This is a genomic window from Candidatus Omnitrophota bacterium, from assembly GCA_041650805.1.
Lineage (GTDB): Bacteria > Omnitrophota > Gorgyraeia > 2-01-FULL-45-10 > 2-01-FULL-45-10 > JBAZKM01.
Window position 1 is genome coordinate 1 of record JBAZKM010000010.1, and the last position, 89,424, is coordinate 89,424.

At 54.0% G+C, this 89,424-nt stretch carries 26 protein-coding genes; all 26 read left to right on the forward strand.

What is annotated here, in order from left to right; genetic code table 11:
- The first annotated feature begins 156 nt into the window (after positions 1-156).
- Complete coding sequence (locus WC515_07480; protein MFA5147198.1) at positions 157-33,807, forward strand: putative PEP-binding protein; 33,651 nt, start codon at positions 157-159, stop codon at positions 33,805-33,807.
- A 201-nt stretch (positions 33,808-34,008) separates the two neighbouring features.
- Positions 34,009-35,646 (forward strand): HD domain-containing phosphohydrolase, encoded by a 1,638-nt coding sequence (locus WC515_07485; GenBank protein ID MFA5147199.1) that lies wholly within the window; start codon positions 34,009-34,011, stop codon positions 35,644-35,646.
- A 157-nt stretch (positions 35,647-35,803) separates the two neighbouring features.
- Complete coding sequence (locus tag WC515_07490) at positions 35,804-46,843, forward strand: hypothetical protein (protein MFA5147200.1); 11,040 nt, start codon at positions 35,804-35,806, stop codon at positions 46,841-46,843.
- Between the two features lie 130 nt (positions 46,844-46,973).
- Complete coding sequence (locus WC515_07495) at positions 46,974-58,514, forward strand: phosphotransferase (protein ID MFA5147201.1); 11,541 nt, start codon at positions 46,974-46,976, stop codon at positions 58,512-58,514.
- A 120-nt stretch (positions 58,515-58,634) separates the two neighbouring features.
- Entirely contained in the window at positions 58,635-62,087 is a 3,453-nt protein-coding gene (locus WC515_07500; GenBank protein MFA5147202.1) for a 6-phosphofructokinase, read from the forward strand.
- Between the two features lie 113 nt (positions 62,088-62,200).
- Positions 62,201-64,048 carry a hypothetical protein gene (locus WC515_07505; GenBank protein MFA5147203.1) on the forward strand — a complete coding sequence of 616 codons (1,848 nt, stop codon included), beginning with the start codon at positions 62,201-62,203 and terminating at the stop codon, positions 64,046-64,048.
- Positions 64,049-64,098: 50 nt separating this feature from the next.
- Positions 64,099-65,154, forward strand: coding sequence for a Gfo/Idh/MocA family oxidoreductase (locus WC515_07510; protein ID MFA5147204.1), 1,056 nt, complete (start codon positions 64,099-64,101; stop codon positions 65,152-65,154).
- 60 nt (positions 65,155-65,214) lie between these two features.
- Positions 65,215-66,252, forward strand: coding sequence for a Gfo/Idh/MocA family oxidoreductase (locus tag WC515_07515; protein ID MFA5147205.1), 1,038 nt, complete (start codon positions 65,215-65,217; stop codon positions 66,250-66,252).
- Entirely contained in the window at positions 66,249-67,043 is a 795-nt protein-coding gene (locus tag WC515_07520) for a sugar phosphate isomerase/epimerase family protein (protein ID MFA5147206.1), read from the forward strand. Before WC515_07515 ends, WC515_07520 begins: the two co-directional genes overlap by 4 nt.
- 30 nt (positions 67,044-67,073) lie before the next feature.
- A complete protein-coding gene (locus WC515_07525) occupies positions 67,074-67,982 on the forward strand; it encodes a sugar ABC transporter permease (GenBank protein MFA5147207.1) in 909 nt (302 codons plus the stop codon).
- Positions 67,983-68,066: 84 nt separating this feature from the next.
- Positions 68,067-68,846: an HAD-IB family phosphatase gene (locus WC515_07530; GenBank protein MFA5147208.1), complete on the forward strand. Its 780-nt coding sequence runs from the start codon at positions 68,067-68,069 to the stop codon at positions 68,844-68,846.
- A gap of 37 nt (positions 68,847-68,883) precedes the next feature.
- Complete coding sequence (locus tag WC515_07535) at positions 68,884-69,825, forward strand: glycoside hydrolase family 130 protein (protein ID MFA5147209.1); 942 nt, start codon at positions 68,884-68,886, stop codon at positions 69,823-69,825.
- A gap of 34 nt (positions 69,826-69,859) precedes the next feature.
- Complete coding sequence (locus tag WC515_07540) at positions 69,860-71,323, forward strand: MFS transporter (GenBank protein MFA5147210.1); 1,464 nt, start codon at positions 69,860-69,862, stop codon at positions 71,321-71,323.
- An 82-nt stretch (positions 71,324-71,405) separates the two neighbouring features.
- Positions 71,406-73,037, forward strand: coding sequence for a phosphomannomutase (locus WC515_07545; GenBank protein MFA5147211.1), 1,632 nt, complete (start codon positions 71,406-71,408; stop codon positions 73,035-73,037).
- Positions 73,038-73,057: 20 nt separating this feature from the next.
- Positions 73,058-73,906: a carbohydrate ABC transporter permease gene (locus WC515_07550; protein MFA5147212.1), complete on the forward strand. Its 849-nt coding sequence runs from the start codon at positions 73,058-73,060 to the stop codon at positions 73,904-73,906.
- A 31-nt stretch (positions 73,907-73,937) separates the two neighbouring features.
- Positions 73,938-75,614, forward strand: coding sequence for a discoidin domain-containing protein (locus WC515_07555; protein ID MFA5147213.1), 1,677 nt, complete (start codon positions 73,938-73,940; stop codon positions 75,612-75,614).
- 74 nt (positions 75,615-75,688) lie between these two features.
- Positions 75,689-76,357: a response regulator transcription factor gene (locus WC515_07560; GenBank protein ID MFA5147214.1), complete on the forward strand. Its 669-nt coding sequence runs from the start codon at positions 75,689-75,691 to the stop codon at positions 76,355-76,357.
- Positions 76,358-76,382: 25 nt separating this feature from the next.
- Entirely contained in the window at positions 76,383-77,864 is a 1,482-nt protein-coding gene (locus WC515_07565) for an ATP-binding protein (GenBank protein MFA5147215.1), read from the forward strand.
- A gap of 170 nt (positions 77,865-78,034) precedes the next feature.
- Entirely contained in the window at positions 78,035-78,625 is a 591-nt protein-coding gene (locus WC515_07570; GenBank protein MFA5147216.1) for a hypothetical protein, read from the forward strand.
- 146 nt (positions 78,626-78,771) lie between these two features.
- Complete coding sequence (locus WC515_07575; GenBank protein ID MFA5147217.1) at positions 78,772-79,842, forward strand: glycoside hydrolase; 1,071 nt, start codon at positions 78,772-78,774, stop codon at positions 79,840-79,842.
- 90 nt (positions 79,843-79,932) lie between these two features.
- Positions 79,933-80,445, forward strand: a complete 513-nt coding sequence (locus tag WC515_07580) for a hypothetical protein (protein MFA5147218.1) — start codon at positions 79,933-79,935, stop codon at positions 80,443-80,445.
- Positions 80,446-80,547: 102 nt separating this feature from the next.
- Positions 80,548-82,920, forward strand: a complete 2,373-nt coding sequence (locus WC515_07585) for a glycosyl hydrolase family 65 protein (GenBank protein MFA5147219.1) — start codon at positions 80,548-80,550, stop codon at positions 82,918-82,920.
- Positions 82,921-82,984: 64 nt separating this feature from the next.
- Entirely contained in the window at positions 82,985-84,124 is a 1,140-nt protein-coding gene (locus WC515_07590) for a glycosyltransferase (protein ID MFA5147220.1), read from the forward strand.
- Positions 84,125-84,150: 26 nt separating this feature from the next.
- A complete protein-coding gene (locus WC515_07595; GenBank protein ID MFA5147221.1) occupies positions 84,151-85,410 on the forward strand; it encodes an ROK family protein in 1,260 nt (419 codons plus the stop codon).
- A gap of 26 nt (positions 85,411-85,436) precedes the next feature.
- Positions 85,437-86,666: an extracellular solute-binding protein gene (locus WC515_07600; protein MFA5147222.1), complete on the forward strand. Its 1,230-nt coding sequence runs from the start codon at positions 85,437-85,439 to the stop codon at positions 86,664-86,666.
- 243 nt (positions 86,667-86,909) lie between these two features.
- Positions 86,910-89,424 (forward strand): hypothetical protein (locus tag WC515_07605; protein MFA5147223.1); only part of this gene is annotated, 2,515 nt, incomplete at its 3' end.

Genomic DNA, 89,424 nt, shown 5'->3' on the forward strand with positions numbered 1-89,424 from the left:
CTTGCCGAGGCCAACTCAGACGGCGAGATCTACTTCGTATATACCTACGATGACGTTAACCATACCATAACGAAGAAGGCGTATAAGGACGCCTCGGGCACGATCTTAAGAGCCACCTACTACTACACCCAGGCAAACCCGACCCAGGCCTACGCGATGCTGCTGGCCTCAGCCGACCGTAACGGCGACATCTTCTTCAGGTTCGATACGTATGACGCGAATAACCGTGTCACCTTCATGAGGGCGTACACCGATGTGAACGGCACACAGTTCCACGCCAGTTACCGCATGACCTACTTCGGCGCCACCGGCCGTATCAACCAGAAGACCGAGTACTCCAACGAGGCGGGGACGACGACGGCCGCCACCTACACCTATGAGAATACTATAGCCAACCGTCTCCTCACCGAACTCCGCGTCACCGCGAACTCCAACGGCGAGATATACTTCGTATACACCTACGACCAGGCAGGTAACGTCACCAAGAAGGCCTATAGCGACCAGGCCGGTACGGACCTCGTGGCCACCTACACATATAAAGCCATTGACCCGGAGAGGGTAGCGACGATACTCCTTGCCGAGGCCAACTCAGACGGCGAGATCTACTTCGTATATACCTACGATGACGTTAACCATACCATAACGAAGAAGGCGTATAAGGACGCCTCGGGCACGATCTTAAGAGCCACCTACTACTACAGAGCCGCCGATCCCGGGCATGCCTATGCAATGCTGCTTTCCACAGCTAACAGTAACGGCGAGCGCTACTTTACCTTCGACAGGTACGATTCCAACGACAGGCCGGTATTCATAAGGTCGTTCAGGGGCATAGGTGTCGTGATGGACCCCGATATAAATGATGACGGCTCGTTCGATGCCAGCGATGTACAGCTTGTAGTGAACGCCGTCCTCGGTCTTGATATAAGAGGCATGAACGGCGATGTGAATAGGGACGGCTCGCTCGACGCCAGCGATGTACAGCTTGTAGTGAACGCCGTATTGGGCCTTCCTATCGGAGGCGGGTCTCAATTCATAGCCAGCTACCGTATGACATATCACGGTACGACGAACCGCGTGGATAAGAAGATGGAATATTCGGACGAGGCGGGCACGGTGCTGGTAGCCACTTATACCTGCTCTAACGACGCCGCCAACAGGATCATTACGGAATTGCTGGCCGCCGCCAACAGGGACGGAGAGATATATTTCGTGTATACATACGACCAGGCCGGCAACATCACCAAGAAGGCATATATCGATGCAGCAGCCACTGTCCTGAGAGCGACCTATTACTACACCGCAGCCAACACCCGGCAGGCGTATGCGATGCTGCTCCCGGCAGCCAATAGTGACGGCGAACTATATTTCAGGTTCAGCGGCTATGATGCGAATAACAGGCCGCTCTTCATAAAGGCGTATAGCGACAAGGCAGGGACGGAGTTCGTTGCCAGTTACCGTCTCGTTTACAATGGCTCAGGCCGTCTTATCAGGAAGACAAAATACGCTGATGAAGCGGCCACCGAGGCGAACCGCATAGCGGTCTTCACCTTCTATGATAATGAGACGAACCTGATGGAATCACAGACGCTCACCGCACCCGACACAGGCGGCAATATCTACTACCATTACATCGACGAGAACTTCGATGACCGGGGATACGGGAGGGTAGACAGGTCCAGGCGCCAAGCGGCCCTTGACGGGGAACTCTCCCACACCTATACCTACTGGCCCGGCACAAGCTTATATTATCAGAAGGACGCTTATACCGACGACAACTGGAGCCAGGCGAACCGCCTCGTCTCATATAAATTCTATAATGAGAACTTCAATAACAGGGGCTACGGACGGCTCAGGGAGAAGGTAGGCACGGACGGAACGAAATATCTTTATGCCGCCTATTGGCCCAACACCGAACTTGCGGCGCGGATAAGCGAATACGATGCAAATAATAGCCTGCGCTATACATACGAGCAGTGGTATGCCGCGGCGCACCGTAACCAGCTGTCCGGATTCAAGAAATATGACGGCCAGGGCACACAGGTGCAGACGATATGGTGGCTCTACGATCGTTTTGACAATGATAATGACGTCAATAACGGCCGGGGCCCGGGCATATATGTCAAGGTAGGAGCGAGCTGGTTACACGTATTCAACCCTGCCGTAAAGCATGATATCGATACGGGGAAATGGTTCATCTACCCTCTGGCAAGTATAGATGATCCGTGGTCGATGACGGGCATCTATTACCAGTTCACTTCGAAGCCGCGCATCTACGCGGGGGCAGGCACCGATGAGATAAGCTACTCCGAAACTACGGGTGTCTTCGCAACCTCCATACCGCAGAATATGCCGTTCGCCGAACCGGCGGTACAGAAAGAGGTCTTTGCCGAGGCGGCACCGCAGGAGAGATTGCCGCTTATGCCGGGCGCAGGGGTAGGAGTAGGCAAGTTCGCGGCCCTCATCCCCATGATAGCGGTAGGCGCCATCGAAAAGCCGGAACACCCTCAGGATATAAACGCTGACGGCTCGGTGGATGCCGTAGACATCCAGCTCGCGTTGAACGCCGTTATGGGCAGGCCCATTACAGGCGATGCGGATGTCAATGGTGACGGTAAGACGGATGTTATAGACCTTCAGATGGTCACAGGCACAGTGCTCGGCGTTGCCGCAGTGCCTTCCGGGGAGAAGGGCGAGGTGCCCGCGTTCTCCGATATCAAGGACCCTCTCGAGCGCCTGAATAAGCGGATGCAATGGGCCAATGAAGATAAGGCGAGGCAGGACAAGATACGCAACCTTTCGATCCTGATAAAGGCGATACTTGAGGGCAAGAGCGGATATGTCAGAAGGGGCGCCGAAGACACGCGCGTCCTGACGGTCCAGTCGTATCTGTCGGTATCCGGTCACTACAAGGGCGATATCGATACCATATTCGGAAAAGGATTATATGACGCCATCATAAAGTTCCAGGAAGAGAAGGGGTTGAAGACCGACGGCGTAGTCGGCCCCGAGACGCTCGATGCGATGGTATACGGCATGCTGAAGGGAGAAGTCGATGCCAAGGCGCTGAATGAGACGATGGTCAGGGCTATCGAGACCATCTCGGCCGAGAGAGAGAAGGAGCGCGCGGTAAGAGCCGAAAGGCCCGTTCCGCTTAAAGCCGCGCCTGCGCCGGCCGCTCCGGCCATGACGGCGCGACGCCGGGAGCTCAAGGCCGCTGAAGGAAGGGCCAGGGCTAGGTCTGCCGAGGTAAGGGCGGATGCGCCTTCACGGTCAGGATATCTGGGTATCGACATACTGGGCGCGCCGGAACCGACAGCTGCAGCCGCAGCGAAAGCCCCGCAGGTCCCGCAGGCGCCGGAAGAGGCGAGGCCGGCGGCAGCGCCCGCAGCAGAGGCCAGGAGGGCGCTTGTACCCATAACCATAGATGTCGGCGCCGAGAACCTGGCCGAGGGGGTAGAGAGATATACAGGCACGAGGAGAGGCGAAGAGAGGCCTTCGTTTACGATTACGGCGGATGCCCAGGGCGGCACGTTCACCGTGGCTGTATTGAAGAGTGAGATACCGAGGCCGAGAGGCGGCGGTTTCAGGGGATGGCTCAAAGGCCGTCTTGGCATAGGCGGAGATAAGATAAGAGACCTTGCTCCGGAAGAGATGATATCGGGCCGGGACGGTTCCGCCGCATTCGACTATCCGATGGGCGCCGATATACATTACTTTGAGACGGGAGAGAAGAAGGGCGAGAAGAGGGAGATCGCCCAGGACGACGAGGCCGCGCTTAAGCTGGCCGACATCGTCGTAATGGGCGGCAGGGAATACGCACTTATAGATGTCGCGGCAACTTTCAGGGACGATACTAAGGGTACCATCAGCGTGACACCCACGCTCGATACGGCAAGGGGATTTTCGGAAGACCTGAAACTCGATATTAAAGATGCCTCAGGCGTGCCGGCATATCCGTTCGCGGCGATCGTTGAGACGACACCCTTGAAGCCGGATATGGACCTCGCGGCCATGGAGGGCCTTACCGTTTCGAAAGACGGTGTGAGTTTCAACGCTTACTTCGGCCGTGAGCTGGGCGGCAAGGAGAGATTGTTCGCCGCCACGCGCGGAAGAGATACACGAATGATAACCGAATCGGGCCTGGTACGGGACTGGACCGATTATGATGCCAGGCGCGGCAAGACTAAGGACAGGTCCGGAAAGACGTGGAAGGTGGATGGCATATACTTTGCCGCGATAAGCGAAAAGGGAGGGGTGGTGGCCGCCGACAGGGCCGAATTCGTGAAGCTCGTTATGGGCGGCGGATATATATTCAGCGTTGACGGAAAAGAGGTATCACTTTCGCCCGTACGGGCCATCCTCGAAGATGATATATTGGCCGCACCCAAAGGTGAGGTGACCCGCAGGGTATTGAACCAGGAAGAGATAGATATACCCAGGGACGGTTTCACCGCTGCAAAAGACGGCGCGGTATTCAATATCGTAAAGTCCGCCGATATCCCCGAGGTGATCATCCTGAAGGGCAGCGTGGAGAAGTTCGATGACGCGATCCGGGAGGATATGGTCATATATTCGGGCCCGGCCGCCGAGGCACCGGCCATCGATGAAGAAGGGTATACAGTTGTCCGCGCGCCGAAGGGGCTCTGGAAGGGTCCGGCCGGGACCATGGTCATACGGAACCTTGAGGACCTCACACGCCTGGTAGGAGAAAAAGGATATGATGTGCGCGGCCCGGACGGGACCGCGGTATATGCCGACGCAGAAGATGTAGGGAAGATGATAAAGAAGGACGGGGTGGAGAATGCTATGATGGCCGTCTTCTGCGATACCGTCATTTACGCGCGAGGCATCATAGGGGTTGAGCCGGAATCGCATAAAGGCGCTATCGAGATACTGATGAGATCGCCGCAATTCGTCGAGATATGGACCGGAAAGGTACGCGCCGCGGTAGGCGTAGACAGGGTGAGGGCCGGCGAGACCACGGTCAAGTTCTCGGCAGGTGTTTCGAAGGCAGGGCCGAGCTTCGGGCTCGCGTTCAGCCATATATTCAACAGGGTGAAGAGAGAAGAAGAGGCCCAGGCCGCCCAGACGGTCGCGATAAAGGGGCTCGATGAGCCCCGCCAGGTGATCAACGATGCGCTCTATTACTTCGGGCTACACAACAGGTATGAGGCCGTCAAAGGAGAGAGGGGGCGTCTTGCGGAGACGGTCAAAGAGGAAGAGGCGCGTCTCGGCAGCGTACCGAGCGGAACGAGCCGCGAGGCGGCAAAGGGCCACATAGAGTCATGGCGCGGAAGGATGGCGCAGCTTGACGGAGAGCTCATCGAGCTCCAGCTGGAGACGGATCGTCTACTGGGCATGCCCGAGGGCGAACATTTCACGATGCCGGAAGGTGAATTTACGGTCGAAGATTTCATGGCAGCGCTCAAAGGGTCGGGTGTATTAAAGGAAGGGGCCATAGACCTGAATATATTACAGCTTGCCCTGCGCGGCCGGTGGGCAGAATACAGGATGGATGAGGCGCGTAAAGGGCCGTGGACGAAGAATATCCTCAGTCTGAACATAGGATATCCGTTCGTCTTCTCGTTCGGTTTCACCGCCCAGAGGTCGGGCGGCCTCGATTGCTCTGAATTGACCGTAGCAAAGGCATTCCTCGACCAGAGGGGCGCGATAAGGGATTTCAGGTCCGGCATACGGGGCGCGGCCCTGCTTAAGGAGAGGGTGGAGCGGGAGCGCGATAACCAGAAGGCGTACATGGGCGAACTCGAAAAGTACATCGCCCAGCTCAAGAGCGCTAAAGAGGTCCTGGAGGACAGCGCGGCAAAGGGGAGGGTGAGCCAGGACGACCTCGTCGACATCACCGAGGCGTATAACGAGATGGAGAGCGCTTATAAGGAAGCGGCGAGCGTATATGAAAGCCTTCAGGCGCAGTACGAAGCTACGTTGAGCGGCATCGATACCTTCATTAAAGAGAATGGCATAAAGATACAGGCGCCGGTCAAAAAGGAGAACCCCACCCTGAACGATGTCGTACAGGCCGCCCTGGGCGTCTATGACACTTACGGACAGGGTATGCAGGACGAACTCCAGCTTGAAAAGATCGATAACCTGATCTACGAAGCGGAACATAAACCGTTCCTCCTGGCGAGGAGTGTCTCCCTGCTTCTCCAGACGACAGATGATAGTTATATGGCTAAACTCCTCGCCGGATTTGAAGCGAAGGGGCCCGGTTATAAAGAATTCATACGTTACCTGCATGCCGAACGGGACCGCATAAAACTGGCAACCATGGATAACAGGCAGCGTTTTGTCCTGAGCGTGGTGGAGGCCGTATTCATAGCTCGCAGCGCCGATGCGTCGTCCAAAAACAAGGAGGTCATAGTAACGAGCGCCGAGCTGGCACTTTCAAAGGCCGAGGCCCAGGCGGCAATAGTCGGGCCAGAGAAGGTGGAGGCGGCAAGGGTCTACCTGGCAAACGAACGTCTTGCGTCCGAGTCAGCGAAGAAGTACCGCTCAGACGCCGTCTCCTATATACGCGAACTGACCGGGATCGACGTGGCGCTTCTCCCGCAGGAGGAGCTGGGGCGTGTCGAGATAGCCGGGTTCGACCCGAACCTCGGCGTGCGCGTGAAAGAGAAGGAACTCGAAATGCTCAAACACGCGGAGAAGATGGAGCTGTGGAGGCGGTCCATAGCATTCAACGTCTCCCTGTCATATACGAGGACCGTATCCGAAGAGAAGCCGCAGGGCAGACAGGTGAACCCGTTCCAGGCGATCCAGAAGATGCGGCAGGCGTCTCAGCTGGCTAACATGCAGGCGGGCCTTGATAAGACCCTCGGCGCCGCGCAATTCGGCACGTCACTATTGGGTTCGGCCGGCGGCCAGGGGTCAAGCCGGACGACTACCGATACATTCGCGGCCGGGATCTCCATAATCGACCCGCTTAACCTGGCCGGCCTTGCCCGCGCGCACGGGTATGAAATAGACCAGAAGAAGTCGGAAGATGCCATAAAACAGGCCAGGAACGCCGCTCAGATGGCATCCCAGCAGACGGCCGTACGGTTCAAGGGCGCATGGGACATGGTCGCGTTCCAGATAGAGGACTCGAACATGAAGCGCGACCGCTATATAGGCCTTATGGAACAGGCAAAAGATTATACAGGTTCGGCAGCCCTTACGAACGCGTTCGAGATAGAGCTGGCGCGCACCCAGTATCTCGATTCCCTTGAAGCCCTCCGCGCCGTTTACCAGGAATACCTTCTAGCTTCTTTAGAGATGGATATATATAAGGATAAAGGAGAGCACTCAAGGTTTGTGGCCGAAGAGCTTGCCCGTATGTCGGGCGTTGTGCCGGCTAAAGTCGATGCCGAACGCGCCAGATACAGCTTCGCGGAGTATATCGTAGGCCTATTCGACATTACGGTAGGCGCGGAATATACCTACAGCGTGACAGCTACAGAGACAGAGGAGAATAAGCTTGCCCGGATGTCGAGTTCCCTGTCGCAGGGGTTAAGCACCATTATTAAACTCAGGTCGCTCCAGTCGAACGCGACGAACCTGGTCAACTTCTTCAGATTCTATCAGTTTGAATCGGGGACGAACGTCATAGCGCTCAGGCCCGAATATAGCGGCCAGAACGCCCTTGATCTCAGCCAGGATACGCTTACAAGCATACAAGATTCGATGAACTGGTATCAGGGCCTTCCGGACCAATTCTCCGGCGCGGTGACAAGCAACCTGCTTAGCGGCCTCAGCACAGGTTATTCACGGCTGACGCAGGGCGGCCAAGGCGGCGGACAGGGAGCGCTCGGCGGCCTGACCGGCGGCCGGCAGCAAACGGGCCCGACCGTAACGAGCGCCGTCAAATTGACGGGCGGCATAGGGCTCCATTTCAACCTTAGGGATGTGGCGCGGGCAAGGAGCGCGTCAAAGGCAAAGGCGGCCGAGTATGAAGAGCAGGCCGTACAGGCCCATATAGGCGACACGGAAGTCATAATCGACACGGCCAAAGGCCGGATGAAAGAGGCATACAGGATAAATGTATTGAGAGATGTCATCATACCGGACGCTGAGAAGGCGGTCGAATTGGCCGAAAGGCGTGCGGCGCTTGAACCTGCCAAGACACCCGCAGCCCGGAAACTGAAGGACCTCCTGGTATGGGCGAGAAAAGAACTGGCAGAAGCGGAGAAGAGGCACGATAACTATACGGTTGAATTGAGGGCTGCGCTGATAGGGCGCGGTGAATTCAGGAATGTGGCCGCAGACGGCACGATGCGTCTCCTGACCGTAGAGGAGCTGGGGGCAATAGCCAGCGAAGAGCTTATAGCCGCTTTTATGAATTCATATCCGGAAGTGAGGAAGATGGACGAAGCCGTAAAACGTGCCGCCGCGGAATACAAACTTACCGGCAGGGCATACGCACTGAGCCCGGATATCGCGATATCTCTCTTCCCGTCACAGTCACTTACGCTCACCTTCACCCTTTATGACGGGGGGGAGCGGAAGACGGCCAACATGGACGCGTTCGCGGGGCTCATACGCGCGCGGACCGAAGAGGAAGTGAAAGAGGCGGGGCTCAGGGACCGTCTCCTCGCGCTCCCCGGAATCATAAAAGAGCAGGAGAGCGCCTCGTCTTCATATGCGCAGGCGTTCACTACTGCCAGAGGGAATTTCTCGGCCATAACGCAGGGCGATTACGATGAAGCGAAGGTCGGTATTGCAATCCGTGATGAGCTCCTGGCGCTTGACCAACATATAAATACTATATTCGAGGCGCCTGCGACGACGGCGAAGTTCCTGGAGACATGCGTCATAATAGGGGTGAAGTTCGAATCGGAGGTGAGGGAGATGGGGCCGCCATCGGTCGAACCGGTGCCGGTCGAACGTCCGGCCAGACCAGCCATTTCACTGCCGCGCGTAGCTCCGCCCGCCATCCAGGATGGCGTAAAGCCGGGCGACGTCTCCGGCGCTGTCGCAGAACTTTTCGATACCCTTGCCGCACAGTACGCTCTCCCGAAAGAGGCCGTCTATCAGAGCATCCCGAAAAGAGATCTTGACGCCATCTTCGCTTTCATAATGAATGTCCACGGTCTTTCAAAGAAGGAAGCGGCCGCGCACATTCGCGGGATGACAAAGTGGCTGCCTGATGTGATGATATTGAGGCCCCGTCTCGCGACCCACGAACTCGATCTATACGGCACCTTCTTCTACAGGACCGCCCCGCGCGAAAATAGCGGCGAGATCAATGATCCCAAATCCGGCTCATATCCGGGACTATTCAATATCCTGGGGTTGGCCGATTACCTGCAGTCGATGGAAGGGTATAAGACAAAATGGAATGAGAGCAAGACGGCAAGAGACGATGTGAAGGCGTACCTGAGCTATAGTATCGATGCCGTAGAAGGCAAATATGGACCGTCGGACCGCGCAAAATGGGAGAAGGAGACGGAGGAGAATATAGACGCCTACGGGATAAGGCAGACCGCTCCGGATATCGGACAGCGGCGCAGGGCAGTCCTCACCGACCTCTCCGATTTCCTTAAGATGACCGGCATGAGCGTGAGCGGGAAGACGGAACTTGACCTCGACGATGTACTGCACCGCCCGGTCCTCGACCTCTATTATTCGAATATGATGTTCCAGCACCTTACGCCTGAGATGATGAGGCGCCTGCACCCGGCCATGGCAGAGGTCTCAAGGATAGTCAACGCAGAATTTGGCGATCTGAAAGACCCTGACGTATGGACCACGGAGCGGCTTGCGGCTACCCTTGAAGGGGCGCGGCTCCGTTATCTCCTCCTAAACAGGGATAAGACGGCGCCCGGTGATATAGAGAAAGAAGAGGACCTTGTGAGGATCCGTATAGCCCTCGACAGGGCATTCAAGGTGACTACGGCCCTGTTGGAAGGGATGCATCCGGACAGGTCGACAGGCGAGATATTGAGGGGCTCAAAAGGGGTCCCGTCGATAGCGCCGGCGCTGGACTATATGGTGAAGATGGTCATCCCACACATGAAGTCGGGCGGCCGCTTCCTCGATTATAAAGACCCCATCATGGATGCGCTCTACTTTGTGAACCATCGGGGAGATGTCTATCCGGGAGTGGGCGCGGACGGGAAACGGGTGATATACGTCGTCGATAGCGATAATGATGAGGTATCTGTGATGCAGGGCGACGAGGATTTCGCGCGCGTAATATACAAAGGCACGTTCAACGAGGGGACGTGGGCGATAGACGGGTGGAAGTGGAAGGAGTGCGGTGACCCCGTCCCGACGCCCGGTTTTGATTTCAGGTTGAACGGCGGCACGCCCCTCGCGATACCGGCAGGCATCAAGATACCGATGACGGTCTTCAGGGAGGACGGGACGGTTGCGGGCAGCTCCTATCTCTTCAAGGCGGACGGAAAGCCGGTCATATCGTTGTCTGAGGAGAGTGTCTTCGCGGACGAGGTGAAGGACAGCACCGTCCCGATAACGGAGACGTGGGTCAGCACATTCGATGGTTCCGGTAAGACCGCAAGGTCCGAGGGTTGGATAGGCAGGATAAACCCCGACGGTACAGGCCTCGATGCCCTTCCCGGTATGGGTGCCCAGGCTGTCCGGAGAGAAGAATGGGACTATACGTATCCGGGCGGTAATATCCGGATGGAAGGCGGGCGGTATAACATATTTACGGGAGAATTGGTGCATACAGAGACCTATGTAACGGACCGTAACGGCGGGATATTGAGCAAGGAGATGATCGATCATACCGATTCCGAGAGCTCGGTACGTACCACTTATGAAGTTTCCGTGGAGCCGGCTACGGGCAAAAAGGTGATCACTGAGAAAAGATACAGGACACTGAAGACAGGGGAGACGGTGCCTTTTCCCGTGACGACACCTGCAGCCCCCGCTGTCCCCGGGCCGGTCTCGGCGCTTGTGCCGGAGCCTACAGCTATTCCCGGAGGGAAATGGGGTATCGTATTGGGATGGTATACTCAAGCACATCTTGCCGCAGTGCCGAAAGAAGAGGCGATCCCATTTAAGGACTGGAAAGCGCAGACAGAAATCGATCGAGGTATAATCGGCGTTAAAGAGGAGGCGGGCGCCCTTGTACTTACGACAGCGCTCGATGGGACAAACCCAAAAGGAGAAGCGTTTAAACCGTTGGCTTTAGGCCAGGATGGCCTTAAGGGTAAGAAGGTAGTCGTTACATTGGAGGTGCCGGAACGAGGGCTTGCCGGAATACAGATATTTTTGAAAGCCGGTGCCGGTTGGAATAGCTGCTACGGACCGTGGCATGACATGAAAGATGGCAAGACAGGCACCATCACCCTCACATTCGATCCGGCCAGCGACATCCCCGCCTATACCGACGGCATATGGAGCAGCGATCCAGCCGCTGCGCTTTCCCAGATCATAGCCCTGGGCATAAAACTCGATTCCGGAGGCAAGCCCTATAATAAGCCGGTCATTGTGAAAGAGGTCAAAATAGTCCCGAGCGAGGCAAAGTCTGCCGAGGCGGCAAAATTGGCACCACTAGCCCCGCGGCCTGTGGATCTTGGCGATTTCAGAAACAACCTCGGCGCTGCGCCATCCTGGGACCGGGGCCGCGAAGATATGTACTATGGCTATGCCTTCGGCAAAGGGGATGACGCGAAACGTATATCGATGGGCGGCAAAGACAGAATGGATACATTCCTTGCGCTGCTTGAAGCAGCCGGTGCCAAAGAGACCCGTGTATTCATACGCTGCGACAACCGAACTTCATGGGAAGGGGTTCGGGAAGATGTTGAGGCTCTCCTCGCGCTTGCGAAGGCACATGGGATACATCTCATTCTTACCCTTTATGATTTTGGACTGGCAAAGACGCACCCGGAGATATTGTCAAACCCTGACGAAGAGATTGTAAGGGTCCAAAAATTGGTGAAAGATATTGACACATATCTCGAGAGAGAGAACGATAAAGGCAGGGTAATTGCATACGATCTCGTAAATGAGCCGGAGAACTCCGGCAAGAGGGAGATGATAGAATTCGTAAAAAGATTAGCCGTCGCTGTGAGAGATACTGGCACGCCGGTACTTATGACAGCCGGTATAACATCGAGAGATACCGCTACCATAAGAGAACTCGCCGGATTCGTAGATTTTGTCGAGTTGCATTGGTATCCGGATTTCCCTGCACTCCCGTCCAAAGAAGAGCTTGTAAGATCGATCCCTGAGATCGGTTCGCGGCCTCTCTTAATAGGTGAATTCGGTTATCATAAAGATACATTAGGGAAAGAGTTTGCAGCGGTCATTGGAGAGGTGGAGAAGAAAGGTTATAGCGGCCTCCTGTTCTGGGATGGTGCATGGAAGGAAGATAAACCCGTTACCGTGGATTATGATGCGCTAAATGCTTATCTTACGCAGGGAGCGGAAGCGCCTAAAGCGCCGGCTGAAATGGTGACGCCGCCGGCCCAGGCACCGCCCGCACCCGCGCCGCAGGCCGCTCAAGGTACACCGTCAGTCACCGCTCCAGAGCCGACACCTGCACCGGCACCGGCTCCGACAGCTCCCAGGGCAGAACACATATCTTCGACCGCTACATACTTCATAGATGAAGATGGCAAATGGGTAAGGACGTCGTCTATGGACAACGAGACCGGCGCGGCATCCACGGTCACCGGATGGAAGGAAGTGAACGGTGAGAGGGTGCCGGTTGAAGAGGGAAGGGATGTATACGGCAGGCATTATGTCGATGTCGGCGGCTCAAGGACTTATATATACAGGCATATAAATACGGATGTCCGTTATGACGGCGTCGTCTATTCGCAGGCGGATGTCAGGAGGGGCACGGCCCAGGGATTTGCTCCGGCTCCGGTCGGGAAGAGCTCCGCGGTCCTCGACGGTAACTCTGTGCTCGATAGCTCCGAAGAAACGGTCACGGGCATAAAGGACAGCACCGTCTTTGACGGCACGACATTCACGTTCCCGAACGGCGCAAAGTATGAGATGCCCATCGATGAAGCGATATATAAATTCCACGTAAAGCGTGACTATGATCCCGCTACGGGCAAGATAGATACGGTGGAAGAGCAGCATATCGTCATGGATAAAGAGGAACGGCTCCTCTTTAAAGTGACATTTAACCGGGTCACAGGGCAGACGGAGGTCTACCGTTATTACGCAGAGTCGAAGGGGGAGAAGGATGTCATCGAGACCGTCTTTTATGATGAGAAAGGCGCTGAGGTAAAGAAGGAGCGGTACAAGATAATATTCGACGAAGAGGCGAGAGATAAGGACAGGTGGATACTCCTCTGGTCGTGGGAGAAGGTGAAGGAGACGGTGCACGATTTCACCGACAATAGAGACATTACCGTCGTATATGATCTGGAGAAGCGTATAGTCACTACAGAGGACGGCAACAGGACCGTAACCGACACGAAGACATTCAGGGAGGGCGGCGTCACAACGGTCACCGTAACGCAGGTGAAGAAAGACCCATTCGGCAATATCCTCTCCTTTTCGTCCGAAGGATACAGGACAGACCCCGCGACCGGAGCGCCGATAGAGAGTACGCGCTTCACGCCTCATATATATACCCCCAGGGAGATCACCAAAGAGACGGCGGGAGAGCTGAAGGATATATTCGGAAAGCCGGTCGCTACCATATCAGGCGGAACGGTCAGGTTTGCCGCGCCTGTCCCGAAAGATTCTCCTGTCCCGAGAGAGATAGCGATACCGTCAAAGGGCGCAAAGTGGATAATCCAGTATAAATGGGATTCTCTATTGCACGCATGGGAGACCTCATACGGCGTATATGACGTATTCGGCAAACCCCTATACCAGGATATACAGATCACATATATCGACAAGAACGACCCTAAACAGGATAAGGTCATAGGCATCCTGCGCAAGATACTCATTTATAATGCCGCCGACAATACGATGAAAGAATATGGCACCTACAAAGAGAAGGAGGATGACCCGGAAGAGACGATCATCGAAAAGTCCTCCATACTTATACGTTACCAGGACCCGGATAAAGAGGATAAATATTTGATGACGGAAGAGAAGTCGCTGAAGAAAGGGTATGTCACCAGGTACGGTTATGACATACCGCGCGCCTTAAGCGGCGCTGAATCCGGCGCGGAACCGATATGGAGCAGGGTATACGGCGTGACGAAGGGCGCGGGCGGCACATGGGAGATAGATGCCGAGCCATATGAAGATTCGATATCGTTATATGATGATGAGCACAAGGAGCGCCTGATAGTAGACATAGCCGGCGTAAAGGTGGATGAGAACGGTAAGCCCATATCAGGCCAGATGGTGACGGCCCTCCTTACGCACCTCACAGCCGATAAGGAGTTCGAGGCGGAGAAGTGGGTCGCCCCGCTAGTGTGGTCCGAAGCGGAACGGCTGTGGCATCTCGACTATTCAAAAGGCACACTTTCGGTCAGGAGGATGAAGGTGCCGGGCTCCGATTATTACATAACCATACACCTCGGCAGGAACGAAAATAGCGAGTACTTCGTCAAGGGCGTCTATAAAGGCAAACCGGTTTACGAATTCTACGGTGTATACGGGAAGAAACGTGTCAGGGAGTTCGCGGAATTTGACAGGGATGTCATATCGGTCGATCCGAAGACGGGCGAACTGGCGGGTGACCTCACATTCGACGGTAAAACCGGAATATATAATTGGTCAAAAGGCGAAAATGTTATTCAGCTGGGAGAGGTCAGCCGCTACCTTTACGATTCGGCTGACCCTGACAGCGTCTACAGCATACCCCTGCCCTCGCACCCGGATTATAACCAGGGCGTATTCTACCTGAATAAGAACCTGAGGGGGAAGAGCCGGCTCATAGTGCGGCTTAAACTGTGGGAAGGCGTGACGTTCGACGCGGTCAAAGGCACCCATAATACAGGTATGGTTGCAAGGGCCCAGACGAGGGTAAGCGACAGGGCAAGTTCCGAAGTCACGGCGTTCCGCGCGGAAGACGCGTTAATAGACGGTCTCTTCGCGTATCCGGCAGAAAAAGGGCAGACATACCCTGAGACGGAAGTGCCGGCGATCTTCTCCATACCCGCTCCGAGCCGGACGCTCGGCGAGGTCTACATGCACCCGATACTGGATCCGGTTACAGGCGAGGTCGACAAGTCGCGCGGCACCAGGCTCATGCCGGCAGCCGAAGGCGGCGGGACGATAGCGCTTGACACCAGCGGCGTAGAGAATATAGGGTCCCTCGACGGCATCACTACAGCCGACGGCACCCCGATACCGGCGTTCGCCGGCCCGCTCACGTACAGGGCGATAGAGGAGATGCACTGGGTGAGCCGGGAATTGACGAAAGAGGACGTGGGTAAAAGCATCACGCTTCCGGACGGGACCGTGATCACGTTCACCGAAAATGATATTGGGACCAAGCTTGTCGAATATTTCAATCCGGACAAGAGTCCTTTTAAAGTGCCGTACGGGTTTGAGACGGCTAAGAGCAAATACGCGAATGACCTGGTGACAGGTGCCCTGGCAGGCATGACCCTGGCAGATCCGATCTTCAGTAAGGACGCAAGCGAGGACGTCAGGAACAGCATCTATACCGCCGCGCGGTTAAACAGCATCACAACGGTCGGAGACCTCAGGAAACTGCTCGATAACGGCGCGCGCATGAAGGAGATCTTCGCCGGGACGGTCGGCAATATACCGGCCACTTATAAGAGCGTGAGCAGCATATTGTACTGGGCCGTTAAGTTGACCATACGGCCGGACGCCGTGACCGGGAGTCCGTTAATAGGGACCGAAAAGGAATTCAGGACGTTCGGAAGCAAATTCGCACGGCTGGGCAAGGCGGCAGTTGGATCATTTGCCGCGGCGCATAATATACAGGCCCCGCGTGCCTCCGATTATCTGGACCTCACTACCGACGCCGGCGGCGAGTCGATCGGCACGATAGCGTACTGGGCAGGCAACGCCCAGGAGGGGTTCAAGTTCGATAAGTTCCTGAAGGCGTTCAATAACATAGCTCAATATCCGGAAGCGGTATCCAATCTAAAGGCCTCCGTTCCGGGTTATGACGGCCTCGGCGTGCATGTCAAGGCACTCGACTTCATACAATTCATATGCACTTATGCCGAGCAGAAGGTGCGTTTAGGTTACACGAACGGAGAGATGAGGTCTATAATAGGCGCGCAGACGGCGCTTGCCCAGGGAGCGGGATATGCAGAGATCGAAAGCTCTACGCTGAAAAAGATATATCTGCAGCGATCGATCCTTCCCGTGCTTCTTATAACCCTGATGACCCTTACGCTTGCCTCAGGTCTTTATTTCAGGGCGAGGAGGGCGGCTCCCATGCAGGGCAGGTTGAGGGTCCATTCGGGTGTGAGCCCTCCGCCGCCTAGCGGCGGCATCAATATACCTCCCGAAGGGCCGGGCGGCCATGCCCTGAATGCCCTTTCTCTGCTCAATGCCCAATACCTCTCGCTCGCGATATTCCTTATACAATTAATAGCGCTGTCGGTAGCGTTATATTTCTTGCAGGATAACGCTTACTTCACTTACATCATGGCAGCGTCGGCGGCCCTGGGTATTTATACCATTTCCGCCGCCCGCAAATTCGGGAACCTATACCGGCAGGTGAGGACGGCGTTCGAGATATACAATGACGGTGTATTGGATGCGAACGAACGGGTTGATGCTCTCCGCGCCAGTATCGCCTACAGGGATGCATCCGGCAATATAACTTTCCATCCGGCGTTCTACAAATATCTGGAAGGTGAGCATATACCGGCAGCCGATGCGCAGTACAACATCTATCTTCACGAAAGCTTCAAGTACCATATACCCGGGCTCCTGGCGATGCTGCCTGTAGTGAGCAGGTTGTTCAGAAAGAGCGTTACGGTGCCGCTTGAAAGAGGAAAGCCGGATACGGGGGAAGATGAGAAGATCGTGACGGGTTATGGTAAGGTGAACAAAGAGATAGGCGGTATAAAGGGAGGGTTGACGTATGCCCTGTGGAAGAACTGCCTCGTCCTTGAGCCGGATGTCTATACTTCCAGGTGCAGGGCCGAAGTCATAGATGTCAGAAGGGGCTCCGGCGGAGAGTATATCGCTAAGATAAAAGTCCTGAACGGTAATATAGAAGCGAAGAACAGGGCGGGGCGGCCGAATAAGTTCTGGGTCATCAGGAACGATAAACTGGAGAGAGACGGCCTGACAGCCGCCACCCTCCGCCAGGGGGGGACGAGGGTCGGTAAAGTAGGACAGTATTTCGAAGGCGAGATAGAGCTGAGAGAGCAGGATTACAGGTATGAGCTGAAGAAGGGGGATATATTAGGGACGCAGGGAGATCTTGATCAGAAGACGCCCGTGCGGCTATCCGGTATCATCTCTCTCCTTGCCGGTTTTATGTTCATCTTCTATGGAATATCGGGGATCTTCTCGGAGGTCATATTGCTGGGCGGGCTATTGACTATAGGCGGTATATACCTGAACAGGGCGCTCTTCATGGGAGGCATCTTGAGCGTAGTCAAACGGAAAGAGAACAGGGAACTCCAGAGACGCGTTGCCGCAGAATTGAGGTCGGCCCTCGAGAAGGCGCGTACCGACCTGCGGAGGATGATGGAACCGGAAAGGGACGAGGACAGGATAGATATAAAGGGCAGGGACGGGACGAGGAAGATGACGGCCGGCGACTGGGAAGCGCTCCTCACTTTCGATACCCGCGCCCCGAAAGGCCATCCGCACGATTATATAGGCGCGCCCACCATGACCATAAACCTGTATGATTATATCGGATACTGCATTTCGTGGCTGGACCATGTGATAGAAGACCCCGGCAAGTACAGCCTCTTATCGAGGCCGCACTACCCGCATTATAATGCCCTGCCGGGCCTGATGCCTACATGGTATATGAAAGGGGAGACGTTCGCTGCAACAAAGAACCAATACGGATATATAGGGGTACAGCCGGGTCTGAACGAAAGCCGGATGGCCCCGGGAGAGGCGTATAACGGCAAGCCGGTATACAGGGGCGGCGTCCAGGCGATGCCCATGAACAATGTCATATCGTTCCTTGACACGGTCCTCGAAAGGATAAGGGCGGTGCAGGCGGCAGAGCTCAAAGGCGTCGATTTCGGCTCCGCTCTGCAGGAGGAGGATAAGGAGAGACTGTATCGTCCGGAACAGATGGTTGCGTCTGTGAAAGGCTACGGCGGCCCGGGGCCTGCCCGGTCGAGTTATCTCAAATCATTACAACGAAGCGGGTTGAGTTTAGCGATGTACGGCATAGCCGCATTGGCCGGCATAGTCCTCTTCTTCCTGCTCCGCCAGGTACTTGTCCAGTGGGGTATAGTGATAGACGATTCCAGGGTCAACCTGCTGGTGTTCGGCCTCGTCACCAATATGGCGTCGCTCAGCGGATATCTGCTTTTCGTCATGGTGGAGAAGATATCCCTGTACATTTCCAGTATTAACAAAAGGGCAAGGTATGAGGGGGTCGTCGAAGAGGATATCCTCCGTTTCATGCCCATGGATATGATAGCTGAAGGATTGCGGGAGATGCGAGACGGAACGGTAGGCGTAGTAAGGAACGAGAACGGCAGGTGGGTAAGAGGGGTTGAATACGAAGCGGCCGTGCCGGATGAGCCCACCAGGGATCTCATAAACGGCCTCCTCGCCGCAGCCGAAGAATCCGAAGAGGCCTTCAATGATGCCTTCAGGCAGCTTCTCGCTTCTTATGGAGCGACAAAGCGCCGACGCCTCTATAGAGGCGAGTGGCCATCCGATTGGATCCTGAACAGGTTGATGTTACGTTACAACACCCATGAGACCGTCTATTTAGCCAATATGGATCGCGGACAACTTTTGGATGTCCTGCGGTCTGATGCGGAATTGGCGAAAAAGGTATTCGCATCCGGAAGGATCCTGCGCGGATACGATCCCGGCAGGCGCAATAAAGATATACTGGAGTGCCTGGACATATGGGACATAAGGCGCATCGTTACCGACAGGACCGGTCTGGCACGGAAGCTCTTCCCCAAGCAGGCGGTCATGGATACCGTATTCGGCAGCCCCGGAGTAGAGGGGCGTCTCATAAATACCGTACATTCCGCCCTGGAGGCGTATCCCGGTGACGTGGAGATATTCCTTGCCATGGACGAGAACGATGACTCCGGCAGGGAGAAGGTCAACCTGACGATTTACGGGAACGAGGATGGAGAAAGATATGATAATAACGGCAATCCCATATGGAAGGGTAACAGGCGTCCGGCGCTCTGGGAGCACAAAGATATAATCCACATCATACGCGGTCCCACGCCGCCCACCAACCTGTGGCGTTTCCAGCGGAAGGTGCGTATGAAACCGCCGCTCAATGTCGAGAGCGTCATGTCGATGAAGCGGTATTATGCCGAGCAGCAGCGAAAAGAGGATGAAAGCGCCAGGGCAGAGAATAGACAGCCGGAGCACATTGCGATACCGAGGTATCTGGAGCTCGTCGATGAAGAGGACAGGATAGGGTACCTGGAGATGAGGTCCAAGATATGCGTGTGGGAGATGAGGGAGAGGACGATACAGGAACAGCTGGCGGGTATAGGTACGGAAGAGGATGGCGACAGATGGGATATACAACTCGGCAGAGACCGCGAGGGCATGAGAGGGGAATATCTCGATGCGGTGAACGGACTGGAAGCGAATTCCAGATACGACAGGCGGCAGCTTGCGGGCAAAGAGGCGGATGACTATGTAGATCCGGAGAGGTCATCTGTGAGGATAAAGGACCTCATAGGCGGCGACGGCCATGACAGGGTGGCATATGAATTATGGGCATTCCTTAAGGCATATCCTACGGTAGAAAAATTTATAGCAAGCGAATTCAGGATCCGTAATATCCCCACAGTCATACAGGCAGAGCTGAGGCAGGTGCCGATAAAGGAGAAGACATGGTCATGGCTGGGACATGTCGATTACCTGATCTGGCATACCTCCATACAGGTCGGCCAGACCGTCCAGGGCTTCCTCTTCCTCGGCGGCACCGGGAACGGGTTCCTGTGGGAGATGCTCGCGCGGAACAGGCCGATCTTTGACGCGGACGGTAATATTATAGACGAGGTGCCGTTAAGCGACAGGGCCACCCTCCTCAGCTATCTGGAGCCGCTCAAGGAGAGGGTCCACAGGGAAGAGTCGGAGGATTTCAATGAGATAAAGGGCATGAATATATTCGCGCGGGCTGCGATAAGGTTATCCCGCGTCTTCCGTCCCCTGATGAAGGTATACCTGCCGTCTCTCATGCTCCATAAGTATCTGACCGTATATTCCGTCTCCGGGACATGGGACCTGTATAACATAATAGAGGATTCGGAGCTCGGGAGCAGGATCGCGCTCTATAAACTGAAATGCACGCGCCTGACCGGCAAGTGGACACAGATACTTGAAGACCTCCTTCCGGAGATGGGGCCCAGGTGGTGGCTGCAGCGCTCCAGGTGGATAATAGTGCAGACCTTCGCTGTCATACTCTCCTTTAAGCCGGGCCTGTGGATGTTCATGGGGCAATACCTCGGGCTCGGGCTGGGCGTCGCGCTCGTCATATCGAACCTCAGCGCTTTCAATATATTATTGGGCCTTTCTGTGGGCCTCCTGTCGTTCTTCGCCGGCGGCCTTATAGCGTATAAGATAAACGGCGCGATAACGATATTGCGCGCGCGAGCGGGGACGGAACGTAATCTGCAGTGGTACGTAGACCCGCTGAAGTCGATGGGGTGGAAGAAGTTCCAGCATATGTCACATCTTGCTTCCGCGACGCTTGCATCATTTGCGGCCGGCATAACGCTCCTCGTGACCGTAACGTTCTTCCTGGGTATGGTGATACTGCCTCAGGTATTGGGTCCATTGTTTGATAGCGCTCCGGAAATATTGGGTTTTGGCTTACCGGGGTTGAGTTCGCTATTGCAGGATGCGGCACGGTTCACCCAGACGTATATCCCGCCTCTATTGCCGTGGTTGAAGACGACCATAATAGGCACGATCGTATTTATACTCCCGCCGGCAGCGCAGACGATCATGGGTGTAATTACGATGCTTAGGTATGGCATAGAGGATGAAGAGGGCATGGTAGAGTCGTTAAAGGTCAGGTTCGAGGACAGGGATTGGAGAAAGCTCGTCGGCATAGAGCAAGTCGTAATTACCGATGACGACCTGGCGGCGCTGGGGCTCAGGTGGGAGTTCATAAACCAGATGCGTGCTCACAGCAATACCCCGGCCGGCAGGCCGATGAAGGCCTTGACGGTCTTGGAAGAGACGGGGTACAAGGACCGGAGGATCATCGAATATACGCTGGAGATATACGCACATCTCGTAGAAGCCGCCATAGCCGAGGCGGAAGTCCCGTCGCAAGTGAGGCGGCCGTCGCGGTTCATAGGGATAGGGGATCTCGGCATAAAGGATTCGATCGCTCTGAAGAGCGATAAAGATTCTATTGAATTGAGCGGAGAAAAAGATATCAGCGACATAAACGCTCTCACAATGAATCTTAAAACCAGACACGGCCCTATCTACGATCTGCTCTCGGATAATCTCAAAGCCGCATTGACCGCCTATGATAACGGCCATATTGATCCTGCATTTGTAACGGCCGCCCAGAACAGGACGAACAGGGATCTTAATAAATACCTTACGGGTTTTGTTAAGTTCAAAGCGCTTCTGGCCGCTTATGACGGCATAAATGTGCCCGCGGAGCTTGAGCGGAAGATCGTCGAATATATAAAAGAGAACCTGATAAAGGAGCTCAATGACCTGATGTCCCGCAGGGACCTTTATGCCGCGGTAGATAATTATTATGAAGCCAATAATCTGCCGGTACCGTATGACCGCATGGCGTCGGAAGACCTGGTGCAGGGCCTTTCGAGCGCGACGAGCTATGGCCGTACTATGGCGGACCAGTTCGACGCAGGTCGGGACATCATGCTCCTCAACAGGCGTATGCTGGAAGGCATATATCAGGGGATGATACGCAGGACCGGCGTTTTCAACGAAACGGACGTGAGGCGGTATAAAAGGGTACTTGAGGGCGAGGTCACAAGAGAGATAGAGGACATAAGGAGAGACACGGCCGGGGAGCTGCATTTCGGAAGGCCGTATCTCGTCATAGGGGCATTGTTCGGATCGGCGGCGCTCGCACTGTACTCTTTCGGATATCTGAACATGCCGGGGGCCGTAATCGTTTCCGTCGCCGGCAGCATATTCCTTGCGCTATGGACCGCCAACGCGTTGGTGCGTCTCCAGACGGGGGACCGCCGCGCGCCGCTCTTCAGGATAAATATGCTCCCGTACCATATGTGGCGGTATATCGCAAGGATGCCCCAGATGATAGATTACTTCAACAACCTGATAGTGGCGGCCTGCTACAGCCTATACCAGACGCTGAATAAGTGGGTGGGTGAGAACTTCTGGCCGCGGGGCCGTCAGGCGGGCGTAGCGCCCGTAAAGGGTGAGATCGTTTCGGATACCGTGAAGAGCATCAACAGGCGCATATGGTTCAAACAGGTAGGGGCGGTCACCCTCTGGCTCACCATATTGCCGTACATAGCCATTCTGGGAACGGTCTTCTATGATTACGGCACCAAGCTGCAGGAGAGGTACGCGATAAATTATGTCTTTGAGCCGGCGGTGAACTCATTTATAGAGGATAGGGGCGACATCTCTATAGGAGAGATCGATACGGCGGTGAGACGCAACCTGGGGCGGGATGAGAATGCCGACGGCTGGCTGAGGGGCAAGATCGATTACTACCAGAAACTGGTCGAAGAGGGAAAAGCGGATGAGGCGTCCCGGCTGCTGGAAGTGGTCGAAAGCGGGATCGGCGTTTACGGGGATTACGTTAAAGGCCATCCTACACAGAAGAATCTGTATAAGTATGAGATAACCCTGCAGGAGATAGGCACGGCCCTTCTTAACACAGGGAACGAAGATGCCTTCAATGATCTCTTTGCATTCTCCATGCCGCTTGCCGGGGAGGGATGGACCACCACGACCGGAGACAGTGTCACCTCAGGAAAAGGCTCGCTTACCGTTGAGGCCAACGCGCCGGAGAGGGGCGATTATGTCATAAGCGCGGTGCTGGAGAAACCGGTGCAGTTTGCCGGCAAACGGTTTATCTTTGAGCTCCAGGTCGATGAAGATGATAGAGGCGTATTCCAGGGACGAAATGTAACGGCATTCGTAACCGATACAAAAGGCGATGTCCATCGCCTTAACTGGAGATATGCGGTCGAGATCCTGCCGGCTGAAACGGCAAAAACGTCCCAGCGCCACATAACCGTATCGGTTCCGCTCGATGAAATACATGAATCCGTAAAAGAGGTGGGGGTGATCATAGAGAGCGGTGTCCTCGTCAGGCCTGCAAAGGGGACCATACATGTATTGCAGCCAAGGATAGTCGATTCGGCTTTTGAGAAGATGAAGGCAGCGGCAACGCAGGCTTCCGCCAAAGAGGCAGCGAGAGAGCAGTTGATAAGCGAAACGCCTCTTGAGACCGTCGACAGATACATAGGCGAGGCCTTGAAGAACAAAGACCTCAGCCGGCTCTCGGAATGCGATGATATACTGCTGGCTCTGGAAGAGAGCGGTACGGTGCCGCAGGATAAGTTGGATGAAAAGTGGGAGGAAGCGGCCAGCGCAAGCCAGATCATAAGGGCGGAGATCGCGGCGATGCCGAAAGAGGCGTTGGAACCGCGGCAGGCGCTCTTCCCGGGCATGGAGGCAGGGCAGGGTGTTGCTGACTGGTGGGTAAAGGAGCATCTGCTCGGCGGGCTCACACGCAGTGAGATAGAGAAGTTCACCACAACTCAGCCGGACGTCCATCCGTTCATGGCCATTGCAGGTTTCAGGGCCGGCGGTATCGCTCTTATGGTTACTATAGGACTATACATAGTAATGGCGGTATTCAGCAATACCTTTCTGCCCGACGGGGCCATTAATATAGCGGGATTTGCTCTATTGGCAGGCATAGGGTTCTCCTATTGGGCGGCGGTACGTTACTTATTACTGGAAGAGCAGGTAGAGAAGGCGCTAAAGGGATACTATGAGGCGCATCCCGATATGGGGGGTTACCCTGCCACGAACGGTATCCCTACCACAGAAGAGCTGAGGCACATTGCGGTAGCGCGTTCCGACGGTTATAGACATCCCGCGTTCTCGACTCTCTCGCCGCGCGCACAGCGGCTCATCACATTGCATGAAGGTTTCAGGGCAGAACTCGGCGGGATGCTCGGTATACTGCCGATAGCCGATCTTGTATTCAAGAATTTCACTTCGAGATATACCGAAGCGGTGCGCGTGGCCGAAGCGCACAAAGCCATTGCTTATAAGCAGGCATGGCCGCAGGCGCCGCCGTCAGGCGAAGAGCTTATATCCTCTACCGAGACATTCCATAAAGAAGACCAGGGCCCTGCCCCTGTAAATGTAAAAGCCATACGTATTGACCCATTTAAAACAGGCGTATATTTAAGCCTTCCTACTTATACAGATAATAGAAGCGGTATGCTCCGCGAAAAGATAAACGGCTATCGTATTATAAATGGTGTTCAGGTGTGGGATGACGGCACGCCCGATACGATGCGCGATGATCTGTGGACTTTTGCCAGGCATGCGGATGAATTCCGCGCCGCTCACCCGCAGGATGAAGTCATCGCGTACTCGGGTTATGGAAACCTGATCATGAATGACTGGATCGTCGCATGGGTCAACGGGGAGGTTATAAAACGCGACGATGAGTTGGAAGGTAGAACATATCTTTCTCTGGTAATATTCAAGGACGGAAGCGTAGATTTTCGCAAAATACGGTATGACGGCTCGCGCGTCATAGATGCCGGGACCCAGAGTGATATTACCGACGCTGTCAGCGAAGTGGCGTCGGGTCAACCGGTCGTGGAGAATGAGAAGGCGGTCGACCCGGCGGATATTTTTGAACAGTATTACGACCTGCGCCATTTAGTTCATCTTCCGTTTATAGGCGAAGGCGGCAAGACAGTCCATTTTGCGTTTGACCAGTTTATACAGGATAAGGCAAAACTTGGTGATGCTGTGCGGGGCAGGCCGGTTACCCTGGCGCTAAGAGCATATCAGACGGAAAAAGGCAGAATAGGGGTTGAGCCAGAATTGGTAGAAGTGGATATCACCCGCTTGGCTAACGGTCTCGCAGAGAAGGGATACCGCGAAGCGGCCTCTGCGGCAGAAGTTCGTGAAAAGGGTCAGTATTTTATAGATGCAGTCTCAAAGACCATTACCATAGCATTTCTACCGGCGATCAACGCCCATCACTTCATAGGAATAGACAGGAATGGGATGGTTGTGGATGTAGTAGTGCAGGGCAAATCCAACCGTCTCGGTATTACGCTGAAAGAAGCCGGCTCCTGGCTCATAGAGCGATACGGCATAACAAATGCCATAGTGCTGGATAACGGCGGGGACCCTACCTTAAATTATAAAGGGCAGGATGTGGCGCAATCATTCAACAGGCGCACCAGAGTAGGTTCCGCGATAATCTATTACACGCCGGCACATCGTGTAGTGAGGGCCCCAAAAGATATTTTGCAGGCCCGGCCGCAGGCGCCGCCGGAAGAGAAACTGTTGGATATTGCAATACGCGGCGGATTAGAGATAAATGATGAGACAGAGTCCGGCCTGCTTGCACCGATTGTCAAAGCGCTTTACGGCAAAAAACTGGAAGAAGTGAAATCCGACGGAACCCCCGTTTTCAGGAAAGAGTTTTTGGAGAGCTCGCGCACTATCGAGTCACAGCGCATAGAAGTTGGTCCCGTCCCCGCATCCGGAGTCATTAAAATGCTTATGATTTCACTTCACAACGCGCCCTGGCGAAAAAAGAAAGAAGAGCTCGCCAAAGGCGCTCAAGCGAAGACCGTCACTTACAAAGTGGATGAGCCACACCGTCCTACGCAGGAAGGGAAACCGTGTAGATTCTGCGTTATCCCCGACGAAGAGGTGCTTTTCAAGATCGTAATAAACGGACATCATTATAAAGTCGCTATCAATATATTCCCGTTCGGCGAGCATCATATGCTTTTGATCAGTGAAGACCCGCTGGCGCAGAATCTTGCAGAGCGCATGAAGGATTCCATACTCTTTGCAAAGGCGCTCGGTACGGAATACGAAGCGCTATTCAATTCGCCGGGCGCAGCTGCAAGCGTCCTCCACTTCCACGTACAGATAACTAAAGCTAGAACCGCCCTATTGGCAAATATCGAAGCCGGGGCAGTTACCGTAGAAGATGTGGGTTTCTTCAACGGCGTCAGGATCGGCACACTTCGCGGCTGGCCCGCAGAGTCCAGGATATTTACCTCTAAGGATATCGATCGGTTTTCTGCCGAATTAGAAAGATATGTCACTTACTTGAGGCGCTCGGGCATTCCTTATAATGTGATATTCAGGGTCGAAAAGGACAATTCGCACGTCGCTTTACTTATAGTCGGAGGTAATGAGTATCCCGAGGCATTCAGAGAACTTGACGGTGCCGCCGCCGTATTTAAGATGGGCGGGAAAGAGGCAGGCGGTGATTTTATACTTCCGTCGACCGGCACCGAAAATGCAATAAAACAAAATCCGGAGCTGCTTATCAAGGGTTTATATCAGGCATCGACTCACGGCGCGTTAGATGTCTACGAACAGGCTCGTCCCCAGGCGCCGCCGGAAAGAGGGGCGGTCGAGCCGAGGCTCCTTAAAGCGATGGGCCTCACAAGCGCCGCAGGAGCGCTCGTCCTCCTTTCTGTAAGCGATGCCAGCCCGGCCCTGAAGTGGGCGGTATTACTGCCGGTGGCCATTGCCGCCTGGTTCTACTCGGCAAAGAAGATATCCAGACTTATCGCGCCTTATATATTCAAAGAGGAAGAACCCAAGCCGGCCGAAAAGCCGTCCAATATAATCAAGCTCTTCATCATCCCGCTCGGCATCATCGCCGCGGCATATGCCCTCGAATATATATTCGGCATTGATACCGGTGAGGTGAAATACCTTGCCGCAGGTATTGGGCCGTTCGTGCCGCGTTTACCGGAGCTTCCGCCAAATCTAGACCAGATAAAACGGATGATATTGGACAGAGCGGAAGAGGAAGAGGCGCTTGTCAACGCGTTCAGGGACCGCCTGCCGGAAGATGTCATGGCGGCCAGGCCTGTTGCCAGGGATTTCGCCGAGCAGTGCCTTACCGATATGTTCGTGGAGAGCCATATAATGAGCCAGTGGCAGCGGGACAGGGGTGTCAGGCTGTACGATGAGATAGTCAACCTCTGGCAGCTCTTCCTGGCGGCCGAGGCGGATAAAGAGAAGGGCGGCCAGGCGTACTTCCTGGCACTCGACGAGATCAAGAGGCGCAAGACCGACGGCTCCGAATGCACGCAGATAATAGTGGTGACGCCTAACCGCGGAGGGTCGGAAGAGCCGATCACGCGTAAGCTGAAAGCGTCAGGCAGGGAGACGCTCGGCGCATTCCATCTCATATACAAAGATATAGCGCTCTCCATGTATCAGATACAGAAGTCGGACCGCGATAAAGCCGCCCTGTCGGCGGAAGAGGCGAGAGGGTTGCTCGATTCATTCGCCTCCGATACGGAGAACGATTTCAGGGCCGTGGATACAGGAGAGACAAAGGCCGGTCTGGCCGGGGCCGTCGCGGCATCCGGAGGGCTCCTGAAAGGCATACACAGGGTAGACTCCAACGGCCTGCCCGGCGGCGCGCTAGGCATAATCTTCAATTATGACGAGGCCAGGATGGAGTCAACGCTGCCTGAACGGGAGGGCATGCGCTCGAAATACAATATAAAGAGATGGAATATCGAACAGGAAAGGATAATATTTGACAGTATCGTGAAACCGACCCTTTACGGTATAGAGAAGGATATAAGGCATGCGACCACTGCCGGTCAGAAGGAGATGATGGAGGTCTTCCAGCTCATGATGACCGATCTGACCGGCCACATAAAGATCGAGCGGGGAGAGCCCTCCGTCGCATTGCAGGCATATGATATGGTAGCCCGTCTGGAGCCGATGTTCGCGGCATACGCGAGCGGCAGTATCGGCGACGCGCTCGACAGAGGCGAAAGCTTCCGTACCATGTTCAACAGGTTCATAACCGCGCTCGACAGGGATCCTCGCCTGGCGCCACAGGATGTCGAATTTGAGGCGGAGAAGTTCCATAAGTGCTTCGACGAAGTGGTAAGCAAGATCACAAAGGACTCCATTGAGGACGAGACATTGAAGAGGATGTATCAGGAAGTCCTCGGTTCCATATCGCGGAAGAGGTATGCGGCGCGTTTCGCGCTCTGGAAGTGGTTTGCCGAAAACAGGACTACCCTGGATAGATACCACGGGATGGTTGAATCCCTGGGCATGGTAATAAGTGAGATATGTATACGGCTCAACCTGGAAGAAGTTGCCGTAGAAGGGCTCGAAGAGGTGGTGAAAGAGGCGAAGCGTCAGGGTCGTGAAGTGGTTATTGTATCAAAGGACCTTATAAGGGACGAACTTATCCTGAGGACACTCACCGAAAAGTACGGGGTGAGGGCCTTTGTCTGCAGCAACGGTTCTACCCAGGAACACGCGGGCATCATAATAACGGCTAGCGGTTCATCCCTCATGGTCAACCTGCCCGAGATATTGATAGATAAGCTCGGCAGGACCGGAGAGCCGGTCTCTTTCTATACATCCGAGACGGGTTTTGAATCGCGCCTTTATATAGGTCCGCACACCACAAGCGCCGGTATGGATGTCGTGAAGGGGGTCATAACGAGCCAGGTCTTGAGAGATTACTATGTGCAGAGAGAAACGGAGAGGATGAGGGAGCGGAGCGTAGCGGCAACGTTTGACGGAGAGGTTGTGATACCCGTGTACGGGAACGTGAACCTGCCGTATCACCTCAATAGGGGGGATTTCGGCATACCGGAGGAAGGTGCCGCCGCGAGGGTCGCACGCGTATATGAAGCAGGCGCAAACGGCATAGCGCTCGCAAGGACCGAATATATGTTCATGGGGTCAGAGGCGCCGTCCTTTGAGATGCAGCGCGACCTTTATATCGGCATAGCCGGCATCAAGGATGCGCCGGTCACCTTAAGGACATTCGATAAACGAGATGACAAGGCCTGTATAGCGCTTCAGGACGTGCCCAATAAATACGGCTTCGATTATTGCAGGACAGAGCCGGGCAGGGCGGCATTGAAGACACAGGTGAAGGCGATATATGCCGCATATGCATATCTGCGGGAGAGGAGGAACCTCGATAATCTGCGCATGATGTTCCCAAATATAAAGACGGTGGACGATATGAGGTTCCTTGCCGAGCTCATCAACGAGGTGAAGACGGAGCTCCTGAAGGAGATGAAGGCATCCAGAGAGACGCTCGACGCGATGCCCCTCGGCATAATGGTCGAAGAGAAGGAACTCGTTAAGGTCGAGAGGTCGCCGAACGACTTCATCACAGCGCCGGATAACCTGATCGCGGTCCTCGACAACGAACTCCTTAAAATAAGCTTCCTGAGCATAGGCACTAACGACCTCATATCGAACGTAAAGAACAGGCGCCGGGCGCTGCTTACCAACAAGCATTTTGACAAGGAGATACTCGGTATCCTTGATATGATAGTCAGGACCGCCGCCGAGAGGCACATCTCGGTCACGGTATGCGGGGACGTGGCCCGTTTCGCGAAGACGCTCATATTCAGCATATATCTGGCCAGAAGATACGGCGTTCCGCTTGTGCCCGGCGTGACGGCAGAGATGGTGGCAAAGCTGAAGACGCACACGGAATTCTCCGATTCGCGTAACGGCGCCAACATATTTGAAGGGTGGGAAGAGAAGGGTGAGGAAGAGATCAATGGCCTCGTAGAGAGCAAGGTACAGACGATAGTCGGCAGGATAACGGAGCGGGAGCCGATCTTCAGGGACATCCTGGACCGGAGATTGAGCGCTGTGATCGGTCCTGCTGCCCCAAGGCGCGGCCCGACCGCGGGCTCGGCCAATGTCGGCGTCATAGCCGCGCTCATACCTGTAGTAATAACCCTGGCGGCGCTTTTCCGCAGCCCTGTTGCGCAGGCGAGCGTCCGGCAGGCGTCGGAGGCCGCAGGCGGTATACTGTCCAATCTGCCTTTCGAGATGCAGGCAGCCGGGAGCGCCGTCATAGCAGTAATGTTCGTTGCGCTGCTCATATCGGCCGGGATATTCGGCAGACGGGCCCCTCCGGGCAGGCCGATATCGAAAGACCGGCTCCCGGCTAAGGCGAGCACAGGGTGGAGCCCGTTCTCTACGCAATTTGCCGCTAAAAGCGTCATAAATTTCTCGGACCCCGTTCCGGTCATGGATCCCGATGATCCGCATTTTGCCATACTAAGCTCCGTGGAGAAGTATCTCAGACAGACATTCCCCGGAGAACCTATACCAATATCTCCTTTCGTGAATGCCCTCTTTGCGAAATATCCCGATAAAGTGGATAATATAAAGGTCCTCATCGACGAGGGTTATATGAAACATGTGGCCAGGACGCTTTATGAAAATACCATTAAATGTACAGAGAAACCTAATAATATGGCGGCCGAGTTCTACGATTCCGCGGGACACAGGGAAGATGAACTTATGCTCACCTATCAGGACAGGGGCACGAGCATTCTGAGGGCCATTACATCGATACTTGCCGCGAACAACATAAATATAAGAGAGAATTTCTCGATAACTTTTCCTCTGACAATAGGGGGCGCGCCTATGGTCATAAGGACCGGTATATGCATTGTGGAACGGGACGGCAGGCGCCTCTCCAGGCATGACCGGGATGATGTGAGGTTTGCCCTGGAGGATGTGGATATATTGAAAGAAGTACGCGCCCCCCTTATCAGACGCAGCATCATAGGACTTATATGGGACGCTGTAGACGGGGAGGTCAAAGAGTATATTATCGAGAGCGACCTGGAAGCGGATGCGGAAGCGACAAGGAACGAGAACTTTGCCATGAGCGCACGATTGAAGCCGGGTTATGAGATAGTTCTGAGGGCCAGCCGTCCGGAGAGCGTATTCAGCACCAGGATGGTAGGCATCAAGAACAGGATAGCCAGGGAGTTGAATACGTCTGGTGTGAACGCGAACATAAGTTCCGTGGAAGACAACAGGGGCGTGACGGTAGAGATACGTATTGCCATAGAGATGAACATAGCCAATCTCAGCCGGCTTGTCCTGGCCCTGGGGACGGGCGATTTTAAGACAGACGAATACGGGAAGGCGAGGAGATTTTCAGAAGAGGAGCTGGTGGCAAAGCTTAACGAACGGGCTGCCCTCTATCTGGAGGGGCTCACTCAGGATACGGATGAGTATAACCAGCTTCTGGAATACTTATACGGAGGAAAGGGCAGCGACAGCATCGGACTCGTCAATATTGTAAAGGATCCCGATACGGTCACATCGGTGCCGGATCCCAGCGACGATTGGCGCCCAAAGGATAAAAAGTTCGGGGATCTACAGGCGGTAAAGATAGAATCCTATAAGGCGCGCCTCTCCCAGAGGACATGCACATACAATGATATGTCGCGGGTGGCCAGGGCGGTCACTTATTTCGCCCATTTTGTCGCCCGGCGTAATGCCGACAGGTATGTCTTCCTGTCGAGGGCCGCGGATACGGTATACAATGCTTATGTGATCATGAACCTCATGCAGGGGTATCCAAATAAGGGCGTGGCCTTCTTCGTCTCGGCCGACACCATGGGATGGAACACGTCACGCTGGTTCATACATGAAGAGATAAAGGGCGTGCTGTCGACCCTTACCGCGAGGAAGAAAGGGACGGTGACTTTCGAAGAGTTGACGCGCGGGGTCATGGGTTATTTCGACAACATCTATATGGCAGAACATGCGGTAAGCATAAGGGAAAAGAGGACAGGCAAGGAGGTCAAGGGCCTCTACAGGGTCCGTGACGCGATCGCCTACTGGACGGGACCCGGCAAAAAGATCGTGGAAGTGCCGGTACTCGACGCAAACACCAGAAAAGAGATAGGGAGAGTCGGCCTCGAGGTGACGGTCAGCGCCAATGCGTCCGGCAGTTATTATGAAGAGAAGATAACGGGCGTGCATTCGCTTACAGGCTCTATAGGTAAAGATATGGATACAAGGAACGCCGAAGTCGACGTATCTGAAGAGGCGCTCTCCAATATACGCGTATCCACGCTCTTTAACGCGATATATGAACAGTGTAAGGTGGCAGGCACCCTGGACGGCCTAAAGCCGAACAGCACCGTATGCGTGGTGGACGAAATAGCCGACGGGACTTATGATTTTATACTTAAATATATAGTAGAGAAAAAGACACGGGATGAGGCGAACCCGCGCAACCTTAATGTCACCATGTTCATAGGACGCGTCAGAACGGACGAATTCAGAAAAGTCGACGGGTATCCCGCGCTGAGCGCCGAAGAGATATCGGAAACCTTCGGCATATCGCCCTCTGAGGCGGAGGAGATAATAGAGGCAAATTCCACGATAGCGGACAGGATGCCGCATCCGGAGATGGTGGCCGAATTCCCGCAGGAACAACTGCCGATATATAACACCAACATACCGCTGCATTTCGAATCGGCGACAGAGGGAGAGGCGATAAGCTGGTATCTCCTCGCTCTCCTGGTCTATAACAGCGGGGTCGACTTTGTCAATGCGGGCAAGGCGGCATCCGGCGTTACGCCTCCCGAGAAGGGCGCACCGGAAGGCGCCCCTCACCTGCTTCTCGGTATCCCCGTTCCTCCGGAGGGCATGGGTGCCGAAAGCCAGATGAAGGTCCAGGAGGCCTTATCGTCTCTCGGTTTTAAGGAGAGGGTAGAGCCCGTCTTCTTCGTGGATGCCGGCGACGACATGAAGAATAAGGAAGAGGTCGACCGCCTGGTGAAAGGATCCGGCGCGGTCATGGGCGTCTCCGTAGCGCGCGGGATCTCAATAGAAGATCTCGCCGCAGAGATACGCCAGGGCGACTCAATGAAACTTCTCGTCTCAGAGCTCTTCAGGCGCACCGACCGCGACATCGCCTCTCTTGACAGCGCCGCGATCGAATCGATGGACGACGCGCGGTTGCAGGAAATGCTGAGGAGATTATCGAGGATATTGCCGGGTATCGTCTCAGAACGGATCCTCTCAAAGCTCGACACCTATAACGCAAGCATGAAGGCGATCGCCAGGAGATCGGCCATCCGGCACACGAGAGTTGACAGGGCCGTATCGGATGTCGCAAAGACAAAAGAGAACCTGCTCGTCAGTATCCGCGCCGGGTCGCTGGGTGAAGTGAAGCTCCTCGCCGAAGCGCACAGGGAGCGGATGCGGCTTGCGAAGTCGATAAACCCGGAATTTACACCTCTGAAGCTACAGGTCCGCCTCACCGTGGAGAAGGCCGACGAAGAGAGGATAAACGAAGGCACTAAGCAGGAGCTGATGAAGCTCATGGATATCGACGGTATAGACCTCGAACTGGTCAGCGAGGAAGATGCGGCCAGGATCGACTCGATAGAAGCCATTTATGATAGATACGGACAGGGTTATGCGAAGGAACATGTTGCCATAGTCGAGCCGCTCAAAGAAGGCAGGGCCGGTGAAGATACAGGCAGGCTCATATTCATGGAATATGAAGGAGGCATAGCCACTTCCCAGGTATACGATGCCGCCCTCGTCGCGATGACGGCGGTAGAAAGAGACCCGCTCATGCCGGGGCTCGTAAAAGACGACAGTACCGGCTGGTTCAGGTTCCTTCCGCCCATGACAGCGGTGGAACTCGAGAATATCAAGCACGAGGCGGAGCGTTACAAATCGGTCCTGATGAGCGCGTAACGTCAGATCTTTGATTTTTATGTAGAGCGAGAGGGAGATTACCCCTCCCATCCTATCTTCGTCCTTCCGGGGACTCTGCCAAGCGGCCTCCGGGAGGGCGAAGATAGGCTACATAATTCGAGTAAGATAGCAAGTTGGGGTATAGGGTATTAGATAAGAAATAGGAAGTCAGGGTATAGGGTATAGGGAAAAAGAAAAGATATGGAAGAGAGAACGGCGCGACCAAATATCGGCTATCACCAGGGATCTCATGAAAATCTTCGGTTACAGATCTCGAAGATATCGGGGGTGGTCGATACGGGGGAGCGGTTCTCCGAGGCCGTCAGCGTAAACCATCTCCTTTCCCTCATCATAAAAGAGACGCTCGATCTCACCGGGACAAATGTCTGTATCATCTGGCTCAAGGACAATTCAGGCAACCTCATACCGCGGATGAGTTTCGGGCTGAAGACGCCCGCCATCCGGTCCTTCAAGTTAAAGACAGCATCGGAACTGGCCCGGTGCATCATGTCCAGAGAGGGCGCCACATATATACGCGACCTTAAGAACAGGGTTGACGCTTCAACGCGCCGGCTTATCGTAAGAGAAGGGCTATTGTCGCTCGTCGCCGCTCCGCTTGTGGCATGCGGTGAGCGGATAGGCGTACTGATGGTATCCGCCAGGGAGCGGCGCAGGTTTGAGGATGTAGACCTGAAGGTATTTGAGGCCGTCGCCAGGCAGTCGACGCTCGCCATAATGGATATAGGGCTTTATGAACGGATGGACAGGAAGGTGAAAGAGAAGATAAAAGAGATGTCTATGCTCTTCACCATGTCCAGGTCCATCTCCTCTTCCATAGATGTGGAACTGCTCCTCGAGATCATACTCGAAAAGGTGAAGACGCTTATGAACGCCAGGTTCTGTACGCTGCGGCTCCTGGGCGAGACGAGAAAGAGGATGCGGCTTACGGCGTCAGCGGGGCTCTCAAAAGATGAACTTAAAAGGATGGCCGGGGCCGATAATAATATATCGAGGACCGCAATGTCGGGCAGTTCCCCGGTAGTAGTCCCCGCCTCCGCCTGCGGAGACGGCAAACGCCTCGCCGAACTTAAGCGGAAGAGGGTAGGCACGGTCGTGGCGGTGCCTCTGCTCAGCCACAGGCGGAAGATCGGAGTCCTCTCCGTATATATAATGCAGGAGAAGATATTCGCCAGGGAGGATATGGAGATGTTCGAGATGGTGGGGAGCTTATGTTCCATGGCCATCGAGAACTCAAGGATGATCGAGCGCGTCAAGCGGGATTACCTCAATACCATAAAGACGCTCGCCAGGATAATAGATGAGAACGATTCATATACGCGCGGCCACTGCGAGAAGGTCATGCGGTACTCCATACTCATAAGCAAACGTCTCGGCCTGCCGGAACGCGTTATACAGGACATAAAGACGGCAAGTTTACTTCACGATATAGGCAAGATAGGGATAGACCTCGGTATCATACAGAAGAAGGGGAAGCTTGAAGGCGACGACTGGAAGAAGGTCAGACTGCACCCGGAAATAGGCGCAAGGATAGTGAGCCAGGTAGGTTTCCTGCAGGAGGTGGTGCCTATCATACAGCACCACCATGAACGTTTTGGGGGAGGCGGTTATCCTGATGCCCGGTTGATGAGCGGCAATATCCCCCTGGGCGCCCGTGTGATAGCGGTGGCTGACGCCTTCGATGCCATGACGAGCGACAGGCCTTACAGGGAGGCGATGTCGAAGGAGGCGGCCCGGGAAGAGTTGAAGAGATGTGCCGGCTCCCAGTTCGACCCGAATATAGTCGATGCCTTCCTGAAGACACGGGTCTTTTGCAACTAACCGGTACGATGAGTGCTGGGAAAATAGTTAGTTAAACTATAAAAAAGTTGATTTTCGTCTATTGACAAGTTAGAAGTATAAATGTATAATAACTAGGTTAATATAAATAGAAAGTTATATATTAACAAATTGATACTATACACAAAAGGAGAATGAGATGAAATTCCCAATGGTCGCCAGACAATGTACTTTTTTCGTGAGGTGTATCTCATCTTTCGTCGCCATGACGTTCCTGGTATCGAACGTCGTCTTCGCCGCTCCTCAGGATGCCGCATCCAGCGTGGGAAAAGAGCAGGAGATAATCACCAACCCGGAGAAGGTCGTCATACCGAGAGAGTTCGGGCTGGTGAAGTCCAAATTCATCGGGAATAGCGGCAAGCTCGTTGTCCACATCCAGGATGCCCACTGCAACTACGAAGCCCAGTCCAATATAGCCAAGATACTCGAAAATCTCATAAAGAATTACGGGCTCAGTTTAGTGTCGGTGGAAGGCGCGGACGGATTCGTCGACACCTCATGGTTCAAGGCGTTCCCGGACGAAGAGGTGAGGCGAGAGGTCGCCGCGTACTTCATGAAGAAGGGCGAGATCACCGGGCCGGAGTTCCTCTCCATCACCACCGACTATCCCATAAAGCTTTTCGGCGCAGAGACCCGTTCATACTACCTGCAGAACCTCAATGCCTTCACATCGAGCTACCCCCTCAAAGACGCCACCGAAAAGTACTACAACCAGGTCAAGGCCGTCCTCAACCGCCTAAAAATATACATATATAATGATGAGCTGAAGGCGTTCGATTCGAAAACGGAGGAGTACGTCTCCAAGAAACTGGCGTTCAACGATTACGTCAGGTACCTGCAGGCGACGGCGGAGAAGCACAGGATAAACCTGAGGGAGTACGATAACTTCTTCAAGCTGATAAGCGTGCTTTTATACGAAAAGAAGATCGACTTCAAGGTGGTCGACAAAGAGCGGTCGGCCGTTATAGACGAGTTGAGCAAAAAACTGTCGAAGGATTCGCTTACGGAGCTCGTCACGAGGTCCCTCTCATTCAAGGTGGGCAAGATATCATCGGCGGAATTCTACGAGTACCTGAAGGCCATGTCGCTCGCCAATATGATAGACATACAGAAGGCCTACCCGAACCTCTATAATTACATAATCTATAATTCCGTATATTCGAAGATAGAGAACGAAAAGCTATTCCACGACATAACGCTCATAGAGACGGCCATAAAGGAGAAGCTCTTCCAGAACGACGACCAGAGGACGCTGGAGCGCCTTTCGCGCCACATCGATACGCTCCTTGGCCTCGTCAACATAAAGCTCCTGAACGGCGACTACGAATATTACAAAAATCATAAAGAAGAGTTCTCCCACGAGGTCTTCGCCGACTTCATGCACAAGAAGACGGCACAGTACGGCCTGGCCTATGAGATAGAAGAGCCGAACGAGGCCGTGGTGAACAGCGTGCCGAAGCTGGAGGATTTTTACTCCATAGCGATAAAGAGAGATACCGCGCTCGTGGACAATACCCTCGACGCCATGAAGAAGGAGAGGGCCCAGATATCGGTGCTCGTGACAGGTGGTTTCCATTCGGAAGGGATCACGAAACTCCTCGAGAAGCAGGGTATCTCGTACATGGTGGTATGCCCGTCGATAACGAAAGATACGCCCAGCCCTTATATACAGATACTGACGAACCAGAGGACGCCGTTCGAGGATATACTGACAGGCGTCGTAGACACCCCGGCCGCGAAGCAGGGATCGGTCGCGGCGGCGGTGATCTCATGGCTCCTGAAGCTTTCCGAAAGGGACGCCGAGGCGCTCAACGCCAAGGTCGCTCCGGTGGGCGGCCAGGGCCTTCTTGAGAGGATGGAAAGTTTCAAGAGAGAGGCCCCGGAAGCGGCCAGGGCACTGGGCGCAGCGGAACAGAAATTGGGTGAGCAGAGAGAGACATGGCAGAAGAACCCGGCAAGATATATAAATGAGACTATAGCCCGCCTGTATATAGGAAGGTTGATAATCAATAATATAAGTATAACGACGCCGGAGGCCTTAAGGGATATCGAGAGGTCGGTCCAGAGCGCGTTCCCCGGTGATAAAGACGCGATAATGGGTTATGTGAGACCGCTGATCACAGCTGCCATGAAGGTGGAGGAAACGGCCAGGGGCAGGATAGCCGCTACGCACGAGACCACGCGGATCCCGCTGGCCGGCAAAGGTCCGGCCAGTCCGGGCGAACTGACCATAAGCGAAGTCCTCGCGGAGGGGCGCCTCACGGAGGCCGTTAAGGGAGAGGTCGATAATTTTATACGGGGATTATATACCTCGCAGAAGAGAAGCGGCGCCTTGAGAGATACGCCTGTCATAGAGGGAGTGCATGTCCAATCATACAGGGATTGGGAGGCGGAAGTGGACAGGCATAACAGGATCGTGATCGAGTCGGGTAAGGGTGTGCTCATACCGGTCACCCTGTACTTTTCACCTGGCCGCGGCGGCGCTGAAGGGAGGGCGCTTGGGTTGCAGCTTGCCCACGTATCCGAATCGCGCTGGGCATTATTGAACGAAGCGGAACGGAAAGCCGTAGTGCTGCACGAACTCGCGCACATAATGGACGCGAACTCAGGCACATTGAGAGACGAGGAAGTAATACGCAGGATCTTCCCTATAGATAATGTGATCGAAAAGATCTCCGAGGCAGAGCAGAGGAGGATAGAAGATAAGTTCAACAGGTCGATCAACGAAAACAACATAGAAGGCGCCAGGGAAGCCCTCTACTCCTCTATATTGAGGTATCTGGAGACCGGTAATAGCGACGCAATAAGCACTATGATCTTTCGCTTGCTGCCGTTAGGGCCTACACCTACGGAGAGGAGACCGGCCAAGATAGAGATCATAGAGGCGCTTGGGAAGATAAAGCTGGGCGCGGATGAGCTCAATAAGCTGCTTCCCCTGCTCACGGAGCTTCTTAACCAGAGGATCGAAAGCGCCCTCGCCAGGCCGATGCTGGAAGCTATACTCTCTCTTGACCAATCCCTGAGGGTCGGGAACCCCGCGGTAGCGCGTGAGGCGAGGAAGCTCGCAATGGGAGAATATGCCAGGTCGACCCCCGAGATCAGCGACCTTGCCGGCAAGTATATAACTCACAGGCTTATGCTCAACTACACCGAAGAGGCGAAACGTGTCGCGTCGTCCGAGAATGACGGTTTCGCGGTCTATATATTCGTCTCCTCTTCCCAGAAAGAGGCGGAGTTCTGGCAGAAGAGGTTCGAGTCGACCCGGGGCCAAATACTGCCCAGGTCGGCCGTGATAATATCGGTGAGCGAGGATAACTGGAAAGGGATGGCAGGCAACGGGCTGGGGACGCTGAATGCCTGGAGGAGGGCGAAAGAGCGATATTCGAGGCTCGAGGAAGATATCGCCTCCGGGAAGAGCGTCTTCATGATGCACATGGCCGGTTCCGGAACTCGAATGCAGCCGCTGGCCGTCAATAATAAATCGGCGATAGGCCTGCCGGGCACCGTGAATATAGACGGAGAACTGGTGCCACTCACCGTAGGCGAAGCCGTAGCCCTTCAATTCGGTCCGCTTGCCGCTTCAAGGGGCGGTAGGATGGTCCTCGCCTGGGGAGACCAGAATAATATACCTTCGGAGAATATAGACTCGACGCAGGATTACCTGACCGAGATATTCTTCACTTCGATCATGGTCAGGGACCCTAAAGGGATGGCCATCGGCAACCCGGACCTGGTGCGGTTCATAGAATCTAAAGGGACGGTCCCTTCGGTAGGCGGGGTAAGCGGACGCGGCGCGGTCAGCCAGAGGGAGAAGCGCCCTATGAACCAGGTCCTCGCCGACGCTTCCACGGCCCGGAACGGTTCACGTTTTGCGAATGTCAGCTTAGGTTTCAATTCTATGAGATGGGAGCTATTGCAGGAATTATTGAACGAATTTTCGGACGAGCTGGATGCCGGACAGGGCTCTCTCAATATCGACAGCGAATTGTGGGGACCCCTTACGTCCACTAAGGAAGAGTATGCGACATTCATGAAAGAGGGGGCCCTGAAAGACGCAATGGCCGAAGCCAATAAGGCGTCGGCAGAGAGCAGGTCGTTCGATGTGGATGAGTTGATCGCGAAGAGGGTGGCCAGGGCCGAGGCGCACTGGGATCGCATCGCCGCCATGAAGAGGCGCCTGACCGAGAGATATGCGGGCCGCTTCAAGGTCACAGGCAACGGCCTGCCGGATGGGGTCGGGGTCCTGGAGGGAATAGATTACGGGATAGATAAGACGGGCGCAGACTGGTGGGATTGGGGCCACATAATCGACTACTATAACAATGTCATGAAGCTTGTGCGGGTCTCGCCCGACATAGAAGGACGGTGGGAATCGGAGAGGATGAGGCGCTACTTCAGGATCGAGAGCCCGGAGGATTGGCAGAGAGGTTCTTCTCTCAAAGGCGTAGAGGTCAGGAACTCCATAGTGCTCGGTTCCACGGTAAAGCGCGGCCGCATAGTGAACAGCGTAGTGATAGGGACCGAGGCGGAAGAGCTGAACGTCGAGAATGCCGTAGTCATAGGGTGCAGGGTATACAAGCTTGATGCGAGATCGGCCATAGCCTACGGTGTCATATATAACGGGCCTGTTGAATTGAACCCGCAGGACGTGATCGCAGCCCACTACAACCCGAGGGACGGCAGGATAACCCTATTTGGGAAACTGGACCCAAAGATAGGCGACGCGTACAGGGTGAAGGGGGTATACGGTAATAAGGGCATGACATTCGATGAGGCATCCAGGGCCCAGAAAGGTTTCACCAAAGAAGAACAGGAATCGGCCAGGCGGCGGGTCATGGACGAGGAGTTCGGGCAGGGGAAGGCCAGGTCCGAGAGACGGCTCATAAACCTCCCGGACAGGAAGGGTATCGGCGCAGACAGGCGTCTGTCCGATATACACGATATACTGACAAAGGGAGAGCTTTCATTCGTCACGCTCGAAGAGTATATGGAAATGTACGGCATCGCGGACAGGGGACTGGCCGAGGCGGAGTTGAGGGAGCTCGCCTCGCTTGAAAATGAGAGGACGCTTGCAACCGGAGAACCTAACCCGCTTGCGGGGATAGAAGAGATAGACAATCCTTTCAGGGAGAATGCAGGCAAGATATACAGGAAGATAGATATAAAGAATAACCAGGGGATAGCTTACAGATCGTACGACCTCCGCGCCGTGACGACTACGCACGAGCGCAATATACCGTTCCAGGCAGAACCGCAGTTATTCCCGGCTATGATGAGCGAAAAGTTCGCGTACCATGCAGGCCGGGCATTCGGCACATTCCTGCGCCTTGGCAACGGGGGATTCAACATAAATAAGGCTGATATACGCGATGAAAGAGGGGCCATAGTGCCCGCCAGGCTTGAGGCCGCGTTGAGGCAGGCCATTACCGTGGGAGAAGATGCGTTACCGTCCACATGGCTCTTGGTATCCGGCGGGACACGTCTCTATTCCAGAGAGTTGAAGAGCGCATACGCGCGCGGGCTGATGGACGCCGGGCTCAGGGTAAATGTGGTCGATAGGTCGGAGCAGGGCATGGCGAACGTGAGAGGCCTTTTGGCCGAGGATATTAAGGCCGGAAGGATAAATATGAAGGATGCGAGAGAGTTCCTGGAGTATGCACGTCAATTCGAGGAGAACGGCATCACCTCCACCACCGATTATTACTTCGCGTTGAACTTCATGGCCAATGAGCACCTGGGCGAAAGGGACTACATAGGAGGCGCCCACGTCACCGGGAGCCATAACCCCAGATTCTATAACGGGTTCAAGCAGGCGAACAAGCTCAGCATAGGAGAGGGTATAGACATACTTGTCAGTATAGATGACGGCCTTATGGGCCGGCTCAAGCCGTTCTCCTTCGATATGGCCCATCTGGCCGTTCCGCCTCCGGCGGAGAGGGAACGGCAGGAGATGCCGGAGCATATATCTGCCGTGGAGATCGCGTACTGGCATAATGAATCGATAAAGGCGAGGGCCCGTCTTGGGCACGATGTGTGGGAGTACCTCCTCAGGGACTCCTCGCGAAGCATACTGAAACAAAAGGGAGGCATAAGAGAGCTTCTTATGGTCTGCCGGGATATAAACTGGGACAGGGAGGATTGGTCCATAATAAAGAAGAAGCTGGGCATCCCCTTCGACATCTTCCCCGAGAGGCCGGTCCTTTGCAGGAACAGGCCTTTCGAAAAGATAGGCGGATTGAACGAAGACCATAGAGCCGGTTCTACGGGGCTATCGGTCTTCCCGTTGATCGAACTGGGCGTCAAGGTAACGAGGATAAACGAGACACCGGACGGGAACTTCCCGGCAGGGGAGCCGTATCCGAACCTCCCCGAAGAGATGAGGGGTTTTATGGACCTTTGCAGGAATACGGGCCTGCCCGGGGTCGCCAGGGACGAGGACGGAGACAGGACGATATTCTTCACTGAAGAAGGGAAGATGATACAGGAAGACCAGCTCCTCGCCATACAGGCAGAGAAGATGCTGAGAGACGAGGCACGAAAGCCCGCGGAAGAGAGGAAGAGACTTCTCTTCATAGGAGAGGTCAAGTACTCTTCGGTGGCCAGCAGGCGCATAAGGGCGCTCGTCAGCGAGATAAACAGGGAATTGAAAGAGCGGAACCCCGCAGACCAGGGGATAAAGGCGGAGCTGTATCTCGGGCCTGTAGGATTCGGATATATAAAGGATGAGATGCGGAAGATATTCATGGCCGTACAAAACGGTGAAAGAGAGATCGTGCTGTACAACGAGAGGAAATCACCGATACGCGTAGACCTTACCAATGCCAAGGCAGTGATGCTGGCAGGAGAGCTCTCCGGCCACCAGATGGAGCACATGTTCGCCGAAGACGAGACGACGACGCTCAACCTTCTGGAGACGCTTGCAATAGCCAAAGAGAGAGGCAGGACTTTAGCCGATCTCCTGAACGCGCTTCCGGCAGTATATGCGACGCCGGAGCTGAGACCGGCTACCGAAGAGCCGTTCAGCGAAGATCAGTGCAGGAAGATATCGGCCATATCCGGCCAGCATGCCCCATCGGATGTCGATAAGGTGCCGGAGGTGAAAGAGGCGATAGTGCAGGGCGTAAGGGAAGGGCTTATAAAGCTGCTGAAGGACCTCGGATTCGAGGAGGCCGGTAAGGCGACGATCGACAACGGCGAGTGTTTTATATACGAAGCGAAGAAGGCGGTCCCCATATCGCGCATAAGAAAGGAGTTCGTCATACAGCGCGTGGCCATAAACAGGGTTGACGGCGCGCTCATATACTTCTACCCGAGTGTCACCGGCAACGAGGAAGTCGACGCGCGCGGGAGGAGCTCCTTTGTGATAAGGAAGTCGAATACCCAGCCGGAATTGATAGCGAGGGTCGAGGGCCCCACCAGGAAAGAGCGGGATATAATATCGGGCCTCATGTTCAGGATGCTGGAGCAGTATCCCGGTGTGAAGCTGAGCCACGACTCCTATCTCCTCGATGAGGTATTGCCGATACTCGTCTACACGCGGCTGCCTCAGGTCACTATGGATATGGTGGACGAATATGCCAGGAATGAGGCCTCATCTGTGCTGAGAGGCATAATGGAGCGCACGATCAGCATGGACAGGGAGAATTTCATACGGCTCGGGTATGAGGACAGGGACAGGGACAATTTCGAAAAGGAGTTCAAACGCATACACGGCGTATTGGATTCCATGTATACCGGCGGAGAACTCCCCGATGAAGGTGACCTTCGTGAGATCATAGATCTTGCGCGCGGCACCAAGCTGCTTAATCAGATAACCGGCCCACTGGAGAAGCATAAAGAGGGGATACTTGCCGGCGTTGCCGGCTTCGGGACGGAAGAGCTTTACGCCGAGCTCGATAAGTGGGTCGCAAGGTACGTGAACAGGTTCGTGCGCGACTATATAAAGAACAGGGATGTCAGCGAGATGAGGGAAGAGGACTGGCAACAGAACCTGCAGGTCGGATACGAAGTGCTGGTGGGCACGCGCCACCTCTTCAGGATAACCGGGCGTGTCAAGTCGAATAATAATATCTTGATAGCCAAACTGGTCAGGAGTTACGGGCCGGATAAGCTGGAGCCCTTGTCGTCATCGGGCATGTTGGAGGTATATCTCGAGACGTATCCCGCCGTTGAGGGCAGGGGCCTGAGGCGCGGGACGGTGATGCCCGGGGGGATGAAGTTCCTGGCATTTGACGAGAACGGTATCAGTAACAGAAAGGACCTTGGCATAATGGTTACAACAGGCGACAGGGGACCTCTCAGCACCGCAGAGAGCGTAAGTCCCGGGTATATGCAGATCGCGGAGACGGGCGCGCCCAATGTCGCAGGCCGCATACCGCTTCAGGAAACGACGGCAGAAGGATTGAGGGCCATCGAAGGCGTGGGGCAGGTGACCGTGAACGAAGAGACAGGGAAACTCGAGTTCAGCAATCCGGAGCTTCAGGCGGCGTACAAGGACAGAGGAGAACATGATTTCGGATATATCGTTGACCGGCTCTATTCGGGCATACTCCGTATAGGATGGCGGGCCAGGAACATCGCTTACAGCATGACCCATTTCGGCGACCTGCATGCTGCCACTACATTCGGTTCATATCCGCTCATCCCGTGGAATGCCGTATATGTATCTACAGGCAGCCATTCCCAGGGAATGACGCTCGATATTAAAGTGATGAAAGTTGCCGGCATACAGCAGATACCGGTATTCAACAGTGAAAGGAAGCTCGTATCATACAGGTATCAGTATCTGAAACCTGGCGATATAGCGTTCTCTATACCCGGGACGGTCGATATATATACCGTCCAGACAGGCGGCGATCAATTCGCCGACATATCGATACCTTTAAACAGGGCGATGCTGGGAGATATCACGAAGCTTTTAGGCATAGAGCCGGATGTGGCCACGAATCCGAGTTTCGCCGAAGTCCTGCCCGCCAAGGGGATGCCGTATATATTCTACCGGACCGAAAGAGGGACCCCTGCGGTCACGGTCCATCCCGCCTACATCGAGCAGGGGATCGCGGCACCGCAGCGCGTAAAGGCATATATGCCGAATATAGAAGGAATGGCGTTAAATGAGTTCCTGGCGCCTATCATGAACCCGCTTACATATAATACGCCCGAGGCACAGGACCGGCTTAAGAGGCTCGCGTCCAGAGAGTTCGTAATGGATGTCGTAAACCATATAGCCGGCAGTGAAGCCGAAGTTGAGGCAGAGTCGCCGGTAGCGTTCGCGACGCGGGATGAATTTGTGAAGACCAACGACATGGCCATAAAGGCCTTTGGGGAGTTGGAGCGCCGGGTGAATGAGGGCAATCCGGTCCATCTCAATCCGGTCTTCATGACCGGCATGGAGGGTTACGCGTGGGGCCGGCCGATACTCGACAGGCACGGCAATCCGATACTGGAGTTCCAGGGCGTGAGGACACTGGAAGGCGCCGTGGCATGGGCCAGAGAGCATAATGTACCCGAAACCGAGGTGGTAGCGGAGAATTGGCTGGGTGCGGGGGATATATATACAGGGACGGGGTACCCGTTGCCGCGGCAGGCGCTCACGCTATGGCCTGAGATATTCGGGCCGGAGAGCGGACTCACAAGGAAGGTGCTCGCATCAGGGGCGCCGTTATCGGTACAGACACACGGTTTTGTAGAGCAGGCCATACCGCTCGAGAATAGCTCCGCATATATCGGGACGGCGAGGGAGATGTCCCCGGAAGAGTTCCTCGGAGAGATGATGGCCGGCGAAGACGAGACCGGGTTCGCCTTAAGGCCTGTCATGCTCGCAAAGGGGATCGGTGCGACAGTCCGCGCGAATGAACCCCACGCATACGGTGTCGGGTGCTTCTTCGAAACTAAGGCCGTTACCCCGGAAGAGGACCGCTCCGGGACGAGATCTCTGTACGACCGGCTGAAATTGACAGACGAACAGCGCGCTATAGTCCGCGGCCTCGTGGCAAGGGCGGAACGTAATGAAATAAGCTGGGACGAGGTGACGCGACAACTGACGGAGGACAGGCGGTTAAGAGGAAAAGACGGAAAGCCGCTCGTAAGGCCCAATAAGGACGTTCTCACACAGCCCGCCGCGCAGGCACAGGAGACGATACGAAGGATAGCCGATAGCGGGTACCTCAGACCTGTCGATGAAGGCGCTATACAGTCGAAACCCATCCTGGCCGGTATCGCGGAGACGGAGAAGGGCGCGGAGGCGGGACGGTTCGAGATCATGGGCGCCGAGGATAAGTTCGTAACCGCAAGATATACAGTTCAGCCGGGCGCCGCTATGAAGGCGGACACCGGGACGCTCGGGAAAGAGCATATCCTCTTCGTATCCGAAGGCAGGGTCAAGATCGTAAAGGAGTCGGGCGAAGAGTTCCAGGAGCTCGGCGAAGAGAAGGGCGGAGAGTCGGCGCCGATACCGGCCAATATAGGAAGGTACTCGCTCGTCTCCGCCGGATCTGTGCCGGCCGTAGTATATACATCGTACAACCCGGGCAAAGGCGAGAGGACCATAATATCCGCGTTCCAGGCGATGCAGAACGAACTGGCCAGGATAACGGCTTCTCCCGAGAAGAATGAGTTCACCATATGGGTCCCGAAAGAATTATACAGAGGAGAGTCGTTCGAGAGCGAAAAGAGCTTCATCAAGACCGTAACCCACGGCCTGGTCAATATGCGACAATACCAGAAGATCGATGATGTCGGAAAGCCGGACACGCCGAGGGACGTCGTGGTCGTAATGGCCGACAGGGAAAGAGATCTTGACAGGTTGGACAGGGCGATCCTTTCATCGGTAAGGATACTGCCTGTCTCCAAAAAATATGCGGACAGGGTGATGACGGCCGTTCGCGAGCTTGAAGCGGCCGGCGTCATACTCGGTAATACAGAACCGAAGGATATTACGGATAAGGCCTCCGAGAGGGCCAGGGACCTGGCGCGCCTGATGGCACGCATGACGAGCACGCGCGTAGATACAAAGGACCTCGCCGCTCTATTATCGGCGAGGGATATCGCCACGGGACAGGATAATCCCGAGGACCGCCTGAAGAAGCTGGTTGATCAGCTTCTCATCACCATGCCGATAGAACGTCACGAGATCGACAAGGGTCTCGAAGGGAGAAGGCAAGTCCTCTGGTCTGTGTAAGCGCCAGGTAAAAAAAGTTATTCACAGAGTAGGGGAGGTTTAAGCCCCCCCCTACCGAAATGATAAGGAGATATTTTGTAAAGAATAGCCCAGAGGCAAAAAACTTTGGGCTATTTTTTAACATCGCTATATGTCGTATAAGAGATCCAAATCCATCCTATTCCGTCTGCTGGCCTGGTCGCTCGTCCTGACCCAGGCCATGAGTTCGGCAGCATACGCGGATATTAAAGAGGTAAATGAAGACGCCGCACTCGCCACGCAGTCGATATTCCAGCGATCATCCCCGGACAGAAGATCCAGCGATCCGGTAAGCTCCGACATGAGAGCGAGGGCCGTTGCCATCTCCGTATGGAACCATTATTTCAGGGACCGCGGCGACGCATCCACCCTTTCCAGGGCTATGCACGACCAATTCAGGAACGATCCCTCATACCTTGAAGGCGTGGACCTCGGAGGCATAAGGCTGGAAGGAGAGTCGGTCTTTGTCCCGTTCGAGTTCGGCGGGAAGAGTTACATGGCCGCATGTTCCCCGGCCGGTCAGGATCCCGAAGCGGGCACGCTGACGCATAGCGTGCAGGTCACGGAGATAAAAGACGGGCCGAAGGCCGCCCCCGCAGGGCCGATCACCGCAAAAGGGCCTGCCGTTCCCGGCCAGATATCCGACCTTTCGGCCGCCGTAAAGAGAGTCGTCGACAGCCCCATACTCGTCTTCGACGTCGACATGACGCTCAACAGGAAGAGGAATACGGTCATAGATGAAGAGGCGGCGGAACTTCTTTATCAGCTAGTCGTCCTCGGTAAACAGGTCAGGGTCATATCTGGAAGGTCTCTCGATGAGTTCAAGGAGAAGAAGACCTTCGAGCCCCTTCTCAGGAGACTGAGGGAGAAGAATATACAGTTCGACCTTGTCGTCTACGCCTCCGACGGCGCCGAAAAGTTCATCATACACCGTGACGGGACGATCACGGTCGACGACGATTACAACAGGCCCTTCACCAACTGGGAGTCCAGGCAGATCCTCGATGTCATAAGGACGCTCGACAGGCGGATCGCGCAGGAGCAGGGCCTCCGGACGAAGGGCATACCGTCATTCATAGATAATTACAAGAACGCGAAGTACAGCTGGTCACCTTACGGGAAGCGGGATGAAGATGTAAAGGAGTATGAATTCGAGAAGAGGCCGAACGGAGGCGATGAATATACGCCGGCGAGGAAGACGAGGAAAGAGCTGGGCGACCTGGCGCTAGCGATGTTGGCCGAGAGGGGTATCACGGATATCGAGTGCATCGTGAGCGGTAAGACGACGGCCGGTTTTGTCAGGAAAGGGGTAAGCAAGAGGAAGGCGATGATCGACATCCTGAAAGACGGAGCGGCCGTCTATTTCGGAGACGAGGTGTCGAGCAGGGGCGACAGCACCGGAAATGACAATATAGTGGGGAGGATGTTATCGGAAGGTCATGAGGGTCTAGCCGTCGTATCGCTGGATGAACCTAAGGGCGACCTGCCTCCGGGCGTATTGTATATAGGCAAGTGTGTCGAAGGCACGATAGACGTGCTCAGGCGGGCATGTGCGATCTGCGAGGAGGCGAACGCGGAGAAACGGCTCGACATGCAGAATATAAGGTCATTATTCGCCGATTACGACATAGGTGTAATAGGGACCATCTACCCGCTTAAGCTCGGCCACGGCATACATGCGCCGTTCTTCATTGCGGAGGCCGAAAAGGGAAAGTTCATCCTGCGCCACGTCAGGAACGACCTTTTCAAAGATCCGCAGGAGGCGGCGCGGGCCGAAGTATGGACAGTAAATACCGCGATAGAGAACGGCATCCCGTTCGCACGCCTCATACCCAGGAAGTCGAAGAACGGCCTTTGCGAGGAAGATAACTTTATCGACACAGACGGGAAGGGCACATATTATCTCCTTTATGAATTCAAGGAAGGAGAGACGGGCGCTTTCGGAGAGAAGTTCACGGAAGAGCGGTTCGACGCCATGATAGATACGCTGGCCGATATGCACCGCCTCTTCGCCAAACATAAGCCACCCTACATGAGGGAATACTCTCTCCCGTCCATCCTTGCCATATCGGAGAACGCCGACCACCTGAAGCGGTTAGAAGAGTCGATAAAACGGAAGAAAGAGCAGAACCCGAAATACATCTATACGCGCGCAGAGCGGCTGGTCCTGGAGAACGCCGATTTTCTTCTGAGGCAGTATCACCTCCTCTACCAGAACCTCGGCGCTGTTTACGGCGATCTGCCGAAGGTCATGATACATGCCGATTACCACCCGCCGAACGTCATATTCCAGGGTGACGAAATAGCGGCCATAATAGATCTCGAACACATGAGGGAAGAGGCGCGCATTTACGACCTCGCCCCGATGGTAAGGATAGGCACAGACGAAGGAAGGTTCAATCTCGAAAATGCGAAGAGGCTGCTCTTCAAGTACCACGAGAGGAACCCGTTGACCGCCAACGAGATCGCGGTCATACCTGAGATCTTCAGGGGGAAGCTCCTCGACAGGGTCTCTCGGCTACTGGCCGCAGGCCGCCATTACGAGAGCATGTACTTCGATTTCACAGGCATCGAAGAAGGGGCCCAGTCGCTCGCCATGATAGATAAGAACGATAAACTCTTCCTGTGGTACCAGAACCTCATAATGTCCCTGAGGGACCTGGACGGCAGGATAGTATACGGCGATTTCAGGAGAGAGATACAGGATGTGCTGGCGGCCAAGAGGAAGGACCCCAGGGACATCATCGGCCGCCACATCGAAGAGTTCGCCGCGCAGAAAAAGTCGGTGCGGATACCGACGCGCGAATTGGGCACATTTTCGCTCGCTGCTCTGCTGAAAGACGCAAGGCCCGTGCAGGACCTGTATGCCGAAGATAAGGGGTTGTGGAAGAAGGACGGGAACTTTTACTGGAACCATATAGATCCGCAGAAGGCATGGTACCGCCTTATGGCCGGCGAAGAGGTCATCTTTGCCACCGATAAGGTGATCGTCTATCGTTCGCGGAGCGGCAATATATACATCGCGCTCAGGGGAGACGCCATAGACCGGGTGAAGAAGGGGCTGGACCTGGCAAAGATAGAGATAAATATCAAAGCCGACGGCACCGTCAGCGCGGTAAATATGCTCCCGACGAGCCAGTTGGACCTTTCAAGGTCGAGCATCGCCGTCCAGCTCACGGACAGCGGCCTGTGCGATAAATACCCGGTCCTGGAGGAGCTCCTGCAGTATCAGCTCGTCTGGCAGGGCGTTGACGGAGGGCTGAGGCATAGGGAACTGATGGATTCATATGACATACATATCGAACTGATCAACAGGGCGCTGGCCTCACCCCGCGATATCACGGAAGACGAGGTGTCCAATATAGCCCAGTTCAGGTACTTTAAGACGAAGGTCATACGGCGGAAGGCGCTCGCCGCCCTGACGAAGCTGTACGAATCGGGCAAGATAAGCGAGTCGGAATTCTCATTATATGTGAATGATTTTATAGCGCAGGATATCGGGGAAGACCTCAGGGTCATCGAGAGGGCCATAAAGAACGATGATAATTTTGTCAAAGATGCTTTTGAGAACCTTTTCGGCCTGCCCGGCATAACTATAAACGACCTTTCAGCCGTAGAGGCGGAGTATTACGGCCAGGGGGACAATAAGGAGATATATAAGATACGGTTTGTGATGAAAGACGGCTCCGTCAGGACCGCCGCCGTCTCCCTGATAAGGCACGACACAATAAATGAAGAGTACGGTCTTAGCGAAGGCGACATAACAAGGTCCATCGGGTTATGGAAAGAGATCTCCAGGACCGGCATAGAGGGTGTGGCCAGATACGGCAGCGACTCGTGGGAGCGTGATTACCGGTACAAAGACGTCATAATAGGCGGCACGACCGAGAAGCCGATGAAAGAGCGGTTCGTCAATAATATCGCCATCGTTGTGCGCGGGTTCGTCGAAGGACAGAACCTGCAGGAATTTCTCGATGACCAGCGTACCGGTCCCCGGGCCAAAGAGGCGGCCATAGACGCATGCAGGAAGCTCTGCGAAGAGGTATATGAGTCGACGCGCCAGAAGTTCGGCAAGGGATATTTCGCCGCCATGCCGCATCCGCGGCAGTTCATAATCCAGAATAGAGGACGAGACGGTTTTAAGGCGACGCTGGCAGAGACAGATAATATAGTGGATTATCCGTCCCTGGAGGTCCTCAGGAACGCTTTCGAACAGGCCCTGCCGAAGAAGGGCAAGGCGAAGACGGCCAGCGTTGCGGATGACCCCCATACGCAGGATGAGCCGCTCATAGGCCATGGTTTTACAGCGGAGGAGCTCGACAAGGTCCCGGTCCAGCCATGGAGCGAATTCGAGGGCTTCAGGAAGGCGGTCGATGAGATAGAAGTTGCTATAAAGACCCGCGCGCCGGATAAGCTGAGGGCCCTTCTCCTTGATGCCCTGAGGGACTTCAGAGAGGGCAGGCAGGGCATCAGGATGGGTGTTATACAATCCTATTACAGGGATTCCGCGCACTATTATCTCGGGTTCGGGTCGGCCAAATCCATAGGTATAGGCAGGGAGTTCCTGAACGCGAATAATCCGTTGAGCGAACATGCGGTAGAGACCATCTTCCATGAATTGTTTCACGCGGCAAGGGACAGGGTCTCGGAAAGCGCGCCGGATGACATAGAGGCGGATATCGTGACGCACTTTGAGGCGTTACGGCTCCAGGCGCAGTTATTCTGGGGGTTGAGCGAGGCAGAGGCGGGATGGATAACGTTGAAAGATCTTGAAAATCATCCCAATAACAGGCTGGGCAGGGCGATACGCATGTGGAAAGATGACCAGAAGATAGTCCCCGATGTCATTTCAAAAGATAACTGGAAGGGTTTCCTCAGGGAATTGCGGGGATGCCTGAGCGACACGACAGACGGCACTACAGGCCTGTTCCTTCTCCTGAATGTCTCCGATGATATCTTAAAACGCGAAGCCAATCATCCTATAGAGAGCCGTTATTCCATCCTGCGCGCCGTCACGCTCCTTAACAGAGAGGAGCAGGAGCGGCTCGTCCATATCCTCAGCGGTAATGAGAATATGCGCCGGCTGGCTATCGTGGATTCCATCCTGCTGATGCTTAAAGACGAAATGCCGGGTAACTGGTTATCCCAGTGGGCGCCCGGTTTGAAGAACCGCCGCACATGGCAGGTATCCTCGGAGATATATAACCTGGGCGGGGGACTGGGGCGCGTGATGCAGTTCCACGGTTTTCCAATGGATGAATTTTTGAAGAAGGGGGGAGGGACCCTCTGCCATGTGGAGCCCGATTACAAGATGAGACGGGACTCAAGCGGCAACCTTGTAGAGATAGATTACTCGAGCCTGCCGGTGCCCATAATACAAAAAGAGGAGATAGGCAGGTCGGAGGTGGAGGTCGGCGACCATGTTACGGAGGCGATCTTCTACCGCGGGATAAACGAAGCCGGCAGGGAGATATATTTCATAGGGGACAAGGACTCATATTACACCAAGGTGATGTACAATTACAATACGCCGGACAATCCCGTCAAGTTCGAGGAGTTCGCCGCCTTCTTCTCCGATGCTTCGCTCAGATTGATAAACCTTGTAGAGGAGAGGGAAAGGAACAGGAGCCCCGACCAGTGGAAGCCGCCGGCCATCCATCTTAACGACGGCCAGTGCGCGCTGGCGCCTCTATTCAGGAAGATATATTGCGGCAGATATCCTCTCCTCGGTGCCGCCATGGTCGCCTTCACCACCCATACGTATCCCAACAGGGGCGAGTATGAAGAACCCGACGGTAAGGGGATATTGAGTAAATTAAAGATACCGAACGAATACTGGGGTTACTTTTTCCATACGGTCGAGGCGCATGACATAAGAGGATGGAAACACGTCGTAGATTTCACTTCCGCCGGGATACGTACCGCCGACTGGATCGGCGGCGTCAGCGCCAAGCATGTGGATGATGTCACCATATTCGACGATTGGGCCTTCCCCGATGACCGTAAGATCATAGCCGTCACTAACGGCGACATGAGAAATTTAACAGCCGGCACATTCAGAAAGATCATGCTGGAGCTCTTTCCCGATGCGGATGTCGAGCATCCCGCGCCGGCTCAGGTCCTGGAGACGAAGAAAGAGGCCAAGAGGAGGATAGGGCTCGATCCCGAGCGGCCGGTGATCTCCTATTCCGGGCGTCTCGTCTGGGAGAAGGCCGGGGCAGAGAGGGCATTCATAGAAGATAATATAACAGAACTTGTGAAGTCGGGCGCGCAGGTAGTGATCTACGGCAACGTCCAGTACGGCAATAACTACAGCAACTGGCTTGCCGATAGATGGGGCCACCTTATGTGGGACCTGAATAGCCGCGGGTATCCTGGTAAGTTCGTCTTTGTCCCCAATTTCGATATAAATATGCAGAGGGGCCTCCTGGCGGCGACGGATATCCAGGTGCAGGATTCCAACCATAAGACGGAAGCGGCCGGATACACGGAAGCCGATGTATCGAGTTGCGGCGGATTGCAGCTCGCCCCGCCGTGGAGGGAAGGCATCCTGCAGGGCCAGGGGGTCAGGATAAATCTTGAGGTGCCGGGCGAGGGCAATACGCTTATCCCCGAAGACGGACGGCCGGAATCATATCTTAAGGTCCTGAAAGAGGTGTTGCAGAAGAGACCGCGGGAACTTGCCGAATACCAGGCGAATTCGATCCGTTTAAGCCGTGTCCTCGAGGCGCGCCTTACGGCCGCCGAATATTTAAGACAGTTCAGCCGGGCGATCGACATGAAATCGGCCACCGGCGGGTATCCCTCTTTGCTGCCTGAGGGGGTCAAGGGTTCCGCGGCCAATGCGCTGAAGACGGTATATAACAATCCGTCGCTTATAGCTAAGACGGACATCTCTGTCGAGCGCCATCTCCTACCCGAACGGCAGCGTGATGACGGCATGCATAGGACGACCGTCTTTGAAGAGGCGAGGCTCCTGAGGGCCCTCGGCATACTGGTCGACGGCACCGAGCCGCACACATATCAACTGCGTGCCGGGATAAGGGACCTCTCGCCTCCTGAAATAGAGAGGATATGCTCCATAGAGATAAACGGCATCAGATGGCTTAAGAAGAGGGGCACTATCCCGGATAGCGTGATCCCGGCATTGAGAAAAGAGATCGAGACGATCGCCCCCGTATACGACCTGCAGACCCCGCTATTATCGCCTATACATGATTACATTATGACTATAGGCAGGAAGCTGTTCGAATTCCCGACATACGGCGCTAACTTCAGGGCCATGGTAGGATCGGCCCCCGCCATAGACGACTTCTATCTTGCCAACCCGAGGGGCTGTGTAAGGACGGTGCACGGGAGTAAGACGGTATATATGTTCGGGACCACAGGGACTTTTACGGTGACAGGTCCGGACGATGTTTACAGGATAATAAGATATATGGATATTACGACGCCGGGAGGCGAAGATAACGGCTCTCTCCTTATCTATTACGAAAAGGCCACCAACTCGATAGTCGTTTCGTTACAGGGTCCGGGCCTGGACAGGCCTGTCTTCCCGGGGAGCGATAACAGGCGCGGGGATGTTGAATGGGATAAGGCCACGGTACGTATATATCTGGACAAAGATTTCAATGTCACCATGCTGGACCATGAATTGGGCAGGCAGGAAGGGTATGAAAGCGGTATGACCGGCAGGTCTGAGATGGGCCTCTCCAGGGCTATGATAGCAATAATGCTCGAGGACGCAGGCCTGCATAGAGAGTTTCCTGCCCTGTATGATTCTTTAAGCGCCTTCCTGGTCCTGCCGGAGGTGACCGGTTTTATAAGGCGCCGTGAAGTGAAAGATAACGAGATCGTCCCGCTGTCGCTCCTGGAGAGGGTGAACCGTGACCCGGCCAAGGCAACAGACGAAGATATAAGGAAGGTCGAAGATTTCAGGTATTATAAGAGCTGGCTTGTAAAACAGTATGCCTTGAACGCACTGGCAGGACTTCTGAACGCCGGCAGGATATCCGGGGAGAGGTTCGAATATATGGAGAAGATATTCGTAGCCGACGACGTCAATGAAGACATGAAGTTCCTGCAGCGGTTATTGATACAGGACCCGGACCTTGCAAGAGAAGCGATCGAAGGTGCATCGGGGGCAAAGGTATCCAGGGACGACCTGCGCGGGGCCAGTATCCAGTGGTTCGATAGAGGGTCCGTAAAGAATGTATATTATGAGATGGCGCTCGTACTTAAGGACGGGAGGGTCTTTCCGCTTGCCGCCTCCACCATAAGGAACAGGGTTTTCGGGGTCTCATCCGTCCCGGGGAAGACGAAGAGGGCAGGCGCGGGTGGCGGCAGGACCGGCGATGTAAATTCTCCGGAACAGATAAAGCGCGCAAACGAATATTGGAAGCAACTATCCGACAAGGGTTATAAGCTAGTCCCGAAGTTCTACGCATCACGGCAGGTCTTCGACCACAGGCCGAGGATCGCGGACAGGGACGTAGCGCCATCCTTTGAGTACCCTGAATATGAAGACGCGGAAGGGCGCCTGCAATCGAGGGACGCAGACGGCCTTGGCCGGAGGAGATGGATATATAATAATATCACCATCGTCTTCAGAGAGTTCGTAGAGGGGCGCGACCTGGGAGAGATACTCGGCGACGGGACCATTCCGCCGGAAGAGAAAGAGGAGGCGACACGGGTCGCCATACAGGCGTATCTGGACCTCTGGAACGACTCGGAGGCATTGGTCGGCAAGAAGCTCTTTATCGGGGACCCGAAACCCAAGAACGTTGTCCTGCGCAAGACGGACGGTAAATACACGGCACGGCTCATCGATTTCGACGACTTGAGGGAGTGCGACGGGCCCGGGACGCTGGAGGCGGCGCTGCGCTCCTATCGCGAATATGATGATTTCGGTCCCGTCTATTCTGACGGAAAGATGACAGCCGCGGTCAAAAAAGACCATAAGGTATTTACAGGCGCAGAGAAAGAGGAAACAGGACTTTTAAATACGATCGCGTCCCTGCCGGAGTTAAAGAACAGGCTGGGAGGCACCGAGGGTGAAAGAACGGCGGCGTTACGCGGGCTTCTCATTAAGACGAATGCCGGAGGCTATTACCGCTCGCGTGGCGAGGCGCCGCTTGCCGTAATGTTGAAGGGCGAATTCGGCAAGGCCCTGGGGCTTGCCGACGAAGATATGCCGCTCTATTACACCGTCACCGCTATTGGCAGGCCGGATCTTTCCGTTGAGGCCAATGACGGGAAGTCGATCTTACCCTCAAAGGTCTCCACGGACCTTGCCAGGGACATGAAACTCAAGAACCCGGTCGCCGAGGTCTTCTTTGACGGCGGAAAGACGTTCCTATTCATAGACGGGGATAATTATATAGCCGTGACGGCGGTATATGGCGACAGGGAGCTCTTTGAAAAGGGATGGGTGATGGCGAAGGGCGGCGTCAGGATAAAGGTGCGCGAGGGGTCTTCCACGACCGAAGAAGATGTCTATGGCGCGGTCGAGGGCTATATCAAGGCATTCACGGACCTCGGGACGCTCGGCATAAGCCGCATGGAAGGCCCCGATATGAGGCCGAGATGGAAAGGCGCGGACGGGAAGACGCACGATATGAATGTCGAGCCCATAATGGACCGCATATATCGCCTGGGCGAAGAGGCGGAGAAGGACCTGGCCAGACCGCTACTTCCCTTTACCACAGGCGGGGATTCGAAGAAAGGCCATCTCTCTCATGACGAATGGCGGATGACCTCTCTATCCACGATAGAGAGCATATGCGCCCTGCTGGAGAATGGCGGTATGAGGGAGAGATTCAGCCTGACCCCGGACGGGCCCAACGATCTCTTGATACAGGGGTTCGGGGAGGTCGGTTCGAATATCATAAGGGTCCTCCGCGAGAACAGGGAAAGATATGAGAGATATAATTTCAGGGTAGTCGGTATCTCCGACGCTTACGGCGCTTTCTACAACAAAGACGGTCTCGATATGGAGGAGCTCTATAGATTGGCTGAGGCGAGGGAGGCTGGCAGAGAGTTCGCGCCCGGGGATTATCCGAACCTGGTCGGTAACAGGCTCGACACGATCGATGAGATGCTGTTTAAACCGGCGACGATCCTCATCCCGGCAGGGCCGTCATATGTCATCAAAGATATAGCGACGGCAAGGAGGCTGAATATTAAGGTCCTTGCGCCCGCGGCTAACGCTATCATAGGGAGCGAGGGGGCTTCTGCCGTCGAGGTAAGGGCGATCGAAGAGTTGCTGCTTGGAAGAGGCATCGTAAGCATGCCGTCATGGTTGAATAATATAGGGGGCATAGCAGGGTCGAAGGAACAGGTCATCCATACCTTCACCGAAGGCGGGCTCGACCGTATGGTCAACGGCGTCAAGAGGGGATGGCTGAAGAGGCATATCCTCAATGCCGACATAACCGATGTCGCCCGGATAAATATTTATTGGGCGCTACATCTATGGCAGAGGGGAGGTTATCAAAGACCCATGAGCGAGATCATGGGAGATGTGGCCGGGAGGATGCTTGCCGAGAAGAAGCGCATCCTCATGTCGAATGACGTTCCCGCGACACTGGAGGAAAAGGTCCTGATGTCGGATTCCGCGACGACAAAGGCGAAGGCCTCCGTCCTGCGTGAAGACCTGGACGCGGATCTCCCGCAATTGAGGGGCCGCCTTGCCGATAAGTCCGTGCCTGTCATGGAACGGGCCATAATAGCGTACATGATGGGAAGGTCGGGTGACGGAGCATATGCCGATGACCTGATCAGGATATTGGAAGATGACACTGAACAATCCGATATCCTTTACAGGAACGCCGGCTGCGGGCTCGGCTACCTGCTGGAAGAGAGCGCTCATAAGGACAGGGCAAGACAGGTCGTAACGCGTTTGAATGCGTTATCGGTAAGGATAAGCGGTGCGGCTGTAAGCGATGCTGATACGGAAAGAAAGATGTGGATAGAGTGGGCGCTCAGAAGGATAGCCGACCAGCCGCTCACCATGGATAGTTTGGCTCCGGCCGATATGCTTCTCACCGATTCCATGGAGAGCATAAATAAGATAGACCTGGAATGGATGCCGTCGCTTGAGACGAAAGAGACTTTATGGCATGTCATATCGATAGACCTTATACCGTTCAATATAAGGAACGACTTTATGTCCAGGATAAGAGGGTGGAACGGGGTGAGCCGCGAAAAGATCGTTGTCATGACCGAGAGGCAGACGCCGGAAGAGATGGCGGCTTCGATCAAAAGCGAAGCCGCCGGCAAGGGGCTGTCCGCCAAGATAGATTTCGCGCTTGCGCGTGAAGGGGAGATCGATAAACTGCCCGAAGGGGTCCGGGCGCTCGTATTTGAGCCGGAAGGCGGCATCGTCGGAGATTTTGTACAGCTCGAAGGTATACTTGCTTCGCTGCGCGCATTACATATCGACGACTATAAGCAGAAGATAGAAAAGCTGACGCTATTGTATGAATTGATGGCCGGAGAGGCGCTGCCTCAGTCGAAGATACCCGCAGAGAGCGCTTCAGTGAAAGAGTTTGCCAGAATATTCAAATTTATCCTGCCCAGACCAGCGCCGATAGATCCGAAAGACCTTAAGATATTGAACGAGAGGTTGCTCGAGTTCATCCAAAATGCTTAAACCTGGCTTTTTGTTAAAATATAAAAAAGACAGATTAGGTGCTTGACCAATATTTTTTTTGTGTTAGAATTGACTTTGTATTAACTAAACCCAAAAAAATATTGACGGAGGAGATTCGAGATGAAGCATAAACTAGCTAAGTATATCTCTATTCTTTTAACGATCACATTTTTAGCAGGCCAGAGCTATGCAGGGCAGCTTATTGACAATATCCCGGCACAGAAGGGGACTCTTGCGACTTCTCTTGTGACCGATGATATAAATAAGGCGAGAACCGCACAGGTTGCCGAGCGGATAGGAGAGGTAAAGGAGCCGGGTGCCATAGCTAACGGTGAACCGCTTGCCGAACTGGCGCAGGGTAGGATCCCTCCCCAGGCCATTTTGACTGAAGAGAGGGAAAAGGAGCTTGCCGGCAAGATACAAGAAAGCATAGACATGGCCATAAGCCTGGCCACTACCGCATTGAGAGAGGGGAAGATCCCGCGCAGACACGCTTCCATAACTGAGGATACGGCATATGCTCTCGTTGCCTTCCGGAACCATTTTTCGAAGATGCGCTATCTCTTCAATGCCGATATCCGAGGCCCGGCGTCTTATATCCTCGGTTTCAATCGAGAGAACCCCAAGACGGGCCTTCCTTCAATAGGCCTCTCCGTAGAACTGGTCGATATGCTGTCGCCGCGACTCCTTGCGCAGTATGTATTACACGAATGCGCGCCGGAGAGAGATATAACGTTGACCATCATAAAGGATGATGCAAGAGATGCCCATAGGACGTTGTATACGGAGGTCCAGACGGCCATCTTCGGCAAAGAGGACGTAGAAAAACTGCGCGAAGAGCTCAGAAATCTCATAAATTTCCGACTCCCGCCGGAGAAGCGCGTCGTAATGCTCATAAGCGGCGGCGAATCGGCGGGTGTGAACAATTACTTCGCCCTCATGGCCAAAAGGCTGGCCGCGCACGGTTACGCGCTTGAAGCGATAAGGTTCGGGCTTGACGGTCTCGTCAAGGACGGAGAGGGCTTCGAGAAGACGAGGGTCCGGGTGAGTCCCGTCATGGCGGACGAGATAATGGATATGCCGGGCGCTTTTGAAGGGACGGCACGGGTAAATCTGGAGAGAGACGTAGAAGCAAAAGAAGGGAAAGAGGCCAAAAAAGGCAATATAGACCAGGTTCTGAACAATATAAAGGGTCGTTTCGGTACCGTCATCGTCATAGGCGGCAATGACCATACAAAACAGGCTGCGATGCTCGCGGAGGAATGTAAGGCACGGGGCCTTGACATTGCGGTGCTCTCGCTTCCCAAGACGATCGACTACGATACCATCACATATCCTGTAGGGGCGCGCACCGCCGGGGAGAACGCCCATGATATGGTCATGAGGGCCGCCGCGCTTCCCGGGAGCAAAAGGATATCGGTAATCCAGTGCATGGGGCGGGATATGGGTTATCTCACAGTGGCTGCAGCAGACATGGTCAATAACCTCTCGAATTATAGTCCCGAGGAACAGGCAAGGATGCGGCAGATAGCGCCGACAGTCGTTATAGCTACGCCCGAGTGGTCATGGAACCCGCTGAAGGAGAGAAGGGTGAACCTTGCCGCGCTGCTCCAGAGGGTCAGGGAGACATTTGAAAAGTATGGGGCGGTGACCCTGGCCGTATCGGAAGGGTTCAGGATCAGCGAAGAAGACCTGAAGCCGATCTGCGAGATGGACCATTATCTGGGATACAAGCTGAGGACCGTCGGTATGAAGAAAGACAAGCACGGGAACCCTCTTTTGACGGAACTGGGCATAGGCGACTTCGTCGCCAGGGCGATAGAGGCGATGCCGATGGCATATGGCGGCGAAGAGGTGAGTTTTGAGCGTGACGTGAACCTTCTGCTCGAAGATACCGGATACAGCATAAGGGCCACCCCGCCTAACGATGTGGACAGGGCTGTAGCGGCTCAAGCGACCGATTATGCAACCGACCTGATAGTGAATAACAGGGCTTATGTCATAACGAGCGGAGGATTCCAGATCTCGGCAGACCGTTCATCCAGGACCGTAGAGGATATACGCGGTACGATGCGTGCAAAACCTTTTGAGCATGCGGTAGGGACCGTAGACCTGGAGAGGGTCGTAGATACCGGCAAAGAAGAAAAAGGCCCGAGGGAGAAGACGAGCATTTACAGAGAAGATGAGCTGGACAATCTGTCGATAATAGGCCGCCACCTGCCGCCTCTTACCGCGGTCCCGGAGATACCGGGCCAGGAAGCGCTTTCACAGCGGCCCGGGATGAACGTTGCGCTGGCCATACGCTCCCTCAATTCACAATCGGAGTCGGGCCGCGACATGAAGAGGCCGAATATCTGCGTGATCGCGCGCGACGATGCAGACGGGTTCATCGCGCTCCTGAAAGAGAGGGCGCCCATCGATAAGGCGGACGCGTATGTTATGGCGCGGACGAGGAAGGCGTTATTGCCGTTCCTATCGACGCGTGAAAGACCGGTCCCTCTGTCAGAAGTGGTCGCCCAGGCGTACAGGACATTTAAGGCGAATAACACGGTAAGCGTGGTCGTCTCGAGCAACTTCCTCGTCCATAAGGATGACCCTGTCCTGAAGGCCCTGGCCGATAAAGACGCATTGTTAGGGTCACTCATAACGAGTTTTGCTCCGGATAAGGACGGTTTCATAAGGTTCGGGCGCAGGATGGTCGATATCATATACCTTGCCCTGACACTCCTTCCCCCTGAAGGCGAGAAGAAGGCGATGTCCGGGGTCAGGAAGAATATCCTGGGCGAGTCGCTGAACCTGTTGCCCGGAGAGAATAGTATCGAGATCGCGCCGCCGGCATCTGCATCTGCAACCCTGCCGGCAAGAGAGGCCCGGTCCTCTCTCGGGAGTACACAGGCCATGGGCCCTGCCGGAGAGAAGGCGCGGATCATAGAGGAGATAACAAAGGATATGCCGGTACGCGCGCAGGAGTTTGCGGCGACGCTGTCGGGCATACTGACGGAGAACCCCGACAAACTGCACATCCTAGGTATAGACAGCGACATCGGCGGCTTTGAACAGAAGGGGCTGCTCCAGCAGACGATATTTGACGCCGTCGACAGGATCGCGGGCCTGAAGAACGATCGCGGCGAGAAGCTCTTCCCGAACCTGCTTGTCATGCGCGCCATGGGCAGGAACCTGGCCGCGGATATAAGCGCTTTGAAGAAGGACGGGAAGGTGGAATTGGGCAACGTCTTCGTGGTTGCAAAGAAGGCGAACCTGGAAGCGGACGTCTTCAGCGCCATAAGGGTAGATGGGGGAGCATGGATAACGGCGATAGACGATTCTTCGGCAAGGGCATATCTGCCCATATTCGAAGCGGCCACGCTGACTTTGATGGCGGCCTCCGGCGCCGACACGGATGCCATAAGGACGTTCTATGATAAGGTATCGGAGAATCCGATAGATCCGACGGTGCTCCAGGAGATGTTAAGGACGCGGGTCATACATCTCCTGCCGAAGGCCACCAGGTTAGAGACAAAAGAATTGAGGGATCTGTACGAAATGGCCCAGCAGGTCCACATGGCGGCATAATACGTATAGATACGGCTTTCCAAAGGGCCATCCGTTTTCCGGATGGCCCTTTTTTATTGACTTGAGCAGACAGGTTGTGTTAATTTTAAAAAATGACCCACGAAGGCAGCAAGATGCATATAAGAGTATCTGTTAATGACGTCACCCTTGAGGCCGATATAGCCCGTCTGGCCAGGGAAGTCGATATGCCGAATATCATAACGACCCTGAGAGACAGGTCCGGCAGGTGGGCGTCGGACCAGTTCAAGGACGGCTCCGTAACTATGCTTGACTGGACGCGCCAGACCGAACGGATCGAGCCGCAGATGGAAGGGCTCAGGCGTTTTGCCGACGCGGTAAGGCGGGAGAAGGCCGATGGAAAGACGACGGACGTCGTCATAATCGGCATCGGAGGCTCGATAGAAGGCACAAAAGCGCTCCTGGGGCTATTCGGTGTGGATAAGGCAAGCCCGTGCATCCATTATATAGATACCGTAGACCCTATTGCTATCTCCGATGTCATCAAAGAGATAGATATGGGCCGGACGCGGCTGATAGCGATAACCAAGTCATTCACGACACTTGAGATAGTTTCAATATATAAGGTATTTCTGGCCGCGGCTGAGGCAAAAGGCATATCAAAGGAAGATATTGCCGGGCGCGTCACTATCATCACCGATGAGAAGACCGACGTCTCTGATAAAGAGAAGTACGAGATAGCAAGGTCCGGCATAGGCAAAGAGATATTCAGGATCCCGACAGGCACCGGCGGCAGGTTCTCGTGGGACACGCCCGTATCGCTTCTCCCATCCCTCATAATGGGCCACGACGTTGATAGCCTGCGGGCCGGCTCGTCCATGATGGAGGATATCGCCGTAACCCGGACCGACATAGCGGATAACCCGGCGGCGCACCTGGCGCTATTCAAGTATCTTATGCTAAAGAACGGGAGGGACAAGACGACGCTGCTCCTGCCGGGAAAGTTAAGATCATCAGGGACATGGACGGGACAGCTCGAGATGGAGAGTTTATGCAAGGATGACGGCGGAATGGTAGTCAAGACGATACTTTTGGACCACGAGCCGATAGCGGAAGAGATATCGGAATATGGCAAAGACCGCGTTTTCCTTATGGTCAAATTGGGAGAGAAGGATACGACTTATGATAAGCTGGCCGCCAAGTTAAGAAAGGCCGGTTATCCTGTTTATGAGATTGCCATATCTTCCGGGAAGGGGATAGGCCTATATTTTAAGATGCTGGAGTTCGCCACCATCTTTACTGGGTATCTCCTGGGCATAGATCCTGTTAACCAGCCCAACGTACAACTATATAAGAAGAAGCAGTTAGAGTATGTCTCAAAGCGCGAAGACGCGCCAGCTGATAATATCGTGTCTGAAGGGCCGATCGCCGTAGATTATAACGTGTCGATGGGCCCCGGTAAGGTGACGAAGGCCCGGCTCGAAGAGGTTTTGAAGAAGGCGGGGGGTAGGACGCCGTCCGATGTAGCGGCGGCTCTCCTCTTCATCGCGGTAAAAGACCTTAAGAGGGATTACATAGTCCAGATGATATTCAGGCGCATGGATGTGCGCATGAAGGCCTCGCAGGAGAGATGGCGCCGACGGGTAAGGAAGGCGCTTAAGACCGTGACGCTGGGCGAAGAGGCGCCGTGCGTTCTGCACGCGAAACAGCAGGGTTTCCAGACGGTCGCCGACGACGGCTTCTTCCTATTCATAAGGATAATGGATTACGGCAAGTGCGATATCGCCGTCCCCGGCCTCGGCTACACCCTCGGGAAGCTTGTGCAGGCGCAGGCCAGGGGAAGCCTAGAGGGTCTTGCCGGAGAGGCCAAGCCATCGGGAAACGGCAGATATAAGGGCGTCGGCATACGTGTCGACCTCAAAGACGCCTCACCCGCCACTCAGGCCGCCTTCGAGAAGTTCCTCGACGACATGGCAGAGAGATTGGAAGACCTCGCCGCATAACCCCTTTTATAATTGACGATGCGAATACCATGTGATAACCTAAATATCCTATGAAAAGATTCAGGGTGGGCATAATCGGATGCGGGACGATATTCCCGATGCACGCGCAGTCGCTCAGGAAGCTTGGAGCCGGGAGCTTTGGGCTTGGAGGAAAAGGCGCACAGCTCGTCGCCGTCTGCGACATAAAGAGAGAGCGGGCGGCCGGGGCGGCCAGGAAATACCGCTGCAATCATTACACCGACTATAAGAAGATGCTCGACGGAGAACGCCTCGACGTCGTACACATATGCACCCCCCATTATCTCCACATGCCCATGATATGCGAGGCGGCCAAGAGGAAGGTCAACGTACTGACCGAGAAGCCGATGGGGCTTAACCCGGAAGAGGCAAACAGGGAGATAAGCGCCGCCAAAAAGAACGGGATAGTCCTCGGCGTAATATCCCAGAACAGGTTCAACCCGGGCTCTCAACTCGTTAAAAAAAGGGTCAAGGACGGGAGTTTGGGTAAGATGAAGAGCGCCCAGCTCGTCCTTGCATACCATAAGCCGGACAGTTACTACAGGAAGAGCGACTGGAAAGGGAGGAAGCGCCTTGAGGGCGGCGGGGTGGTCATAGACCAGGCGATACATTACCTGGACATAATGAGATGGCTCATACCGAGCCCGGTAGATTACGTCGAGGCGTCGGTCAATAACAGGTACCATTCCTTCACGGACGTAGAGGATGCCGCCGAGGGCATAGTGAAGTTCAGGAACGGATTTTACCTCTCTTTTTACCTCATAAACTACTACTCCTATGATTCCGATACCAGGATAGAGATAGATTGCGAAAAGGCGCGCGTCAATATCGTAAAAGATTCCGCGCGGATCGGTTATTACAGGGGCGGGGAAGAACACGCAGGGCCGCGTCCCGACGAATATATCGATTACGGCGACGGTGTCAGGGACTATTGGGGCTATTGCCATTTTAACCAGATAAGAGATTATTACGAGGCGCTGAGGGCCGGCAGGAAGCCGGCGATCACAGGCGAAGATGCGAAGAAGACGCAGGAGCTCGTCTGGGCTATATACGAGTCGTCGCGGCGTAGAGCGAAGGTTTATCTGTAGTTAGTTAGGAGTTAGGAGCTGGGAGTTAGGAGTTAAGTAGATAAATAACGGAGGAATAAGATGGCAGTTAGAGTAGGAGTGATAGGGTGCGGCAAGATCGCCGAGAGGGCCAGTCTGCCCAACCTGGTGAATTACAGGGAGAAGGCGGAGGTGAAGGTCCTCTGCGACATAGCGGAAGAGAAGGCGAAGGCCTTGCGTGATAAGTTCGAGCTGACAGGCATCGATATAGCTACGGATTGGCAGAAGGTGGTGGCGAGGAAGGATATCGATGTGATCTTTGTCGATACGCCGAATTATCTTCATGAGGAGATGACCGTAGGCGCCTGCAGCAGGAAGAAACATGTCCTGGTGGAGAAGCCGATAACGCTGACCGTAAAGGCGGCCGATAAGATGATAAAGGCGGCGAAGTCGGGCGGCGTATACCTCATGGTGGAGCAGACCCAGAGGTTCGACCCGGTCCACCAGGCGGCCAAGAAGATGATCGACTCGGGCGTCCTCGGCAAGATACACAATATAAGGGGCAGGATAGGCCACGCAGGCCCGGAATACTGGTCCGAGGGGAAGGGCCACTGGTTCTACGACAAGAAGAAGTCGGGCGGCGGGGCGATGATAGACATAGGCGTCCATATAACGGACCTCATCAGGTGGTTCGCGGGAAAGAAGATAACCGAGGTCTTCGCCACGATACGCAACCTGGAGAAGCCGGTCAAGATCGACGATAACGGCACGGTCCTGCTGAAGTTCGCGGACGGCACCAAGGGCGAGATAGAGTGCAGCTGGACGACGAGACCATACGAGGTCCTTACGTTCACGTACGGCTCGAAAGGCAAGATGGTGACCGCGATAGGAACGGAGAAGCCCGTCAAGGTGACTGTCGCAAAGACCGGCAAGGGCGAAGACCCCAATTGCGTTCTCGAAGAGATATATCCCGAGATAGGTACCGGGACCGGATGGGAGAACGCCGTGCACTATTTCATCGACTGCATAATCGATAAAAAACGGCCGTTCGTATCCGGAGAGGAAGGGCGCGAGACGATGCGTGTGATAAACGCGGCATACGAGTCGAACGAGAAAGGGAGATGGGTGAAGGTAAGATGAAACTCGGACTCTGCACCTGGTCGTATAACAGGACGTTCGCCTCCGGCAAGATGGACCTGGAGAAGCTCCTGCACGTATGCGCCGGCGAACTCAGGGTAGGCGGCATAGATATAATAGACGTCCACCTCAAGAGCCAGGACCCGGCATATCTATTGAAGATAAAGAAGCTCGCGACCGACCTGCAGGTCACCATATCGGCCGTCTCCCCCGGGAACAGTTTCGGCAAGGATAAGGAGTCGGACGAGAGAGCAGAGGTCGATAAGATCAATAAGTGGACGGAGACCGCCTACCTCCTGGGCGCGCCGAACCTGAGGATATTCGCGGGATGGGCCCCGAAAGAGCGCCATAAGGAGTTGTGGCCGAAGGTTGTGAAGAGCATCAGATCGTGCGCGGAATACGCCGCAAAGAGAGGCGTTACGCTCGCCATAGAGTCGCATAACGGCGGCGGTTACCTGCCGACCTCGATAGAGACGCATAAACTGCTGAGCGACGTCAATTCGCCCTGGGTCAGGTTGAACCTCGATACCGGGAATTACCAGGACCCCGACATGTATGAGGCGCTCGAGAGGTCGATGCCGTATACCACACACATGCATGCCAAGATACACAAACTTTCCCCCGACGGGAAAGAGCTCGAATTCGATTATGATAAGATATTTGCCATCCTGAAGAAGGCCAACTACCGCGGGTTCCTCAACATCGAGTACGAGGGCAAAGAGGATGAACTGACGTACGTGCCGAAGGCATTCGATATGGTGCGAAGATATATCAAGAAGTACGAAATGTTTTAGTTATCCACTAAGGACAGAGATGGCGGATAGATGCGGAAGAGGAATTTATTAGAAAAGCTGAATGAGCAGAAGTGGTCGTACCTTTTCATAGCGCCCGGGGTGTTCTTATTCGTCGTCTTCGTCGTGGGCCCCCTCATCGCCTCTTTCTACTGGTCGTTCACCGAATATAACGGTATCCAGCCGGCGCGATGGGTAGGGCTTGAAAATTATAAGAACATATTCTTCCACGATCCCCGTTTCTGGAGATCGGTAGTCAACACCGTATTTTACACGGTATGCGTCATCCCGCCCGGTGTCGCGCTCTCCCTGCTTCTTGCGATAGCCGTCGACCAGAATATAAAGGGGAAGAACCTCTTCAGGGTCATATATTTCATACCTTCCGTAACGTCGGTCATAGCCCTGTCGGTCATATGGAAATGGCTATTTGCCGGGGAGAAGTACGGGCTTATCAACCATATTCTAATACTGATGGGGTTGGACCCGGTCGACTGGCTTATGAGCCCGGTATGGACGCTCCCAGCTATCATCATAATGTCGATATGGGCCGGTATCGGTTATAACATGATACTATTCCTGGCAGGCCTGCAGACGATACCCGCGACCGTATACGAAGCCGCCGATATCGACGGTGCCGATATCTGGGATAAATTCTGGCACATAACGCTCCCGTTATTGAAACCTACGACGGTATTCGTAGTCATAATGGGGTTCATCGCTTCGTTCCAGGTGTTCGAGAGCATATATATAATGACGGAGACCGAGTTCGGCATCGGAGGCGTTCTCGACTCCGCGCTTACGGTGGTCGCCTACCTGTACGACATGGGGTTCAGGAAGTTCCAGATGGGGTACGCCTCGGCACTGGGTTATATAGTATTTGCAGTGGTATTTACGATAACGATGATCAACATAAGGTTTGTAAAGACGAAGGTAGAGTATTAAAACCATTTATTGACAAGCAGTTCCGGAGATGATATACTTCCCGGACATCCACATGGCGTCTCGGAAAAGAAGAGTGCTCTCAAAATGAAGAAAAAAATCCTCTTTGTCTCTGATTTTGATAAGACACTTTCCGTGGGAGACGTGGGATATATACTGAGCGCAAAGCTGGGAGTGTCTGCTCAGGCATTCGACCGGAAGATCGAAGAGATAAAACGCAGGAACATCGTACAGCTCGGCGGAGAGCTTGCGCATCTGATAGTCCGGGACCCCGATTATGCAGGGAAGGTAACGAGAGGCCTTCTTTATGAAGCGGGGAAAGAGGTCAAGCTGAAAAATGGGGTTGCCGAGCTGATGAAGATCCTGGCCGAGGGGATCGATAATTACCGTTTCAGCCCGTATATAGTATCCGCGGCGCCTAAAGAGTGCGTCGAGAAAGCGGTGGAGCATATCCTGCCCGCCGGCAACGTCTACGGCACGACTTTTATTTATAAAGATGATATGGTCCAGGATATCGAAAGGGCTAATGCCGGGCATGCGAAAGTGGCCACTCTCGATATGCTGAAAGAAAGAGAGAACGTCCCGAGGGATGCCATAATATATGTAGGGGACGGTTCAAGCGATGTCCACGTGATGCTGCATATCATGTCCTACAACGGGTATACGATAACCGTTTCCCCGTCGCCTTATATGGGGCACATCTGTCGAAGGAGCGTGATATCCGATAATGTCCTCTCTATCCTGGTGCCTGTCCTTGAGGACCTGTTAAAATACGACCAGGAAAAGGTCCGGGCATACTTCGAAGGCAGGGGGCATCCGATCCTGGAATGGAACAGGGCTGATACGGAGTGGTTGGACGTTGCTTAAGTATTAACAGTGCTACAAAGGGAGGGAATAGGCAGACATGAAGACAAGTAAGTATCCTATATGCAAGCGGTACGAGGGGAACCCCATCCTTACGGGCAAGGATTTTCCCGTAGAGGCTGATATCAAGAACGTCTTTAATTCCGGCATCGTGAAACACAACGGTATCTATACTATGATATGCCGGGTGGAGAATTCCGCCCTGCTTGACCGTTTTTGGATCGCGGAAAGCGCGGACGGCTATCATTTTAAACCGCGGCCAAAGCCGGTTGATATGCCCCACGACGATCCGGAATTCAAGAAGTATTCCGACGGCATGTACTATGACCCGCGCATGACCAGGATCGGGAACACATATTATATGGTCCATGCCGCCCACAGCGGCCACACCTGCCGGCTGAGCCTGGTGAAGACGAAAGACCTTAAGAAATTCCAATGGATGGGGTTCATATCCGAAACGGATAACCGCAACGGGGTCCTCTTCCCGGAGAAGATCAACGGATTGTATGCGCGCCTTGACCGGCCCAACACCGGAGCCGATACCGGGGATATATGGGTCTCTTACTCTCCGGACCTGATATACTGGGGAAAGAGCGAGTGCGTCTTCAGGAACTGGGAGGGGATACGCTGGGCGTGGACGAAGATAGGTGCGGGAGCCGTTCCCATCAAGACGCCGAAGGGATGGCTGACCATCTTTCACGGAGTGCGCACTCAGTGTAAATCACACTTTGTATATCAACTGGGTGTCTGCCTTCTGGACCTGAAGGACCCGGCAAAGGTCAAGGCCATGGCAGAAGAGGCGATCCTGATCCCGGAGGAGCAGTATGAACTTGTGGGACAGACTCCCAGCGTGGTCTTTACCTGCGGCGCCGTAGTGGAGGATAACGGCGAGATCAAGCTTTATTACGGCGGCGCCGATACGGTCCAATGTGTTGCCACCACAAGCGTGTCGCGGCTTATCGATGCATGTTATAATCGCTAAAGCTTGAACCGCAAAAGGAAAAGGAGAAGATAGAATGGAAGAAGCTATCCCTGTTGACAGGAGGAGAGGCGAGAGGAGGAAGAGAGATCGTCTTCCGTTTTTCACCAAGATATCCTATAGCCTCGGCACGGCAGTCGATATGTGGGGCCTCTGGCTGTACCCGGCCGTCGCTTTTGCGGTCTTCAATATGTATCTGGGTGTTGAACCGTGGCTGGTAGGTCTGGCGATTACGCTGATACGCATCTGGGACGCCCTCATCGATCCTATAGTGGGGTGGTTGTCCGATAACCTGCGTACCAGATGGGGCCGCCGGCGGCCTTTTATCCTGATCGCCGGTATTTTGAGCGGGCTCTGCCTGCCTGTCCTCTTTTTGGTGTCGCCGTCCTGGGCTGAAGCGAAGTTCCTCGGCATATCCTCTGTATTCTGGTATATGATCATCTCTACCATGCTTTATTATCCCATAGTAAGCTGTTTTACCGTACCTTACTACAGCCTGGGCGCGGAGATGACCCCTGATTATCACGAACGCACCTCCATCATGTCCTATCGCAGCATGACCCAGAAGGTTTCGGAATTGGGCAATTTTTACGCTCTGAGATTTACCAACCTGGCCTGGTTCCTTGTTCCGGGAACGGCACAGAAGAATACGCTTTTGGGGATGCGGATCTACACAATGATATTGGGCGTGATAATGGCTATCTTTGCCATAATCATCTTCTTAAGGGTCAAAGAGCGCTACTATCATACAGTGGTGGTGAAGGTTACCGAGAAGATATCCATCTTGAGCGGTCTGGGAGAGACCCTGAAATGTAAGCCGTTCCGTCAGATGATGGTCATGGGCGGCGCCTTCACCCTGGGTACGAGCATGGTCGGCTCGCTTGGCTACTATGCAACGGTCTTTTATGTAGCCGGCGGCGACAGGATCCTGGGCGACAACTGGCAATTCTGGATGGGTGTGGCCTTTATGGTGGGAGGTCTTATAGGGGTACCGCTCCATAAGTTCCTGGCGGATCGTATCGGCAAACGCGAGGCGGCAGTCATAGCATGCTTAATAGGTATATGCGGTTATGGCGGTTCATGGTTTTTGTATACGCCGGCGATAAAATGGCTGCAGACGATAGCGTCGGCTTTGATGGGGATGGCCGCGGCATCTCTCTGGATGCTGCATAGCGCTATCGGCGCCGATATCCAGGATTTCGACGAACTCAATACGGGGAAGAGGCGGGAGGGCTCTTTTACCGCCTGCGGCTCATATATCCTTAAATTGGGGAATTCGCTCGGATACTATTTTTCCGGCCTTATTCTGACATGGTCGGGTTTTACCTGGAGCGTTAAGGTCCAGGCGCCCGAGACGATATTCTGGATACGCGCAAGTCTGGCATCTTTGCCGGTTGCGGGACTGATAGTCGCCATAATCTTTGTTCTACGTATGCCGCTGACAAAACAGAGATCCGAAGATATCCGCGATAGACTTGAAGAGCGCAGAGGCACGGTGTAGGCAGTTGTCTCATTTCGTCTTGGCCGTAGGGGACATTTAAATGTCCCCTACGGCTTTTTCGTAACGTGTAAAGATCAAGCTTATGGAAGGGTTAAAGTTCGGTACAAGCGGGTTGAGAGACACGGTCGAAAATATGACCGATATGGAATGCTATGTCAATACAAGGGGTTTTATCGAGTATCTCAGGAAGACGGGAGAATTTAAAAAGGGCGACGCGATAGCAATAGGCGGCGACAGGAGGCCCAGTACATATAAGATAAAAAGGGCTGTTGCGGCCGCCGTTTGCGACACAGGCGGTATAGTAGACGACCAGGGGCAGGTCCCCAGCCCCGCGTTGGCTTATTACGCGATGTACAATGGTATGGCCAGCATTATGGTCACAGGCAGTCATATACCGGCGGACAGGAACGGCATAAAGTTCACTAAGCGCTCGGGAGAGATATTGAAATCGGATGAACCGGGTATCCTGGAAAACGTAAGAAGAGAGAGGACGAAAGTCCACTCTATTGCCGAAAGAGCTTCAATTTTTGATAAAAACGGGAATTTTAAGGCAGGGCCCGGGTCCGGGTTCAATGAACTCTTGAAGGCCGAGTCCTATACGGGCAAGTCCGGCCAATTTTATATAGACAGGTATAGAAGCGTCTTCGGGGATGATTTTTTTCCCGAAGGGACAAAGATATTCCTGTACCAACATTCTGCCGTAGGCAGGGAGATCGTAAAAGAGATCTTCGAAAGCTTAGGCGCGGAGATATTTGCGCCTGATATCGAGATAGACAATGAGCCTTTGAGAAGCGCTGAGTTCGTCCCGGTAGATACCGAAAGCGTTTCCGGTAAGACCCTGGGCATATTTAAGAAGGTTCTCGCGGATAATGATCTTGATATCGGGATCACGCTGGACGGCGATTCGGACAGGCCGCTTTTGGTTTACAGGGAATGTGAGGGAGGCAGGCAGACCGGCGATGTAAAATATATAACCGGCGATATTTTAGGGCTGCTTGCCATATTGGGCCTGGAAAGATTGGATGTAAAGGTAGATGCCGTCTGTGTCCCCGTCAGCGCAAACGATTCTATCATGAGGGTCTGTAAGGAGAGAGGAATAGAATTGACCCAGACCAGGATAGGGTCCCCTTTCGTTATCGCCGCGATGAACGATTCGATCGGCCGTCACCCGGGTAAATGGAATGTATTTTCATGGGAATCGAACGGCGGTTTCTTGACGGGGACCGATATTTATATCGGGGGCAAGGTACTCAGGGCCTTGCCTACCAGAGATGCGGTACTCCCGCTCTTAAGCGTTATCAATCTGGTCGCGAAGAGCGGGAAGAAGATGCCGGAATTTATAAAAACACTGCCCGGAAGGTTCACGCATGCGGACAGGAAGAAAGAATTTCCTGCGGAGATTAGCAGGGCAATAATAGATTATTTGACCCCTGAAGACCCGGATGATGCAGAAGAGTCGGAAAAGATCAAAAAGAGGATAGAAGAAGCGTTCCGCGATGGGGATGGTTTTGGGAAGGTCGAGGATGTAAATTATACGGACGGGGTAAGGATACTTTTTGATAACGGTGAGATATCGCATCTCAGGCCATCCGGGAATGCGCCGGAGTTCAGGATATATGCTATCGCGGATTCGCAGGACCGGGCGGCCGAAATGGTACGGATAGGGATAGAGAAGGTGATACCGAGATTGGTTGCAGCTTCAGGCGGTTTTTGATATAATAAAAACCCGATGATATGGAAATATTGAAGAGTAAACGGTTCCAGAATGTCACGATAAAGGGCGCCATATACGCGTTCCTCCTGCTCGGCGCGGTCTCCGTAGCGGTACCGTATATCTGGATGTATGTCACAAGCATAAAGCCCGTCGAAGAGGTGCAGTCGTACCCGCCTTCTTTTCTGGTGAAGGAGCCGACCCTATCGCCTTACAGGGACCTGTTCCGGCTCATTCCGATGCTGCGCTATATGTGGAACAGCATATACGTAGCCGGCGTCGTGACGATAGCCAACGTCTTCTTCTGTTCGCTGGCGGGATACGCGTTCGCCAAGCACAGGTTCTACGGTCGCGACAAGGTCTTCTTTGCCCTGCTGGGCTCTCTCATGATACCGTGGCAGGTGAACCTTATATCCGGGTTCATACTCATGAAGAAACTCGGCTGGCTCAACTCGTATAACGCGCTCATCGTGCCGGCTATGGCGGGCGTCTTCGGAATATTCCTTTGCCGGCAGTTCATCATGTCGATACCGGACGACCTGGTGGATGCGGCGAAGATAGACGGTTGCGGCGAGTTCACGATATACAGGCGCGTTATATTGCCCCTCATAAAGCCGGTGCTCGCGACGCTCGCCATCTTCACGTTCCTGCAGCAGTGGAACAGCTTCATATGGCCCCTCATAGTGATAAATTCGAGCGAGATGCGTACGCTGCCGCTCGCCCTCTCCGTATTGAACGGCGAGTTCGGCACAAGATTCGCTATGATCATGGCAGGCGCAGTCGTTGCGACGACGCCGATGCTCATCGTATTCCTGGCTTTCCAGAAGTATTTCATGAACGGGATAACTATGACGGGGCTTAAGGGGTATTGAGATCCGTAAACTAATGAATAGGGGATAGAAAATGAAAAAAGGTATAGGGTATAGGGTATTGGGTATAGGGTTCAAGAAAATAGCATTGATAATATTAACTATGTGCTTCGTCTTCACGAATGTGTCGTGCGCGGCGCAAAATACGAAGGACGAAGGGCAGGGAACGGTGGACGAGAAGCAGGTGAGCGCTGCCGATCCCAAGCCCCAGGTCCCCGCCCCCGAGCTCGTCTATCTTAAGATCGGGAGCGCGTCCGCCTCCGGGTTCGACGAAAGTCCTGATTGGGCGCCGAAACCGGACGCCATGGCCGCGGCCGACGGCAACGCCGAGACGAGGTGGGCATCCGCTTACAAAGATAACGAATGGATCGTTTTCGACTTCGGTAAGCCGAAGCTATTGTCGAGGGTCGTCATAAAGTGGGAACAGGCATTTCCGACGCGGTATGAGGTGCTCTCCTCCGATGACGGACAGAACTGGAAGAGGGCGGCGCTTATGGAAGGGCAGAAAGGCGGGGTGAGCGAGATAGATTTTCAGCCCGTCACCGCCCGGCACATCAAGGTCGTCGGCCTGGAGAGGGCGAACCAGGAGTGGGGCATCTCCATATGGGAGCTCGAGCCCTACGGGCCTAAGGCCGGTAACCCCGATGAGGCCGCACTCGGGGATACGTTCAGGGCGATAGCTGAGAAGACGGAGAGCCAGAAGAAGGTCGATATGCTGCGCGATAAGATGGCCGCCGGGTATAAGGCGCCTTCTCCGGGCGCTATCGGCGCAAAGGAATTCCAGCGCGGCGTCAATTATACCTCATGGGATAAGGACGAGCTCGACACGACGACCTCCGATTACAGCCTGGCATACCTTTCGGAGATCGGCGTCGGACATGTTGCGCTGATGACCGTCTGGTACCAGGATACGGCGGAATCGGGCGTCATAGCGCCGGATGCGAAGAAGAGCGTGAGCGACGGATCGGTAGCGCATGCCATAAATATGTGCCATGCGCTGGGCATGAAGGTCATGCTTAAGCCGCACGTAGACCTGATCGACGAAGAGGCGAGGACCAATATCATTCCCGGCGATGAATGGTTCAGGAGTTACAGGGAGTTCATCCTGCACTATGCCGTCATCGCGGAGGCGAACGGCGTAGAATTGTTATGTATAGGGACCGAGCTTTCGAATACAACTACGACCAGATGGAAAGATGCGTGGCTTGCCCTGATAAAGGATATACGCGCCGTATATAAAGGCGCCCTCACCTATGCCGCTAACTGGGATGAATATGAGACCGTATCCTTCTGGGATGCCGTAGATTATATAGGTATGGACGCCTATTTCCCGCTCACCGATAAGAATGATCCCCCCAAAGAAGAGCTCGTGGCGGCATGGACACGGCATGCCGATATTCTGGAGAAGTGGCTCAAGGACAATAACCTGACCAAAGGTGTCATATTCACCGAGGTCGGTTACGATACCATAGAAGGGTCGAATAAACAGCCGTGGCGTATACTGCCCACGCTGGCCACTTACGCGGAGAGCCAGGACGAACAGGCGAATTGCCTCGAGAGCCTTTTTGCGGGGCTGTCCAACAGGAGCTGGTTCAGAGGATTTTACTGGTGGAATTACTTCCCGAGGTCCGATATCGGCTCTCTCGGATATACCCTGCGCGGCAAGAAGGGCGAGGCGATCCTTAAGGAGTGGTTCGGTAAGCTTAAGTAAAATAGACGCCTGCTTTCAGCTGTCAGCTTTCAGCAAAAGCTGATGGCTGAAAGCCGAAGGCTGAAAGCTGAACGATGAGAATCCTCGTCGTCGAAGACGAAAAGAAGATCGCCGACTTCATAAAGCGCGGCCTGAAGGAAGAGGGATACGCCGTCGACGCTGCCTATGACGGGGAAGAGGGGTACTTCCTTGCAAAGACGAATAACTACGACCTCATCCTCCTCGACCTCATGCTCCCCAGGATGGACGGCCTTACGCTCTGCAAAAAGCTTAGAGGGGAAGGCCTGCATACCCTCATCATCATGCTCACCGCGAAAGACACGGTCAAGGACAAGGTCCTGGGGCTCGATTCCGGCGCGGATGACTACCTTACCAAACCTTTCGCTTTCGAAGAGCTCCTCGCGAGGATACGGGCCGTGCTGAGGAAGAAGGACGGCGGTCTCCCGACGGTGCTTAGCGTAGAGGACCTGGTATTGGACCTGGTGACCCACAAAGTGACGCGCGCCGGTAAGGAGGTGGTCCTTACCGCCAAAGAGTATGCCCTGCTCGAATACCTGATGCGCAACGCCGGTTCCGTCGTGACGAGGACTATGATATCGGAGCACGTCTGGGATGCCGATTTCGACACCTTTACAAATGTCATAGATGTCTATATAAATTATATCCGGAACAAGATAGACAGCGGCCAGGCGAAGAAACTGATCCATACGGTTCGGGGGAGAGGGTACGTGTTGAAGAGTTAGGAGTTGGGGGTCAGGAGTCGGGAGCATGATGGTCTTCATCAAGTCGATACGGTTCAAGATAACCATCCTCTATATGGGGATACTCGCCATTACGCTCACCTCATTCAGCGTCATCCTCTATCACAACGTGAGCCGAGGCCTGTATGAACATATGGATACGCTCCTGGTCTCAAAGGCCGGCGGTATCGCTCAATCGGTAGACGCATACTGGGAGGCGGCAAAGTTCGAAGAGGCCGAAAACGCCCAGGTCGCGGAGGCGACAAAGAAACGGCGCAATGTCAACTTCGCCAAGGCCGCCCAGCGGTGGGCCCAGAAGGAATCGGACGACCCGGCGCTTATAGATATCATAGTGCAGGTCTTCGATACCGACGGCGCTATCATCGCCTCATCGAAGACCGCCAAGGATATGCCCGAGATATCGCAAAAGGGTTTCCTCCCGATCCTGCAGGGAAAGAGCAAATTCTACACAACGGATTCGGGGGACCGGGCCGGCAGGATGACCTTCAGGATATTTACCACTCCGGTCTTCGAGAGCGAGAAAGTTGCCTATATCGTACAGGTCGCCAGTCCGCTCACCTCCATCCAGGTGGCCCTTACCAATTTAAGAGTAGCGCTATTCATCCTATTCCCGATAACGGTCTTATTGACCGGGATCATGGGTGCCTTTTTGGCCAAGATGACGCTGAAGCCGGTCGACCATATGATACATACGATACACCAGATCACGGCGAATAACCTAGAATTGCAGCTGAAGGTGCCGTCCACCAAGGACGAGATACAGAACCTGGCAGAGACATTCAACAGGATGCTCACCCGGCTCAAAGAGGCATTTACATCCCAGAGGCAGCTCTTTGAAGACCTGTCACATGAACTGAAGACCCCTCTCACTATCATGAAAGGGGAGCTTGAGGTCGCCCTTAAGAAGGTCCGCACCCCGGGTGACTATGAATCTATCCTTAAGAGCTCGCTTGAGGAGCTTAACGTATTGATAAAACTTTCGGAAAACCTCCTTTTTCTGGCGCGGGCGGATTCAAAAGAGGTCATGCCGCAAAAGAGGGAGCTCGATCTTAACCCGCTGCTTCAAGGGGTCATAAACAGCATCAGGCGTCTGGCCGAATTGAAGCATATAGCCGTATCATTCGACGCGCCAGCAGCGATCCGGCTGTATGGGGACGAAGACCAGCTGAAGACCCTCTTCTTCAATATACTTGATAACGCCGTCAAATATACGGCCGAGAACGGCGCCATAGGGGTGCGCGTCGTTAAAGACCGTAGCGCGGTCAATATAGAGATCAGGGATAACGGTATGGGCATATCCGGAGATGATATCCCGCATATCTTCGACAGGTTCTACCGTATAGATAAATCCCGTAATAGCGCCGGGTTCGGCCTGGGCCTGAGCATTGCAAAGTCGATAGCCGAGGCGCATGACGGCGCAATATCGGTCGAAAGCCATACGCCAGGCGGCACGAAGTTCACCGTCCTTATCCCCATAAAAAAGGGCTGATAGGCCGTTTTCACGCGTAAGATTAGAAAAATTTAATGCTGTTCTAACGGATTTTTAACTATGAATGGTGTATAGTAGTAGTGTAAACCTGAAATTTGTTTCATCAAATTTCAGGATGGCCGTTCTTAAATTTACAGAGAAAATTTAAGAATTAAAAAAAGGAGGGTGGTATGAGGAAGATAATGGCAGTAGCTGTAATAGCAGTGCTGGCGCTTGCGGTCACCACGCTGGCCCGGGCTGAAGATAAGGTGCTCTTCAGCTTCGAGAAAGACGCCCAGGGATGGGAGATCCCTGAGTGGGCCATCGAGCAGGAAGACCATGTGGCGAGGTCGGTAGAATCCTCGAAGGACGTGGCGAAGGAAGGGAAGGCATCGCTCAAGGTCATGTCCGAATTCCCCGGTAAAATATGGTCGGCCTCACTTGTCGAGGATTTCGAATACTTTGACTGGACGCCATATAAGGCCATATCGGCAGACGTCTACATACCGAAAGACGCGCCCGTGGGCCTTAAGGCAAAGCTGATATTGACGGTAGGCGAGGGCTGGAAGTTCACCGAGATGGCGCGTTCGGTAGCGCTTGTCCCCGGCGAGTGGGTCACTATTTCGGCAAATCTTATGCCGGGCAGCGAAGACTGGAAGAGGACCGTTGTAGACGACAACTTCAGAAAAGATGTGCGCAAGGTAGCGGTAAGGGTCGAATCCAACAAGAAGCCGGAATACAAAGGCCCGATATACGTCGACAACGTAAAGCTTGCAAAATAGCATTATCTCAGCAGAGGATCAGTTTAACCTACCCCGCGTCCTTACCCAGGGCGCGGGGTAGTGGTTGTAGGTTGCGTTTGTAAGGATATCAGTATATAATAATAATCGCAAAAAATAGCGATCCGACAAAAAGGAATGAGTCAAAGATGAAAAAAGTAATGTTCGCTTCTCTTATATGCGCGGCAACCTGCCTGACCTTTATTACAAGCCGCCCTGCCTGGCCGGCGGATGGCCCTAAAGAGAAGACGGGATACGAATTTCAAAAAGGGATGTGCTACACCACGTGGAGCAAAGAGAGGTATTCTACCGGCGGGTCCGATGCTTCTTTAAGGGATCTGAAGAAGAACGGTGTCACATGGGTTGCCATACTTACCACCTGGTACCAGGAGAAGTGCTCCACTACAGGTATATTCCCCACGGATAAGACCCCGAGCGACGCAAGCCTGATACACGCTATAAATACGGCGCATAAGGCCGGGATGAAGGTCATGTTGAAACCTCACCTCGATGTGATCGACCCGTCTGAAGGGACGTGGCGGGGTGAGATAGTCTGCATAAACGAATCCGACTGGCAGAAATGGTTCGAAAGTTACAGAGATTTCATCCTTCACTACGCGAAGATAGCCCAGGAACATAAGGTCGAGATGTTCTGCATAGGGACGGAGCTTACCACCGTCAGCAGTGTACGCGAGGATATGTGGAGGGATGTTCTGATAAAGCCCGTCCGCGAAGCATATAAGGGCCCTCTTACCTATGCCGCCAATTGGAATGTCGAGTACCTGATCGTCAAATTCTGGGATGCCCTGGACTATGTCGGTATCGATGCCTATTTCCCTCTCGTTGAAGATAAAGAAGTGCCCGTCTTCGAAGAGATAAAGAAGGCCTGGGAGCCATGGGTCAAAGAGATCGAAGAATTCCAGAAGAAGGTAAAAAAGCCCATCATATTCCCCGAGGCCGGTTACTGCTCAGCCGACGGCTCCGTAAAGACGCCGTGGGAAGAGATAGCAAAGGGCAGCGTGAATATGAGGCTGCAGGCAGAGGCCTATAAGGCCCTGATGGAGACGTTCTGGCCAAAAGAGTGGTTTTACGGGGTCTACTGGTGGAGATGGGGCACCGACATCCGTATGGGCGGGCCGCATAACAGGAGTTTCACCCCTCAAAACAAGACCGCACAGGTCCTTGTGCGACATTGGTATGATAAACCTTCGCCGAGGTAAAAAAATTTTATGAACATTCTAAGGATATTTTTTATTCTTTTATTAACGGTGTTGTTGTCCTGTACACGATCTTTCGCAAAAGAGTTCGTGATGTATAATTTCGAAAAGGATCCCCAGGGCTGGGAGATACCGAGCTGGGCTGCGGATAAGCAAGACCACGTGGTCAGGCAGATAGGCGTCTCGGAATTCCAGGCAAGCGAAGGGAAGTACGCTCTGGAGATGGAGGTCGATTTTACGTCAAACCCTCAGTGGGCCGGCGCTTATGTCGAGCGGCTCATAGATGTGACGGATTGGAGCCCTTTCAAATATCTCTCCGTTGATATATTCCTGCCGAAAGAGGCGCCGAGGGGGCTTAGGGCAAAGATAATCCTTACTGTGGGAGACGAGTGGAAATGGACCGAGATGAACAAATCCATCCCTCTTACGCCGGGCGAATGGACCATCATTAAGGTAGACCTCACGCCGGAAAGCATGAACTGGAGACGTTTCATAACCGATGCGTTCAGGGCCGACGTCCGGAAGCTCGGTATAAGGGTAGAGTCGAACGGCAAGATCGCGTATAAGGGGCTCATCTATATAGACAACGTAAAGTTGTCAGATTGAATTGAGCTATCAGCTGTCAGCTCTCAGCTTTCAGCAAAAAACTTAAAAGCTGAAGACTGATAGCTGATGACTGAAAGCTGAACTAGGAGTTGCGCGAAGGTCATGAAGTACGGCTATTTTGACAATAAGGCGAGGGAATTCGTGATAACGCGGCCGGACACTCCGACACCATGGATAAACTATCTGGGCTGCGACGAGTATTGCGCGCTCATCTCAAATACGGCCGGAGGATACAGTTTTCACCGCGACCCCAGGGATAGACGCATCACCCGTTACCGCTACAACAATGTCCCGGTGGACAGGCCCGGCCGATATATATATCTGCGCGATGAGAAATCCGGCGATTGCTGGTCCGCCACCTGGCAACCCGTCCTCAAAGCCCACAGCCCAAAGCCCACAGCCCAAAGCCATAGCTATGAATGCCGCCACGGCATGGGGTATACCGTTATAAAGTCGAAATACGGCGGGATATCAACGGAAGCAACGTATTTCGTTCCCGTCGGAGAAAATCTCGAATTCTGGGCGCTCGAGGTAAAGAACGATTCGAATAAGGCCCGCACCATAAAACTCTTCACCTACCTCGAATTCTGCCTGTGGCACGCAGAGATGGACATGACCGATTTCCAGTACACGCTCAATATCGCCAGCGCCGTGAATGAAGGCAACCTGATATTCCACCAGACGGGCTACGCCCCGGGATCGGGCAGATACGGCATCGCATATTTCGGCTGCAATAGGAATATTTCGGGATATGACTGTGACAGGGAGACGTTCATAGGGAAATACCGTTCTGAGTCCAACCCCATTGCCGTCGAAAGAGGGAGGTCCTTCAACTCCGTAGCTTCAGGCGGTAACCCGATAGCGAGCGTCTCGCTCAATGTCACCCTGAAACCGGGCGAATCCAAGGATATCGTCTTCACGCTCGGTGTCGCTCAGACGAAGGGAGAGGCGAAGGAGGCGCATAAAAAGTACCTGGATGAGAAGGCGGTCTATAGGAAGCTAGATGAACTTAAATCTTACTGGGGCGAGTACCTCGGCCATTACCAGGCGGATACTCCCGATGAAGAGGTCAATTCCATGGCAAGCACCTGGAACCAATACCAGTGCCGCACCACTTTCAACTGGTCGCGGTTCGCCTCCTATTATGAGGCGGGCATAGGCCGCGGGATGGGATTCAGGGATTCGAACCAGGATACGCTGGGCGTGCTGCATGCCATACCCGAAAGGGTCAAGGCGCGCATCATGGAGTTGGCGTCGAACCAGTTCAGGAACGGATCTTCGTACCACAAATTCTTCCCGCTGACAAAGACGGGCGAAAAGGGCGGGTATTCCGATGATCCGCTATGGCTCATCATGTCGACGGCGGCGTACATAAAAGAGACCGGCGATATCCGTTTCCTCAAAGAGAAGGTCAAATTCATCGACGGCGAACCGGCGCCCATGTATGAGCACCTCAGGAAGGCGATCGATTTCGTATTGAGCGAGAAAGGGCCCCGGGGATTCGTCCTGATGAGGTTTGCCGACTGGAACGACTGCCTGAACCTCGGCGCAGACAACGAGACGGCGGAGACGACCTGGGTGCCGCAGCTCCTCTATATGGAGATACAGGAGTTCCTCACCATGGCAAAATTCCTCGACATGGCGGACGACCACGAAAAATATTCGGAGCTTGCCGCCAGGATAAAGGAGAATTTCAATAATAAGGCATGGGACGGCAAGTGGTACATAAGGGGCATCGATAAGTACGGGAAGGCCGTCGGTTCTGCGAAGTGCAAAGAGGGCGGTAAGATAGACCTGCTGCCCCAGGCATGGGCTGTTATGAGCGGGATAGGCGACGATGCCAGGAAGAAGATGTGCATGGATATGCTGAAGAAGCATCTCGATACCGAATATGGTATCATGCTTATGACTCCCCCGTATACGGAGTATGATGAGAAGCTGGGCGCGGTGACTACATTCGCCCCGGGGCTCAAGGAGAACGGCGGCATATTCTGCCATTCCAATCCCTGGGCCATGATAGCAGAAACGATACTCGGCCGGGGTGACATAGCGTTCAAATATTATAAGACGATATTGCCTCCAACAAAGAACAGGATCGCCGATGTGCACCTGACGGAATGTTATGTATATTCGCAGTTCATCACAGGGAAAGATAACCCGAACTTCGGGCGCGCGCGCAATTCCTGGCTCACCGGGACTGCCGCGTGGAACTTCGTCGCCATCTCCCAATATATACTGGGGGTGAGGCCGGATTATAACGGTCTCGTCATAGACCCCTGCATCCCGAAAGGGTGGAAGTCGTTTACCGTGCGCAGGGTCTTCAGGGGCGCCACCTATGATATAACTGTGCGCAACCCCGGAAATGTGAATAAGGGCATCAGATCATTAAAGGCGGACGGCATAAAGATAGAGGGGAATGTCGTACCCGTATTTAAAGATAAGAAGGTTCATAAAGTGGAAGCGATAATGGGATAGTTGAGCTGGGAGTTAGGAGTTGGGGGGTTAGGAGTTAAAATAAAGAAAGGAGCGGGCAGTAGAAATGGCTGAATTACCATTTATTTCAATAATAAACCCTATACGGAATGTCGAAAGGACGCTTGAGACGAATTTGAAGTATCTTCTGGATATCGATTATCCGAAAGATAGGATGGAGATCGTCTTCGGGGACGGCGGCTCTACCGACAAGACGATAGATATCATAAGGGAATGGCAGAAGAAGTACGGGCTCATAAAATTGGTGATAGTGCCGAATTCGAAGTCGCCGGGCGAGGCGAGAAATGCCGCGCTGAAGATGGCAAAGGGTGATTATATATTGTTCACGGACGGCGACTGTGCTCCTAGAAAAGATTGGGCGCGGAAGATGCTCGACCCGTTCTTCAGGGACCCGTCCATAGGCATGGTCGGGGGGGAGATACATACGCTGAGGACCGATCCCGATAACGACGTCGAGGCGTACTGCGAACAGACGAAGTTCCTGACGGTGGCCGGCAGATGCCTTATGACAGAGGAAGGATACTATCCGTCGATAGAAAAAGACCTGCCGCACGAGGTTAACGGCAATATACACAGCCCCTTCTTCGCTACGGCAAACGCCGCGGTGAGCAAAAAGGCGGCGGACGCCATAGGGAGGGAGTTCTGGCACGAGATCACCAGCGAGGACGTGGACTTCTCGCTTCGCATACTGAAGGCCGGATTCAAGCTGTATTATAAGCCTTCGGCCATAGTAGACCACATGCACAGGGTCACGCTGGCGGCGTACTGCAAGCAGCTATACGGCTACGGCTTCGGCCATCCGCTCGCGGTAAAGAAACACGCCAAGAACGTCATCGAGATACAGTTCCAGTATACGCCCAGGTACATCACGATAGTCATGCCGTTCTGGATGCAGGCGATAATCTATATCGGTGATTTCCATTTCATGCATCTCTTCGGTATCGCGTTCCTGGTAAACCTGGTACAGACGCTCGTCAGCGGGACGATGACGGTGTGGTTCCCCATATGGGGAGGCCTGTTCATCTCTTTCCTGTATAAGTACTTCAAGCCCATGCTGAAACTCGTACCGAGGAGCAAGTTCCTCACATGGGCCAGGATACGTTACGTTTCGAACTGGGCGCTTATGCGCGGCGGATTTAAAGGCGCCAAGACGTTCGGCGTAATATATCTTGAGTCGAGCTGGTAACGATAAGTAAAATTCGGAGGCGTGTCATGGCGTTTAAAGATGATATCTTGCGAAGTGACCGTTTTACCGAGAAGGAACGACGAAACCTGGCCATCCTCGATATCATAAGGCGCAAGAGAGAGGTCTCGAGGGCCGAGATATCGAAGATAACCCACCTCAACATAGTCACGATATCTAATTACGTCGATGACTACATCTCCAAAACGCTCGTACTGGAGAAAGGGCTCGATGTCTCTACGGGGGGACGCAGGCCGGAGCTCCTCGAGTTGAACGCAAAGTACGGTTACGCCATGGGCATCGATCTGGGGGCCCCTCATATTACGGAGGATTCCTGTGTCTGCGGGGTCATACTCGATGTCTCCGGAAAGATAGTGGCGAGGGCGAAGCGGAAGAAGGAGAGAGAGCCGCAGGACCGGCTCATCGAAAAGGTTAAGGACCTTGCTCAGGAGCTCCTGAGCGTATCCAAGATACAGGCAGCTAAAATAAAGGGTATAGGCATCGGCATATGGGGGGTCCTGGACAGGCATAAAGGGACAGTCCGCTACGCCGTTGAAACGGGAGAGGTCTTCAGCTATACGACGCTCCAATCGGTCCTCGAAAGGGAGTTCGAGGTCCCGACCCTTGTCGAGCACGACGCTACTGCGGGTGCGCTCGGCGAGAAGTGGGTCGGGTTGGGGCTTGCGTCGGAAGCGGAGAACATCCTCTATATATGTTCCGATTCCAGCTGCGGCATGATACTGAACGGCGAGATATATTACGGCGCGTCCAAAAGCGCCGGCGAGCTTAACCTGAACCCTCCGATCCCCGACTCAAAAGAGGAGACGTGCTGGTCCAAGTATGATCATGGGTGCGGTTTCAGGTCGCGCGGCATAGACCTCGGCATACAGTCGCGCGCAATGGCCTATTTTGAAAAGAACAGGTCTTCGGATTCCAGGATACTGGCGCTGGCGAAGAACGATCCGTCCAATATAACGCTTGGCATGGTCATAGAGGCGTCTAAATCGAACGATAAGGTGGCCAGGGAGCTTCTCGTCGAAGCGGGAAATTACCTGGGTTTGAAGATATCGTTCCTGGTAAACTTGTTCAACCCGGATGCGGTAGTGATAGGCAGGGGCATCGAGCGGTGCGGGGAGATATTCATCAGTGCCGTGAGGGTCAGCATAAAGAAGTGGGCATACGAAGAGTCGCTCAAGATAGCGAAGGTCGTGCCTACGAGTTTAGGCGAAGATTCCATAGCGTGCGGGGCCTCGGCGCTGGTCATGCAGCAGGTATTTGCGAGAATATAATTAGTCCATAGTTAAAATAAAAGAAAATGAAAAGATTCTTAGTAATTTCAGCGGTATGTTTTCTTTTGTTAAACGGATGCGCAAAGAAGGAATCTGCCACTGCGAAGAAAGAAATTGGGATCGTGATGTGGCTTATCGGCTCAGAAGACCAGGCGCTGACGATAAGAGAGCTGGCCGAAGAGTTTTATAAAAAGACCGGTATAAGGGTAAGGTGCGATGCCATATCATGGGGTAACGCGCACTCTAAGTATCTCACGTCGATAGCGGGAGGCGTCGCGCCCGATATAGGGACTATGGGGCTCACCTGGGGGGCCGAGTTCGGCAGCCTCGGCTCCATGGTCGATCTTCAAAAGGCCTATCCCGGCGAAGTGAATGGTATAAAAGGATCTGTATTTCCCGGCCTGTGGGGTGCCATAGAGTATAGAGGCAAGGTCTACGGCATACCGTTCGATATGACCGAATATGTAATGTACTACCGGACCGATATGGTCCGGGAGGTCCCGCAGGACTGGAATGGACTTACGGCGCTTCTTGACGAGCTCAATAAGAGCGGAAAGGGCATGATCTTCGATTGGGGCTCATTGAGCTGGATAGGGTATTCGCCTTTTTTATGGCAGGCAGGCGGGGATTACTACAGCGAAGATCATTCCAGGGTCACGGTGGATTCTCCCGAAGCGGTGAGCGCGATAAAGTTTTTTTCGGAACTCTACCTGAATCATGGTGTACCCAAGACGAAGATCCCGCTTGAGCAGGGTATGAGGACCGGCGATTTCCCGATAGCCATATCCGGTAACTGGAAGATAAGCGACCTTCATCTTTCGGCTCCCGAGATAGCCGGCAGATGGGCCATAGCCACTCTCCCCAAAGGTCCTACGGGCAAGGGTACCGCATTCATAGGCGGCAGGATAATGGGCATATTTGAGCAGTCCAGGAACAGAGCGGCCGCATGGGAATTCATAAAGTTCCTCTTCAGCCCTGAGATACAGGCAAGGCTATACGAAGCGGCGCTGGCCAAACAGGATACATATCTGCCTCCCAGCATCAATGGCTGGGAGATGATCAATATGGATCCGCAATTTAAGAAAGTGCTGGTATCGCAGGCCTATGACGCCAAGGGGCCGCCGGCCGTCGTAAACTGGGACTCATGCTCGAAATACGTAGATGAGGCGATACAAAAAATTATTTTGCGATCGGCGGACCCCAAGAAAGAATTGGAGAGGGCAAAACAGGAGATGGAGAGGGTCAGCAAACGGTAGAAGCAGGACCCGTAATAGATAGAATACTTTGATAGCCCACCGTCCTTATTTATATCTATAGTCATTCCCGTGTCGAACTAATAAAATATCAGAGAGGATCGGGAGTACATGTTAAATCACAAAAAAGTTACTTAATTTCCATTGACAATCCGCCAGGATGTGGTATTAATATAAGGTATATACATAAGGTGTACAAAAAGTTAAATAGCAACTCCAAAAAGAGGAGACCTGAAAATGCGAAGAATGACAAAAATTTTGTTTGTAGCAATGGCCTTTCTGGCGGTATTCTGCCACCCGTCAGCCGCTGATCCGCAGTACGACTACTACTACTTCAACTCCTACGACGACTACCTATTAAAGAGGGTTTTTTACGACAACGGTGATATCTATGAATATCTCGATGAACCCTTATATGGTTTTTATGGCAGGATCTCATTGATCTATAAGGTTTCGGAGGGTATCTACAGGACTTACGATTGGGGTGCAAGCCAGGTCACGGTAGATGAGTATATGGGCGCCTATGGCGCGGGATTCGGGAGCGATATGTGGAGCGACGTAACGCAGTCCGAAAGAAGGTTCTCCTATGTCTATGACCATAACGGTGAGATGCAGAACCTCGATACGCAGACGAACGGGTGGATATTACGCCTGAAGGATGAATTGCAGGATGACGGCGTAACGCTTAAGGAGGTATTCGAGTATAACGGCTCCGGAGTAATGTCGAGGCATTCGCTTTATGACGCAGGCGGAAGTTTAACCGAAGAGTACCTGTATGACGGCCTCGAACGGCTGATACGGGATGACCATGTGGCAACCGACAGGTACTCTACCTATACATATCATGACTCCCCCTATCAGGACATAGTCAGTTACAAAAGTGAGTATGTCCGGTCGTCAAATGCACTGCTCGTAACTTATGGATACAATACAAGCGGGACCCTGATAAGCAAGGCAGAGGCCGACGGGACGATATATACCTACTATGCCTCAGGCCGGCTTGAATCGATAACCTTTCCCTCTGCCGACGGGTACGGTAACCTGTATTATCATTACCTGGATGAGGATTACGCCGGACAGGGATACGGCCGGGTTGATAAGCAGATCCGCGCGGATGCCGACGACGACGGGGCGGTCGCATACGATTACGTATATATAGAAGGAAGCGAGATAATATTGGTCGGGGACCTGGACGGTAACGGGATCTCCGATTTCATCATAGACCTGGGCCCGGGCCGCGGGTTATGGATAGGATACGATAATGCTATCTGGGAACAGATAAGCGACGTAAGCCCGGAGTATATAGCGACCGGGAACATCGACGGCAACGGTAAGGACGACTTATTGATCGACTTCGGTTCTGTCTACGGCGTATGGGCGCTCTATGACAACGGCAGCTGGGAGCCCATAAGCGACGTAAGCCCGGAGTATATAACGAACGGGAATATAGACGGCAACGGCAGAGATGACATGATCATCGACTTCGGCTCCGCCTACGGCGTATGGGTCCAGTATGACGACAAGAGCTGGGAGCGGATAAGCGACGTAAGCCCGGAGTATATCACTGTCGGTAACCTTGACGGCAACGGCATAGATGACCTGATCATCGACTTCGGCTCCGCCTACGGCGTATGGGTCCAGTATGACGACAAGAGCTGGGAGCGGATAAGCGACGTAAGCCCGGAGTATATCACCGCCGGGAACCTCGACGGTAACGGCATAGACGACCTCTTGATCGACTTCGGTCCCACCTACGGAGTGTGGATACAGTATGACGACAAGAGCTGGGAGCGGATAAGCGACGTAAGCCCCGAGTACATAACGACCGGGAATTTTGACGGAAACGGCAGAGATGACCTCCTGATCGACTTCGGTCCCGGCTACGGCGTATGGGTCCAGTATGACGATAAGAGCTGGGAGCATATAAGCGACATAGATCCGGTATCTATCATAACCGGGGATTTTGACGGTAACGGCAGGGATGAGCTCATAATAGATTTCGGGCCTTCATATGGTATATGGATCAGGTTTGACAACGGCGCATGGTTAGAAGTCAACGGAACAGCCGTCAAAAGATGTTTTGAAAACAGTGATTTCACGTATCTCCTGGTGACTTATGTCTACAACCCTGACGGTGTATTGATAAGTAAAGCTCTGGCAGATGGTACCGCTTATACATACTATCTGAGCGGCAGGATGCATACCACAAGGCTTCCGAGCGGCACCATTTACGAATACGACGACACATCCGTTCACGATAGCGGGACCCCCGTCACAACAGATGACTACGGCCATCTCATAAAGGAGACGCGCCCGGACGGCACATACAAGACATTCTCCGATTATTATGATGCGGACCATGCCAGATTTGTTAGGGAGTATAGCGTTACAGGAGAGCTCCTGGCCACATATGAGTATGATGCGGCGGGCAGCCCCATAGCAGCGATCTCTTATGATATTACAGACGGCAAATGGCACAGGACCAGCAATTTTACGGGTACCCTCGGGGACGGGAAGAAGCATGCTCAGGACGATATGGTATATGATACGTATGCCGACGCTTTGGCAGGCACCGATACAGGTCTTGTCGTCCATATAGTATATACCTACGACGTCGATGGCAATGTCCTGACCAAGTCGATCTACGACAACGCCGGTACGACCAAGAACACCGCCTATGAGAAATACACCACCAACGCCGCGGGGACGCTCCTTGAGAAGATATTCTACTTCGATGGTGTAACTATCGCACCCGGAGTGA

Bases quoted from the DNA above. Each gene is read 5' to 3' on its own strand.
- WC515_07540 (MFA5147210.1), top strand. From the start codon at position 69,860: ATGGAAGAAGCTATCCCTGTTGACAGGAGGAGAGGCGAGAGGAGGAAG.
- WC515_07510 (MFA5147204.1), top strand. From the start codon at position 64,099: ATGAAAAGATTCAGGGTGGGCATAATCGGATGCGGGACGATATTCCCG.
- WC515_07530 (MFA5147208.1), top strand. From the start codon at position 68,067: ATGAAGAAAAAAATCCTCTTTGTCTCTGATTTTGATAAGACACTTTCC.
- WC515_07570 (MFA5147216.1), top strand. From the start codon at position 78,035: ATGAGGAAGATAATGGCAGTAGCTGTAATAGCAGTGCTGGCGCTTGCG.
- WC515_07505 (MFA5147203.1), top strand. From the start codon at position 62,201: ATGCATATAAGAGTATCTGTTAATGACGTCACCCTTGAGGCCGATATA.
- WC515_07535 (MFA5147209.1), top strand. From the start codon at position 68,884: ATGAAGACAAGTAAGTATCCTATATGCAAGCGGTACGAGGGGAACCCC.
- WC515_07575 (MFA5147217.1), top strand. From the start codon at position 78,772: ATGAAAAAAGTAATGTTCGCTTCTCTTATATGCGCGGCAACCTGCCTG.
- WC515_07600 (MFA5147222.1), top strand. From the start codon at position 85,437: ATGAAAAGATTCTTAGTAATTTCAGCGGTATGTTTTCTTTTGTTAAAC.
- WC515_07595 (MFA5147221.1), top strand. From the start codon at position 84,151: ATGGCGTTTAAAGATGATATCTTGCGAAGTGACCGTTTTACCGAGAAG.
- WC515_07520 (MFA5147206.1), top strand. From the start codon at position 66,249: ATGAAACTCGGACTCTGCACCTGGTCGTATAACAGGACGTTCGCCTCC.
- WC515_07555 (MFA5147213.1), top strand. From the start codon at position 73,938: ATGAAAAAAGGTATAGGGTATAGGGTATTGGGTATAGGGTTCAAGAAA.
- WC515_07550 (MFA5147212.1), top strand. From the start codon at position 73,058: ATGGAAATATTGAAGAGTAAACGGTTCCAGAATGTCACGATAAAGGGC.
- WC515_07480 (MFA5147198.1), top strand. From the start codon at position 157: ATGCTGCTGGCCTCAGCCGACCGTAACGGCGACATCTTCTTCAGGTTC.
- WC515_07560 (MFA5147214.1), top strand. From the start codon at position 75,689: ATGAGAATCCTCGTCGTCGAAGACGAAAAGAAGATCGCCGACTTCATA.
- WC515_07590 (MFA5147220.1), top strand. From the start codon at position 82,985: ATGGCTGAATTACCATTTATTTCAATAATAAACCCTATACGGAATGTC.
- WC515_07490 (MFA5147200.1), top strand. From the start codon at position 35,804: ATGAAATTCCCAATGGTCGCCAGACAATGTACTTTTTTCGTGAGGTGT.
- WC515_07565 (MFA5147215.1), top strand. From the start codon at position 76,383: ATGATGGTCTTCATCAAGTCGATACGGTTCAAGATAACCATCCTCTAT.
- WC515_07485 (MFA5147199.1), top strand. From the start codon at position 34,009: ATGGAAGAGAGAACGGCGCGACCAAATATCGGCTATCACCAGGGATCT.
- WC515_07545 (MFA5147211.1), top strand. From the start codon at position 71,406: ATGGAAGGGTTAAAGTTCGGTACAAGCGGGTTGAGAGACACGGTCGAA.
- WC515_07500 (MFA5147202.1), top strand. From the start codon at position 58,635: ATGAAGCATAAACTAGCTAAGTATATCTCTATTCTTTTAACGATCACA.
- WC515_07585 (MFA5147219.1), top strand. From the start codon at position 80,548: ATGAAGTACGGCTATTTTGACAATAAGGCGAGGGAATTCGTGATAACG.
- WC515_07525 (MFA5147207.1), top strand. From the start codon at position 67,074: ATGCGGAAGAGGAATTTATTAGAAAAGCTGAATGAGCAGAAGTGGTCG.
- WC515_07515 (MFA5147205.1), top strand. From the start codon at position 65,215: ATGGCAGTTAGAGTAGGAGTGATAGGGTGCGGCAAGATCGCCGAGAGG.
- WC515_07580 (MFA5147218.1), top strand. From the start codon at position 79,933: ATGTATAATTTCGAAAAGGATCCCCAGGGCTGGGAGATACCGAGCTGG.
- WC515_07495 (MFA5147201.1), top strand. From the start codon at position 46,974: ATGTCGTATAAGAGATCCAAATCCATCCTATTCCGTCTGCTGGCCTGG.